This is a genomic window from Mesorhizobium sp. M6A.T.Ce.TU.016.01.1.1 (assembly GCF_003997065.1).
GTDB classification, from domain to species: Bacteria; Pseudomonadota; Alphaproteobacteria; order Rhizobiales; family Rhizobiaceae; genus Mesorhizobium; species Mesorhizobium mediterraneum.
This window is the reverse complement of sequence record NZ_RZTJ01000014.1, coordinates 55504-157079: the sequence shown is the minus strand read 5'-3', so window position 1 is coordinate 157079 and position 101576 is coordinate 55504. Positions and strand designations below refer to the sequence as shown.

General features: G+C 63.2%; 101 protein-coding genes and 3 pseudogenes (1 of these 104 running past the window's edge). 54 read left to right on the top strand and 50 right to left on the bottom strand.

All coding sequences use genetic code 11. From position 1 onward, the window contains the following. Positions 1 to 283 precede the first annotated feature (283 nt). On the bottom strand, positions 284 to 1063 hold the full coding sequence (locus EOC94_RS23340; protein WP_127293752.1) for a pseudouridine synthase: 780 nt from the start codon (positions 1061 to 1063) through the stop codon (positions 284 to 286). Between the two features lie 27 nt (positions 1064 to 1090). Next, positions 1091 to 1741, bottom strand: coding sequence for a GntR family transcriptional regulator (locus EOC94_RS23335; RefSeq protein ID WP_127293770.1), 651 nt, complete (start codon positions 1739 to 1741; stop codon positions 1091 to 1093). A gap of 135 nt (positions 1742 to 1876) precedes the next feature. Between EOC94_RS23335 and EOC94_RS23330 the strand changes: the two genes are divergently transcribed. Beyond that, positions 1877 to 3121 (top strand): FAD-dependent oxidoreductase, encoded by a 1245-nt coding sequence (locus EOC94_RS23330; RefSeq protein ID WP_127293750.1) that lies wholly within the window; start codon positions 1877 to 1879, stop codon positions 3119 to 3121. A gap of 201 nt (positions 3122 to 3322) precedes the next feature. Here the strand turns inward: EOC94_RS23330 and EOC94_RS23325 are convergent, their stop codons facing one another. Beyond that, positions 3323 to 3544: a hypothetical protein gene (locus EOC94_RS23325; protein ID WP_095482866.1), complete on the bottom strand. Its 222-nt coding sequence runs from the start codon at positions 3542 to 3544 to the stop codon at positions 3323 to 3325. Between the two features lie 287 nt (positions 3545 to 3831). Between EOC94_RS23325 and EOC94_RS23320 the strand changes: the two genes are divergently transcribed. The 3 genes and pseudogenes from EOC94_RS23320 to EOC94_RS23310 all read left to right on the top strand — a co-directional run bounded on the left by EOC94_RS23320 (position 3832) and on the right by EOC94_RS23310 (position 5894). Then, positions 3832 to 4110 (top strand): metal-sensing transcriptional repressor, encoded by a 279-nt coding sequence (locus tag EOC94_RS23320; protein WP_095482843.1) that lies wholly within the window; start codon positions 3832 to 3834, stop codon positions 4108 to 4110. 35 nt (positions 4111 to 4145) lie between these two features. Then, positions 4146 to 5084, top strand: a pseudogene (locus EOC94_RS23315) (cation diffusion facilitator family transporter); the annotation flags it as partial. A gap of 99 nt (positions 5085 to 5183) precedes the next feature. Next, the gene (locus EOC94_RS23310) at positions 5184 to 5894 is read left to right on the top strand and encodes a sulfite exporter TauE/SafE family protein (protein WP_126105624.1); all 711 of its coding nucleotides are present in this window, start codon (positions 5184 to 5186) and stop codon (positions 5892 to 5894) included. A 222-nt stretch (positions 5895 to 6116) separates the two neighbouring features. Here the strand turns inward: EOC94_RS23310 and gcvA are convergent, their stop codons facing one another. Continuing rightward, positions 6117 to 7028: a transcriptional regulator GcvA gene (gene gcvA, locus EOC94_RS23305; protein ID WP_127293748.1), complete on the bottom strand. Its 912-nt coding sequence runs from the start codon at positions 7026 to 7028 to the stop codon at positions 6117 to 6119. 127 nt (positions 7029 to 7155) lie between these two features. Here gcvA and EOC94_RS23300 point away from each other — a divergent pair, with 127 nt between their 5' ends. Next, the gene (locus EOC94_RS23300) at positions 7156 to 7860 is read left to right on the top strand and encodes an SDR family oxidoreductase (protein WP_127293746.1); all 705 of its coding nucleotides are present in this window, start codon (positions 7156 to 7158) and stop codon (positions 7858 to 7860) included. Between the two features lie 69 nt (positions 7861 to 7929). Here EOC94_RS23300 and EOC94_RS23295 read toward each other — a convergent pair whose 3' ends face one another. Further along, the gene (locus tag EOC94_RS23295; protein ID WP_127293744.1) at positions 7930 to 8355 is read right to left on the bottom strand and encodes a helix-turn-helix domain-containing protein; all 426 of its coding nucleotides are present in this window, start codon (positions 8353 to 8355) and stop codon (positions 7930 to 7932) included. Between the two features lie 65 nt (positions 8356 to 8420). On the opposite strand from EOC94_RS23295, the gene EOC94_RS23290 reads away from it, so the two are divergent. Next, the gene (locus EOC94_RS23290; protein WP_127293742.1) at positions 8421 to 9158 is read left to right on the top strand and encodes a cation transporter; all 738 of its coding nucleotides are present in this window, start codon (positions 8421 to 8423) and stop codon (positions 9156 to 9158) included. An 82-nt stretch (positions 9159 to 9240) separates the two neighbouring features. On the opposite strand, the gene EOC94_RS23285 is transcribed toward EOC94_RS23290, so the two are convergent. Further along, positions 9241 to 9606 (bottom strand): VOC family protein, encoded by a 366-nt coding sequence (locus EOC94_RS23285; protein WP_127293740.1) that lies wholly within the window; start codon positions 9604 to 9606, stop codon positions 9241 to 9243. 148 nt (positions 9607 to 9754) lie between these two features. Between EOC94_RS23285 and EOC94_RS23280 the strand changes: the two genes are divergently transcribed. The 4 genes from EOC94_RS23280 to EOC94_RS23265 all read left to right on the top strand — a co-directional run bounded on the left by EOC94_RS23280 (position 9755) and on the right by EOC94_RS23265 (position 12330). After that, entirely contained in the window at positions 9755 to 10066 is a 312-nt protein-coding gene (locus EOC94_RS23280; protein ID WP_245465634.1) for a hypothetical protein, read from the top strand. Positions 10067 to 10076: 10 nt separating this feature from the next. Continuing rightward, positions 10077 to 10967, top strand: a complete 891-nt coding sequence (locus tag EOC94_RS23275; protein ID WP_185928314.1) for a sigma-70 family RNA polymerase sigma factor — start codon at positions 10077 to 10079, stop codon at positions 10965 to 10967. Positions 10968 to 11207: 240 nt separating this feature from the next. Further along, positions 11208 to 11798, top strand: a complete 591-nt coding sequence (locus EOC94_RS23270; RefSeq protein WP_127293766.1) for an ankyrin repeat domain-containing protein — start codon at positions 11208 to 11210, stop codon at positions 11796 to 11798. Between the two features lie 13 nt (positions 11799 to 11811). Then, complete coding sequence (locus EOC94_RS23265; protein WP_127204159.1) at positions 11812 to 12330, top strand: YHS domain-containing (seleno)protein; 519 nt, start codon at positions 11812 to 11814, stop codon at positions 12328 to 12330. 11 nt (positions 12331 to 12341) lie between these two features. Here the strand turns inward: EOC94_RS23265 and EOC94_RS23260 are convergent, their stop codons facing one another. The 4 genes from EOC94_RS23260 to EOC94_RS23245 form a co-directional block, all read right to left on the bottom strand. Continuing rightward, positions 12342 to 14537, bottom strand: coding sequence for an adenylate/guanylate cyclase domain-containing protein (locus tag EOC94_RS23260; protein WP_127293736.1), 2196 nt, complete (start codon positions 14535 to 14537; stop codon positions 12342 to 12344). A gap of 731 nt (positions 14538 to 15268) precedes the next feature. Further along, on the bottom strand, positions 15269 to 16426 hold the full coding sequence (locus EOC94_RS23255) for a mandelate racemase/muconate lactonizing enzyme family protein (protein ID WP_127293734.1): 1158 nt from the start codon (positions 16424 to 16426) through the stop codon (positions 15269 to 15271). 127 nt (positions 16427 to 16553) lie between these two features. After that, entirely contained in the window at positions 16554 to 17489 is a 936-nt protein-coding gene (locus tag EOC94_RS23250; protein ID WP_127293732.1) for a LysR family transcriptional regulator, read from the bottom strand. 69 nt (positions 17490 to 17558) lie between these two features. Continuing rightward, positions 17559 to 18452 (bottom strand): LysR family transcriptional regulator, encoded by an 894-nt coding sequence (locus EOC94_RS23245; protein ID WP_127293730.1) that lies wholly within the window; start codon positions 18450 to 18452, stop codon positions 17559 to 17561. Positions 18453 to 18543: 91 nt separating this feature from the next. Between EOC94_RS23245 and EOC94_RS23240 the strand changes: the two genes are divergently transcribed. From EOC94_RS23240 to EOC94_RS23230, 3 genes are read left to right on the top strand one after another with little or no spacing between them, the layout of a single operon-like run. Next, on the top strand, positions 18544 to 19329 hold the full coding sequence (locus tag EOC94_RS23240; protein ID WP_127293728.1) for an SDR family oxidoreductase: 786 nt from the start codon (positions 18544 to 18546) through the stop codon (positions 19327 to 19329). An 11-nt stretch (positions 19330 to 19340) separates the two neighbouring features. Further along, positions 19341 to 20045: a ribonuclease activity regulator RraA gene (locus EOC94_RS23235; RefSeq protein ID WP_127293726.1), complete on the top strand. Its 705-nt coding sequence runs from the start codon at positions 19341 to 19343 to the stop codon at positions 20043 to 20045. Continuing rightward, on the top strand, positions 20042 to 20968 hold the full coding sequence (locus tag EOC94_RS23230) for a dihydrodipicolinate synthase family protein (RefSeq protein WP_127293724.1): 927 nt from the start codon (positions 20042 to 20044) through the stop codon (positions 20966 to 20968). Before EOC94_RS23235 ends, EOC94_RS23230 begins: the two co-directional genes overlap by 4 nt. Before the next feature lie 63 nt (positions 20969 to 21031). Here the strand turns inward: EOC94_RS23230 and lhgO are convergent, their stop codons facing one another. The 8 genes from lhgO to EOC94_RS23190 form a co-directional block, all read right to left on the bottom strand. Further along, the gene (gene lhgO / locus EOC94_RS23225) at positions 21032 to 22231 is read right to left on the bottom strand and encodes an L-2-hydroxyglutarate oxidase (protein WP_127293722.1); all 1200 of its coding nucleotides are present in this window, start codon (positions 22229 to 22231) and stop codon (positions 21032 to 21034) included. A gap of 14 nt (positions 22232 to 22245) precedes the next feature. Then, a complete protein-coding gene (locus EOC94_RS23220) occupies positions 22246 to 23754 on the bottom strand; it encodes a tripartite tricarboxylate transporter permease (RefSeq protein ID WP_127293720.1) in 1509 nt (502 codons plus the stop codon). A gap of 126 nt (positions 23755 to 23880) precedes the next feature. After that, positions 23881 to 24348, bottom strand: coding sequence for a tripartite tricarboxylate transporter TctB family protein (locus EOC94_RS23215; RefSeq protein ID WP_127293718.1), 468 nt, complete (start codon positions 24346 to 24348; stop codon positions 23881 to 23883). A gap of 58 nt (positions 24349 to 24406) precedes the next feature. Continuing rightward, positions 24407 to 25384 carry a tripartite tricarboxylate transporter substrate binding protein gene (locus tag EOC94_RS23210; protein WP_127293716.1) on the bottom strand — a complete coding sequence of 326 codons (978 nt, stop codon included), beginning with the start codon at positions 25382 to 25384 and terminating at the stop codon, positions 24407 to 24409. A 79-nt stretch (positions 25385 to 25463) separates the two neighbouring features. Next, positions 25464 to 26636, bottom strand: a complete 1173-nt coding sequence (locus tag EOC94_RS23205; RefSeq protein WP_126105645.1) for a mandelate racemase/muconate lactonizing enzyme family protein — start codon at positions 26634 to 26636, stop codon at positions 25464 to 25466. A 25-nt stretch (positions 26637 to 26661) separates the two neighbouring features. Beyond that, entirely contained in the window at positions 26662 to 27339 is a 678-nt protein-coding gene (locus EOC94_RS23200; RefSeq protein ID WP_127293714.1) for a GntR family transcriptional regulator, read from the bottom strand. Continuing rightward, on the bottom strand, positions 27336 to 28460 hold the full coding sequence (locus EOC94_RS23195; protein WP_127293712.1) for an Ldh family oxidoreductase: 1125 nt from the start codon (positions 28458 to 28460) through the stop codon (positions 27336 to 27338). The genes EOC94_RS23200 and EOC94_RS23195 overlap by 4 nt, the downstream gene beginning before the upstream one ends. A gap of 846 nt (positions 28461 to 29306) precedes the next feature. Continuing rightward, positions 29307 to 31025 carry an adenylate/guanylate cyclase domain-containing protein gene (locus EOC94_RS23190; RefSeq protein ID WP_095482820.1) on the bottom strand — a complete coding sequence of 573 codons (1719 nt, stop codon included), beginning with the start codon at positions 31023 to 31025 and terminating at the stop codon, positions 29307 to 29309. A 361-nt stretch (positions 31026 to 31386) separates the two neighbouring features. Here EOC94_RS23190 and EOC94_RS23185 point away from each other — a divergent pair, with 361 nt between their 5' ends. The 5 genes and pseudogenes from EOC94_RS23185 to EOC94_RS23165 all read left to right on the top strand — a co-directional run bounded on the left by EOC94_RS23185 (position 31387) and on the right by EOC94_RS23165 (position 37838). Next, on the top strand, positions 31387 to 32046 hold the full coding sequence (locus EOC94_RS23185; protein WP_077380658.1) for a L,D-transpeptidase: 660 nt from the start codon (positions 31387 to 31389) through the stop codon (positions 32044 to 32046). Between the two features lie 10 nt (positions 32047 to 32056). Continuing rightward, a complete protein-coding gene (locus EOC94_RS23180; RefSeq protein WP_027155108.1) occupies positions 32057 to 32569 on the top strand; it encodes an OmpA family protein in 513 nt (170 codons plus the stop codon). 312 nt (positions 32570 to 32881) lie between these two features. Beyond that, positions 32882 to 33979: a branched-chain amino acid ABC transporter substrate-binding protein gene (locus EOC94_RS23175; RefSeq protein WP_095482817.1), complete on the top strand. Its 1098-nt coding sequence runs from the start codon at positions 32882 to 32884 to the stop codon at positions 33977 to 33979. Positions 33980 to 34197: 218 nt separating this feature from the next. Continuing rightward, a pseudogene (locus tag EOC94_RS23170) lies at positions 34198 to 35285 on the top strand (branched-chain amino acid ABC transporter substrate-binding protein). Positions 35286 to 35369: 84 nt separating this feature from the next. Then, positions 35370 to 37838, top strand: coding sequence for an adenylate/guanylate cyclase domain-containing protein (locus EOC94_RS23165; protein WP_127293710.1), 2469 nt, complete (start codon positions 35370 to 35372; stop codon positions 37836 to 37838). Between the two features lie 727 nt (positions 37839 to 38565). Here EOC94_RS23165 and EOC94_RS23160 read toward each other — a convergent pair. Next, entirely contained in the window at positions 38566 to 39723 is a 1158-nt protein-coding gene (locus EOC94_RS23160) for a sulfite oxidase (RefSeq protein ID WP_127293708.1), read from the bottom strand. A 547-nt stretch (positions 39724 to 40270) separates the two neighbouring features. Here EOC94_RS23160 and EOC94_RS23155 point away from each other — a divergent pair. The 3 genes from EOC94_RS23155 to EOC94_RS23145 all read left to right on the top strand — a co-directional run bounded on the left by EOC94_RS23155 (position 40271) and on the right by EOC94_RS23145 (position 43646). Next, positions 40271 to 40903, top strand: a complete 633-nt coding sequence (locus EOC94_RS23155) for a DUF1326 domain-containing protein (RefSeq protein ID WP_127293706.1) — start codon at positions 40271 to 40273, stop codon at positions 40901 to 40903. An 8-nt stretch (positions 40904 to 40911) separates the two neighbouring features. After that, positions 40912 to 41805 carry a DUF2182 domain-containing protein gene (locus EOC94_RS23150; protein ID WP_127293704.1) on the top strand — a complete coding sequence of 298 codons (894 nt, stop codon included), beginning with the start codon at positions 40912 to 40914 and terminating at the stop codon, positions 41803 to 41805. A gap of 320 nt (positions 41806 to 42125) precedes the next feature. Continuing rightward, entirely contained in the window at positions 42126 to 43646 is a 1521-nt protein-coding gene (locus EOC94_RS23145) for an FAD-dependent oxidoreductase (protein WP_127293702.1), read from the top strand. A gap of 15 nt (positions 43647 to 43661) precedes the next feature. On the opposite strand, the gene dinB is transcribed toward EOC94_RS23145, so the two are convergent. The 3 genes from dinB to EOC94_RS23130 all read right to left on the bottom strand — a co-directional run bounded on the left by dinB (position 43662) and on the right by EOC94_RS23130 (position 46233). Then, positions 43662 to 44903 (bottom strand): DNA polymerase IV, encoded by a 1242-nt coding sequence (gene dinB / locus EOC94_RS23140; protein WP_127293700.1) that lies wholly within the window; start codon positions 44901 to 44903, stop codon positions 43662 to 43664. 378 nt (positions 44904 to 45281) lie between these two features. Then, entirely contained in the window at positions 45282 to 45740 is a 459-nt protein-coding gene (locus EOC94_RS23135) for a GNAT family N-acetyltransferase (protein ID WP_127204196.1), read from the bottom strand. Between the two features lie 124 nt (positions 45741 to 45864). Next, positions 45865 to 46233: a hypothetical protein gene (locus tag EOC94_RS23130; RefSeq protein ID WP_127204169.1), complete on the bottom strand. Its 369-nt coding sequence runs from the start codon at positions 46231 to 46233 to the stop codon at positions 45865 to 45867. Positions 46234 to 46451: 218 nt separating this feature from the next. On the opposite strand from EOC94_RS23130, the gene EOC94_RS23125 reads away from it, so the two are divergent. Continuing rightward, positions 46452 to 46754, top strand: coding sequence for a hypothetical protein (locus EOC94_RS23125; protein ID WP_095482805.1), 303 nt, complete (start codon positions 46452 to 46454; stop codon positions 46752 to 46754). A 56-nt stretch (positions 46755 to 46810) separates the two neighbouring features. On the opposite strand, the gene EOC94_RS23120 is transcribed toward EOC94_RS23125, so the two are convergent. Next, positions 46811 to 47506 carry a helix-turn-helix transcriptional regulator gene (locus EOC94_RS23120; protein WP_185928313.1) on the bottom strand — a complete coding sequence of 232 codons (696 nt, stop codon included), beginning with the start codon at positions 47504 to 47506 and terminating at the stop codon, positions 46811 to 46813. 253 nt (positions 47507 to 47759) lie between these two features. Between EOC94_RS23120 and EOC94_RS35115 the strand changes: the two genes are divergently transcribed. From EOC94_RS35115 to EOC94_RS34660, 4 genes are all read left to right on the top strand, one after another. Further along, the gene (locus EOC94_RS35115) at positions 47760 to 47888 is read left to right on the top strand and encodes a hypothetical protein (RefSeq protein WP_280953338.1); all 129 of its coding nucleotides are present in this window, start codon (positions 47760 to 47762) and stop codon (positions 47886 to 47888) included. A gap of 215 nt (positions 47889 to 48103) precedes the next feature. Then, on the top strand, positions 48104 to 48778 hold the full coding sequence (locus EOC94_RS23110; RefSeq protein WP_127293696.1) for a GcrA cell cycle regulator: 675 nt from the start codon (positions 48104 to 48106) through the stop codon (positions 48776 to 48778). A 99-nt stretch (positions 48779 to 48877) separates the two neighbouring features. Continuing rightward, positions 48878 to 49480, top strand: coding sequence for a DUF6456 domain-containing protein (locus EOC94_RS23105; RefSeq protein WP_126105657.1), 603 nt, complete (start codon positions 48878 to 48880; stop codon positions 49478 to 49480). Between the two features lie 198 nt (positions 49481 to 49678). After that, complete coding sequence (locus tag EOC94_RS34660; protein WP_126105658.1) at positions 49679 to 49945, top strand: DUF2285 domain-containing protein; 267 nt, start codon at positions 49679 to 49681, stop codon at positions 49943 to 49945. Between the two features lie 459 nt (positions 49946 to 50404). On the opposite strand, the gene EOC94_RS35110 is transcribed toward EOC94_RS34660, so the two are convergent. After that, positions 50405 to 51001 carry a CatB-related O-acetyltransferase gene (locus tag EOC94_RS35110; protein ID WP_126105659.1) on the bottom strand — a complete coding sequence of 199 codons (597 nt, stop codon included), beginning with the start codon at positions 50999 to 51001 and terminating at the stop codon, positions 50405 to 50407. A gap of 592 nt (positions 51002 to 51593) precedes the next feature. Here EOC94_RS35110 and EOC94_RS23085 point away from each other — a divergent pair. Genes EOC94_RS23085 through EOC94_RS23075 form a run of 3 tightly spaced genes read left to right on the top strand, consistent with a single transcriptional unit; the run spans position 51594 to position 53766 of the window. Beyond that, positions 51594 to 52109 (top strand): DUF488 domain-containing protein, encoded by a 516-nt coding sequence (locus EOC94_RS23085; RefSeq protein ID WP_127293694.1) that lies wholly within the window; start codon positions 51594 to 51596, stop codon positions 52107 to 52109. After that, the gene (locus tag EOC94_RS23080) at positions 52087 to 52815 is read left to right on the top strand and encodes a hypothetical protein (RefSeq protein WP_245457980.1); all 729 of its coding nucleotides are present in this window, start codon (positions 52087 to 52089) and stop codon (positions 52813 to 52815) included. The genes EOC94_RS23085 and EOC94_RS23080 overlap by 23 nt, the downstream gene beginning before the upstream one ends. Before the next feature lie 30 nt (positions 52816 to 52845). Beyond that, a complete protein-coding gene (locus EOC94_RS23075; protein ID WP_127293692.1) occupies positions 52846 to 53766 on the top strand; it encodes an HNH endonuclease in 921 nt (306 codons plus the stop codon). Positions 53767 to 53945: 179 nt separating this feature from the next. On the opposite strand, the gene efp is transcribed toward EOC94_RS23075, so the two are convergent. Continuing rightward, positions 53946 to 54512: an elongation factor P gene (efp, locus tag EOC94_RS23070; protein ID WP_095482799.1), complete on the bottom strand. Its 567-nt coding sequence runs from the start codon at positions 54510 to 54512 to the stop codon at positions 53946 to 53948. Positions 54513 to 54641: 129 nt separating this feature from the next. Here efp and epmA point away from each other — a divergent pair, with 129 nt between their 5' ends. Beyond that, positions 54642 to 55685, top strand: a complete 1044-nt coding sequence (gene epmA / locus EOC94_RS23065; protein WP_127293690.1) for an EF-P lysine aminoacylase EpmA — start codon at positions 54642 to 54644, stop codon at positions 55683 to 55685. A 3-nt stretch (positions 55686 to 55688) separates the two neighbouring features. Here epmA and EOC94_RS23060 read toward each other — a convergent pair whose 3' ends face one another. Together EOC94_RS23060 and EOC94_RS23050 are read right to left on the bottom strand one after the other, a co-directional pair. Beyond that, positions 55689 to 56057, bottom strand: coding sequence for a DUF559 domain-containing protein (locus EOC94_RS23060; protein ID WP_127293688.1), 369 nt, complete (start codon positions 56055 to 56057; stop codon positions 55689 to 55691). 185 nt (positions 56058 to 56242) lie between these two features. Further along, positions 56243 to 56839, bottom strand: coding sequence for a DUF922 domain-containing protein (locus tag EOC94_RS23050; RefSeq protein WP_127293686.1), 597 nt, complete (start codon positions 56837 to 56839; stop codon positions 56243 to 56245). Positions 56840 to 57077: 238 nt separating this feature from the next. Here EOC94_RS23050 and msuE point away from each other — a divergent pair, with 238 nt between their 5' ends. The 5 genes from msuE (at position 57078) to EOC94_RS23025 (ending at position 61771) form a co-directional block, all read left to right on the top strand. After that, positions 57078 to 57635, top strand: a complete 558-nt coding sequence (gene msuE, locus EOC94_RS23045; RefSeq protein ID WP_127204178.1) for an FMN reductase — start codon at positions 57078 to 57080, stop codon at positions 57633 to 57635. A gap of 48 nt (positions 57636 to 57683) precedes the next feature. Next, on the top strand, positions 57684 to 59048 hold the full coding sequence (locus EOC94_RS23040; RefSeq protein WP_127293684.1) for an LLM class flavin-dependent oxidoreductase: 1365 nt from the start codon (positions 57684 to 57686) through the stop codon (positions 59046 to 59048). Between the two features lie 25 nt (positions 59049 to 59073). Then, a complete protein-coding gene (locus EOC94_RS23035) occupies positions 59074 to 59922 on the top strand; it encodes an ABC transporter permease (protein ID WP_127293682.1) in 849 nt (282 codons plus the stop codon). Positions 59923 to 59994: 72 nt separating this feature from the next. Then, the gene (locus EOC94_RS23030) at positions 59995 to 60993 is read left to right on the top strand and encodes an ABC transporter substrate-binding protein (RefSeq protein ID WP_127293680.1); all 999 of its coding nucleotides are present in this window, start codon (positions 59995 to 59997) and stop codon (positions 60991 to 60993) included. 16 nt (positions 60994 to 61009) lie between these two features. Further along, positions 61010 to 61771: an ABC transporter ATP-binding protein gene (locus EOC94_RS23025; protein WP_127293678.1), complete on the top strand. Its 762-nt coding sequence runs from the start codon at positions 61010 to 61012 to the stop codon at positions 61769 to 61771. A gap of 33 nt (positions 61772 to 61804) precedes the next feature. On the opposite strand, the gene EOC94_RS23020 is transcribed toward EOC94_RS23025, so the two are convergent. The 3 genes from EOC94_RS23020 to EOC94_RS23010 form a co-directional block, all read right to left on the bottom strand. After that, positions 61805 to 63772, bottom strand: a complete 1968-nt coding sequence (locus tag EOC94_RS23020; RefSeq protein WP_127293676.1) for an acyltransferase family protein — start codon at positions 63770 to 63772, stop codon at positions 61805 to 61807. A gap of 282 nt (positions 63773 to 64054) precedes the next feature. Beyond that, positions 64055 to 64417 carry an SPW repeat protein gene (locus EOC94_RS23015; RefSeq protein ID WP_095482788.1) on the bottom strand — a complete coding sequence of 121 codons (363 nt, stop codon included), beginning with the start codon at positions 64415 to 64417 and terminating at the stop codon, positions 64055 to 64057. A 251-nt stretch (positions 64418 to 64668) separates the two neighbouring features. Continuing rightward, positions 64669 to 64890: an alkylphosphonate utilization protein gene (locus EOC94_RS23010; protein WP_127293674.1), complete on the bottom strand. Its 222-nt coding sequence runs from the start codon at positions 64888 to 64890 to the stop codon at positions 64669 to 64671. A 144-nt stretch (positions 64891 to 65034) separates the two neighbouring features. Here EOC94_RS23010 and EOC94_RS23005 point away from each other — a divergent pair, with 144 nt between their 5' ends. Beyond that, positions 65035 to 65388 carry a cupin domain-containing protein gene (locus EOC94_RS23005; protein WP_095482862.1) on the top strand — a complete coding sequence of 118 codons (354 nt, stop codon included), beginning with the start codon at positions 65035 to 65037 and terminating at the stop codon, positions 65386 to 65388. 155 nt (positions 65389 to 65543) lie between these two features. Here the strand turns inward: EOC94_RS23005 and EOC94_RS23000 are convergent, their stop codons facing one another. Both EOC94_RS23000 and EOC94_RS22995 read right to left on the bottom strand, forming a co-directional pair. Beyond that, positions 65544 to 65774 carry a hypothetical protein gene (locus EOC94_RS23000; RefSeq protein WP_095482786.1) on the bottom strand — a complete coding sequence of 77 codons (231 nt, stop codon included), beginning with the start codon at positions 65772 to 65774 and terminating at the stop codon, positions 65544 to 65546. A 259-nt stretch (positions 65775 to 66033) separates the two neighbouring features. Then, positions 66034 to 66291 carry a hypothetical protein gene (locus EOC94_RS22995; protein WP_095482785.1) on the bottom strand — a complete coding sequence of 86 codons (258 nt, stop codon included), beginning with the start codon at positions 66289 to 66291 and terminating at the stop codon, positions 66034 to 66036. Between the two features lie 313 nt (positions 66292 to 66604). On the opposite strand from EOC94_RS22995, the gene EOC94_RS22990 reads away from it, so the two are divergent. Together EOC94_RS22990 and EOC94_RS22985 are read left to right on the top strand one after the other, a co-directional pair. Then, a complete protein-coding gene (locus EOC94_RS22990; protein WP_127293672.1) occupies positions 66605 to 67534 on the top strand; it encodes a hypothetical protein in 930 nt (309 codons plus the stop codon). A gap of 206 nt (positions 67535 to 67740) precedes the next feature. Then, positions 67741 to 69732 (top strand): AI-2E family transporter, encoded by a 1992-nt coding sequence (locus EOC94_RS22985; protein WP_245329728.1) that lies wholly within the window; start codon positions 67741 to 67743, stop codon positions 69730 to 69732. Between the two features lie 15 nt (positions 69733 to 69747). Here EOC94_RS22985 and EOC94_RS22980 read toward each other — a convergent pair whose 3' ends face one another. From EOC94_RS22980 to EOC94_RS34650, 8 genes are all read right to left on the bottom strand, one after another. Further along, positions 69748 to 70677, bottom strand: coding sequence for a phosphatidate cytidylyltransferase (locus EOC94_RS22980; RefSeq protein ID WP_095482782.1), 930 nt, complete (start codon positions 70675 to 70677; stop codon positions 69748 to 69750). Between the two features lie 22 nt (positions 70678 to 70699). Further along, entirely contained in the window at positions 70700 to 71407 is a 708-nt protein-coding gene (locus EOC94_RS22975) for a lysophospholipid acyltransferase family protein (protein ID WP_127293670.1), read from the bottom strand. 8 nt (positions 71408 to 71415) lie between these two features. Beyond that, on the bottom strand, positions 71416 to 71850 hold the full coding sequence (locus EOC94_RS22970; RefSeq protein ID WP_126105678.1) for a hypothetical protein: 435 nt from the start codon (positions 71848 to 71850) through the stop codon (positions 71416 to 71418). Next, positions 71847 to 73187: a phosphatase PAP2/dual specificity phosphatase family protein gene (locus EOC94_RS22965; RefSeq protein WP_127293668.1), complete on the bottom strand. Its 1341-nt coding sequence runs from the start codon at positions 73185 to 73187 to the stop codon at positions 71847 to 71849. Before EOC94_RS22965 ends, EOC94_RS22970 begins: the two co-directional genes overlap by 4 nt. Before the next feature lie 2 nt (positions 73188 to 73189). Further along, positions 73190 to 74980, bottom strand: coding sequence for a bifunctional alpha/beta hydrolase/class I SAM-dependent methyltransferase (locus EOC94_RS22960; RefSeq protein ID WP_127293666.1), 1791 nt, complete (start codon positions 74978 to 74980; stop codon positions 73190 to 73192). A gap of 29 nt (positions 74981 to 75009) precedes the next feature. Next, positions 75010 to 75612 (bottom strand): CDP-alcohol phosphatidyltransferase family protein, encoded by a 603-nt coding sequence (locus EOC94_RS22955; RefSeq protein ID WP_127293664.1) that lies wholly within the window; start codon positions 75610 to 75612, stop codon positions 75010 to 75012. 268 nt (positions 75613 to 75880) lie between these two features. Continuing rightward, positions 75881 to 76738: an alpha/beta hydrolase gene (locus tag EOC94_RS22950; RefSeq protein WP_245465632.1), complete on the bottom strand. Its 858-nt coding sequence runs from the start codon at positions 76736 to 76738 to the stop codon at positions 75881 to 75883. A 126-nt stretch (positions 76739 to 76864) separates the two neighbouring features. Next, the gene (locus EOC94_RS34650) at positions 76865 to 78421 is read right to left on the bottom strand and encodes an alpha/beta hydrolase (RefSeq protein WP_245465631.1); all 1557 of its coding nucleotides are present in this window, start codon (positions 78419 to 78421) and stop codon (positions 76865 to 76867) included. Positions 78422 to 78668: 247 nt separating this feature from the next. On the opposite strand from EOC94_RS34650, the gene EOC94_RS22940 reads away from it, so the two are divergent. The 8 genes from EOC94_RS22940 (at position 78669) to EOC94_RS22905 (ending at position 86732) form a co-directional block, all read left to right on the top strand. Beyond that, complete coding sequence (locus tag EOC94_RS22940; RefSeq protein ID WP_127293662.1) at positions 78669 to 79658, top strand: sugar phosphate isomerase/epimerase family protein; 990 nt, start codon at positions 78669 to 78671, stop codon at positions 79656 to 79658. A 42-nt stretch (positions 79659 to 79700) separates the two neighbouring features. Further along, positions 79701 to 80759, top strand: a complete 1059-nt coding sequence (locus tag EOC94_RS22935; RefSeq protein WP_127293660.1) for a substrate-binding domain-containing protein — start codon at positions 79701 to 79703, stop codon at positions 80757 to 80759. Positions 80760 to 80828: 69 nt separating this feature from the next. Then, positions 80829 to 82355 carry a sugar ABC transporter ATP-binding protein gene (locus EOC94_RS22930; protein WP_127293658.1) on the top strand — a complete coding sequence of 509 codons (1527 nt, stop codon included), beginning with the start codon at positions 80829 to 80831 and terminating at the stop codon, positions 82353 to 82355. A 16-nt stretch (positions 82356 to 82371) separates the two neighbouring features. Further along, positions 82372 to 83349 carry an ABC transporter permease gene (locus tag EOC94_RS22925; RefSeq protein WP_185928312.1) on the top strand — a complete coding sequence of 326 codons (978 nt, stop codon included), beginning with the start codon at positions 82372 to 82374 and terminating at the stop codon, positions 83347 to 83349. Continuing rightward, complete coding sequence (locus tag EOC94_RS22920) at positions 83346 to 84221, top strand: MurR/RpiR family transcriptional regulator (protein ID WP_127204189.1); 876 nt, start codon at positions 83346 to 83348, stop codon at positions 84219 to 84221. The genes EOC94_RS22925 and EOC94_RS22920 overlap by 4 nt, the downstream gene beginning before the upstream one ends. Next, the gene (locus EOC94_RS22915) at positions 84218 to 85114 is read left to right on the top strand and encodes a ribokinase (protein WP_127293656.1); all 897 of its coding nucleotides are present in this window, start codon (positions 84218 to 84220) and stop codon (positions 85112 to 85114) included. The genes EOC94_RS22920 and EOC94_RS22915 overlap by 4 nt, the downstream gene beginning before the upstream one ends. Positions 85115 to 85369: 255 nt before the next feature. Further along, positions 85370 to 85687: a hypothetical protein gene (locus EOC94_RS22910; RefSeq protein ID WP_095482771.1), complete on the top strand. Its 318-nt coding sequence runs from the start codon at positions 85370 to 85372 to the stop codon at positions 85685 to 85687. A gap of 823 nt (positions 85688 to 86510) precedes the next feature. Next, positions 86511 to 86732: an EF-hand domain-containing protein gene (locus EOC94_RS22905; protein WP_245465630.1), complete on the top strand. Its 222-nt coding sequence runs from the start codon at positions 86511 to 86513 to the stop codon at positions 86730 to 86732. Positions 86733 to 86770: 38 nt separating this feature from the next. On the opposite strand, the gene EOC94_RS22900 is transcribed toward EOC94_RS22905, so the two are convergent. After that, positions 86771 to 87307, bottom strand: coding sequence for an Hsp20/alpha crystallin family protein (locus tag EOC94_RS22900; RefSeq protein WP_127293654.1), 537 nt, complete (start codon positions 87305 to 87307; stop codon positions 86771 to 86773). A gap of 55 nt (positions 87308 to 87362) precedes the next feature. After that, positions 87363 to 87824 carry an Hsp20 family protein gene (locus EOC94_RS22895; protein WP_127293652.1) on the bottom strand — a complete coding sequence of 154 codons (462 nt, stop codon included), beginning with the start codon at positions 87822 to 87824 and terminating at the stop codon, positions 87363 to 87365. Positions 87825 to 88055: 231 nt separating this feature from the next. Here EOC94_RS22895 and EOC94_RS22890 point away from each other — a divergent pair, with 231 nt between their 5' ends. From EOC94_RS22890 to EOC94_RS22880, 3 genes are all read left to right on the top strand, one after another. Then, positions 88056 to 88274: a hypothetical protein gene (locus tag EOC94_RS22890; protein WP_164759062.1), complete on the top strand. Its 219-nt coding sequence runs from the start codon at positions 88056 to 88058 to the stop codon at positions 88272 to 88274. A gap of 171 nt (positions 88275 to 88445) precedes the next feature. Next, complete coding sequence (locus EOC94_RS22885) at positions 88446 to 88703, top strand: DUF982 domain-containing protein (RefSeq protein WP_095482768.1); 258 nt, start codon at positions 88446 to 88448, stop codon at positions 88701 to 88703. A gap of 548 nt (positions 88704 to 89251) precedes the next feature. After that, a complete protein-coding gene (locus tag EOC94_RS22880) occupies positions 89252 to 89929 on the top strand; it encodes an outer membrane protein (protein WP_158302496.1) in 678 nt (225 codons plus the stop codon). 193 nt (positions 89930 to 90122) lie between these two features. On the opposite strand, the pseudogene EOC94_RS22875 reads toward EOC94_RS22880, so the two are convergent. Further along, a pseudogene (locus tag EOC94_RS22875) lies at positions 90123 to 90360 on the bottom strand (protein usg). A gap of 355 nt (positions 90361 to 90715) precedes the next feature. Between EOC94_RS22875 and EOC94_RS22870 the strand changes: the two are divergent. The 4 genes from EOC94_RS22870 to EOC94_RS22855 all read left to right on the top strand — a co-directional run bounded on the left by EOC94_RS22870 (position 90716) and on the right by EOC94_RS22855 (position 93659). Continuing rightward, positions 90716 to 91030 carry a co-chaperone GroES gene (locus tag EOC94_RS22870; protein ID WP_095482859.1) on the top strand — a complete coding sequence of 105 codons (315 nt, stop codon included), beginning with the start codon at positions 90716 to 90718 and terminating at the stop codon, positions 91028 to 91030. Positions 91031 to 91088: 58 nt separating this feature from the next. Beyond that, entirely contained in the window at positions 91089 to 92720 is a 1632-nt protein-coding gene (gene groL, locus EOC94_RS22865) for a chaperonin GroEL (RefSeq protein WP_127293650.1), read from the top strand. Positions 92721 to 92746: 26 nt separating this feature from the next. Then, positions 92747 to 93037: a hypothetical protein gene (locus EOC94_RS22860; protein WP_127293648.1), complete on the top strand. Its 291-nt coding sequence runs from the start codon at positions 92747 to 92749 to the stop codon at positions 93035 to 93037. A gap of 304 nt (positions 93038 to 93341) precedes the next feature. Then, on the top strand, positions 93342 to 93659 hold the full coding sequence (locus tag EOC94_RS22855) for a DUF982 domain-containing protein (protein ID WP_127293646.1): 318 nt from the start codon (positions 93342 to 93344) through the stop codon (positions 93657 to 93659). A 34-nt stretch (positions 93660 to 93693) separates the two neighbouring features. On the opposite strand, the gene EOC94_RS22850 is transcribed toward EOC94_RS22855, so the two are convergent. The 7 genes from EOC94_RS22850 to EOC94_RS22815 form a co-directional block, all read right to left on the bottom strand. Continuing rightward, on the bottom strand, positions 93694 to 94191 hold the full coding sequence (locus EOC94_RS22850) for an N-acetyltransferase (RefSeq protein ID WP_127293644.1): 498 nt from the start codon (positions 94189 to 94191) through the stop codon (positions 93694 to 93696). Positions 94192 to 94238: 47 nt separating this feature from the next. Continuing rightward, positions 94239 to 95255, bottom strand: coding sequence for an ABC transporter permease (locus EOC94_RS22845; protein ID WP_127293642.1), 1017 nt, complete (start codon positions 95253 to 95255; stop codon positions 94239 to 94241). Beyond that, on the bottom strand, positions 95252 to 96829 hold the full coding sequence (locus tag EOC94_RS22840) for a sugar ABC transporter ATP-binding protein (RefSeq protein WP_185928311.1): 1578 nt from the start codon (positions 96827 to 96829) through the stop codon (positions 95252 to 95254). The genes EOC94_RS22845 and EOC94_RS22840 overlap by 4 nt, the downstream gene beginning before the upstream one ends. A 246-nt stretch (positions 96830 to 97075) precedes the next feature. Continuing rightward, the gene (locus EOC94_RS22830) at positions 97076 to 98026 is read right to left on the bottom strand and encodes a substrate-binding domain-containing protein (RefSeq protein ID WP_126105695.1); all 951 of its coding nucleotides are present in this window, start codon (positions 98024 to 98026) and stop codon (positions 97076 to 97078) included. 252 nt (positions 98027 to 98278) lie between these two features. Next, positions 98279 to 99823 (bottom strand): winged helix-turn-helix domain-containing protein, encoded by a 1545-nt coding sequence (locus EOC94_RS22825; protein ID WP_185928310.1) that lies wholly within the window; start codon positions 99821 to 99823, stop codon positions 98279 to 98281. 64 nt (positions 99824 to 99887) lie between these two features. Then, positions 99888 to 100118 (bottom strand): hypothetical protein, encoded by a 231-nt coding sequence (locus tag EOC94_RS22820; protein WP_095482758.1) that lies wholly within the window; start codon positions 100116 to 100118, stop codon positions 99888 to 99890. Beyond that, positions 100102 to 100830: a gamma-glutamylcyclotransferase gene (locus EOC94_RS22815; protein ID WP_127293636.1), complete on the bottom strand. Its 729-nt coding sequence runs from the start codon at positions 100828 to 100830 to the stop codon at positions 100102 to 100104. The genes EOC94_RS22820 and EOC94_RS22815 overlap by 17 nt, the downstream gene beginning before the upstream one ends. 249 nt (positions 100831 to 101079) lie before the next feature. Here EOC94_RS22815 and EOC94_RS22810 point away from each other — a divergent pair, with 249 nt between their 5' ends. Then, positions 101080 to 101576: the 5' portion of a LuxR C-terminal-related transcriptional regulator gene (locus tag EOC94_RS22810; protein WP_127293634.1), read on the top strand. 925 nt of this gene lie beyond the right edge of the window; only the first 497 of its 1422 coding nucleotides appear in the window; its start codon is at positions 101080 to 101082; its stop codon lies beyond the right edge, outside the window.

The window sequence follows — 101576 nt, the reverse complement described above, 5'->3', positions numbered from 1 at the left end:
CAATCCGGCAGGATGGCTGCCTAAACCGACAAAGGCCTCGCAAGGGCCGCGGAAAACCGCTCTGCCGGCCTTCAAAAAGGCCCCCACTGACCACCGAACTCCACTTCGCTCCCCGTGCAAAGCCCTCCTTGTGGGAGAAGGTGGATTGGCGCGTAGCGCCAAGACGGAAGAGGGGTGTTGGAAGGATCGCTGTTGGTGCCAAGCTGGAACACCCCTCATCCGACCGAGCTTCGCTCGGCCACCTTCTCCCACAAGGGGAGAAGGGAGAGCGAGGCGTCTTCGCTCAGCCCTGAAGCAGCGCCAGCTCTTCGGCGGTGAGGTGGCGTGCCTTGCCCTTGGCAAGGTCGCCGAGCTGCAATGGACCGATCGCCACCCGCACGAGGCGAAGCACTTCCACGTCATAGGCGCCGAGCAGCCGGCGGATGTGGCGGTTGCGGCCCTCGTCGAGGGTGATTTCGAGCCAGGCGGTGCTGCTGCCGCTGCGCAGGATTTCGATCGACCGCGCCGTCAAATCCTCGCCATCGACCGTGGCGCCGGCGCGCAGCCGCGCCAGCATGGCCTCGTCGGGCAGGGCGCCGATCTGCACGTGATAGATCTTGGCGACGTGCGAGGCGGGGTCGAGCAGGCGCTGGGCAAAGCGCGTGTCGTTGGTCATCAAAAGCAGGCCCTCGCTGGCCTTGTCGAGACGGCCGACCGGCGACACGAAGGGCAGGTCGAGTTCTGCCAGGCAATCATAGACGGTGCCGCGGTCCTGCGGGTCGTCGCGGGTGGTGACCAGGCCGCGCGGCTTGTTGATCATCAGATAGACCTTGCGCTCGGCGACGACGCGGCTGCCGTCGACCTCGATGCGGTCGCGGCCGGGATCGACGCGCATCGAGCCGTTGCGCACGATCTTGCCGGCGACCCGGACGCGCCCTTCGGCGACCAGGATCTCGGCCTGCTTGCGCGAGCACAGGCCGAGTTTCGACAGCGCACGGCAAAGGCTGACGCCGGGTGGACTCGCTCGGGGACGACTGGCGCCAGGCGAGGGGCGTGGCCGGCCGATGTTCGATCGTGGCGTCATGGTCTTGCGTGGTCGTTGCGGCAAAGGTCAGGACTTTCCCGCCAGCCCATCTCCAGCCTTGGCAAGCGTTTCCATGCCTTCGCTGAGGTGCTTTCGCAAGACGCGGACGGCTGCCTCGGCATCGCGGTGGCGGCAGGTCGTCAACAGATCGCGGTGCTCAGTCTGCGAGCGGCTGCGATAGTTGAGGTTGGACAGGAGAACGCGAACGTAGCGATCGGCCGCATTGTGGTGGGCTTCGATGAGGCCAAGAAGACGGGCGTTGCCGCAGGCGCTGTAAAGGGCCAGGTGAAAGGCACGGTTCAGCGTTCCCCAGCGGCCGACATTCGGCTCGGCGTCGATCTGGTTGAGCACATAGCCGGCCTCGTCGAGCTTCTCCTTGCCGAGGTTCGGCACCGAGAGCCGCAGCGCTTCGCTTTCGAGCAATGCGCGGACCGCAAAGATCTCCCGGATCTCGGCAGCGTCCATCCTGGCGACATGCGCGCCCTTGGTCGGATGGATCGAAACGATGCCTTCGGCTTCGAGCTGGCGAAGCGCATCGCGAACCGGCATGCGGCTGAAGCCGAAGCGCTCGGCAAGATCGTCCTGACGCAGTGGCGTGCCGGCCGCCAGACTGCCGTCGGCGATCGATTCGCGCAGCACATTCGCCACCTGCTCGGCCACCGTCAGCGGTTTCTGCATCAAGCCCTCGCCAAGTCCGCTCACTCGATTCTCCTTGTCACTTGGACCCTGCCTAACAGAAAGCAGCTTGTCTGGATATCTGGATACTCGTATACGAGTATCCAGATATCCCATATATCCGCAGGGGGAAACTCCATGTCGCTCGCATCGGGCCGCTCAGCCAAGCAACCGGGCTCCTATAACAGACCGGTCGACGCCGTCGTCATCGGCGGTGGCATCGCCGGTTGCACGCTGGCCTGGGAGTTGGCGTCCAGAGGCGTCAAAACGGTCGTTCTCGAACAGGCCGTGATTGCCGCCGAATCGTCGGGACGCAACACCGGCACCTTGCTCAGCGGCCCGCAGACGCAAGTGGTCGAGATGCTCGATGCCTGCACGGCGATCTATGAGGAGCTTTCTCAAGGAGCGGTGCCCTTCGAGTTCTCGGCGATAGGTCACCTGCTCATCTCGGAAGACGAGGCCAGCTTCGAGGCGGCCGGCACTGTCGCCGATCGCTACCGGGCCGCCGGTGTCGCCATGGAGAAGGTCACCGGCGCGGAGCTCGCGCGGGACCATCCGCGCATCGGCTTCAAGGTGGCGGGCGGCTATAGCGTCGGCCGCGCCTGGACGCTGGAGCCGATGGGGGCGACGCATGCCTTCGCCCACGCTGCCCGCGAGGCCGGTGCCGCGATCCGGACAGGGCTTCGCGTCGCCCAGATTTTCTCGAAGGGCGGCAAGGTCCAGGGCGTGCTGACGGATCAGGGGATCATATCAGCCGATCTCGTCTTCATCGCCAACGGGCTGTGGATGTCGGACCTGCTGCGGCGAACCGTCGGCGACGGGCCGCTGCCTAGCCTGCCGTTCACAGCCGGCCGCGGCTGGCTGATCCAGTTGGGCAAGCTCGACTTCGAGCTGCCGTGGATCGTCGAGGAACTGACATGGCCGGACCAGGAGGAACTGGGAAAGCGGATGAGCCTCGCCGGCCTTGCCGACGTCGCCGAACAGCGGGACGACCAGCCGGCCGTCGAGGCCATCTGCCTCAATCCGATGCGTGGCGGCGATGCGCGGCTCGGCGCATCGGTCCAGCCGGCTTTTCGCGACTTGGTTCGCAACACCGATATGGCGAGCCGGATCGCCAGCCGCACGCTGCGCATGCTGCCCGGTCTTGGCTCGCCGCGGGTGAGCAACGTCTATCCCGGCAACCGGCCGATGCTCTCCGACGGTCTGCCGGTTGCCGGCAAGACTGCCATCGAAGGCCTGTTCGTGCATGGCGGCATGGGTTCGATCGGCATGCATGCCGCGCCGGCGACGGCGCGCTGGCTGGTGGACGCGGTGCTTTCCGGCGATGGCAACCCGACGCAGCAATGGCTGCGCCCAGACCGCTTTCCCGGCTGGGGGCGATGAGTGCCTGCCGTGCCTTCGTTGCGAAAGAGCGCCTCCGGACATCATGGCAAGGTTGGCGGGACAGCGCCCCCTCTGTCCTGCCCTCTTTGCCAAAACTTGGCATCTCCCCAATCGAGGGGGAGATGCTTCGCCGACGGCGCTTCTTTTTCGAGGTTGGCGATTGACGTGGTGCCTGGCTGATCGCCAGGGGTGCCACGATCGTCAATTCGCCCTGGGGTCGTCCAGCATCTCGACAACGAAAGACGCGGCAATCAGGTCGTCGGCATCGAGGCGTAGGGAGCCTTCACTTCCTCCCATGACGGCGGCGACCTTCTGAAAGGTTTTCATCTCGTGCTCGGTAATCCGGGCGCTCTGCATCCTGGCTTTGAGATCAGCGACGCGCAGCCCCAATGTGTGGGACGTTCCAATTTCTCGGTTCGACATGACAACATGCTCCTCCCCAACCCATGCTCTTGCCTCCCCACCGATATTCGCCCGTCGCCAAGTTTGCCTAAATATGAGGCACGGCGAATACAGCGCCCCGAACGCGTGGTGCGAGGGAAGGTTCCAGCGCGACATGGTCACGAAATAATACGGGCCGGCCGGTCCGACAGGCTAACCGCAAGAGGGTGGCAGGTCGCTGGACGGGCCGGTGGTTTTCTTCGATCAGTGGGAAGCCTCACCGGCAAAAAGATTGACCGTATCCCCCTGGGGAGGATAGGAACGCAGGCATGTCCGAAGGCATCCACCGTTCGCATCCCGATATCGTGAAGCGTCTGAAGCGCGCGCAAGGCCACCTTGCGGCGGTGCTGGCCATGTTCGAGGCGCATCGTCCTTGCGTTGATCTGGCGCAGCAGCTTCATGCCGTGGAAAGCGCCATCAGCAGCGCAAAGCGCGAACTGATCCACGATCATATCGAGCATTGCCTGAGCGATACTGCGGAAACGGGCACCGCGGAAGCGGGCGGCAACTCGCTGGCGGAACTCAAGCAACTGGCGAAATACCTGTGAGCAGTCAAATACCTGTGAACAGCCTCGGCGCGCGCATTCTCGACTGGTTTGGGTTCGGGGCGCGCGATCACGCGGCGCATGGTCATGGCGGCCACGGCTCGCACGGTCACACCCACGGGGTCATCGATGCGACCATCACGACGACGGACCGGGGCATCTGGGCGATAAAATGGTCGTTCGTCATCCTGGCAATCACGGCGGCGATGCAGATGGTCGTGGTGGTGCTGTCGGGCAGCGTAGCGCTGCTGGCCGACACGATCCACAACATCGGCGACGCCACCACCGCCATTCCGCTGTGGATCGCGTTCATACTGGCCCGGCGCAAGCCGTCGCCGACCTTCCCCTACGGCCTTGGCCGGGTCGAGGACCTGGCCGGGATCATCATCGTCGGGATCATCCTGTTCAGCGCCATCGTCGCTGGTTATCAGGCCATCGATCGTTTGATAAATCCACGCGTGGTGACGCATCTTGGGTGGCTGACGGCGGCAGGCATTGTCGGCTTTCTCGGCAATGAGGCCGTTGCGGTGTTCCGCATCCGCGTCGGCCGGGAAATCAACAGTGCCGCGCTGATCGCCGACGGCTATCATGCCCGCACCGACGGCCTGACCAGCCTTGCCGTGGTGTTCGGGGCGCTCGGCGTCTGGCTCGGTTTTCCGCTGGCCGACCCGATCGTCGGCCTGCTGATCACACTTGCGATCTTCGGTATCGTCTGGCAGTCGGCCCGCTCGGTGCTGACCCGCATGCTCGACGGCATAGAGCCTGATGTCATCAGCGAAATCCACCATGCTGCCGCGCACGTGCCGGGAGTGCGCATCGTCGACGCCAGGGCGCGATGGATCGGTCATAAGCTGCACGCCGACATTGCCATCGCCGTCGACGAAAGCCTGCCGGTCTCCGAAGCGAGAAAGATCACGACGGCGCTGGAAGACGAGCTGTTCGAGCACATGCCGGCGCTTGCGGCGGCCAACATAAGATTGGCGAGAGCGGATGCGGATCATCCCCATGAGCATGGTCACAGCGAACACAGGCACTAACGGTCGCTCCGACCGGCTCGTTTCTGTTACCCTCGGCTGATGTTCCAAATCCTTATCGAGTTCCAACGAACGATCTATCTGGCGGTCGGCGAGCAGATCAAACTGCTCTCGGTGGGAGGCGACTGGCTGGCGTTCATGTCTTTCCTACCGATGGGCATCGTCTTCGGCGCCGCCCATGCGCTGACGCCGGGTCATAGCAAGGCCGTGCTGGCGACATATCTTGCCGGTTCGGATGTAAAGGTTCCGCGCGGCCTTCTCGTATCGATCACGCTGTCGTTCACGCATGTGATGATTGCCGTTCTGATTGCGGTCCTCTCGCTGCCACTGGTTTCCATCGCCTTGGGCAGTGTCGGCCGCGCTCCGCTTTTGGAGGATATCAGTCGTGGGCTGCTCGGCCTGATCGGTGTCTGGATGCTCTGGCGCGCTTTGAGCCACGGCCGTCACCATAAGCATGAGGGCGAGGCGGTCGGCGTTATGGCAGGTCTGATCCCGTGCCCGCTGACGCTTTTCGTGATGACCTTCGCGATGTCCAGGGGCATTCCCGGTGCCGGCATTCTCTTCGCGATCACCATGATGGTCGGTGTGGCGCTGACGCTGTCCTGCGTCGCGGTGTTGTCGATCCTGTTTCGGAAACGTCTGGTGGATTTCTTCGCCGGCAAGCCACTCGAAACCATTTCCCGAATCCTCGAAGGCGTTGCCGGGCTAGCGCTTGCGGGCGTTGCCGTCTGGCAGATCATGTCCGGTTCCTGATCGTGCTCAGGTGTCAAGGCGCTTGATCCGCACAATAGGATCAAGATAGGTCTCTATCTCCTTGTTTGATGGAACTTTTCCGGATCATGTGATGTCTCCGCGCCACGATGTCGGGCGCGCAGCCGGTTCGACGCAGGATTGTCGGCGCCATGACGTTTAGACCTGAGGTTCGGCATGGGCGAGCCGTGTCAGGCGCGTCTCTCGAACATCGGGGCTTGGTGTTCACGACGACAGCCGTGTCTCATCGCCCTCGTTCAGCAGCCATTGCCGAACGGCTTGCGTCGGCTCGGGGTGTCGCTGCTTGCGTGGAACCACGACGTAGAAATCCTGCGTGCCGCGCATCTCCACACCGAGAGGCTGGACCAGCCGGCCGGCGGCGAGATCGGCCGCGACGAGAAAGCGGCTGGCAAGCGCGATGCCCTGGCCCGCGACGGCAGCTTCTATCGCGAGGGCGGTCTGATTGAAGCGTATGCGTCTTAGCTGCGTCGTCATCTTCAGGCCGACGGCCTTTTCCATGAATTCCGGCCACAGATTGTGCGCATCGTGGAGCAGCACATGATCCTTGATTTCTGCCGGCGCGATTTCGCTCGCGCCAGCAGGCAGCAAGGAGGGGCAGCACACGGCGATGATCTGTTGCGGAAACAAGAGATCGACGAGAAGGCCGGCGCCGAAGGGCGGGCGACCTTGCCTGACCGCGATGTCGACGCCGTCGGCCTGGAAGCTCGACAGGCTTTCGCTGACCAGGATTCGCAGGTCGACAAGCGGGTTTTGCGCCACGAACTCCGGCAGTTTCGGGATCAGCCACTTGGTGGCAAAGCTCGGGGTTACGCTGATCGTCAGCCGGGCCGGCTCGGGCCGCAGCAGCAGCAGCAGGGTTGCCTCCGAGATCAGGTCGAAGGCACGGCGAATGTTCGGCACGTAGGCGCGACCCTCACTCGTGAGCGCGAGGCCGCGCGGCAGTCGCTCGAACAGCTTTACCCCCAGATCGGCCTCCAGCCCGCGGATATGCTGCGCCACAGCACCCTGCGTCACGTTCAGCTCTTCGGCTGCGATGCGGAAGTTGAGATGGCGCGCGGACGCTTCGAAGGCGCGAAGCGCATTGAGCGCCGGCAAGCTATGGAAGGCTTCGGGCATCCAGGAGTTTTTCTACAGGTTGATTTCAGACTTTCTGGTTCGAACCAGCCGGGAGAACCGGTTATATCACTACTTCAGCCTCGAAGACATCGCTTTCAGATCCCTGTCACCCGAGAAGGAAGATACGATGAGTGTAGAAAAAGTAGCTGTTGTCGTTGCCGGTGGCAGCGGCATGGGCGCTGCGGCCGCAAAGCGTCTGGCGGGGGATGGCTTCAAGGTCGCCATCCTGTCCTCATCCGGCAAGGGCGAGGCGTTGGCCACGGAGCTTGGCGGGCTTGGCGTGACCGGCTCCAACCAGTCGAACGACGATCTGCAACGTCTCGTGGATCTCACGCTCGATCGCTGGGGTCGCATCGATGTCCTGGTCAATAGCGGAGGTCATGGGCCACGTGCGCCGATCCTCGAAATCACCGACGACCAATGGCACACCGGCCTCGACATCTACCTGATGAACGTCATTCGGCCGACGCGTATCGTCGCGCCGCACATGGTCAAGCAGAAAGCCGGCGCCATCATCAACATCTCGACGGCATGGATTGTCGAACCGAGCCCGATGTTCCCGACCTCGGCCGTGTTCCGGGCCGGGCTTGCCGCTTACACCAAGATCTTCGCCAACACATACGCCGCCGACAACGTTCGCATGAACAACGTCCTTCCCGGCTGGATCGACAGCCTTCCCGCCACCGAGGAGCGCCGCGACAGCGTGCCGATGCAGCGATATGGCACCAGCGACGAAATCGCCGCGACGATTGCCTTCCTCGCTTCCGAAGGGGCCGGATACATTACCGGTCAGAACATTCGCGTCGACGGTGGCATCATCCGCGCGATCTGACGCCGCCTCGACGCCCTGGCTGGGGCATCTACCGGCCGGAATCGACCCTTTGCAGACTGCACTACTCAATCAGGTCTCAACTAAGCGGCCATGCCCGTGACTACTGTCGGCCAAAGTCTCGATGACGCGGCATTCAGCCACCCGGCCAGAGGCGCATTCCTCGACCATCCGCTGCAATTCCGTTCGTAGAGCGTTGAGGCTGGCAATGCGTTCCTCGACTTCAGCAAGGCGTGCTTTTGCGATCCTGTCGGCAACACTGCAAGATTGATCTGGGTTGTCCTGCAGCGACAGAAGCGCGCGGATTGCCTCGATATCGAAGCCAAGTTCACGCGCATGCTTGATGAAGGCGAGTCGCGCCGTGGCGTTTTTGCCATAGCGCCTTTGCTGCCCTTCGGTGCGAGGCGGCGGCGGCAACAGGCCGATCTGTTCATAGTAGCGGATGGTCGGCACCTTCACTTCGGTGCGCCGCGCGAGTTCGCCAATCGAAAAATCCATGAAAAAGCCTCTTGAACCTCTAGTCACTATAGGGACTACGGTGCCTGCACAAAAGGAGGCACCGCATGGCTGACCATTGCTGCAATCACGAAACGAACGCTTCCTGCGCCCCGACGCCGTTGGTCTTTCCAGTGAGCACGACCGCCGTTCGCCACGAGGTCGAAGAGGCTTGCTGCTCTGGGGGCGTGCCAATCTTTGACGGTATGGACCCGCGCTACAAGCGCATGCTCTGGACAGTCATCGGCATCAATGGGGCGATGTTCCTGACGGAGATGGTGGCCGGTCAGCTTGCGGGCTCGCAGGCGTTGAAGGCGGATGCATTAGATTTTTTCGCCGATACCATCACCTACGGGTTGAGTCTCGCCGTGATCGGGGCAAGCCTACGCACACGAGCGACGGCCGCCCTGTTCAAGGGCCTCTCGCTTTCCGTTATGGCTGTCTGGGTCTTTGGCTCCACCGTCTATCAGACACTTGTCCTTGGACTTCCGAGCGCTGAAGTAATGGGTGCGATCGGCTTTCTTGCGCTAGCGGCAAACCTTGGTTCCGTGCTCCTGCTCCGACCCTACAAGGACGGCGACGCGAATGTGCGATCGGTCTGGCTTTGCTCCCGCAATGATGCGATCGGAAACGTTGTGGTTATGGCGGCGGCATTGGGTGTCTGGGGCACATCGACGGCATGGCCCGATCTGGCGGTGGCGGCGCTGATGGCAGGCATCTTCCTCACGTCTTCAGTGCAAATCCTGCGACAGGCGTGGCGCGAGTATCACGAAGGACAGCGCCCTGGTCGGGTTGCTGCAGAATGACAGGCCATCGTCCACTCACCACCCTCTCCAGCCGTCCAAATGGCCGCGTCAGAATTCAGAGGCTCGCTCTCCGGCCGGTCGCTTATTGGCTGGCGACCACCATGCGGTTGCCCTCGCTGTCGCGAAATTCCGCCACCGTGCGGCCTGGCTGCCAGGGCGCCTCCTGCGGTTCGGTGATGATCTCGACGCCGCCAGCCTTCAAAGCGGCGATCGTGGCCTCGACATTCTCGTCGACCAGCACCAGCACGGGCTCCGCGCCTGCCGTGTCGTCGGCGCGCCTCACGAAATGCAGGTTGGTGACAGCGCCGGGAAATGTCAGCTCGATCCAGCGCCAGCCGCTATCGCCCATCTTCTCGTCGGCCGCGACCTGGCAGGCGAGATGCCTGATGTAGAACGCCTTGGCGCGGTCCTGGTCGAACACCGGCAGTTCAGCAAACTGGATGTGCATGGTCGTCTCTCCTGCTCCTTGATGGTGCTGCGTAGCGGTTCACAGGTGGAAGACGATCCGGGCGGCCGAAAAGATTCATGCCGAGCCGAGAATCTTTTCGGGAACGCGAAACGTCTTCTGCTCAGGTCAACCAATCAGGAGACGAACCATGGGCTACAAACTCATTCGCTACAGCGTGAAAGACACCGGGCTTGAAGAGAACCGCGCGCTGGTGGCAAAGGTGTTCGAGGCGCTGGATGAGACGGCGCCGCAGAGCGTGCGCTATCTCGTGCTCGAACTGGACGACGGCGAGTTCATCCACGTTGTCGGCGAGGGAAATGACACATCCGTGCTGACCGGGCTTGCGGCGTTCGAGGCGTTCACGCAAAACCATGCGGAGCGGCGTTCGACGCCGGTCAAGCGATCGCCGGCCAAAATCATCGGCAACTATCATGTGCTCGAGGGCGGCAAAGCCGGATAGAATGGACGCCATGATCCCACAAAAACTCGATCGGCCGGCGCTGGAGGCGATGCTCTCCGAGCTCCGGCCGAGGCTGCATCGCTATTGCGCCCGCATGGCCGGCTCGGTGATCGACGGCGAGGACATCGTGCAGGAGACGCTGCTGAAGGCGCTGCAGGCGCTCGACGGCAGCATGACGGTCGAGCGGCCGCAGCAATGGCTGTTTCGTATCGCCCACAATGCCGCGCAGGACCATTTGCGCCGGCGCCATCGGGAAAGGTCGCGCATCACCGAGGCCGACATGACCACGATCGAGGATCCCTCCGGCAGCGCCGACGCGCGGCTCGCCGCGGCGGCCGGCCTGCGCAGCTTCATGCAGCTTTCGGTGGCGCAGCGCGGCGCCGTGATCCTGGTCGACGTGCTTGGCCTTTCGCTGCACGAGACCTGCGAGGTGACCGGCGCGACGCTGGCCGCGACCAAGGCGGCGCTGCATCGCGGGCGGGCGCAGCTGCGCTTGCTTGCAGCCGAGCCGGAGCAGGTCGCCGCGCCGAGGCTCGACGCCGACGACGAGCGGCGGCTGCGCCGCTATGTCGATCTGTTCAACGCGCGCGACTTCGACGCGGTCAGGGCGCTGATCGCCGAAGATATCCAGCTCGAAGTCGTCAACCGCCTCCGCCTGCGCGGCAAGGCCGAAGTGTCGACCTATTTCGGCAATTACGACCGCGTGACCGACTGGGCGCTGTCGCTGGGCTTCGTCGACGGCAGGCCGGCGATCCTGATCCGCAACCCGCAGGAGCCGGATGGCGCCGTGCGCGGCTTCATGCTGGTCGAATGGCGGGACGAGCGGGTCGTCCAGATCCGCGATTTCCGCTACGCGACCTGGTGCCTGGTCGATGCGGAGATCAGCCCGATGGAGCGGTGAGGGGAAGGCTGGAATAGCGGGATATGGCGCGAAGGCGACATGGCCAAGCCACCGGCTGCCCTATTTATCGAGGTGGCATTTGACACAGCCTGCGGTCGCGGGTGGAACCTTCCGCCGTGACCCGGGGCGACTTCCCTGGTGGAGCTTAAAGCGGACATCCGGCCGCGCTGTCCGCCGGCATCTGCCCCGATGAGCCCAATGCAGCTTGTATGACTCGAAGCTAATATGCTATTCTACACGATGCGCGGACTGCTGGCACTTACTATGCTGGTATTGGCGGCTACAAGAGTAGTCGCAGGTGAGCCGTTGTTCGACTCCATCGCTGCCGGCGACAAGAGTGCCGTGGAGCAAGCCTTGGCAGGCGGTGCCGACGTCGACAGCCGCGCACGCGACCAGGCAACGCTCCTCATCGCTGCTGCTCTCGACGATCAGCTTCCCATTGCGGAATTCCTGCTGAGCAAGGGCGCCGACGTGATGGCGCGCAATTCCGGTGGGTTTACCCCCCTCCACGCGGCTGCCTTTTCTGGAAGCCTCCCAATCGCCAAGCTGTTGCTCGAACAGGGGGCGGTGCTCGAAGACTCGGCTAACAAGTCTGGGGTCACACCCTTGGTGATAGCGGGTGAGGAAAACCATGTCGAACTGGCAGAATTCCTCATTGCGCAAGGTGCGGATGTGAACCATGCCGAGGGTCATGGCTACATGCCGATTACCCGCGCGTTCTGGAAGGGCAATACCGACATCATAAAACTATTCAAACGGCATGGCGCGACGTGCCAGGCGAAAGTCCTTGGCGAAGCGAACGCTGCGAAGTGCGAAGCTATCCACGATTGAACGGAGAACGCAGATGAACATATCGATCAGACTGGTTCCCAATTCGGCGTCGGCAGTCGTATGTGCGCTCACCTTGATGGCCGGTGCAGGCTCTGCCTTCGCCGACTCGGTGAATACCGGCTACTTCGGCGGAGTGGCGATCATGGGCTACGACACGGTCGCTTATTTCACCGATGGCAAGGCCGTGAAGGGTTCCGAAGATTTCTCCTATGAGTGGCTTGGCACGCCGTGGCATTTCGCCAGCAAGGAACACAAGGAAATGTTCATGAGCGAACCTGCCAAATACGCTCCTCAATACGGTGGTTACTGCGCGGGCGAGGTCGCACTCCATGAATCCGTCACCGTCAATGTCGATCCGGAAGCGTTCAAGATCATCGATGGCAAGCTCTACCTGATCTACGACGAAGGAAACGCGGCCGCCTTTGCGGACAATGCCGATGATCTTGTTCCGAAGGGCGATGCAAAATGGCCGGTCGTCGAAGCAAAGTTGGCAGTCGATGAGCCGGATTGGAACTTGATCAATAACCCCTGAGTCTTGCGAGCTCAATTCACTGTCACGAAGTGAAACACCATACCTGCATTGACATAAGAATACCCGTTGCCGGCAGCGTCCCTGCGTCTGTAGACGGGACCACAGATGGGGCGCCCAAACATATTTTCGCTATGCTCACATAAGAGGTCGCGATCGACGTAGACCCTCTCGGTGAGCATTCGTGTCATCGTGCGGAAGACTGCCGTGCCGTCCTGTTCTATCTGCATAATGGCTGGAAGCCCGTCGGGTTCGATGTTGCCTTTCAAGGTCTTGCCAACAACAAGAGATGCGATTTCCGCGCCGTTCAACCGGTCCTGTTCATCGGCGGTGAAGCCGAACGGCCATTCGGGAAGTCCTGCCAGGCGTAGGGCGTCGATGATCGGCGCCAAATCCTCAGCGTTGCGAAGATGGGCATAGTGATTCCGAAACGCGTCCAACGACCGCAGTCGAGCCAAGGATTCGGTCTTCGTCACAAGCCGGAGGCCGTCCGCAATCGCCGCTTTGGCGTCCTCTGTGCGGCCGGCGCGGGAATAGGCCGCTGCGAGCAGAATCCTAAGGCTGCCCGCCTCTGGAGCATCGTCGCGAGCGCGCTCGAGAGTCTCAATGGCTTTCCTGGTGTCCCCGAGCAAAAGCAAGACAACCCCGACAACCTCCCGGTCTATCGGAGCCAGATTGGGATCAAGCTTCAATGCCGTCTCGACCGCCAATGCCGCTTTGTTATGGTTGCCGGCGAACAGCTGGATATAACCAACGGCAATTTGCGTCGCAGCGTCTCCGGAGCCTAATGCGACAGCACGCTCCGCCGAGGCGATCGCATCTTCATAGCGGCGATCCATGACCTGCATAATCCCGAGAACGGCGTAGGGCGATGAAAACTCCGAATCGAGCTCCAAAGCACGGCTTGCCTTCTCATATGCTCTCTTTCGCGCAAGCGCGCTCTGAATGATATCATCGGAGGCAGTGCGCCAAAGATAGACACTCAGCCGTGCGTCGGCGGCGAAGGCCTCGGCGAAGGTGGGGTCGAGCTTCTGCGCCTTCTCATACAGCGCAAGCGCCTCGCGCAATCCGTCGCCTCGACCGGTGCGCGCCTCCCGCTCCGCACGGAGGTAGGTATCATAGGCTTCGAGATTTGCAGTCGGCGGGCGTGCCATTCGCTCGCTCTCGGCTACCGAAGCTTGGACGCCGAGCGCCTTGGCGATTTCCCGGCTCATCTCGTCCTGGACTGCAAACACGTCCGCGATGCCGCGATTGAACCGATTAGCCCATAGATTGTCGCCAGTGGCGATATCGATGAGTTGCGCGTTGAGGCGGATTTGATCGCCGGTCCGCCTCACGCTGCCGTCAACGACAAATTGCACGCCAAGGTCACGCCCAACATCTGCCAAAACGAGGGGTTGTCCTTTGTAGGCAAAGACGGAGTTACGGGCGATCACATCGAGCCCGGAAAGCTTCGCAAGGTCGGTGATCAAATCTTCGGTGATGCCGTCGGCAAAATAGTCCTGGCCAGGATCGCCGCTCAGGTTCGTAAACGGCAGTACTGCAATGGATGGCTTTTCGAGCGCGGAGAGCTTTTGCCATTGCCATGCAAAAATGCCTGCAAGCAAGACGATGAGCAGCGCTGCTACTCCTGCCAAAATCATGATGGGCGAACCTGGCCGGCGTGGCGCCGCTAAGATCTTCCCCGCGTCTCCGGGATCGAGCAGAACCCGATAGGCGCGAACCGGATCGGCGATATTCTTGAGGCGCTGCCCTCCGAGATCCGCAAAGCCGACATCCACTTTGTGCGCTGCGTGATCGAACGCCGTGCCGGAGATGCAAATTCCGCCGGGCTCTGCGATCGCTTCCAGGCGCGCCGCGATATTCACGCCATCTCCATAGATGTCGTCGCCCTCGACGATGACGTCGCCGAGATTGACGCCGATGCGAAACCGGAGCTGCCGGGCTTCGGCGATACCCTTGTTGCGGTCGGCCATCCGGCGCTGGATTACAGCAGCACACTGGACGGCATCGACGACGCTGGCGAACTCGACGAGCGCGCCGTCGCCCATGAGCTTGATCATGCGGCCGTGGTGCTTCTTGATCTCGGGGTCGATCAGTTCGCGACGGCAGCTCTTCAGTCCCTCGAGCGTGCCTACCTCGTCCTCGCCCATGAGGCGGCTGTAGCCAACCACGTCGGCAGCAAGTATTGCCGTAAGCCGTCGGTCCATACGTGCCGTGCGCCTTCCCTGGTCGGTCGAAGCGGCTTTGCCTTCACCCTATTCTAGTCCTGCTTCGGACGCGAGTGTGCGCGACCGTGTTATGGCCATAACTAGAGGATGGCGGTGCTACTCGGAATGGCAACGCGCCGGTCCTTCCATCCACGAGTTCTGAACGGAATGCTGTCTCGACAAGATGTCCGCTTAGGTCATCAGCGCCGGCTTGGCTGAGTGTCCGCTTTGGAGACGCCGAAATGCTCTGGGAATGACCGGAATGGGGTCAGCTCGCGACGACGCACGCAGAGTGCCTGAAGGTCCGCTTCCGACTAATTCGAGCCTCCAAACCTGTCTGTCAGCTTACGGCCCAAATTGAGACGTTCCTCGCCCCGCCGTGTCCCGAACCTTGTGTGGACCCGGCACGGCTTCGGCGATGTCGATGTCTGGGCCGTTGAGATGGATGCGGGCAAAAACCCATCGAGGCTCACGGCGCTGAACATCTAGCCGCATCAAGAAGCCGGATATACGTCAGCAGTTGTGACCATCAACCGGATTCAGCTAACCTGTTGCAATCGGGCGGGGTCCTATACGTTCCCACATATGAGTCAGATCCCGTTTTGCGCGAAAGGCTGGGATTCCCATTCCATGGTCATCGACAGGGAAGGGCAGATGGCGGGACAGGCAGCAAACTTCGCTCGCCGGCCGCGTTGGGCCAATCTACCTTATTAAGCCGACGCCTGGCCGCGCTACATTTGCACCGCGAACTCCTTGATCAGGCCATCCTTCGGCTCAAGCCCCAGCCCCGGCTCCTGCGACACACGCAGATAGCCATCCTCGGGTTGTGGGACGCTCTTGAAGATTGCGTTGTAGGCCATCCACTTGTGGAAGTGGTATTCGACCAGTCCGCCGTTCGAAATCCCGGCATGCAGCGCGATGTTATGCGGGCCATTGCCGTTGCCGTGCGAGAGCGGGATATGGAACATCTTGGCAAGGGCGGCGGTGCGGATCGCTGCTGAGTAGCCGCCGTCATTGTTGACATTGGGCTGTATGTAGTCGACTGCGTCGGCCAGGATCAGGTCGCGCGCGGAGAACTTCTCATTCTCTGCGGCAGCGACCGGGATGGTCGTTTTCGAGCGCAGCTCGCGCAGCAGCCTCGGGTCGTTGTAGTAAAGCGGCTCCTCGACGAAGCTGATGTCGAGTTCCTCGCATCGCTTGCACAGTTCCGCTGCCTGGGCCAGATTCATGCGCAGATTGCCGTCCATCGCGAGCTTGACATTCGGGCCGACAGCCTCGCGCATCGCCTTCATGCGGAAGTAGTCATCCTTGGGATCGGGAATGGGCTGGCGGCCGACAGTGTTCTTGAGATGGTTGTTGCCGAGTTTGACGAGGTGGGCCGCCTCCGCGGCGAGTTCCTCCGGCGAATAAACGGGGGCGTTGTCATAGGCCGCGCCATGCGTGACATAGACCGGCACCTTGTCGCGCGCGCCACCCAGCAGGTGATGCACGGGCTGGCCGAGCATCTTGCCCTTGATGTCCCATAGCGCGATGTCGATCATCGCCAGCGCCGAGATCAGCGTCCTGCCGAGCGGCCGCTCGAAGCTGGCGCGATCGAACAGCAGGGGAATGCGTTCGGTGCGCATCGGGCTCTCTCCGATGATCGTCGGCGCGATGTATTTGTTGATCAGGTCGATGGCGACGTGGTGGGTGTAGCCGCTGGTCGCCCAACCGATGAGGCCGTCGTTGGTCTCGACCTGGAGAAGCAGTGCGCCTTCCTTGTTCGGCTTGTCGCGATAGGGCGGCGGCGTGATCGGAATGTTGGCGAGCTTGTGCGCTTGGATACGAGCGATCTTGCTCCTGGTCTCGACGACATTGTTGTCCTGTTGGACATAAACATCCTGAAGCACGACTTCCCTCCTTTCCCGACGTTCCGTGCCGGGAAGCCACTGTCTAGCGGAAGCCGAACTTCAGAAAAAATTCAAAAATCCTATCGATTATTCCGAAAATCTGAAGTCGCCTTGATGGCGCCGGCCTTCAGGCCTGGCGCAGCGACATCCGGATCAATTGCGCGAGCCGTTCGGCGGCCGGCGAAAGTTCCTTGCCGCGCTTGCGCACGATGCCGTAGCGGTGAATGAGCTCGGGCTCGACGATCTGGTAGACGCGCGACTGGTTCGGCTCCGCGAAACGGACGATCGACTGGGTGAGGATTGCCGCACCGATGCCGGCCTCGGCCATCGCGACGAGTGTCTCCGCCTGGATGCAGCGGTGCCGCACGTTCAGCGCGATGCCGCGGGCGGCAGCCTCGCGCTCGAACATCGCACCCATCAGCGTGGTGGTGTGGTAGTGTAGCAAGGGCAGGTTGGACAGTTCCGCCAGCGTGATGGTGCGACGATTGTGCGGACACATCCGCGTGGGGATCAGCGCGTGCAGCGGATCGTCGAGCAGCGGCTCGAAATCGAGGTCCGGATCGCCGCAGATCGGGCCTATTCCGAAATCGACGGCCTCGGCCTGTATCACCCGGTAAAGGTCGGCGGACTTAAGTTCCGACAAAAGCATCTTGATTCCCGGATAGTCGCGTTCGAACTCGGCGAGTATGCGCGGCAGATGGGTCGAGGCGATGGTGGGCGCGCAGGCCAGCGCGACCTGGCCGCGCCGGATGGCCAGTGCCTCCTGGACGTTGCGCAAGCCGATGCCGACCTCTTGCAGGCCGCGCTGCGTGCTGGCAAACAATTTGCTTCCTTCAGGCGTGAGCTTGACGTCACGCGTGGTGCGGTTGAACAGCTTGGCGCCGAGTTGGTCCTCGAGCTGCTTTATCTGCATGCTGATGGCGGACTGCGAACGACGTGCCCGGTCGGCGGCCTCCTTGAAGCTGCGGTTTTCGGCGACCAGCATAAAAGTTTGCAGCAGCTTGAGGTTGACTCGCGCCAAAGCGGCCGCATTTGCGTCCAGCGGTGGTTTCGGTTCGCTCATTGGCGTCGCACCCCAAGATCCTCCTTGGCCACGCCGGCGCGGATGGAGTCATGGTTGCAGCCAGGCTGATCAAGCATCGTCGGCCCTCTTCCCGCCTGACGAGACTGCCTCGAAGGCGTCTAGAAGGACGCGCACCAGCCGTCCTGAAGGCGCGCTGCGCGGCCACAATATGCCGATCTCGCGCACCAGCGGCGGGCCAGGCAGCGGTAGGCGCGTGACCGACAGCCCCTCTGGCCATGGCGGCGCCCAGTCGGGCAGAACGGAAACGCCGAGACCGTTGCTGACCATCACCGTTATGGCTTCCAGCGAATCCAACTCCAGCCACTCCCGGGGTCGAAGCTTCTGGCGGCGCAGCCACTCGTCGGCCAGACGGCCACCCCAATTGTTGCGGTCATATCGGATGAAAGGCAGCGTTGCGAGCAACTGTTCCGGATCGCGCGTGGCAAGGACGCTCGGCGCAAGCAGGATCATAGGCTCGGTCCGAAGCACGCTCCAATGCAACGATTTTGGGATCGGAAAGGGCGGCCGCACCAATATGGCCGCGTCGATGCTTCCATCGCCGAGCGCCTGATAGAGATCAGTGGAAGTGCCAGGGAGAACGAAGACCCCGACCGAAGGAACCGTGTCGACAAGGTGCCGCAGGGCGGGCGCAAGGATGCCGGTGAGCGCGGTCGATATGGCGCCTAATCTCATCTCACCTGATGGCGAATCGGTCTGCGCAAGCGTTTTCAGGTGGCGGATGTCGCCGAGGATTCTGCGGCTTTGTTCCAGAATTGCATGGCCGGCATCGGTGGGCTGCACCACGCGGCCTGCGCGTACCAGCAGCCGTTTGCCGAATTCGTCCTCCAGCGCCTGCATGCGCTGGGCCACGGCGGCCGGCGTGATTGCCAGGCGGCGGGCCGCCTCGGCCAGCGAACCGAGTTCGGCCACGAGCAGGAAGGTCTCGAGAAAGCGTGATTCCATCGATAGAAAAACTATCATCAAATTATACGGCAAGCCATGTTTTCTTCTGTGCACCGTTGATGATAATCCGCCTTGAATTGGAGGGTTTTCTGTGGATCTCGAACTGAAGGGTAAGGTCGCGCTCGTCTTTGGAGCCGGCGGCGGGTTGGGCGGGGCGATTGCGCGGTCGCTGGCCGGCGAAGGCGTGCGCGTGGTCGTCGCCGACATCGACGAAGCGGCCGCGGAAAACACCACCTCGGCCATCAAGGGCGCCGGCAACGAGGCGCTGACAATGGGCTGGGATATCGGCGACCTGTCGTCGATCGAGGGACGCCTGGCCTCGATCGAGAAGGCCTTCGGCCCGGTCGACATTCTGGTGAACAATACAGGCGGCCCGCCGCCGACGCCGGCAGCCGGTCAGTCTTCGCAGGACTGGTCGAAGTTCTTCGACAGCATGGTGCGTTCGGTGATCGCCGTCACCGATGCGGTGCTGCCCGGCATGCGCCAGCGCAAATGGGGCCGCATCATCACCTCGACGTCCTCCGGCGTGGTCGCGCCGATCCCTAATCTCGGCATGTCGAACGCGCTCAGAATGGCATTGGTCGGGTGGTCCAAGACGCTGGCGGCCGAAGTCGGCCGCGACAGCATCACCGCCAATATCGTTCTGCCCGGGCGCATCGCCACGGGACGCATCACCTTTCTCGACGAACAGAAAGCCAAGCGCGAGGGGCGCTCGGCCGAGGAAGTAGCCGCTCAAAGCACCGCGTCCATTCCGGTCGGGCGCTATGGCCGACCGCAGGAATATGGCGATGCGGTCACCTTCCTGGCTAGCCCGCGCGCATCCTATATCACCGGCTCCGTCATTCGCATCGACGGCGGCTTGATCCCAAGCATCTAAGGAGTCCTCCGATGACCCTCGACTCGAAAGTCGTAAAGACCCTGCAGGGCGTCTCCACCGCGACCCTCACCACCGTCCTCCTGAAGAAGGGCCTGCGCAACGTTTGGATGCGTGGAACCAAGCCTATCCGTCCAGGCCAGCCGCGCGTGGTGGGGCCAGCCTTCACTTTGCGCTTCGTGCCGGCGCGTGAAGACCTCGCCACCCCGGCAAGCTGGGCCTCGCCTATTTCGACCCGTGCGGCGATCGAGGCGATGCCCGAAGGTTGCGTGGCGGTGGCTGACGCGATGGGCGTGCTCGACGCCGGTATTTTCGGTGATATCCTCTGCGCGCGCATGGCCAAACGCAATGTCGCCGCATTGGTCACTGACGGCGCGATGCGCGACGCCGCGGGCGTGCTCGGTACCGGCCTCAACGTATGGTGCAACGGCATTTCCGCGCCGCCTTCAGTGGCCGGTCTCACCTTCGTCGGCTGGCAGGAGCCGATCGCATGCGGCGGCGTGGCGATCTTTCCTGACGATATCGTGGTGGTGGACGATGACGGCGCGGTGCTAATCCCCGCGGCATTTCTCGAGCAGGTGCTGGCCGAAGCGCCGGAGCAGGAGACGATGGAAGCCTGGATCATGACCGAGGTCGATCGTGGCGTGCCGCTGCCCGGTCTCTATCCGATGAACGAGGAGACGAAGGCGCGCTATGCCGCTTTTGCGAAGAAGACATGACCTTCGGCGTCGATGCCAAGGGCGTCTACCCGATCGCGGCGACACCGTTCAATGCGGACATGTCGGTCGACTACGACTCCGTCGACCGGCTGACGGAGTTCTACCAGGATGCCGGCGCCACCGGCATGACAATCCTCGGCATTCTGGGCGAAGCCCAGAAACTGGAGCCCGAGGAATCGCTGACAATCGCAAGGCGCGTGATCGCGCGCTCGCGTGTGCCTGTCGTGGTTGGAATATCCAATCCGAGCTTTGCCGCCATGCGCAGGCTGGCGCGCGAGGTGACGGATGCCGGCGCAGCCGGCGTGATGCTGGCTCCGGCCTCGCACCTGCGCAGCGACGAGCAGATCGCCGCCTATTTCCATCACTGCGTGGAAGCAATCGGTCCGGACGTGCCCTGGGCCCTGCAGGATTATCCGCTGACGCTATCGGTGGTCCTGTCGGTGCCGATGATCTCGCGCATAATGAAGGAACATCCGTCCTGCGTCATGCTGAAGGCAGAGGACTGGCCGGGACTTGAGAAAATCTCGGCGATCCGCAAGCTCCAAGCCGCGGGCGACCTGCGGAAATTCTCGATCCTGACGGCCAATGGCGGACTGTTCCTCGACTTCGAGCCGGAACGCGGTTCGGATGGCGCGATGACGGGCTATGCCTTTCCGGACATGCTGGTCGAACTCGATCGGCTGCACCGCGAAGGCCAGCGCGACGCAGCGCACGATCTTTTCGATGCCCACCTGCCGTTGATCCGTTTCGAGCAGCAACAGGGGGTTGGCCTCGCGGTGCGCAAATACGTGCTGATGCGGCGCGGCGCCATAACCTCGGACGTGCAGCGCAGCCCGCGCTCGTCGCTGACGCCGACCGGTCGATCCGAAGTCGACTACCTACTGGAACGGTTGGCTCGAAAGGACCCGCGAGCAAGGCTGTGACGATGCATGCCGAGCGGCCCCGCCGCGGGATACGCGTGGGGCGATGGATTGTATCGGCCCGGATCATTGTGACCGCTCCTCGATCCGATCGACGATCATCTTCGCGATGGGCATGGCGGACGTCGCCGCGGGCGACGGCGCGTTGCAGACATGCAACTGGCGCGGGCTGTCGAGGAAGAGGAAATCGTGCACCAGCGTGCCATCGGCCAGAACCGCCTGCGCACGGATGCCGGCGCCTGGTTGGCCAAGGTCCGGGAGTTCGAGCGAAGGGCAGTATTTACGGCACTGCTCCAGGTAGCCGCGGCGGAAAATCGAGTTGCGGAACTCGTCGATCCCTGACGTGAGGTTCTTGCGGGCCATTTTCCAGAAGCCGCCGAAGGTGAGCATCTGGGTGACATCGCCCAGGTCGATGCTGCCCTTTTTGTAGCCTTCGCGATGAAAGCCCAGCACGGCGTTGGGCCCAACTGTCACCCGTCCGTCGATCATGCGTGTCAGGTGGATGCCGAGGAACGGCAGATCCGGATCAGGGATCGGGTAGATCAAGTGCGTGACGATCGTCGATTTCGCGTCGGGCAATGTGTAATATTCGCCACGGAACGGCACGATCTGGTGGGTGGGATTGAGCCCGGCAAGCCTCGCAAGCCGATCCGACTGCAGCCCGGCGCAGGCAACAAGCTGCTCGGCGCGGATCGTTTCGCCACGATCGGTGGTCACCACCACGCCAGTGTCGTCTTCAGAGATGCCTTTGACGCGGGTGCCGGTCATCAGCTTGGCGCCATTCGCCTTGAGACCCTCGGCCAGAGCGTCGCAAATCAGCTTATAGTTGATAATGCCGGTCGACGGCACGAGCAACGCGCCCAGGCCAGCGATGTTTGGCTCGATCTCACGCAGACGCGCCGCGCTTACCTCCTCGAAGCCAATGCCATTCTCCAAAGCGCGATGCTTCAGCGCTTCCATGCGCTCCATCTCGACCGGGCTGGTGCCGACAAGCAGCTTGCCGCACACCTCGAACGGAATGTTGTTGTCTCGCGCGAAGGCTTTCGTCGCCTTCGCCCCCTCGCGGCAGAGCTTAGCCTTCAAGGAGCCGGGGGCGTAGTAGATGCCGGCATGGATGACGCCGCTGTTGTGGCCGGTCTGGTGCTCGCCGAAACCGGCCTCCTTTTCGATGACCAGGATGCGAGCCGCCGGATCGCGAGCCAGGATATCGGAGGCGGTGGCAAGCCCGACGATGCCGCCGCCAACGATGCAATATTGAAATGTCATATACCGCAGTCCTGTCAGACCTCAGCCTCGTCCGCGGCGATCTTCTTGCGCCCGGTCAGCTTGAGGAAAAGTGGGATCGAGAGCACGAGGACCGTGGCGATGAACAGCCCCAGCGCAATGGGCCGTTCAACGAAGACGAGCAAGTCGCCCTGCGATTGGATCAGCGTGCGGCGGATGTTGCGCTCCAGCAGCGGTCCTAGCACCAGGCCGAGGATCAGCGGCACGGCCGGATAGTCGAGCCTGGCAAGGATGATTCCGGCACCGCCTGCCAGGATGGTCAGCATCACATTGAACGTGGAATTGTCGATGGCGAAGACACCGTAGACGACGATCGCAATGACGATTGGATAGAGATAGGCTGTCGGAACGAAAAGCGCCGCCGCCAGTAGCGGAGTCAGCAACAGCGTCAAGAACACAAGTGCAAGGTTGCCGATGGCGAAAGAGCCAAACACCGACCAGACAAACTGCGGATTCTCGGTGAACAGCAGCGGGCCTGGCTGCAGGCCGATCATGATCAACCCGCCCATCATCACCGCCGTGGTCGCCGAGCCCGGGATGCCAAGCGTGAACAGCGGAATCATCGCGCCGTAGGACGCTGAATTGTTGGCCGCCTCCGGTGCTGCCACGCCCTCGACGATGCCGGTGCCATATTTTTCGGGCGTCGGCGACAGGCGCTTGGCGAGTGCGTAAGAGAGCATGGTCGCTGCCGAGGCGCCGACGCCGGGGAGGACGCCCACGAAGAAGCCGAGCACCGACCCTTGCAGCAGTTGCCAGCGTGTCTGAACGGCATCGCTCATCCTCGGCAACAGCGAGGCGAAAGTGTATTTGGCAACCGGCTTGTCCACATTCGCCTCCAGGGAGGTGAAGATTGCGGTAAGCCCGAACAGGCCGACAGCGACGATGGAGAAGTCGAGCCCGTCGAACAGGTTCATCGACCCGCCGGTATAGCGCGGCAAGGCGGAAATGGGATCGAGCCCCACCATGCCCAGCCATAGGCCAAGCGCCAACGCGACGAAACCCTTGAAGGCGTTGCGGCCGCCCAACACGCTGAGCAGCGAAAGCGCAAAACACATCATCGCCGTCATCTCGGTCGGGCCAAAGGCGAGTGCATAGCGAGATACCGGAACCGAAAGAGCCACCAGCCCGGCTATGCCGAGAAGGCCGCCGACGAAGGAGGCGAAGACGCTCGTCCCCAGCGCCCGCCCGGCCTCGCCTTTCTGGGCCATCGGATAGCCATCGATGACCGTCATCACGGAAGGCGCGTCGCCGGGAATGCCGAGCAGGATCGACGTGATGGCGCCGCCGAACATCGAGCCATAGTAGACACCACCGAGGCACGCGATTGCCGCGACGCCGCCGAAGCCTGCCGCCACCGGCAGCATGATCGCAACACCGGCGGTCGGTCCGAGGCCAGGGAGCGCACCGATCAGCAAGCCGACCACAGCGCCCAGTATGGTGCAGGCGAAGATTGCCGGATCGGTGGCGGCGAGAATTCCGTCCCACAGCAGCGCAAGCGTTTCCATCGCGGTACCTCTCTTGGGTGGCCATTAGAGCGGTTCATCGTTTCACGGAAACGCCGAACCGCTACATCTCTTTGTTTTGACGCAATTCCGGACGGAAAACCGTTTCACCCTTTTGCTGGAATTGCTCTAGAAGCCGAGCGGTCCCCTGGGGGTCGGCACGCCCAGGAGATTTTGGAACAGCAGCAGAAGGATGATCGGCGTGATCACCGACACCGCCGCAAGCTTGACAAAGAAAACCGGCCCCGGCTCGGTCCGCAGAGCCAAGCTGATCGCTGCCATGGCCAGCATGGTGGCGATCATCATGCCGAGATACGGCGTCAGCCAGACAGCGATGAGCAGCGCCGCAATCACGACCCCGGCTTTTGCCGCCTCGCGGCCCGATATGCCCGGGCCAAGCTTCTCGACCCCACCAAGCGCCCGATAGAGATTTATTGCGCTGAGCAGGGCGATCGACGAACCGATGATGATGGGGAAGAGACCGGCCCCGGGCGTGGTGCCCTGCATCAGGCCATAACCGATGCCTGTGTAGATCAGCCAGAGACCGAAAATTATCAGCAGTGCGGCGACCAGCAGGTCGAGCCGTTGAACGCTCATCGCTTTCCTCCTCGCGACGGATGGGAGCCACCATTTCGGGTGGCTCCGAGCAACGTCACTATTTGATGATGCCGAGTTCCTTCATCATCGTCTCGTAGCGCGCGTTGGTGCGCTCGAGCACTTCCTTGAAGCCTTTCGCGTCGACATAGTCCGGGATGTCATGGAAGCGGTCGATATACTGCTTCTTCCACTGCTCGCTGGTCGCAACCTTTTGCAGTACGCCCTCCCAGTAGGTCACGACTTCCGGTGGAACGTCCGCGGGCATGACCAGTCCGCGAAGCTGGGTGTGCAAAATCTCGCCATAGCCGAGTTCCTTGAAGGTCGGGATGTCGGGGAAGGCCAGCGAGCGCTCGGCCGACGTGATCGCAAGTGGCCGCAGCTTGCCGGCCTTCATCTGCGCCATCGCTTCGGATGGGTTGAGAAAGCCGACGTTTACATGTCCGCCAAGCAGCGCCGCCATCACCTCGCCCTCACCGTCGAACGGCACGGAGTCAATCTGGATGCCGAGCGCGTTGGACGTCATCTTGGCCAGCAGTGCCGCGTCGGAGACGACGCCCGTCGTACCGGTGGTGAAGCGCGGCGTCTTCTTCAGGTCGTCAAGCTTCTGGTATTCGCTAGAGGTAGGAACAACCATGATGTATGGCGACTGCGCGATCGCAGCGAGTGGAGTGAAGTCCTTGTAGCTCACCGGCGAGCCACCCAGGAGTGGCGTTGTGAAAAAGCTGACGCTGACGGTCGCCAGATGATAGGGATCACCCTTTTCCTTGGCGACTACACTGTAGCCGACCGCGCCCGAGCCGCCTGTACGGTTCTCAGGCAGGATCTTCACAGGGATCAGCTTCATCTCCTCGATCACGCCGGCGATGGTGCGGGCGAGCGTATCGCTGCCGCCGCCGGCGCCGAACGGGATTATCATTTTGATGTCCTTGTCCGGATACTCCGCTGCAGCGGCGCTGACCGCGATGGCCGCAGCTGTGAGCAATCCGAGGCCGACGGCGCGACCGTGGTTGACGAAGTTCGAGAGTCCGTAGGTCATAGTCATTTCCTCCCAGTTAGAACTTGGAACAGCACCGGAACCGGTCGAACCATTTTTGGCGGTCCCGGGGCTGCGATTGTCAGGCGTTCTTCTTTTCGATGGTTTCACGCAGCAGGTAGCCGTGCGCATCACGACCGGTGAACTGGCTGCCTTTGGGATCCCTGACTCGGGCATCCTTCAGCGCTTCGTAATTCGGCGTGAAGCCAAGGCCCGGCGCGTCCGGGATTGTCATCTTGCCGTTCACGGGGTCGGGCGTGCCGTTGAAGAAATGTTTTCCGGTCATCCACATGCCGTAGTGGAATTCGACCGGGCCGCCATTCATCACGCCCGCCAGAATGTGCATGTTGAAAATCGGCCAGCCGCCGCCATTGGCCATCGGCAGATTGAAGGCCTGGGCGAGGTGCGCCACTTTGAGCGCCTCGGTGTAGCCGCCATTGTAGAGGACGTTCGGCTGCAGCACGTCCACCGCGTGGTGGACGACGAGTTCGCGGAAGCGCCAGCGGTTGCCTTCCATCTGGCCGGCGGCGATTGGAATCTTGACGCGGCTGCGCAGGTCGGCAAGCGCACGCGCGTCGTTCTGCTGGATCGGTTCCTCGAACCATTTCAGGTTCGCGTCTTCCACGGCCTTCGCCAGCATGAAGGCGTCATGCGGGTTGAAGTAGCAGTTGGCGTCGATCATGAGGTCGACGTCGGGGCCGATTGCCTCGCGTGCGGCATAGACGCGACGCACGTCGTCCTTCCAGGTACGCGTCGGCTCGCCGCCGACGACCATCTTCAGCATGGTGTGCCCGTCGGCCAGAAACTTCTTGGCGTAGTCGGCGATCTGCTGCTCGTCGAAGAACGGGTAGCCAAACGTCGCATAGGTGTAGGCCTCGCGGGAATAGCCGCCCAGAAGCTCCGAGACCGACTTGCCGACAATCTTGCCCTGGAGGTCCCACAGCGCGATGTCGATCGCCGAGAGAGCGTTGGAAATGACACCGGTATAGGCGCGGTTGTTGAGCTGCTTCCATACTTTGGAGTGGATAGCCTCGGTGTGGAAGACATCCATGCCCTTGATCAACGGAAAAATATGATCCTCGATGCAGGGCATGGTCGACCAGGGCAGGAACTGGCCGGTGCAGCCGAGCCCCTTGAGGCCCGTGTCGGTCTCGACCTCGACAAAGACGAACATGCGAGATTCGATGGATTCGCCAATGCCAGGCAAATCGATCTCGTGGCGATGCAGGCTGGCGGTGATGTTTGCAATTTTCAAGTGAGATCTCCTTGGGACAAATGGGTCATATGGCGGCCGCGGCGGGCGCCGTTGTTTCGATGGACGCTTCCCAACGCGCCTTGCCGTTAAGGACGTGCTCGCTCCCGCGGCGCCGAGCGAGCTCAGCGTCACCGGATTCGATCGCCTCGACGATTGAGCGATGCTCCAGATTTGTCTGGCCGGGCGATGACAGAGAGCGCCGCAAGGAATGGGTCTCCCGGATCAGGTCGTTGTAGACACGATGCGCGCAGGAGTGGTCGGCTATGCGGCCGATCAGTTGATGAAGCTCGAGATTGATCTCGTAGTAGTGCGCGATCCTGCCGGCGGCGATCGCTATGTCCATGTCGGCGATCAGGCGCTTGAGCTTTGCCACGTCGGAGGCGGTGCGCCGTTCCGCGGCCTGAGCGCACATCAATCCGGTGAGCAATGAGCGCACATCGTAGTTTTCGGCGATCTCGCGGTGGGACATTTCACGTACGAAAACACCGCGCGCCGGGACGAACACAAGAAGCCCCGCCTCGACCAGCGCACGCGTCGCCTCGCGCACCGGCGCACGGCTTACCGCCATCTGCTCGGCAAGCACCGCCTCCTTGATTCTGCTGCCGGGCTGCATGTCCCCCGCGAGGATCATTCGTTCGATTTCGGCGTAGACGCGAACGGCAAGACTTGCGGTTCGCTCGATCGGCCTTGCTGCAAAAGTCATGCCTTGCCCCTCGTTTCCTTGCCGTCAGTAAACTGAAAACTGTCGACAGTAAAATCGAGGGGAGAAAGCACCCAGTCCGCGCCGGATTCCTGCGCAATTTGATACAAGCGTCGATGGAGGCCGGGCCCGATGGGTAGTCCGGTCTTCTCGCGCTCGGCGCGGACCTTGCGCTCCGGGTCGCCCGCCACCTGGACAGGCTTTAGCGGGTCCACGGGGGGTGTTGCGCGCAGATCGTCGCAGAAGCGGGCAACGTCGGCGCGGAAGTCTGCAATCGGACGGAACAAGGCGGGGTTGATGGCCATGAAGAAGTGACCGACATCGAGGCCCCATGGCTGTTTCGAATGGTTGGGATCGGTGATCAGTGTGGAGCCGGACAGGCACGAGGCGAGGATATTGACCATCGCAGCCAGCCCGTAACCCTTGTAGCCGGCGCTCTCCGCCGCGCCGCCCAGCGGCGACAGGAAGCCTCCCTCCATCACCGCTTTCGGGTCGAGCGTCGGCACGCCCTTCCCGTCCATGCCCCAGCCCGACGGCATGAGTTGGCCTTCGACGATCTTGTTCCGGACCTTGCCGGACGCCACCGTCGTCGTGGCCATGTCGAGCACGAAGGGCCGGCCGGGCTCGGCGGGGGCGGCGAAGGACCACGGGTCGGTGCCGAAGCGCGCCGCCGCGCCGCCGGTCGGCGGAACCCGAATGCCGAATACGCTGGTGGCGGCGATGCCAATCAGATCGTGATCGGTGGCCTTGGTGGTGAAGTAGCCCAGCGCGCCGAAATGACCGGAATTGCGGACCGACACCACGCCGACGCCGGCTGCCCTTGCCTTGGCGATCGCGGTTTCCATCGCTCGTATGGCGGGATCGTGGCCGAGGCCGCCGTCCCCGTCGAGCAGGGCGCTGACCGCCGTCTCCTGCACGATTGCGGGCTTCGACTGAAAGTTGATCGGCCGCGTCTGCCGTCGTTCGTTGTATTCGACCAACAGCGCGATGCCGTGGCTTTCGAGGCCATGGAGATCGGCCCAGGCCAGCACGTCCGCCGATTTCTCCGCCTTCTCCGCAGGCATGCCCCAGGCGCGGAAAATGCTCATCGCCTGACGGCGGTGCGTCTCGAAATCATGCCTCATCCTGACCTCCCGGGGAAGGCTGCGCCATGATCGACAGCCATCCGAGGATCAAGAATAAGGAATTGACCGATCGAAAAACAATGTCAGCTTCAATTGATTTAAACGATAGTTTTTCTTGGTTCCGGAAAGACAAGTCCATACGCCGAAATTTATTCGCGCCTCCGAACTGTGTGGGCGTCTACCCTCCGTGTGATAGGCGGAAAGGACCCTTTTGAGATTGACCAATTGTTGGCTGCATCCGTTCGAAGATGGCCCCAAGGATCGGAGAAGAACGCGATGCGGCTGCTGATCGCCGGAACACATGCAAAATTGTCACGATACGACGTTTCAACTCGGCAACGCCTCGTCGACGTTGTCCACGCGACGGCAACGGTGATGCCACCCCGACAGGCCGAGGTTGGCGGCAAGGTCCGCGTATGCGGGCCGCTCGGCGGCGCGACTTCAGGGTCGGGTGGACCCGAAAAACGGCCAGATGTTCTCGGTCTGTGCTCGAAAAGTCGCATAAGAGTGCAGGGCGGAACTCAACGGCGACCGTGTGACGCTCGCCTCATCACAACGTCTGAACCTTTCACTACTCTTTCCTTCGCGGCCGCCCAACGGCAGGCCATGACTCGAAGGCGATGTTCACATTTCAGATTCTGAACGGCAGCTCTGCGCCCCAAGTCGGTCACAAAAACTGCTTTTCCGGCTTTTCGAAAGCGGACATTGCAGGATCCATCACCAACGTCGTACTCGCGCGCCATCAACGGACATTGATCGATGGAACCCACGGGCATTGCCCTCACAGCCAAAAGACGAGCGTATGTCCTGACGAGAGCAAGTCGGCGATCCAAAGTGATGCGCTCCTTAGTCGGGAAGGCCAGCCTTGCGGTAACCTTCGACGAAGCGCTGGAGCACTTCTTCGTCGTCGAATGGCTGCGATGTTGCCCAGTGCCTGATGCTGAAATAGGGATCGCTCAGCAGGAAGAATTCCGCCTCTTGACGGGCTTCGTCAAGGCGCCCGAGCTGCGCGAGGGCTGCCGCTAGGATGCGCCGCGACGTGGTGCGGTAGGTTTCCGGCTTGCGTAAGGCATCGACCGCAGATTGATAGTCGCCGAGCGCATAATAGGCTTGGCCCGCCATCCAATAGTACCACCCGGGAGGGTGCGGATTGAGCCGCAACGCCCGCGTCACGAATTCGATGCCCTTGACCGCGTCGCCCCTTAAGGTGATGAGATCCGAGCGCATCGCCCAGGCATCGGCATGATTGGGATCGAGCTTGAAGGTCGCCTCGAACTCGGCATCCGATTCCGGGAAGCGCCGTTCGTGACCAAGTATGATGCCCAGCCCCCAGCGGTTTCCCGCATCGTTAGGGTCGAGCGCCACAGCCCGCTGCGCTTCCGCCAGCGCGCGAGGCTGGTTGGTTTGCTTCGGCTCGTTCCAGAACAGCCAGCCGAGCCAAAGATTGAGGGCCAGCAAGCTATGTGCCTCGGCATAGTCGGGATCGAGTCCGATCGCCTTTTCCAGGAGCATGCGCGCTTCCCGCGCGCCTAACCCGGTCTGAAAACTGACGCCGCGGGCTCGCACGCAAAGATCATAGGCTTCGAGACTCGTCGGCCGTTTACGCGCCGGCTGTCCGGCCAATCGGCCGACAAGGGCTTCGACGATCTTGGCCGTGACCTCGTCCTGCACTGCAAAGATGTCCTCGAGGCTGCTGTCGTAGCGCTCGGCCCAGATATGATCGCCGCCGATCGCGTCGATCAGCTGCGCATTGATGCGCACGCGCGCCGCGGCGCGCCGGGCGCTGCCTTCAACCACATAGCGCACCCCAAGATCACGCGCGGTCAAACGCACATCGACCGACCGCCCCTTGTAAGCAAAGGTTGAGTTGCGCGCGATGACGAAGAGGCCGGCTGAGCGAGACAGGTCGGTGATCAGGTCTTCGGTCAAGCCGTCGACAAAGGTTTCCTGCTCCGGATCGTTGCTCATGTTGGTGAAAGGCAAGACCGCGATCGAGGGCTTGTCGGGCAATTCGAGCGATGCCAGTCGGCCGACCGGAGCGGCTCTCGGAACGTGCAGGTTCACGCGATAGCAGTATATCGGCTCGGCTATATTCTTCACCCGCTGCTCGCCCATGGGCTCGAACGCAAACGCCAGCTTCTGCCTGACCTCCTTGGACACCTTCTCCGAAACGCAGATGCCACCGGGCTCGGCGAGTTGTTGGAGACGCGACGCCACGTTCACGCCCTCGCCATAGCGATCGTCCCCTTCGACGATCACTTCTCCAAGGTTGATTCCGATCCGGACTTCGAAGCGCTGGTCTTCGGCGACGCTCGCGTTACGCTCCGCCATGCCGCGCTGAAGCGTGACCGCGCATTCGACCGCATCCACCACGCTGCCGAACTCCGCCAGCAGGCCGTCTCCCATCAGCTTGAAGATTCGCCCGTGTCGCGTCGCGATTTCCGGCTCGAACAGCTCTTTGCGGCCACGTTTCAGCCGGTCGAAGGTGCCCGCTTCATCCGCCTCCATGAGCGCCGAGTACCCGACAACATCGATGGCAAGGATGGCAGCGAGCTTCCGCTCCATGTTGAGCCTCAGTAAAGATTCACGACTCGCAAGCCGCAGGCCAGAGGCAGGCAGGACCGGCGCCTCCGGTCTTACCGGCCTATGATACCACAGATCACGCCTCTTGAGACTATGGCTCGCGCGACGCCCCAGCTCTCCTGCCGCAGGGCCACTGACGCGCGTCCGACCCATCCCGCTGCTTCTGGCGCAATGCGGTCGGCACTACCCTGGATGAAAAGGTCGGCTTTCCAGCCCCATCATCCCGAAAGCGGACGTTCCGCTTCCGGCACGGCAGACTGAAGCAACGCAGCATTTTCCACTTTGAGGCGAAGTAATTCTCAACTATGGTTCGCCAGGCTTTTGGCATGGGGGGATATTGCCGATGGTTTTATCACGCAGGGGTGTCGTGCTCGGCGGCCTGGCGCTGGTCGCGGTGGGTGCAACCAGCAATATTGCTCAAGCCGCGGCGGCAAAATCCTTTTTCGCCGGTACCGCCAGCGACAACAATTTTGTCTATCGCAAGACCAACTTCGCCAAGATCGACAAGAGATGGCATCGCCAGATCGTCAAGTATTTCAGCAGTGAGCCGGTCGGCACCGTCGTGGTCGATACCCGCCACCATTTCCTCTACGTCATCATGGAAAACAAGACCGCCATCCGCTACGGCGTCGGCGTCGGCAAGGACGGCTTCAAATGGTACGGCCGCGCGACGATCGACCGCCGCGCGCTGTGGCCGCAATGGGTCCCACCCCCCGAAATGCGTAAGCGCAAGCCGGACCTACCGCACATGGTCGCAGGCGGCGCGTCCAACAATCCGCTCGGGCCGCGCGCGCTCTATCTGCACCGCAACGGCGCCGACACCGGCTACCGCCTGCATGGCACGCTGGAGCCATGGAGCATCGGCACCGACGCTTCCAGCGGCTGCATCCGCATGTTCCCGGAAGACATCATCGACCTTTACCAGCGCTGCCCGATCGGCACCGCGGTGCAGGTCCTGCCGCACATCGCCGATCAGGCGCCCGCTTCCACCACTGTCGAATGATTGGCGCCTCATGAACCGCATGATTGAAAACACGCGCCGGCTGCTCGCCGCCGGCCTGCTGGTGCTGGCCGCATCCTGCTCGACCAGCAACACGCTGGCCCCTTCCACGCCCGACATCACCAACACCGAGGTTGCCGGCTTCCAGAACGTGCAGCCGGGCAGCGAGGAGGATTTTATCCTCAATGTCGGCCGCCGCACCTATTTCACGCAAGGTTCGGCCGCGCTCGATTCTGTCGCCAAGGCCACCCTCGACACCCAGATCGCCTGGTTAGCAAAGCATCCGCGCTGGCTGCTCAAGCTGCAGGGTTTCGCCGACGATCCCGGCGCAAGTGAAACGGCGCTGTCGCAGCAGCGCGCCGATGCGGTGATGGACTACCTCGCCGCCGGCGGCATAGACCGCAACCGTATGTGGGCCAAGGGCTACGGTAAGGACAGGCTCGTCCGCGACTGCCCCGACACCGCCTGCAGGTCGCAGAACCGCCGCGTTGTGTCTAATTTGCGCGATGAGAGGGACGAGCCGTAGGGGGCTGCTGTTCTGCTTGTGACCCGTTGGCGACCTCCATAGGTCAGACCGGAAGGTCTGCAAACGGGGCAATTCGGCTCGTCGCGAGAGGCCGGAACTACCGCTCAGTCACCGATTTTGTTGAGAGCTCAGCAATCCAGCGCTTCAACCAGTCATCAGGTACCGCACAAGGCCACATGGCGATCCTGGTCCCTGGCCGCTCGTTCAGAAAAGAGCCGGATGCGCCGCAGAACCAGCCGAGGTATCCGCGCTTGCGGAAAGGACTGTCGGCGCCGGCTGGATTAGCGTAAGCTAAAGTTTGGGGGTGCAGTCATGCACCACGCGGTCACCATTGCTGTCGCCGCGCTCGCGGCGTTGTTCATCTGCCCTGCGGGGGCGGAGGTGTTGATCGGTGTCGCCGGCCCGATGACGGGAAAGCTCGAGTGGACCGGCACACAATTGAAACGCGGCGCCGAGGCGGCCGTGGCCGACATCAATGCGACGGGTGGGGTGCTCGGCCAGCAGTTGCGGCTCATCACGGTCGACGACTTCTGCGATCCCGAGCAGGCGGTAGCGGCAGCCCAGAAGCTGGTCGCCGACGGCGTGGTATTTGTGGTCGGGCACTACTGCTCCGGAGCCTCGATCCCGGCCTCGAAGGTCTACGAGGCGGCGCGCGTTGTGCAGATATCGCCATCCTCGACCAACCCGATGCTGACCGAGCACGGCCGCGCCACCGTCTTCCGCGTCTGTAGTCGCGACGATGCGCAGGGCCTCGAGGCCGGCGACTTCCTGGCTGATCAATGGGGCGACAGGAAGATCGCGATCCTCCACGACAACACGACCTACGGGAAAGGCCTCGCCGACGAGACCCGGAAGCAATTGAACAGGCGGGGCGTGACCGAAGCGATCTACCAGGCCTACGTTCCCGGGAAAGACGACTACTCCGCTGAGATCGTCGCGCTGCAGGCGGCGGATATCGCGGTGCTCTATGTGGGCGGGTACCATACCGAGGCCGCGCTCATGGTCCGCGCGGCGCGCGACCGGGGCTACCCGGTTCAGGTGATCTCGGGTGACGATACGGCGACCGAGGCGTTTGCGCTCATTGCCGGCCCTGCCGCCGAGGGCACGCTCTTCACCTTTGTCCCCGACCCGCGTCGAAATCCGGAAGCGGCTGATGTCGTTGAGCGGTTCCGCGCCGAGAACTTCGAACCCGATTCCTGGACGCTGCACAGCTACGGCGCCGCCCAGACCTGGGCGCAGGCGGTCGAGAAGGCAGGCTCGCTGGAGCCGAAGGCCGTGATTGCGTCGCTGCACAACAATCAATTCGACACGGTGTTGGGCCGTATCGACTTTGACGACAAGGGCGATCTCACGACCCAAAGCTGGGTATGGTACGTCTGGCGGAGTGGAGAGTACGTGCCGGTCGAGTAAGGGTCCGGCGCACGCTGAAACAAATGATGCAGACCGGGTTAGCACGATCGTTCGGATCAAGCATCGGCGCGATGTTTGAGCGCCTCCGTATACGCGGCTGCGTCTTGCGTCTGCCGCTGGCGGGATCGCGGCTCCCAAGGACGCTGCGCCTGCGGAAAGGGCTGTCGCGCCGACCGGATTGGCGTAAGCGGCGGTTTGGGGGTGCATCCATCCACCGCATCATCACCGTAGCTATCGTCGCGCTTGCAGCCGCGTTCAGCCTCCCCGCGGGGGCCGAGGTCCTGATCGGGGCGGCGGGCCCGGTCACGGGGCAGCTCGCCTGGGTCGGCGGGCAGATGGAGCGCGGTGCCGAAATGGCCGTGGCCGAAGTCAATGAAGCGGGCGGCGTACTCGGGCAGCAGGTGCGGCTCATCACAGTCGACGACTTCTGCGATCCCGAGCAAGCTATGGCGGCCGCCCAAAAGCTGGTGGCTGACGGCGTCGTGTTCGTCGTCGGGCACATGTGCTCCGAGTCGTCGATCCCGGCATCGAAGGTCTATGAGGCTGCGGGAATCTTGCAGATTTCGCCGTCGTCCACCAACCCGATGCTGACCGAGCAGGGCCGTGCCAATGTGTTTCGAGTCATTGGCCGCGACGACGCGCAGGGTACCGTGGCCGGCAACTACCTGGCCGATCATTGGGCCGACAAGAAGATCGCAATACTTCACGACCGTACGACCTATGGGAAGGGTCTTGCCGATGAGACAAGAAAGCAGTTGAACCAGCGGGGCGTGACCGAAGCGATCTATGAAGCCTACGACCCCGGGAAGACCGACTATTCGTCTGAAATCGCTGCTCTCGAGGCAACAGATATTGCGGTGTTGTACCTCGGCGGCCGTTATGACGCAGCCGCCCTCATGCTCCGTGCGGCACATGATCGCGGATACGCACTTCAACTCGTCTCGGGCGATGCCATGTCGACCGAGGAGTTCGGCCTCATCGCCGGCCCCGCGGCCGAGGGCACGCTCTTCACCTTTGTCCCCGACCCGCGTCGAAATCCAGAAGCGGCGCTAGTCGTCGAGCAGTTCCGCTCCGAGAACTTCGAGCCCGAAGGCTATACCCTGCTGAGCTATGGCGCCGTCCAGGTATGGGCGCGGGCGGTCGAGAAGGCAGGCTCGCTGGAGCCCCAGGCCGTGGTTGCGTCGCTGCGGAACAATCAATTCGAGACTGTGTGGGCCGTATCGACTTTGACGACAAGGGCGATCTTACGACCCAGAGCTTGGTTTGGTACGTCTGGCGGAGTGGAGCGTACGTGCCGGCAGAATAAGAATCCGCCAATCGCCGGCGCGCTGGTCGAGGCATCTGATGCAGGGCAAGTTAGCGCGATCGTTCAGATCAATGCGTCGCTGTGATGGTTGAACGCCTCGGCATACGTGGCCGCCTGTTGCTGGCCTTTTTCGGTATCAGCACCTTCGCGGTGTTCGCCACGGCGGCCGCTCTTTACGCCTTCCTCCAGGTGGGAGAGGTCGTCGACAGCATCACCAGGGATCGGGTGCCGTCGGCGCTGGCGTCCCTCCAGCTGTCGCGCCAGGCCGAGCGGGTCGCCGCCACTGCGCCCGCCATACTTACCTCGACCAGCGAGGCTCGGCACAACGAGGTCTCGGCTGCGATCGGGGCAGAGATGACGCGCCTCGAGGAGCTGCTTGCTGCGCTCAAAGGTGCGGCGTTCGACGTCGCGGCCGTGGCCGAGATCGAGGCGGCAGTGCTTGGTCTCAGGCGCAATCTCGACGCTCTCGACGATCTTGTCGCCGCCCGCCTCAGCGTGGTCGCGCGCAAGGAGGACCTGTTGCGCCGCTTGTCCGCCACCACAAATGCAGGTCAGCGTCTTGTGGCGCCCGGCATCCTTGTTCTGAACTCCAAGCTCCCGCAATGGCAGGCGGTCACGGCCGACACGTCGCGCGCCGCGGATCCAGGCGCGGCGACGGCGGCCGACGTGGTCCAGGCGATTGCGGCCTACCTCCCGCAGCAGAAGGCGCATCAGGAGATCTCGGCTGTCAATGACGCGCTGGTCAAGACGGCAGACGCGCCGACACCGGGCGATCTGACGTTGATCCTGTTCCCGCTGCGCCGGTCGCTCGCCGTTCTCGACACGATTTCTACCGAGATCGACGAGAGGCTGCGGGTCCGCTTCCGGCAGCGGGTGGACGAGTTGAAGGCGCTTGTCGATGGTGAGAACAGCATCCCGAAGGCGCGGGAGGACGAGTTTGCTGTCCTGGCCGATGGCGAAAAGCTTCTGGCCGAGAATAGCAGGCTGTCGCGCAGTCTCACCGCTGCCGTCGATCGCCTTGTCTCAGCGGCAGACAGCGAGATCACAGCGTCCGGTCTCGAGGCCGCGCTCGTCCAGCGCTACGGCACCGGAGTTGTCCTCGGCTCCGCCTTTCTCAGCCTCCTGAGCTCGGTTCTGATTGTCTGGCTCTATGTCGACCGCAGCCTCCTTGCCCGTCTGGGAAGCGTGAGCCAGGGCATGCTCGCGATCGCCGGCGGCAATCTTCGTGCGCCGCTGCCTGCCGCCGGCCGCGACGAAATCGGGCGTATGGCCGACGCGCTCAGGCTGTTCCGGGACACCGCGGTCGAGATCGAGGAAAAGAACCTGCGCGAGGTCGCCGAGGCGCGCCAGCGGCTCGTCGATGCCATCGAGAGCATCTCCGAAGGGTTCGCTCTCTACGACGGGGAGGACCGGCTTGTCCTCAGCAACAGCCGCTATCGCGAGCTGCTCTACAGCGACCTTGCGATCGAACTGGCGCCCGGCACGACGTTCGAGCAGATCATCCGCCGATCCGCCGAGCGCGGCTACATCAAGGATGCCGAGGGGCGGTTCGAGGAATGGGTCGCCGAGCGGCTCTCCCGGCACCGCAACCCTGGCGAGCCCTGGGTGCAGCGGCGCGCCGATGGACGATGGATCATGATAGGCGAGCGGCGCATCACGGGCGGCGGCACGGTCGCAGTCTACTCGGACATCACGGAGCTGAAAAAACGCGAGGAGAACCTCGCCGAGAAATCCGCAGCGCTCGAGGCGCTCTCAGCCAAGCTGGCCAAGTATCTGGCGCCGCAAGTGTACAACTCGATATTCACCGGCCGTCAGGATGTCAGGATCGCCAGCCAGCGGAAGAAGCTGACAATATGCTTCTCGGATATCGCCGGCTTTACCGAGACCACCGACAAGATGGAGTCGGAGGACCTCACCCAGCTCCTCAACCACTATCTGACGGAAATGTCGAAAATTGCTTCGGATCACGGCGCGACGATCGATAAGTATGTCGGTGACGCGATCTTGATGTTTTTCGGCGATCCGGAGACTCGCGGTGTCAAGGAGGACGCGCTCGCCTGCGTCGAGATGGCCCTCGCCATGCAGAAGCGGATGACCGACCTTGCCGAAATCTGGCGTGACATCGGCATCGAAACGCCGCTGCGCTGCCGCATCGGCATCCATACCGACTACTGCACCGTCGGCAACTTTGGCAGCGAAGACCGGATGGACTACACGATCATCGGCGGCGCCGTGAATCTCGCCTCACGCCTCGAGCAGGAGGCGCCACCGGGTGCCGTGCTCATTTCCTATGAGACGTTTGCGCAGGTGAAGGACACGATCGACTGCGTGGAACTAGGACACGTCCAGGTCAGGGGCATCGCCTATCCCGTCGCCACCTATCGCGTCCTCGATCTGAAGGCCAATCTGGTCGCCGCCGGCAGCGCCGTTCGAACCGAGCTGCCGCATCTCAGACTAGAAGCTGAACCCGAGTTGATGTCTGCTGGGGAGCGAGAGGAAGCCGCGACTGCGCTTCGCGACGTGCTCGATCGACTTTGTCACAAGCCCGGGTAGCAGGCTTCGCGCCCGCACCCGGATCGTCGCCTTCTACAGCGCTCACCTTGTCGACCAATGCAGGGATGGCTCCTTCGCCAGCGCCTCTTTGGGGGCCGTGACTTGACCTTCCCGGCGTCGCTGGCAAGGTCCGCTTCTGGCGCAAAGTGGGCTTCGGCATTGCACCGCCCGGCCAAGCCGGCTCACGATTCCGGTTCCTTTTCGGTCAGTTCGAAAATCGGAATTTTTTGTTGCGAAGGCTGCGGGACGGCGCCCCTCTCTGTCCTGCCGGACATCTCCCCCAACAAGGAGGGAGATTGGCAGCTCCACCGGCAGCGTTTTTTAATCCAGCCTTGGAGACTGGCGAACGCGATGGCGATATCCGATCAAGTGGGCCGGCAAGGGGGCGACGTAGAGCATCGGCTTCAATACTCCCTCGCCAGCCACCGCGCCCCGCGCAGTCTCAGGGCGTGGTGGTGTGCGCGCAGATTTCGGGCAGGCGTCCGGCAACGTATTCGCCGGCGGCGGATATTTGGCCGCCGGTTTTCGCCGCTGCAGCTCGGCAGCAGAAACGCGTCGTAATTGGTGTCGAAGAAGAAGGGAATCGAAGCCGTGGTCAAAGTCGACCGGCGGTGTGCCCGCCATACCACAGCCCTTTTGATCGAGCTTGCGAAGGGGCGCGCCAGCCCTCTCCGCAAGCTTTCGGATCAGGCAGATCCAAACGCAATTGCCACATGGCGGCAAGGTATTAGTCGACACGCACGCGGCGCGTCACCTGGCCATTGCTTTCCCAATATGTGTGTTTCTTGGCAATCAAGGGATCGTCCATTGCCGGTTGAATTTGTCCCGTGGTGCTGACCGCGCGCGAGGTCACCGTGTGTTCTCCAGGGGCGGGATTTGCCCAAGCCAGGGACCAGATCTTCCAGGCGTGCTCGGCCTCCTCACTATGGTCAATGGTCGCTGGTGCCCAAGGCCCTTGATCGATTTGCACTTCGACCCGGTCGATCGGCGCCCCCCAGGCTGCTCCAATGATGGAGTAATCTGAGTCTTTCCGGGTGACCTTCGCAGGCGCGGACTTTATCAGCGCTCGCCCGACCGAAGTCTCGACCCACACGGTCTCGCCGTTGTGGTCTTCCTCCCGGATGGTGACATAGTCACGGGCCATCAGAAGGCTCATGAACCGCGTATCGCGGACCTCGATGCGCTCCAGCCACTTCACGTTGGCGATCCCGTACCAGCCTGGAGCGATGAGCCGCACCGGGAAGCCATTGGGCGCCGGCAAGGCGGCTCCGTTCATTTCATAGCAGAGGAGATTGTCGGGGTTCATCGCGTCGGCGAGCGACATGCTACGAGCGAAGTTCTGCTGCATCTTGACGTCGCGTATCGCGACCTCGCCTTTGTCAGTACCGAAAAAGACGACCTCGATGCCCTTCTCCATAACGCCGGCTTCCTCGAGGATCGGGGCGAGCGGCGTCCCTGCCCAGCGAGCATTGCCGATGCCGCCGGTGAAAAAGGGAAACCCGTGATTGCCCGAGCATTCCACTGTGAAAACGACCTCCTGCCGCGGCCGCGCTTTGACGTCGGCGAGTGTCAATTTCAAGGGCTTCTTGACCAGGCCGCCGATCTCCATGGACCACGTCTTCTCGTCGATCGTTGGTCGGTTGAAATGCGAGATGCTGAAGAACTTGTCGTTTGGAGTTATCCAGCTATCCAGATCCTCCCAGACAAGCTGCTTCTGGATACCTACCGGATCTGGATTTTCGGTCGGCTGATCCAGCCACGGAATAACTTCCTCGCTCTCCCGTGTTGGAAAAGCGTAAGCCCGACGCGAGGTATAGAGAGCAGCAATTGCGGCAAGGGCCGCGCTTCCTTGAACAAGAAGTTCTCTGCGCTGAAAATCAGGCATGTTGTTTACCTCCCAGTTGATCCGGAACGGGCTGCAACGTGCCTTAGGCCGTAGCCTGATCACGGATAGGCGACACAATGTGAGGTCTGCCCACCCGGAAGTATCCGGACAGGTCAGACAATCAACGACGCAAGTCAAGCATGTGAAGCATTGGACGAAACACTAGCTCGCGTTTCGCACGCTAAGAGTGCGCCTTTGAGAAGGAAGTGTCCACAACTTGCACGGGACATGATGATGATTGCAGCATTCGAGGCCGATTTCCCAGTCCTGCCAAAATCGTTTGCTGCTCGGATCGCTATCGAAAACAACCGCTTTCGGGGTTTTTCCGGACCTTCGGGGATGCGGTCGGAAAGGCCCGTTCCGGCCCCATTTCTGCCGTTCCGATATCGGCCTCACCGTCTCCAGGGCGGATGTTCACCCCAAATTCGGCAAGAAACCGCGTTGGCCTGCCGTCTCTCGTCGCGATCACTCTTGACGCGACCGGTGGCGGCGCGGCCGGCGCAGGTGTATGCTGATGGTCTAATATTTCGAGATCAGGGAGGACAGCATGACGTCTTGGGAAATCAAGGGACGCGAACTCGTCAATTGCACCTGCGAATATGGCTGCAACTGTCAATTCAATGCGCTGCCCGACAAGGGCCATTGCCATGCGGTGGCAGGCATCCAGATCGATGAAGGTCATCATGGCGAGACCGGCCTCGACGGCCTGCGGATCGCTGCGATCTTCAAATGGCCGGGCGCCATCCACGAAGGCAATGGCGAAGCCATCGCTTTCGTCGACGAGAGCGCAACCGACCGACAGCGTAACGCGCTGCTGCGCATCATGACCGGCCAGGACACCGACCCGTTCGCGACGATGTTCGCGGTCTACGCCTCGACCGTGACAAAAATGAATGACCCGGTTTTCACCAAGATCGATCTCGACCTCGATATCGACGGCCGCAGGGGCCGCATCTTCGTCAAGGACTACATCGAAACCGCCGGCGAACCGATCCGCAACAAGGTGACGGGCGCGGACTCGCGGGCTCAGATCGTGTTGCCGAACGGCTTCGAATATGCGGTCGCCGAGATCGGCAGTGCCTCGAGCACAACCAGCGGGCCGGTTCAGGTGAGCATGAGGGACAGTTACGGCCAGTTCGCGCGGCTGCATCTCAACAATCACGGGGTGGTGCGAACCTGACGCGCCGCATGGACGGCGCGTCGCCACTGGAACGCCTGCTTAGGCGCGACCGCGTCATCACGATTGCGGGCGTGGTGGCGCTATGCCTGCTGGCCTGGCTTTATATCGTCGCCGGGGCAGGGCTCGGCATGAATGCGTGGGAGATGTCGAGGCTCGCGCTATTCCCCCACCAGCAAACCGCCGACGTGACCTCCGATATGTCTGGCATGGATATGTCTGGCATGGACATGCCCGGCATGGATATGAGCGGGATGGCCATGGCGACGGAACCGCGGGTCTGGGGGGCCGCGATCTGGGCGCTGATGATCGCGATGTGGTGGGTCATGATGGTCGCCATGATGTCCCCGAGTGCGGCGCCGACTATCCTGCTCTATGCGCGCGTGCATCGCCATGCGCTCACACAGGGTCAGATCCAGGACAAGCTCGCGCCCACCGGCGTCTTTATGGCAGGCTACCTCCTGGTCTGGCTGGGGTTCTCCGCCGCGGCAGCCGCCTTGCATTGGCTGCTCGAACGCGAGGCATTCGTTTCCGCGACGATGATGAGTTCGCAGAGCCGCTGGCTTTCAGGCATCGTCCTGATCGCCGCGGGCCTGTATCAGCTCTCGCCGCTCAAGAACGCCTGCCTGTCGCATTGCCGGACGCCGACGGCGTTCCTTTCCCGACACTGGCGTCCCCACACACTTGGCGCGCTGCGTCTGGGCGCACTGCACGGGGCGTTTTGTGTCGGATGCTGCTGGATGCTGATGGCGCTGTTGTTCGTCGGTGGCATAATGAATCTGGTGTGGGTTGCCGCGCTCGCCATTCTGGTGCTGGTCGAAAAGGTGTTTCCTGCCGGCCAGTGGGTCGGCCGGGCAGCCGGCATCGCCCTGATCGCCTGGGGCAGCGCAACGCTTTTGGTCTGACGACCACGGCCGCGTCGAATGCAGGAAACGATGACCAATCGCACCTGATGCAAAGTGCATCGCACCGCCCAGCCGAACCGCATAGCTACCACTAGGCCAGGTTGGGAAATTGTCGGCGCTGCAGCACTGCCCCGCCTACCCGATCCGGTCGTGACCGGCCAATCCGGCCATGTGCAAGGTCCGCAACCCGCAGGAGTGGTGGAGCGAGCTTCCCATCTGCGGTCTGGCGAAACTGAGCATTATGCCGGCATTCAAAGCTGCGAAGGAACTTTGAATCCTAGCGCCCGTTTACCGAATGTCGTGGATGGGAGGTTCGGCCGATGAATGTGAGCGACGAAAGGACTGTATCCCTATGGGGGGCGACCGAAGTAGCGCCCGATGCGGCCCCGCTCGGGCAGAGCGAACAGGTCGATGTCGTCATCGTCGGGTCTGGAATTGCCGGACTGTCGGTCGCGTACGAACTGGCCGTCGCCGGGCAAAAGGTAGCTGTCGTCGATCGCGGCCGGATTGGCAGTGGCATGACGGCTCGCACCACTGCGCACCTGTCATCCGTCTGCGACGACTATTTTTCGGAACTGATCAAATTGCGCGGGGAGAACTTGGCGCAGATTTTTTATCAAAGCCAATCGGCCGCTATCGACCGCATCCAATCAATCCAAGAGACGGAGAGTATCGCGTGCGATTTCCGACGCCTCTACGGCTTCCTCTTTCCGGCTTCCGGCGGCCGAGAATCCGATATCGAGCGCGAGCTGGATGCCACTCTGAAAATCGGGGTCGACGTCGAGAAGATCAGGGGCGTGCCGTTTGCGGGCTTTTCGGATACGCGGGCCCTTCGATACGCCAATCAGGCGACCTTCCACCCGCTCAAATATCTCTGCGGGCTGGCCACAGGCATCCGCGCGCGCGGCGGCGCGCTTTATGCCGATACCATTGTGGAAAACGTCGAAGAGACTGACGGCGGCGTGCACGTATCCACGGTTTCGGGCTTTACCGTGTCTGCCAAATCGGCCGTTGTCGCCACCAACTCGCCGATCAACGACCGGGTCGCCCTCCATACCAAGCAGGCGCCCTATCGGACCTACGCGATGTCGTTCGAGATCGCGCGCGATATCCTACCGGATGCGCTGTATTGGGATACTGAGGACCCTTATCACTACGTTCGGCTTCAGCCTGGCGAAGGCCGGACCGACTTCCTGATCGTCGGAGGTGAAGACCACAAAACAGGGCAGGCTGACGATGCCGGCGACCGCTTCGCGGCCCTGGCAGCCTGGACCAGAAGGCTGGTGCCCGATATCGGCGTGGAAACGAACCGGTGGTCCGGGCAGGTGATGGAGACCGTCGATTATGCGGGGTTCATCGGCCGCAATCCTGGCAACCAACGTGTCTTTGTGGCGACTGGGGATTCCGGCCAGGGCATCACCCATGGCGTCGTCGCCGGCCTGTTGATCTCCGACCTGATTCTGAAGGGAGAAAGCCCCTGGCGCGAACTTTACGAGCCGTCTCGCAAGACGGCAGGCGCGATCGGCGATTACCTGGCGGAGAATGCGACTGCGATCAAGAGTTTTGCCGAGTATATCGCGCCTGGCGAAATCGATTCCGCCGACAAGCTGCGACCGGGAGAAGGTGCCATCGTTCGCGAAAGGCTCAGCAAAATCGCCGCGTTTCGCGATGACGACGGCACGCTCTACAAGCGCTCGGCAGCATGCACGCATGTCGGCTGCCATGTCCACTGGAACTCCCTCGAGCGCTGCTGGGACTGCCCTTGCCATGGCTCGCATTTCGCTATCGACGGCACGGCTTTGAACGGACCTGCGGTGTCGCCGTTGGCTCGGCTGGGCTAGCCTCTTCAAGCAGCCTCACAATTCCTTTTCGGCCAGCTCGCGAAACGCGTCGGGAACCGACCGCGACAGTCCGAGCGCGACCGAGGCATAACCGACCGCCTCCCAGCCGAAACGGTCGCGGATCTTGTCGATGGCGCGGTCGGCGGTCCAGCGCGCAGCACCCTTCCTGGTGCCGGGGCGGAGGCGGTCGTCGTCGAGGTCGAGCGGCAGTTCCAGTTGCAGGCCTGGCTGCCGTTCCAGATGCGAGACGGCGATCGCCAGCAGCGAGATGGTCTTTTCGTGCGGATGGTCGACAAGCACCTTGCGCACCAGCGCCTCGGCGATCTCGGCCAGCATGGCGGTTGCCGAAATCGGCTGGTCGAGCGTGATCGAGCGCGTCACCGAGCGCAGGTCGGCGAAGCGGACACGGACCGTCACCGTACGGCCGGGCCGCGATTTCGCCCGCAGCCTGGTGGCGACCCTGTCGGCCAGATGCAATAGCGCCGGCACGAAGACTTCCTCCTCGGCCGGTTTCCTGCCGAGCGCCGACTGCGCGCCGGCCGATCGCGCCCGGCGCTGCGTCTCGAGCTTGCGCGGATCGCGGTTCCAGGCCAGCGCGTTGAGCTTTTCGCCCGCCGCCGGGCCGAGCAGGCGCTCCAGCGACCAGCCGGGCGTCTTTGCCAGCTCGCCGATGGTGTTGACGCCAATGCCGGCCAGCCGCTCCCTGGTGACCGGACCGACGCCCCACATCAGCTCGACCGGCAGATCGTGCAGGAACTCCAGCTCGTGGCGCGGATCGACCACCACCAGCCCGTCGGGCTTGGCCACTTGCGAGGCGATCTTGGCCAGGTGCTTGGTGCGTGCCACGCCGACCGAGATCGGCAGCCCGAGCTCGGCCCGCACGCGGCGGCGGATCGTTGTGGCGATCTCGGCCGGCGGGCCGAACAAATGGGTGCAGCCGGTGACGTCGGCGAAGGCCTCGTCGATGGAAATCCGCTCGACCACAGGCGTGAAATCGCCGAGCACTTGAATAGCCGCATCGCCCAGCCGCTGGTAGTCTTTGAAATGGCCGCCGACGAAGATCAGCCCGGGGCAGAGTTCGCGCGCGCGGCGCCCCGGCATGCCGCCACGCACGCCGAAGGCCTTGGCCTCATACGACGCGGCCAGCACAACGCCGCCGCCGACGGCGATCGGCTTGCCGCGCAGGGCCGGGTCAAGCAACTGTTCGACCGAGGCATAGAAGGCGTCGAGATCCGCGTGGAGGATGTTGGCTTCCATCCGGCCCGTTCGCCCGCGGCGGTTCGAACGCCGCATTGTCTTGAGGTGGTTTCGTATGGAACATAAAGAGAACAAATAGGGCGGATTGTCAAGGAGAGTGGAGGGCAATCGCTTCGGTTTTCGCTGCCCCGCCGACCTCTCAAGTCTTGGGTTCCTCGCCCCCGCGAAGCGGGGGAGAGGTGGCCGCGAAGTGGCCGGAGAGGGGGCTTTCGTAGGGCGCAGTCTCCCTCTCCGTCTCGGCTTCGCCGCGCCACCTCTCCCCCACTTTCGTGGGGGCGAGGAACCCAAGCGGGACTGAAGCTGCGATCCTTCCCATCCCCTGCCGGCATCTCTCCCGCAAGGGGGATCGGCGATCGCCCCGCTGCCAGGTGCCGCGCCCTACAACGCCATCTTGTAGCCAAGATGGCTGGCGGTGAAGCCGAGGCGCTCGTAGAAAGCGTGCGCTTCCCGTCGGCTCTTGTCCGTGGTGAGCTGAACGAAGCTGCAGTTGCGCGAGCGGCACGCTTCGATCGCCCATTCGATCATCAGCTTGCCGACGCCGCCGGAACGCCGGTGCCGGGCGACGCGAACGCCTTCGATCTGGCCGCGCCAGGCGCCTTTCCTGGAAATACCCGGAATGAAGCTGAGCTGCAGCGTTCCGACGACTTGTCCGGCCTCGACGGCCACCGCCAGCAGCTGGTTGGGATCGGCACCGATTGCCCTGAAGGCATCGAGGTAGGACGGCGCGAGCGGCGTCGACGCGTCTTCCCGGCCGGCGCCAAGCGCATCGTCGGCTAGCAATGCGACAATCGCCGGCAGATCGGGCGCTTGCGCGCGACGGAACTCAATCTCGCTCATCGAGACGATGACATACGGCGCGGGTTTGGCGACGGCAAGTGCCGTCCAGCCATTCGCGATGGGCGCGTCGCGGTGCAGGCGGCCAGCGCCAGACACTCGCGGCCGATGGCTCGGCAACCTCCGCTTACGCTGCCTGCCGTGCCCAGAGGCGATGGCCGTAGCGGCGGAAGAAGCGCGCCAGAAGCCGCTGCTGCCTGGCGCGGGCGAGATCGGCGCTGCGTCTTTCCTGGCGCCAGCGCGGCATGTTGCGATAACAAGCGATGAAGCGGGCGGCGTCCTCGAGCGCCTCCTCGGCCGACTGCGCCGGGCGCATCGCTGCCAGGAACAAGGCCTCGCCGTGCTTCAGCCGGTCGACCATCGCCTTGCGCTGGTCATGGCCCAGGCGAGCCTTGCCTATGCCGTCGAGGCGGATGGCCGCGAAAGCCGCCAGCATGGCCGGGCTGTCGCCGGTATAGCCGCAATCGCGGGCGAATTGAGCGGAGAGGGCGTCCATCCTGGTTTCCTCAGCTGGCGGCGGCCGCGACGGATGCCCGGACCTGCTGCCCATCCGTGTCGTCCGCGGCGCTATTATCCGTCGGCACGAGCGATATAAGCATAACTCAAAAATTGGCACAAGTTAAACTTTTGCGTGGGTTCGAGCGGAACCGACTCGACTCTTCGGGAAAAACCCATACTGTTGTGAACAAAACAGGAACGGAGGCACTAGGGGCGATGGCATTGCCGGGCAAGGAAGCGACGATCGCCGAGGTCGTCTCGATTGCGGTCGAGTGTATCGATTGCGGCCGCAGCAGATGGTGGAAGCCGGCTGAGCTGAAGCGCTTCGGGATAACCGGGCAGACGCCGCTGGCGTCCCTTTCGGGGCGCCTCATTTGCTCGGCCTGCCGCGCCGATGGCCTGCCGGGTGCGGCGGTCTCGATCCAGGCGGCATTCATCGACGAGCAGCAGCAGCGCCGCGCCGAGGCGCGGATGCTCAGCGATCGCGAGGTTCCGCTGGAGAGATCCAGGCGGGCTTGAGTGGCGCGCCGATCCACCTTCTCCCACAGGGGGAGAAGGGAGCGCGCCCCGCCGCCCTAATACCCCAGCAGCTCCTTGAGCGGGATGACGCGGAAGACGGCCTTGATCGCGTAGCGGTTGAAGGTCAGCGTCCTCGGCGGATTGTACTGCTCGACGACCAGCTCGGCGGCGGTGCGCTTGACCAGCTTCTTGATGAAGGCCTTGCCGTTGCGCTCGTTCTCCTCGGGGAACATCTCGATCACCACATGGTCGCCGGGCACGGCGTCGCGGCCGCCGCAATAGAGCATCTCGCCGGGCTCGTAGCGCGGCACCATCGAGTCGGAGAGCACATGCAGCGCGAACACTTTGCGCAAATGGGCGATGCCGGGCGGGCGCTGGACATAGCCGGCGACCTCGCCGTTGAAGGTGAAGTCGCCGTCGTCGCCGCCGACCGCAGCGCCCAGAAGCTCGATGTCCATCGGGCCGGCGGGCAGGGGAGCGGCGTCGGTGACGATCTCTGCGTCGGAGACATTGTCGGCGTCGTCGAGGAAGACGACCTCGCCCTTGCCGAGCGCCACTGGGTCGACGCGCAGGAAGGCGGCGGTCTTCAAGAGGTTCTCGGTCTTGGGCAGGTTGCGGCCGGTTTCCCAATTGCCGACGGCGGCGACGTCGGTGTCGTTGTGCTCGGCAATGTGGCGCATCACCAGGCCACGCTGCTTGCGCGCCTTGCGGATCGCCGCCCCGACCTTGATCGACAATGAGGTTTTCGCCATGGCGCCATCTGAAACATAAGAATCGATTTCGTCCATGAAAGAATGGCTTGCATAATTTTTTGAGTTATGCTTATATACGACCCATGCGCAAGCCATGCCTCATCTCGCTTTCCCATCCGTCCCGGCTGTCCTCCTCCCCGGCCGGGACGAAGCCCGAGGCTCGCGCCTCGGATCCGGTCGCCCTGCCGTCACCGGTGGCGACCGGAACGGCCGGAGCCGTTCCCCTCACGGCTCCGGCCACGAATTTCGGCGCGTGTCATGCGGCCTTTCGTGCATCCGCACCGAGGACGGCACGGTCATCGTCTTCGACCGGCAGACGGGCAGGGCGGTTTCCGCTGCCACCCGCGAGGCGGCCGAGGCGAAGCTCGGCCGCCGGAGGTGATCGCGCTTCTCCCCGTTCACGGGGAGAAGGTGCCGGCAGGCGGATGAGGGGCGGCACCATCGCTGGGCTGCTCGGGCAGTGCCGGCAATGACCTGGGGCAAAGACAATCGGCCACGCCGCGCTGCCCCTCACCTGCCTGCCGGCATCCTCTCCCCGTGAACGGGGAGAGGGACGAGCTTCGGCATTCACGCAATCTCTTGAGACGGAAGAACACCATGCCCGCCTATACCGACACAGAATTGCAAAGCATCGCCCGCTGGCTGAAGGACGGATTGTCCGCCGCCAGGATCGCCGACCGGCTGAGCGCGCTGCGCGGCGGCCCGGCGTCGCGCAACGCGATCATCGGCGTCGTCCACCGCAACGCCGACTTGCGCGCCATCGGCTTTGCCAATCCCCAGGGCAGGTCCGGCGGCCGGCCTAGAAAAAACCCGGCAAAGCTTGTCAGGCCGGACAAATCCGCAAAGCCGGCCGGATCGCCTGGGCAAGCAAAGCTGCCTGGGCAAGCAAAGCTGGTTAAGCAGAGCGGGCCTGCGAGGCATGTGACGCCGGCCAGGCTGGCGCCGCCGGTCTGGCTGCCGCAGCGCCAGTTCGTGCACGAGATCCACGGGCCCGATAGCGAGGCCGTCAAGGTGCCGGCGCCGCACCCCACTGCCGTAGGGCGCCAGCCGCATGTCGCGGCCATGCGCTTCATCGACTGCCTGTTCAACCGCTGCCGCGCGCCGCTCGATCTGACGCTGGAGGAAGACCCCGAAAACGTCGCGCCGGGCAGCCGGCCGGGACTGGACATGCTGTGCTGCGGCCTGCGCACGCGGCCGCTGAAAAGCTACTGCGCCTATCACGCGGCGCGCTTCTGCGACCACCGCCGCACGGTTCTGGCGGATGCGGCGTGAGCTGATCGCCGAACGGACGGCAATCTGAGTTCCTCGCCCTACGAGGTGAGGAGAGGAACCAGGTTCTGCGAAGACAGCAAATGAAACGAGGAGCCACCGATGAGCAGGAAGACCGCCCAGAAGGCTAAACCCAAGCCGCCCAAACTAGCCAAGGGCGAGGCCGAGCAGGTGCGCATTCGCAAGGAGGTCGGCCATGATTTCGCGCTGAAGGACGACGCCTTCGGCCGCAAACGGCTCGCAGTCGGCACGCTGGAGGCGAGGCGTGTCTATGAGGTTTCCAACGACGGCCCGCCCGGCGGCATTGTGCGCGTGCGCAATGTCGATCCGCTGACCGGCATCACCTCGCTGTCGCGCCAGCAGCGCGAGGCGGGCATGCGCTACCGCGAGGATTTTCGCGTCTCGGCACAGGACGGCGTCAAGCCGACGGCGCTGACCGAGCGCGTCGATGGCGGGCGCATCGGCGGCGGCGTTGCCGACCGCATCCTGTCCGCCGGCCGCGCCTATGCCGACGCCACCAGGGCGCTTTCGCATTGGGAGGTTTCGGGCGTGGTGCAAAAAGTCTGCTGCCATGGCGAAACGGTGAAGAGCCTGGCCCAACAGAACGCCGAGCCGCGGGATGTTGTGGCGAAGCTGCTCAAGGTCGGGCTGGATTTGCTGGCGGTGCATTACGGGATGATGCTGATGCGGAGGCCGCGTGGGTAGTAGGCAACTGGCGTGATGCCCGCGTCGGTCGACCAAGGCGCCGTTGATCACCGGGGAGCGGCCTGAACTTCGCCGCCCGAGAGGGCGCGGAGTGCGGAGGGCGGCGACGCAGCGAACCTCGATCGGCCCGCGTCCTCCAATTGAAGGGCGCAGGCTTCCCCATGGCCTGTTACGGTGCGCCATTGCTGGTAGATCGCAATGTTAAAGCCGCTGCTAGACCCTCATTTCGCAGACGTCGCGCCGACGTCTTCGGTGCTGACCGGCTATGACGAGGACCATATGCTTACCTATATCCGGTTGCTCGATGCTTCGGCGGACGGAGCCGATTGGCGTGAGGTCGCCCACACCGTTCTGCATATTGATCCAAACCAGGAGCCAGAGAGGGCATTCCGGGCTTGGGCTACGCATCTGGCGCGTGCCCGCTGGATAACTCGGAATGCGGCTTCGCGCCAATCAGCACGATAGCGGCGCGATGACGCCCTGACATTTTCCATGGAACTGCCGTGCCGGTCTGCCCGTTTAGATAGGAAACCAACATGGGAAAGCGCCCGATGAACTCTTGGCAAATCAACACTTTAGAGGCGTGCTGCCTGCTTGCTGTTCCGGTGTCGCTTATCCTTACGGTTCTGGTGGCGGGTCTCATCCTTGGCTGAATGCCGGTATTTGGTAGCTGTGAATTCCGGCTATTCCGCCAGGCACCTAGCCTGCCGCGACCTCGTCATATCGGATGCGCATTGCCTGGTTCGGTAGGCGGCCGCAGCGCCGTGAAGAGGCTTGCCGCACCCAAACAGGTTCGTCCCCTCTACGAAGGCATTTGAAGGCAGATCAGCCCAGCTGTTGCGAAATCTACCTAGCGCTCCAAACCATACGCAGCACCCGCACAACCTCTGGCTTCGGCCGAGCGTCGAGCCTTCGCAGTCAAGTTTACACCCGCCTTGAATTTTGGTGGGCCGCATAGTGCTTGGCGAAAACCTCGGCGGACAGGTCGAAGGCGGCGCGCTCCTTTTTTAGCTGCGCCATGGGCCAGTTCCACCACTGGATTTCAAGCAGTGCAGCAATCGTCTCGTCGGAGAACCGGCGCTTGATCACCTTGGCTGGATTGCCGCCGACAAGCGTATATGGCGCAACGTCCCTGGTCACGACGCTGCCGGCGGCAATAACGGCTCCGTCGCCGATGGTCACGCCTGAAAGGATGATCGCGCGGGCTCCGATCCAGACATCATTGCCGACGAGGATCGGGCCTTTCGAAACTAGGTACTCCAGGTTTTCTTTCTGCCGGAAAATCCGCGACTGAAAAGGAAAAGTTGAAGCCGTATCCGTTCGGTGATCGGTCTGGCACAGAAAGAGTGTCCCTGGCCCGATAGAGCAAAATGCGCCTATCTCGACTGGCGATTCCGCCGTGCAATTGAGGAATGTCCTGCCGTGGACACCATAGGTTTCGCGTCCGATTTTAGCGTGGCGCGGGATCGCTGCGGGATCATCTTTCAGTCCCAGCCAAATCCGCAGTTTCTTGAGAGCCATCCCGGTTTACCGCCTGGATTCGGTGAGCCGGCAATCGACACCACCGTATCGATCCGCGCGACTGCCTTAAATGTCATTCCTCAAGCCCCTGCTAAGGGGAGGAGCATCGCTCAAGAGAGGGCATTTCGCAAGTGCGCTATGGCCGCGCGACGGATCGGGAACCGCTAACGCGAGGATTTCCGCGTCTCGCAGAAGGACGGCGCCAGGTCGATGGCGCTGTCCGGAGGGCGTCGACGGCGGCCGCAAGGGTGGAGACGCCGGCGACCGCATCCTCTCAGCCGGCCGCGCTCACGCCGCCACCAGGGCGCTGGCACATTGGGAGGTGGCGAGCGTGGTGCACAAGGTGTGCTGCCATGGCGAAACGGTGAAGAGCCTAGCTGAGCAGACGGGCGAGGCGCGGGATGTTTGGTGAAACTGCTGAAGGTCGGGCTGGATCTGCTGGCGGTGCATTACGGGATGATGCTGGGAGGCGGGTGGGGTGGTAATCCTTCGTTTACTGGACTTGAAACAAACATTGATTCGGTGCGGCATCGTCTCAGGTCGACGTAAGCTCCGCATGCGAGTATCCACAGGCGAAATGCCGGAGAATAACATGAGTGTTGTCTACACGATCGGATATGAGGGAACAGACATAGACCGTTTCGTCGCAACGCTGAAAACCGTCGGCGTTAAGCGGGTAGCCGACGTCCGTGCCGTCGCACTTTCCCGCAAGAAAGGATTCTCCAAAAAATCATTGGCGGCTCGCTTAGAGTCTGAAGGTATCGAATACTTGCATTTCATAGACCTTGGCGACCCAAAACCTGGAAGAGATGCGGCACGAGCGGGACTTTTCGAGCAATTCCGTGCTCTCTATTCTGCTCACCTTGATTCCGACAACGCTCAGTTGTCCCTCAAGGAGCTGGTAGCTGCGGCGGGGGAAAAGCCGACATGCCTACTGTGCTTCGAGCGCGATCCGGAGACCTGTCACAGGTCTATCGTTGCGGAGGAGATGATTGAGTCGATGGAGTTCGAGGTGTTCGATCTCTACGGCGACGATCCGGAGCGCTATGTCCGCAACGCCTCAAAGCTGCCAAGTTATCATCCTCGTGAAAGCGCTGCCGCAACGTAGCGCGAAGCACGGAGAAACCGTCTGTTGTGCGGGCATCACGCCCGAGGGCCAGTGGAAACGCCTCTACCCGGTGCGTTTCAGGCACCTCAAGGAAGAGAATAGCTTCAAACGCTGGGATTTCATCGACTTCAAGTACATCAGACCGCCGCGGGACAATCGTAGGGAAAGTTGTCGGGTCTTCGAAGACTCTATCGTCATCGGCAAGCGATTGGCTCCAAGCAAGCGGGCTGCATTCCTGAATCCACTGGTCTTGCCATCCGTGAAGGCTGCTGAGGAGCGTGGGGATTCGCTCGCGTTGATCCGACCTATCGAACCGCGTTTTTCTTACAAGCTGAAATCCTCCTCTGATTTGAAGGAAGAGCGCGATTCTTACAAACTGGCGGCCTCGCAAGGGTCGCTTCTGGACGACGACCTCGCTGCGTTAGAGCCCACACCCTATGAATTTAAATTCAGGTTCAAGGACGCACATGCGCCCCACGAATACACAAATGGAGATTGGGAGGCTCACGCTATGTATTACAACGAGCGAAAGCGCGGACGAACCGTGCAGGAAACGCTCGACTGGATGGATCACAGGTTCAATGACGACTACCCGAAACGCGGAATGTTGTTCGCCGTCGGGAACTTAGCAAAGCGGCCGCAGACTTGGCAGTTGCTTGGGGTTCTTCGGGTTGACGAGAATTTACAAGGTGCGCTTGCACTGTAGACGACGATGTCGTGACGATGGGATGGAATTGTGAAAGCCGTTTTTGATGTCAAGCCGGCGTCTGGCTACAAGGATGACATCACCCGCCGCTATCATTTTCCCTCCCGCAGCAACTACCTGGACGCAGCACGAAACGCGGCAGGTGACTGGGTGCTCTTTCGTGAGCCACAACGCAATGGCGGCCGACGCGCCTATATCGCTGCGGCGCGCGTAACCGGTGTCGAGCCGGACTCCGATCGGGCTGGTCATTACTATGCCAATGTGACGGATTATCTCGAATTTCCGACACCCGTGCCTTTCATCAGGGACGGCCGTTATGCGGAGGCGCTATTGCGCGGGGTGCTAAATCCCAGCCTCGTCGGCCGGGCGGTCCAGGGCAAGTCCATGCGCCCGATTCTGACGGAGGACTTCAACGATATTGTGCTGGCTGGCCTCAGCGAAACCCTAGACCCCGCCAACGCCAGAAAACTCGATCTCGACATGCTGCCTTTCCAACTGTCGTTGCCGACACAGCCTGGCTTTGCCCAGACGGTTGATCGTCAGGTCGAGCAGATATTGCTGAACCGAAAAATCCGCGACGCGACCTTCCGGCTAGAAGTCTGCCGAGCCTATGAGGACAAATGCGCCGTCACCGGCCTCCGCATCATCAATGGCGGCGGCAGGGCCGAAGTTCAGGCGGCCCACATCAAACCGGTTGCGGCCGGCGGTCCCGACGTTGTGCAGAACGGCATCGCGCTGTCCGCCACCGTGCACTGGCTCTTCGACCGGCACCTCATCTCGATAGATGAAAACCATCGACTTCTGGTCGCCCATAACCGGGTGCCTAGTGAGCTAAGGAATCTCTTCCGCCCGGAGCATCAAGGTTTGCATCTGCCGTCGGATCGAAAGCTGTGGCCACACCCGGCATTTTTGGCTCACCACCGAGAGGCGTTTGCCGGGGCGATGCACTGATCGCCGGGGGGTGGCGACCCCTTGGGTTGGCGGAAGCTATCCCGCTTTCCGCACCGCCGCTGCGCTCAAACGTCACGGAATGGATCCCAGGGTCTGCGCGACGTCGCTTCGCTCCTGCTCCGCCCTGGGATGACGAAGCGCGTGGTGTTTCGGTCTCCAACATCGGCGACCCGCCGCCCCTAATCCTTGGCGCGCTCCACATACGCGCCATCCGCCGTCATCACCACCACGCGGGTGCCGGCGCTGATGTGCGGCGGCACCAGCGTGCGCACGCCGTTGGAGAGCGTTGCCGGCTTGTAAGACGAGGATGCCGTCTGGCCCTTGGTCACCGGCTCGGTCTCGACCACCTCGAAGGTGGCGCGCTGCGGCAGCACCAGCGAGATGGCGATGCCATTATACTGCGAGACCTGCACCGCCATGCCTTCCGTGAGATAGGGCGCCATCTCGCCAACCACGCTTTCCGACACCGCGACCTGGTCGTAGCTTTCCGGGTTCATGAAGTGGAAGCCTTCGCCGTCGCGATAGAGGAAGGTGTGCTCGCGCTCCTCGACATAGGCGCGCTCGACCTGCTCGGTGGTGCGGTAGCGCTCCGAGACTTTCACCCCATCGGAGATGCGGCGCATGTCGAGCTGGGTCACCGGCGTGCCCTTGCCGGGATGGATGTTTTCAGCAAAGAGGATCACATAGAGCTTGCCGTCCTTTTCGACGACATTGCCTTTGCGTAGGGAACTGGCGATGACCTTCACGGGCTTTATTCCTAAGAGCGTTGACTGGCCTGGAAGCGCCGACCGGCGCAAATCGGCTGCGGGAGCCGTCCGGTGCGGACTAGCGCATCTTGGCTGCAATCGCCAGTCCTCGATGCAAATCCGCCTGTCATGACCGCCGCCTCGCCCTGGTGGACGTCCGATGTCCACACCGACCGCCGGCCGCGGCTGCTCCTGCGCAATGCCATCACTGCGGCCCTGCGCGACTGGTTTGCCCGTCGCGATTTCATCGAGGTCGAGACAGCGGCGCTGCAGGTCTCGCCAGGCAACGAGGCGCATCTGTCGGCCTTCGCCACCGAGGCGATCGGCCCGAACGGGCAGCGCCAGCCGCTCTATTTGCACACATCGCCGGAATTCGCCTGCAAGAAGCTGCTTGCCGCCGGCGAGAAGCGCATCTTCAGCCTGAGCGCCGTCTATCGCAACCGCGAGCGCGGCCCGCTACACCATCCGTCCTTCACCATGCTCGAATGGTACCGGGTTGATGAGACCTATGAGAGCCTGATGGAGGATTGTGCCGGGCTTGTCGCGCTGGCCGCCGAGCGCGCCGGCGCAAAAATTTTCTCTTTTCGCGGCCGCGAGGCCGATCCGTTCGCCGAGCCGGAGAGGTTAAGCGTCGCCGAGGCTTTTTCGCGCCATGCCGGCATCGACCTGCTAGCCACGGTCGCCGCGGACGGCAGCACCGATCGCGAAGCGCTGCACGCGGCTCTGGTCCAGGCGGGCTTACGCACCGCGTCCGACGACAATTGGGCCGATCTGTTCAGCCGGGTGATGGTGGAAAAGATCGAGCCGACGCTGGGGCAGGGGCGCGCCACCATCCTTTACGGCTATCCGATTTCGGAGGCGGCACTCGCCCGGCCGAGCGCGGATGATGCGAGGACCGCCGAGCGCTTCGAGCTCTATTGCTGCGGCGTCGAGCTGGCCAACGCGTTCGGCGAGCTGACCGACGCCGCCGAGCAGCGCCGGCGCTTCACCATCGAGATGGACGAGAAGGAGCGCGTTTATGGTGAACGCTATCCGATCGACGAGGATTTCCTCGCCGCACTGAGCATCATGCCGCAGGCAAGCGGCGCCGCGCTCGGCTTCGACCGGCTGGTGATGCTGGCAACTGGGGCGCTGCGGGTCGAGGATGTGATGTGGACGCCGGTGGCGGAGTGAGAGTCAGCGCCTGTCCGCGCCGGCCTCGATGACTATGTGCTGGCAGACATTATCGAGGTCACGAATGACGTCGTCGTTCCAGAAGCGCAGGATGGTCCAGCCCAGCGCTTCAAGCTTTGCCGTTCTCGCGGCATCCGACGTCGAGGCCTCGGCCTGGGCATGCTGGGAACCATCTAGTTCGACGATCAGCTTTCTGTCCGGGCAAGCAAAATCGACGATGTAGCCAGCGATGGGCATTTGGCGCCGAAACGCCAGTCTCATGAGGCGATGCGCTCTGATCTCGTTCCAGAGTTTCAGTTCGGCATCCGTCATGACTTTACGCATCTTGCGCGCATTGCGGCGGTTGATTGGCGGCACAGGATAGTGGCTCATCGCCGCCGACCCCCTCTGCCCTGCCGGGCATCTCCCCCTCAAGGGGGGGACATTACGCCTTCGCATCGCTCCGGCCCCAATCGCGGATGTTGAAGGACGAGGTGCGGCGTTGCGGTCAGCCGATCTCCCCCCTTGAGGGGGAGATGCCCGGCAGGGCAGAGGGGGGTGCTTCGCTCCATCCTCTCCTACCGCCCCATCAGCAAATTCACGATGAGCTGCTGCAGATTGCCGCGCGGGGCGAATTCTACCCGGTCGAAATCGCGGCTTGCCTGTCGCTGCGCCTGGGAGAGTTCGGCAAGCCGCCTGGTCATTTCGGTCCTGATCTTTTTGCAGCCGGGATCGTCGGGGACGGACAGGCCGATGGTGGCCGTCTCGATCTTGCGGACCATGTCGACGATGATGTCGCCATGCACCTTTTCGTGGGCGGCGAGGCCAGCGGCAAAAACGTCCCAGCTCTTCTGCACGGCAGCCGGCACCGGCCCGGATATTTTGGGCAAGGTGTAGGTTATGATGAGCTTCGGCCGCGCCGATACCAGCACGCAGGCATTGCCTTGTCGCTGATAATCCCTGACCCAGGTCAGCTTGAAATTGGTGTAGGCCATGGCACGGACCTTGCCTTTGCCGATCATCGGCCCCCGCTCGCCCATCGAGGCATGGAGCTGGGGACCGGTCTGTCCTGAAACGGCGTAGGTCTCGACCGTCTCAATCGGCTTCCATCCCGCCTGCGCCGGCGATGCCAACAAACAGGCCAGGAGCAGAGACGTCAGAACGGCTGTTTTCATGCGAATCCCCCGGGGCGATGCCTTTGGTGCGCTTGATCATCAACGCGTGGCCGGAATGCGGTCAAGGCGCCCTTGCCCTAAACCTCGGCGTCCGCATTGCGCGTCGAATGAACCAATCAACCGCGATGTGCCGCAAACTCAATCCGCTTGGCGGGCTCGTTTTGAAATCTTCTCGCTCATTTAATTCTATAAACTCAGTAAAGTTACTACACACAAGCCGTTTTGCGAGGAGACCGAAATGCCGAAGAAACTGGTGGTGGGGCTGTCGGGCAACCTGACCCGTCCGTCGAAGACCAAGGCATTCATCAGCCACATCGTCGCGGAAGTGTCGAGCAGCACCGGTGCAGCCTCGACCGTTTTCGACATCGAGGATCTCGGCCAGTCGTTTCCACTGGCAAGGCGCATTGGCGATCTGGATCCGTTGGCCAGAAGCATCGTCGAGCGATTGCTGGGCGCCGATGTCCTGGTGGTTGGCTCGCCGACTTTCAAAGGCAGCTACACCGGGCTTTTCAAGCATTTTTTCGACCTGCTCGACCCGTCGTCCCTGAGGGGAAAACCGGTCATCCTCGCTGCAACTGGCGGCGGCGATCGTCATTCGCTGGTTGTCGAGCATCAGCTGCGGCCGCTGTTCGGTTTCTTCGAGGCACTGACCCTGCCGACCGCGATCTACGCCTCCGACAAGGACTTCGCCGACGGCGTGCTGGTCTCCGAAGCCATCCATTCTCGCGTCAGGCAAGCGGTCGCCGAAGCATGCCGGGTGGCCGGAACGCCACGCAGCGTCGGTCTTGCCGCCTGAACACCGGTCAGCCGATTCCCTTTCCGCACAGCACAGAAGGAACCCGCAATGACCAGACCCAGCAAGTCCAGACAGATCAAGCTTGGTGCCTTCCTGCCCGGTGGCGGACAGCATATCGCAGCCTGGCGCCATCCTGAGGCGCCGGCCGACGGCGCGACGAATTTCGAGTTCCACAGGCAGCTCGCGCTGACCGCCGAACGCGGCCTGTTCGACGCCTATTTCCTCGCCGACAATCTGACCGTTGGCCTCGGCGCCCGCGAAGGCGGCAATGCCAAGATCGCCGGGTTCGAGCCGGTGACGCTGTTCGCCGCATTGGCGCCGCTCACCACGCATCTGGGCTTCATCGCCACCGCCTCCACCACCTATGAGGAGCCTTATACGCTCGCCCGCAAATTCGCCTCGCTCGATCTTCTGTCGAATGGCCGGGCCGGCTGGAACGTCGTGACCTCGGCAGGCGACGACACCGCGCGCAATTTCAACCGCGACGCCCAGCCGAACCACGCCGAGCGCTATGCCCGCGCGCATGAGCATGTCGAGACGGTCAAGGCGCTGTGGGACAGCTGGGAAGACGACGCCTTCATCCGCGACAAGAAGTCGGGCCGCTTCTACGACAAGGACAAGCTTCACGACATCGACCACAAGGGCCAGCATTTCAGCGTCAAAGGCCCGCTCAATGTGCCGCGCCCGGTGCAAGGGCACCCGGTGGTGGTGCAGGCCGGGCAGTCGGAGGACGGCCGCAAGCTCGCCGCCCAATCGGCTGAGGTGATCTTCACGGCTCATCAGAACCTGGCCTCGGCGCAAGAATTCTATCGCGACATCAAGGCGCGCGTGGCGGCTGCCGGCCGCGATCCCGGACAGGTGCTGATCATGCCGGGCGTGGCACCGTTCGTTGGCCGCACCGAAGACGAAGCCCGCGCCAAGTACCAGCAGCTGAACGAGCTGATCCTGCCCGAGGACGGCGTCGCCCTGCTCAACGGGCTGGCCGGCCAAACGCTCGACATCAGCGGTTACCCGCTCGACGGACCGCTGCCGCCGAGCAAGGAAACCGAAGGCATGAAGAGCCGCCAGGCGCTGATCCGCCAGATCGCCGACGAGCACAACTTCACCATCCGCCAGCTCTACCAGTGGGTGGCAACGGCCCGCGGCCACTACACCGTCATCGGCAGCGCGGTGCAGGTCGCCGATCAGCTGGAGGAATGGTTCGGCAACGAGGCTGCCGACGGCTTCAATATCCTGCCGCCATGGCTGCCTGGCGCGCTTGATGACTTTGTCGACCTGGTGATCCCCGAGCTGCAGCGCCGCGGCCTGTTCCGCACCGCCTATGAAGGCAGGACGCTGCGCGAGAATCTCGGCCTCAGGCGGCCGGAAAACCCCTGGACCGCAGCCCGCTCGAAGGTGCTGGCCGCCGAATAAATTCTTTTAAGCAAAGGGCAAGACGATGAGTCTGCAACACATCGAGCAGCCGGTCACGATCGCTGCACATGACGGCAGAACCAGCTTTGGCGCCGATTTTCCGCGCCTGGCCAACCGGACTGTCGTCCGCTTCCTGTCCCGATACGGCATCCTGATCGCCTTCCTCGCGATCTGGCAGGTCTCGAGCCGCGCGGGATGGGTCAACGCCGCTGTGCTGCCGCCGATCGACACGATCGTCACCGCATTGTGGAACGGCCTGGCCGGCGGCACCTTGCTTGGCGACATCGCCATCAGCCTGCAGCGCGCCGGCCTCGCCTTCGCGGCGGCCGTGGCGGTCGCTATCCCGCTCGGCCTGTTCATGGGCCAGGTGCGCGCCGTCGAAACCGCGCTTGATCCGATCCTGCAGGTTTTCCGGCAGACCTCGGCGCTGGCGCTCTACCCGGTGTTCATCCTGCTGCTCGGGCTGGGGGAGGCATCAAAGGTCTTCGTCATCTTCTGGGCGACGCTGTTTCCGCTGCTGCTCAACACCATCAGCGGCGTCAAGCAAGTCGATCCGAAACTGCTCGAGATGGCCCGGGTCTACGGCGCCGCGCGGCTCACCGTGTTTCGCCGTGTCGTGCTTCCAGGGGCCGTCCCGTCGATCTTTGTCGGGCTCAGGCTGAGTGCGACCACGGCGCTGCTGCTGCTGATCGCCTCCGAAATGATCGGCGCCAACAAGGGCATCGGCTTCCAGGTGATGAACGCGCAGTACAACTTCCAGATCCCGCTGATGTTTGCGGCGATCGTCATCCTCGCCGGGCTTGGCCTGATCGCCAACCAGGCCCTGGTCAGCCTGCAGCGGCGGCTCTGCCGCTGGAGCGATCCCATCGACTGACCAGCTCTCACCATCTCTCCAACAGGCCATCCTCTCCAACAGGCCAACCTCTCCAACAAGAAAGACCGGACTATGCCAATCACTCGCCGTTCCCTGCTTGCCGGCGCTCCCTTTGCCGCCGGCATCATCGCCGCCGGCCTGCCTCGCTTTGCCGCTGCACAAGCCGCGCCGGTCACGTTGCGCTACCTCGCCAGCCGCGGCAGCATCTCGCCGCATGAGCTGGCGGACGAGCTCGGCTATTTCAACGATTTCGGCGTCAAGCTGGAGAATGTCGGCTACTCCGGCGGCGGCCCGGAATCGCTGTTCGCGCTCGCCTCCGGCAGCGTCGATCTCGGCTCGGCCGCGACCGCTGCGGTGATCAATTCGATCTCCGGCGGCAACGACTTCGTCGCCGCCTATCCAAGCAACGGCATCAACAGCCAAGTGCGCAGCGTCTTCTACGTGCTGGAAGACAGTCCGATCAAATCGATTGCCGACATCGCCGGCAAGACCATTGCGGTCAACACGCTCGGCGCCCATCTCGACTATACCGTGCGCGAGGCGCTGCACGGCGTCGGCCTGCAGCCGGATGCCGCCAACCTCGTCGTGGTGCCCGGGCCGCAGCTTGAACAGACCTTGCGGTCGCGCCAAGTCGATATCGCGGCACTCGGCTATTGGCAGGCGACGTTTGCCGGCGCCCTTGTCGACAATGGCGGCGTGCGCGGCGTGTTCAACGACACCGATGTGCTGGGCGAACTGGCCGGCGGCTTCATTGTCCTGCGGCGCGACTTCATCACGGCGCATCCGGATGGCGCCCGCAATTTCGTCGAACAGTCGGCCCGCGCCGCCGACTGGTCGCGCCAGAACCCGGACGAGGCGCGCAAGGTGCTTGCTGATATCCTCGACAAGCGCGGCGAAAATGGCGCGCTGGCGCGCTACTGGACCGGCTTCGGCCTGCGCGAAGGGGCGAAGGCTGACGATCGCGACATCGACTTCTGGGTCAGCGTGCTCGAACGCGACGGCCGCCTGCCCAAGGGCAAGCTGAAAGCCGCTGACATCCTCTACCGGCGCGGCGAAACGAAAACCAACTGACCGGGAGACGGGTGCCATGGCCAGCAAAAGCGGCGGCGAGGTCACGATACGCGACCTCTCCAAATCCTTCACCCTCAGTGGGCGCCCTCTTGCCGTGCTGAGGGCGCTCAACCTCGATATCCGCTCCGGTGAATGTCTGGTCATCGTCGGCGCCAGCGGATCGGGCAAGACCACGCTGCTGCGGATTCTTGCCGGGCTGGAGGCAGCAGACAGCGGCGGGGTCGCGATCGACGGCAAGCCGGTCCATGGCGTCGGCGCCGAGCGCGCGGTCATCTTCCAGGAACCGCGCCTGCTGCCCTGGCTGACAGTGCTCGGCAACGTCGCCTTTGGCCTCGAAGTGCGGGGCGTGCCCAAGGCGGAGGCCGAGGACAAGGCCCGCTTCTATACCGCGCTCGTCGGCCTGGCCGAATTCAGCGATGCCTATCCCCGGCAGCTTTCGGGCGGCATGGCGCAGCGCGTCGGCATCGCCCGGGCCTTGACCGTGCAGCCTGAAATCCTGCTGCTCGATGAGCCGCTGGGCGCGCTCGACGCCATGACCAAGATCGGCATGCAAGAGGAGCTGGCGCGCATCTGGAGCGAGGAGAGCGTCACCATGGTCATGGTCACTCATGATCTGGAGGAAGCGATCTATCTTGCGGACAGGGTGCTGATCCTGCCCAGGGAGAAAGGCGGCACGGCACGGCTGGTCGAGGTTGAGCTGCCGCGCCCCCGCGATCGCAGCGAAAGCCGGTTCGTGCGCTATCGCGAAGAACTGCTGCGTGAGTTTGGCCTGCACTGAGGCGAGGGGTGAAAGGCGCGTCTTGCGCCGCCCTTATTTCTCCGCCGCCACCTTCGAGAACAGCGCGCGCTCGACCGGCGGCTCCAGCGTTTGCGCAAAGGGCGTCGCCATGTGGTGGCGATCGCGGTAGGCCAGCTTGCCGTCGATGAAGACATGGCAGGTCTTGGCGTCGCAGAACCGGTCGGTCATATCGATATAGGTCGCGTTGGGAATGGCGCGCACGATATCGCGCTCCACCGCGGCCACGGCGTCGTTGGCGGCGTCGGTTCGCGGCGCGTCACATACCGACGGCGCCTGTCCGCGCCACAGCGCGCGGGCCACGCAGGTGTCGACGAACATGCCGTTGAACGGCACATCGCGGATGAAGGCGACCTTCAGCCCGGCTTGGCTGAAGGCCTCCAGCGTTGAACGCAAGCCGGCCTGCCAGTCCTGATCCTGGGTGTCGGGCACCTTCGCGTCGGGCGACAGTTTGCGCGAGCTCGTCAGCGATATCTCCGAGATCACCACCAGGCTCGGGCGCAGGGCTATGATCTCCTTGATCGATTGCTCGCGCCATTGATCGCACTCGGTGTAGTCGCGCTTCAGCTTCGAGCTCCAGACCGTCAGCCGTGAGGCCCGGCAGGCGGATTTGAGCCAGGTGACGACCTTGTAATTGTTCTTCTTCGCCGCCTCGATCAGCGGCGTCGACCAGTGGTCGGCATGCGAATCGCCGAACAGCGCGATCGAGTGCTCGGCATTCTTGGCACCGAACTCGCAGGCCTTCGGCGTGACGGTCTCGTAGTCGAGAATGCAGCCCACCTTGGCGCGCGCAGTGGAAGGCTGTGCGGCAGTTTCGGCAATGATGCGTTGTGAGGGGTCGAGATCGTGCACGGCAAGGCGCGCATTGGCATAGGTCGCCACCACGCTGGCACCGGTCAGCATTGCGGCGGGGACAAGCGCGCGCGCCGCATTCGCCATCAGCCAGCCGTTGCGGCGGATCGGGTTCTCGATGAAATTATAGGTGAAGATCGAGAGCGCCAGCGTCAATGCTGCGCAGGCAAGCCGCCCGGGCCAGGAGAGATCGGGAACCATCATCGTCGCATAGACGATGACCGGCCAGTGCCAGAGATAGAGCGAGTAGGAAAGTTTCCCCACCCATTGCAAGGGCGGCAGCGCCAGCACGGCGCTGGGTCCTCTTTGAGCATTGCCGGAACCGCTGAGCAGCAGGAGCACGGTGCCGGCCACCGGCACCACCGCCGCGACGCCGGGGAAGGGGGTGTCCTGCTCGCTGAAGGTCAGATAGGCACCGGCGATCAGGGCCAGGCCAAACCATGCCAATGCTGCGCCCAGTTGTGGGCGCTCCCGCCAGAATTTTGCCGGCGCCATCGTCGCCAGGCCGCCGGCGGCAAATTCCCAGGCCCTGAGCGGCGAGAAATAGAAGGCCCAGGGCTGCGCCACGGTGGTGAGCCAGGCGCAGACGGCGAACGACACCACGCCGGCGACGCCGATCACCAGGATCGCCGCGCGCTTGCCCGGGCGCAGCCATGCGGCCAGCAGAAGCAGCCCCGGCCATACGAGATAGAACTGCTCCTCGACCGAGAGCGACCAGAAGTGGATGAAGGGGTTGTTCGCCGCATCGGGGGCGAAATAGTCGAACGCCCAGCGGATCAGCCAGAAATTGATCGCATAGGCCGAGGCGAACATGGCGCCTTTCGAATAGAGTGCCTGTTCGTCCGGCGACAGGATGAAGTAACCTGCGACAAGCGTGACGAGGATGACGAACAGCGAGGCCGGCAGCAGGCGCCGGGCGCGCCTTGCGTAGAAGCGCCACAGGTTCAGCCGGCCGTCCTCGGCGATTTCCCGCAGCAATTGGCCGGTGATCAGATAGCCGGAGATGACGAAGAAGATGTCGACGCCGGTGAAGCCGCCCGGCAGGTCCGACAGACCGAAATGGAACGCGACGACGCCTGACACCGCCAGCGCACGCAGCCCTTCGATATCAGGCCGAAACGATGCTGACACGGCGATACCTCGCGTAGGTCGTTGAAAAGCCCACCCGTTGCGAAGACTCGACGCGATGCGCGGATATTGCAATGCAACAAATCTAACGCAGTGCAACATAAGTGGAGGTTCGCGGCGTGCTCGTCGGCGTGCGCATCAGCGCCGCCGTCTGCATCCGCCGCGGCGGCCGATTTTTGAGCACAAGTAGAATAACTAGCCCGGCTAGCGGGCCTGCGTACCGATCTCAGGCTTTAGAGGAGCCCGGCGCGCGAGCGGCGGGCTCCTCCCCTTGGTCGTCACCGATCACGCATGCGCCGGCGGATGATGACGCGAGTCCCAGACCGCCCAGGCCGATGCCGCAACCACCAGCACGCCGAGGACAATATGGGTCGCCATCGCGTTGGCGTTCGCCATGAAGCCGAGCAGCCAGGGCGAAACGATCAGCCAGAGCCCGACAACAAGATTTACCCACTCTTCCCACTCGGCGAATACCGAAAGCGCCGTGATAGCCAAAGCACCGAGCACAACGCCGGCGATCCAGGCGTTCCACGCAGGATTGGTTTCAGCAGCGAAGCCGAGTACCCAGGGTGAGACGAACAGGCAGACCGCAAGGATCAGGTTGATCCAGTCCTGGGCCTTCTTTCCTTCCATCACATTGTTTGCCATGACAACCTCCACAGATGAAGTTTGACCAAAGCACCACGTCGCGTGCAACGCACGCTTAGTCATTGATATATTGCGCTTTCGACGGCCTTCAAGGAGCGGCCCTGCGCGGCCATGGCGTCGTCATTTCGCACCGCAGCGATGCCGTGTCTGCCATCTGCCTGCGCGGTTCAGAAGCGCCGATTTCCAGAGGCTTCCGCTTGCAAGGTCGAGGAGCCCGCGCAGATCATGGGGCAGGCGGCGTTCTCAGCCGATCACGCCTTCTTCAGGAACTCGGCTTTCAGCACCAGGCCCTTCACCTGCTTGGTATTGCACTCGATCTCGCCCGGATTGCCGGTGAGGCGAATGTTCTTCACCAGCGTGCCGCGCTTGATCGTTTCCGACGTGCCCTTGACCTTCAAATCCTTGATCAGGGTCACGGAATCGCCCTCGTTCAGCTGGGCGCCGTTGCTGTCTTTTACGATCGCGTCTGTCATGTCGGTTCTTTCATGGGGCCGGTCCACGGACTATCCGGCGGATGGCGGCCAGGTCAAGCATGCCGGGCACCCACGTTGCCCATATCAGGTGCTTCGGCTATTGACCGACAGCCAATGCCGGCACAGGTCAAACGGAGCCCGACCATGACAGAGAAGACCATCCTCAAATTCGGCGCGGTCAAAAACGGGGAGGCGGGCGATCTCGCGGGCTGGATCGTTGTCGACGGCAACCCGACCATGAAGACTGCCGTCCAGCACACTACCGAGGACGGCAAGGTCATGTCGGGAACATGGCAGGCTACCCCCGGCACCTACCACGCGACCTACAGCGACTATGAATTCGTGCACATGATATCAGGCCGCATCGTCATCACGCCCGATGGCGGCGCGCCCGTCGAAGTCGGTCCCGGCGATGCCTTCGTGGTCGAGGCCGATTTCAAGGGAACGTGGAAGATCATCGAGCCGGTCACGAAGCATTTCGTCGTCAGGATCGGCTGAGGCAGGAGGCGAGCCTGGCAATCCTGTCATGGCCCGACACGCCGCCGCCAAACCTGTCGATCCCGGGTGTGTTGATCCCCGGGGCCTGTCGGGCGCCGCAAGTGGCACGGTCGAATAAAAAGATAGAGTCCCGTCCATTAGGGATGCATGAGACTCTAGAAATTGAAATAGATCGCCGGCGGATACGGACTGGGCACATCCTTGCCGGCCGGCGCCGCCATCGCACCGGACGACGCGGTAATCCCACCGGTAGCCTTATTGTCGAGCACCGGCCGGCTTTTCTCGGCTGTGGCTGCTTTCGCATCGGCGGCAACGACTTTCGTCTTAGCCTCCACGGTTTGCGACAATGCGAGCACGGCGAGCAGTGCAGATAGGGCAAGTTTCATGACGGATCCCTCTATGGTTAACGTAAGGTTAACCCCGGCCGCCGGCCCGAACACGGCCGCTGTGTGGAAGGGCGTGGAATTCTGTGGAATTCCTGGAATATCGGCTTGTGGAAAAGTGCGGCCCGTGGGGAACGGAGCAGGTGCCGGCGCGTATTAGGCTCGCAGCCGCATCAGGCGGCCGAAGCCCGGAACGGCGCGGCCGAACACGGACATCCAGTCGCGCTTGGCCGCCGATGTCGCGGCCAGCGCCGGTGTGAGATCAATCCTTGAAGCCGGTGGAGTCGAGCAGGGCGACCTGCTTGCCGTCGATGTAAAAGCGTATCACGTGCGCGCCACCGTCGACTTCGATGCGCGTCGGCTCGATGGCCGGCTTAGCCTGCTTGCCATATGTCGCTGCAGCGCGCGAGCCGGCAGCGGCTCGCGACGGTCCGTCCGGCCCGAAGGTCAGCAGCAGCAGTGCGGCGGATCCAGCCGCAATCGCGGTGAAGGAGATTTTGGGAGATGCAGTCCAGGACATCGAATTATTCCTTCCTTGTTGAGGCGGCATCTTGCGCTGGTTGCGAGAACTCGGCTTCGCCGTCGTTCAAATGACTGAGGAAGGGTGTTGGTATTCAAGCCTACATTAGCGTGAGTTCTATACGGTTTTGCCCTTGCCCTCCGCGACCTTAGCGCCGCCTGCCGGGGCGAAAAGGGCAGGTGCGTGGAACGGCATGGATTTCTGCGGATTTCCTGGAATATCGACTTTAGGAGAGGCCCGGCCCGCGATGAATGCGGTGGGAGCAAGTGCTGGCACATGTTAAGCCTTGCGGTGGCATAAAGGGGCAGGTGGGATGGCACAGCATATCGCGCAGAAGTTACGGCTGACTGTGGCCCTGCTGGGAACCATCAGCCGCAAGGACCTTGCGGCGGCGTTCCGGAACGTCAACCCGAACACGGCGTTCGATCTCGGCCGCGCCGACAAATGGCTGCAGGGCCGCGCCCAGCCACGCCAGCTCAGCGTCTACGACGATTGGTCGAAGGTTCTCAAGCTGGAGCAGCCAGGCGCCTGGATCGCCGAGAGCGACCTGCCAGGCTTCACCGCGGCGATCTGCGCCCGCCACGGCATCGAGAGGGCCGAACTGGAACGCCGCGTCGGCGCGCAGTTCGAGGCATCGTCTGGGCATGAGGAGCGAAGCCTCGGATTGGCCCTTGCCGGAACCTATGCGTGCTATTCGCATGCTTTGTCGCCCTATTATCGCGGCCAGTTGATCAGGGGCAGCCTGTCGATTGAGACTGGGCCGGGTGCGCGCGGCCTGACTGCCGCCTATCGAGAGGTGTTGCCGACCGGACAACTGCTGGTCGGCGGTCCGGTGAGCCCGGCAAAACGCGGCCTTTATGCGTTTCTGAAGGAAACCGGCGGCGATGCCCATTTCTTCCTCTGCCTGTTCCCACAGTCGCGGCCGGGAAGCGTGCTTGGCGGCTATATGTGCGGCACCACAATCATCGGCCCGGAGCCGCAGCCATCCTTGACTAGAATCCTGATCGTCCGCTTGCGCGACCCGGTGCCCGAGGCATGGGGCGGATATCTGCCGCCCGACGGGTCGATTGCTAGGGATTTGGCATCGCTAGGCGTGACCGTCGAGCAGCCGGAAGCGGTCGACCGGCAGCTGGCGCAATTCCTCGCCGGAGACAGCGGCGGTAGCGCCAGCCAGATCCCGCCGGCCGAATTCCGCGCCGTTCTCGACGTGTTCGACCGTCATTGGCTGAGCCATTCGGGCTAGGCCGGAGCTCGTCTTCTGCCTCTGCGGAACCGATCACTACGTCAGTTGTTGTGTCCGGCGATTAAAGCGCCCGTCCTGATGTCCAGTCGGACCGCCAAGCGCCCGCCCTTGCCGCTCGCGTCTTCGAACTCGCCGGCGCGAAGAAGCGGAAGTTGCACGCCGGCTCAACATGCCCGATCATGGCTATGGCAGGGCGGAGGTATCAAGTGGCGGCCAATCGTCGAAACGGCATGCACTCCGCCGAGCTTGGGGTGATGGGCGTTGTTTCCTCTGCCAGAACCCTCCCGCGCATGTCACTGCCCACCGTCGCGACTGTCGTCGCGGCGGTTGCGGCCCTGTATTTCGGGCGCGAGGTTTTCCTGCCGATCGCAATCGCTCTGCTGCTTACATTTGCGCTTGCGCCCATGGTTTCGGCACTCAAACGAGTCGGCCTTCCCCGTCTCCCGGCCGTCATCGCCAGCGTGCTGAGTGCATTCACGGTCCTTGCGCTATTCTCCTTCATTGTCGTCACTCAGGTCAGCGAACTGGCGCAGAACATCCCGCTTTACCAGTCGAATATCCTGACCAAGGTCAGGTCCCTGAAGGAAACCGGCGTCGGCGGCGGCATCATCGCCAGGCTGGGCGGGGTGATCGAACGCGTTGGCCAGGAACTCGACAGGCAGGAAGCCTCACCGCTTACCGCAGATGAGCCAGAGCGCGAGCCGGTGCCTGTCGAGATCATCGCGCGCGAAAGGCCGCTCCAGGTTCTTCAGAACCTGATCGGCCCGCTGATCAGCCCGCTAGCGTCGGCCGGCCTGATCATCGTCGTCGTCATCTTCATGCTGCTCGAGCGCGAGGACCTGCGCGATCGTTTCATACGCCTCGTCGGGTACGGTGATCTTCATCGGACCACCGAGGCGCTCCAGGAAGCGGGCAAGCGGGTCGGCCGATATCTACTCATGCAATTAGTGGTGAACATCGTCTATGCCGTGCCGATTGCATTCGGGCTTTGGGTTCTGGGCATACCGAATGCGATGCTGTGGGGCCTGCTGGCGTTGGCGCTGCGCTTTGTTCCCTATATCGGCCCGATCGTTGGTGCGCTGCTGCCTCTGTTTCTGGCGCTTGCCGTGGCTCCCGGCTGGTCGCTCGTGCTGTGGACCGCCGGGCTGTTCGTGGCCATGGAAATGATAACCGGCAACGTGGTCGAACCGTGGCTCTACGGTTCACGAACGGGGCTTTCACCATTGGCCATCATCGTTGCGGCTATCTTCTGGACCTGGCTCTGGGGGCCGCTGGGCCTGGTTCTGTCGACGCCGCTCACTGTCTGTCTCGTCGTGCTCGGCAGGCACGTGCCGCAGTTCGAATTCCTCGACGTCCTGTTCGGCAACGAACCCGTGCTCGAACCGCATGCTCGGCTCTACCAACGGCTGTTGGCCGGTGATCCAGAGGAAGCCACAGATCACGCCGAGGAGATCCTGGAGGAAAAATATCTGTTCGAATTCTACGATAAGGTCGCCATTCCCGCACTTCTGCTCGGCGAACAGGATCGCGTGCGGGGCGTCATGGGCGATGAGCAAAGACGGCAGGTGGCGGCCAGTGCGCAGACGCTGGTGGCGAACCTCGACGACAGCGCACAGGAAGAAGCAGAGGAGGAAGACCCAGCCGCCGCCGAGGAAACCGGCTCGCGCAAGGACAAGGAGACTCAGGGGGAAGGCGAGGACGACGTCGAGTTGCCTGATGGCACGGACATGGCGGTGGTGTGCGCCGGCGGACGCGGCGAACTCGACGATGCCGCCGCCGCCATGCTGGCGCAGGTGCTCGAAGTCCAGGGCGCAACGATATCGAAGGCGAGCTTTGCCGAAATGGATCCGGCGAGCATTCGCCGGCTTGAGCTCGACGCTGTCGACGCCGTTGTGGTCGGCTTTCTGAACCGTGACTCAGTCAAGCACGCCCGTTTCCTGGTTCGTCGGCTGAAACGTATCAAAAGGGCGCTACGGGTGGGCATCGTGTTCTGGTCAGCGACCGACGGCGACAACAAGGAGACAGCCGCCAAATTGGCCAACGACATCAATGCCGATTTTGTGGCCCATGGCATGGTCGATGCCGTATTGGGCGCGTTGTCGAGCGATCCGCCCGTCGCGCTGAAGGCCGCTGCCAGGCGCCGCATTCGCCGTCGGCCGCCGGCCGCCAAGAAAGCACCGCTTGCGGCTGCAAAATAAGGCTGCAGTGCGCTGTCACGTCCAGAAATAGCGAACCGTGTGGAAGAAAACCGGGGCGGCGAAGACCAGGCTGTCGGCGCGGTCCATCATGCCGCCATGGCCCTCGATCAGATGGCCCCAGTCCTTCACCCCCTGATCGCGCTTGATGGCGGAGGCGACCAGTCCGCCGAGAAATCCCATCAGGCAGGCGATGAAGGCGACACCCGCTGCCTGGAGCGGCGAGAACGGCGTCAGGAACGACAGCAGCGCGCCGAGCAGGCTCGATGCCACCAGCCCGCCGATCAGGCCCTCCCAAGTCTTCGACGGCGATACCTTGGGCGACATCAGATGCCTGCCGAACAGCTTGCCGAAAATGTATTGCAGCACGTCGCTGCCTTGCACGGCGATGATCAGGAAAGCGATCAGCAGCAAATTGCGACCTTCGAAGCCGGGCACCTCGAGCGTCAGCAGCGCCGGCACGTGGCTGACGCAGTAGACCGAGATCATGACGGCCCATTGCTGCGCCGAGACGCGCTCGAGAAATCGTTCGGTATCGCCGTGGAGCGCGGTGATCGCCGGCATAAGCAGAAAGCAGTAGACCGGGATGAATATGGTGAAGAGGCCGTACCAGGCGGTCCACACCAGCCAATACTGGAACGGGATGATGATGCCGAACATGCCGAGCAGCACCCAGTGGTCGCTGCGGCGGGTGTGCGTCAAAGTCACGAATTCGCGCAGCGCCGCAAACGAGATCAGCGCGAACAGGATGGTCATGCCGTGGCGACCGAAGAAGAAGGCGACGGTGATCGCCAGGACCATCACCCACCAGGCATTGATGCGCTGGTTGAGGTTGATCAGCGTCGAGGGCAGCGGCTTCGGCGCGCGCCACGACAGAATGCCGGCGACCAGGCTCGCCGTTATCAGCACCGCAGTGAGTCCGACAATCAGAATGAGGATTTCGCGCATTGGCATGTTGTCTGGTCGTCTCTTAGAGGTCGCATGATGTTTTTCGGAAAACCGGATTCCACTTTTCCGCATCATGCGCTGGCGGGCGGGGGTTCAGCGCAAGCAGCGTCTCGCGGGCGCGGTCGAGGAAGGCGCGGCGTTCCTCGCCAGGCGCAATCGCGATCGGCGCGCCGAAGACGACGCGGCAAAGCAGCGGCACGGGCACGAACTGACCCTTGGGCAGCACCCGCGACATGTTCTCGATCCAGCACGGGATGAGCTCGACGTCGGGCCGCGCCATCGACAGATTATAGAGGCCGGAACGGAACGGCAGCAGCGGCTGGTCGGTCATGTTGCGCGTGCCTTCGGGAAAGACAATCAGGGAATGGCCCTCGTCGAGCACCGACAGCATGATCGAAATCGGATTCTGCGCCTCATCGGTCCACTGCCGGTGAATGAGCACGGAGGACAGCATGTCCTGCGCGATGAACCGGCGCAGCCGCGATTTTCCCCAATAGTCGGCGGCAGCGACCGCATGGGTGCGGGCGCGCTCCTTCTCGCTGAGGCAGGCCGACAGCAGGATGAAGTCGCCGTGGCTGGCATGGTTGGCGAAGTAGATGCGCTGCCGGTCAGACGGCTGGCTGCCGTTCCAGATCGGCCGCACGCCGGTCACCGCCCAGGCCAGCGCCGACAGGCCGACCGAGGTCACGGTCTGCAGCATGGTGAAGGTGCGAGTGCCGAGCTTGCTCATCGGCTGGCTCAGACAAAGGCCGCGACGAGGGACGTCGCCCCGAACAGGCCGATCGCGATGCGCTGCCTGGCCAGCAGGCGGTGCGTGCCCGCCATGCGCCGGTCGAGCGAGCGGCCGCCGGCAGAGGGAGGTTTCAGCCGCATGCGCGCCAGCACCTCGTCGACCGCGGCTCCGGCCGCGGCCTCGCTGGCGTGGCTGGCCATCAGCCGGAACAGCAGCGCGTCGAAGACAAGCAAAGCAGAGTAGGCGAGGGTGGCCGCCGCGCTCGCTGCCGCGATCAGCCAGGCCGCGGCCGATATGGGCGTTGCCTGCGGCCCGGCCACCGCGCCAATGATCGGCGCGGCCATCAAGGCGGCCGCCAGCAGCAGAAGCGGCCACGCCGCCTGCACCATCAGCCCGGCTGCGAACGCCTCGGCCCTGTCCTGATAGGCGTCGCTTTTCATGCCGGCTCGTCCACCCTGATCTGAAGATGCACCGGCCGGCCCGATGCTGCGAGCCGCTTGTGCGCCTGCGCCGGCGTCGGCGAGCGGCCGGTGGCAACCAGCCATTCAGCAACGACGCCGGCGCTGCGCTGGAAACCGAGCGCGCAGCAGACCAGCACGGTGCCGTGGCTGCGAGCCGCTTCGATCGCCGCCACCGCTTGCGCTCGCGCCTCTGGCGACGGCGGCAAAAGATCGAGCATGGCGATACCTGTCCAGCGACAGGTCACGCCGCGCGGCCTTTCCAGCTCGCCGGCAAAGTCGATCACCGTGCCGAAAGTGTCGGCCTCAGCAGCTGTCGGAAAGCGGCCGAGGAAGACGCCGTCGGCGACCGCGATCTGCGCCGGCAGCGTGCGCGTCCACGCCCAGACATTGATCCTTGCGCCAAGCCGGTAAGGCAGCAGCAAAATACGGCTGGCCAGCGAGGCGCTGCCGTCGGCCGCTTTCTGGAACACCTTGGCGCCGGCCCCGGCATAGGCGAAGGCGACGATGGCCAGCGCCAGCGCGGGCCACAAAAGGATGAGCCACAGCGCCGAGACAAAGGCGCCGGCAACGGTGCCGGCCAGCGCCAGCGCTGCGCCAAGCGCATAGAACCGAGCCAACCGCCGGGCCTTGGCATCGGCGGCTAGGTGGAAGCCGGCGAACGGCAATTCGCCCTCGCGCGGGAACAGCCACAGGGCAAAGAAGCCGAGCAGCGCGCCTGTCGGGATATCGATGACATGGTGCTGCCATGTCGTCAGCACCGAGGCGCCGATCAGCAGACACCAGGCATGCCAGACGATGCTGGTCGTGCCTTTGAGCCGATAACGCCAGTGATCCCAGATGATGACCAGCAGCGCGATGTGCAGCGACGGCGCCTGGTTGAACGGCTTGTCGAAGCCGCCGAGCACCGCGAACATGAAGCCCGGCAGGCCGGATGTTTGCGGCCGCATGACGGTCGCGGTCAGCGGGAAGACGATGAAGCAGGCGACGGCGAAGATCTGGGCGGTGAGATAGCGGCCGGCGAGACGGTCGACGCCGCTCTTGGTATCGTTCAACAGCAGCGACAGGCCGTAGAACAGGTTGATCGACCAGTAGGGCACGATCGTCCAGGCGATGAACGGGACGGCGCGCTCCCAGGCGAAGACGATGCTGCCGACATCGTTGCGCTGCGACGCCAGCCAGTTGGCGAAACCGTAGGTGGCGTAGAAGAACGGCGCCAGAAACGCCAGCCACAATGCCGCCCGCAGCACGATCCCGGCGTACGGCTCGCGCGCAGGAGCAGAAAGGGCAGGGTCAGCGCCAAGGATAGGCACGACCATGCTCAGACGCGCCGCGCGACGGAAACGGTGAAGATGCCCCACTGGTCGATGCGCTGGTCGAGTTTCTCGAAGCCGGCCGCCGCCACCAGCTGGTCCATCTCGCCTTGCGTGCGCCGGCGCATCACCCAGGCCTGGCCGCCGCGATGCGAGGTAAGGCTGCGCGCGATCATTTCGAGCTGCGGATGCCAGGGCTGGTTGGTGTAGACAAGCAGGCTGCCGGGCTGCATCGCCTTGGCCAGCCCGTCCAGCGAGCGGGCAATCATGGTGTTGTCGGAAAACAACTCGTAGAGTCCGGAGACGATGGCGAGGTCCGGCGCCGGCTTCAGCCCGGCAAGCATTTTGGGGTCGAAGGCGTCGGCCTGATGAAACGAGACGCTGGTCGGCAGGTGCCGCTCGGCGATCAGCTTGCAGCCGCGCGAAACGTTGAGGTCGGAGAAATCCTGTAGCCGCACGCTGACCGGCGGCACAGCGCATTTGGCGACGGCGTCGAGCACGTAGCGGCCGTGGCCGGCGGCAATATCGACGATATGGACCGGGCGGCCCGCGGCCTGCAGCGTCTCGGTGGCGCTGCCGATCAGCTCTTCCAGATTGAGCTTGCGCTGCCGGATGCCGCGCCAGCCGATGGCGTCGAGAAAGGTGCGGTCGATCATGCGGCCGAGCGGGCTGCTGCCCCGCGCCTCGTTCTCGTAGACATAGTCGAGCGTCGAGCCGGAATCGAAGCCGGTGGCAATGCCTGTCTGCAGGCCTGATGACAGCCATGCGCCCATGCGGATCGAGGCACGGCTCATTGCCCAATAGAGGCCCTTGGGCGATAGCAGCGGCAGCGGCGAGGCGAGCCGGTCGGCCTCGTCGCGCGTGTAGCCGGCGCGGTCGGCCGCGGTCAGGTCGACCGGCTTCGCTGACGTCGCGAACTGTCTTTCGAGGAACTGCTTGATCAGGTCGAGCGCTTGGCTGCGGTCGCGTTCGCCCAGCGTGTCGTGGAAGAAGCCGGGCAGCACATGCCGTTCCTTGGCCGGGCTGGCGAGATTGACGAAGAACTCGTGCTGCGGTGCGTGCCGCACCACCCAGTCGCTGCCCGAGATCAGCAATTGCGTCGGCACGGTGATGGCGCGGGCATCCGAGACGACGCGCGCAGCATGGTCGTAGAGCTCGACCAGGATGTTGGAAGCGATCGGCCGCGTGATCAGCTGATCGGCCTCGAAGGAGGCAATGCGCTCGGCATCATGTGTCAGGAACTTGGCCTTGACGTAGGAATTGACGAAGAAGCGCCCCTTGATCTTTTGCCACAGCGCGATGCCTTGCTTGGCGAAAGGCACGTAGAGCTTGACCGAAAAGGCCGGCGAGGCCAGCACCAAAGCGCGAATCTGCGGCGCATAATCATGCACCCAGGCGGCGGCGAGCACGGCGCCGAAGGATTGCGCGATCAGCGCGATGTCACGCTGGCCAAAACCGTCGCTGCCGATCTCACGCACGAAACAATCGATGTCGCGCACCAACGCGGCAAAGGACGGCGCGTAGCCGCGCTCGCCGGCCGAGCGGCCATTGCCGCGCGCGTCCCAGGCGTAGAAGGCATGGTCGGGCATGTCGAGTTCGTCGACCAGATGCGCCATGCGGCCGCCATGCTCGTGGCCGCGGTGAAACAGCAGAACCGCGCCCTTGGCAGGTTGCCCGACAGCCGGCCAGTAGCGGTAGAAGATCTCGGTGCCGTCATGGCTCTTGAAGACGCGCTCCTGCGCCACCCGCTTGAGGTTTGCTAAAGCCGCGGCGGCGGCAATCGTCTGTTCGTGAAGCATGTTTTCCCCTAGCGGTCGCGACCGGAATTTCAATCGTCGCTCCCGTTAAGGCCGCTGCGTATCCGGTTGATGGCGGTCACCAGCGAGAGTGTAGCCATTGCCGGAAACACAAACGCTGCGATCGCCGCGATCCACAGGCCACAGGCGATGAGGAAGGCGATGATGCCGAGCGCCAGCGCCCGGTCGCTCTTGCCGAACGGCCCGGCATAGTTGCGCCCCGTTCCCGCCGCTATGCCGAGCACGCCGGTGAACTCCACGACGATCGCCGCGATCGCGAAAGCGACGACGCCCCAGGCCGGGAAGATGACGGCAAAGGCCAGGATCAGCGCGAGGTCCGAAACGACGTCGCAGAGCTCGTTGAGGTACATGCCAAGCTTCGAGGCCTGACCATGCTCCCGCGCCAGCATGCCGTCGATGGCGTTCAACGCCATGCGCGCAAACAGCACAACCGGCATCAGTAGGAAGACCGCGCGATGGCCGGCAAGGGCCGCGACCAGTATGCCGGTGGCGACCGATAATGCGGCGGCCAGCAGCGTGATCTGGTTGGCGGTGACGCCGGCCACGGCCAGCCTGTCGGCGAGCGGCCGCAGCTTGGCCTGAAAGGCCGGTTTCAGCGCATAGAGCGTCGGCATGTGCGAACCCCCCGGCCGCGGTGCAACTAACGTCGGCGAGGATGGTCAATTGGCGCGCAAGAAGCAAGGGCGGCGAGCGTAACCAAGCTGTTGACGGCGGGCTCGACATCCTGGTGGGAGGCGTGGCGCTGATACGCAGGCCGCGTTCATAACCCGGAGGGAAATTCGCCGCGTCGAGCCTTACGTCCGCAATGCGCCGCCAATAGCAGACATGACGGCCCGGTCCGATCGAGCTGACGCCCCGGCGCGAAAGGGCCTCTAACGTCGGCTATGGTGTCCTCGCTTTGCGCACGAAGTCGGCGAGTTCGCGGTTGAAACGAGGAGAGTCCTCGATGAAGGGTGCGTGTCCGGTCTCGGGGTACCAGGAAGCGGTGCTCGTCGGACACGTCTTGAGGATGTGATCGCCCATTGCCGGAAGGATCACCGTGTCGCTGCGGCCCTGAGTCATAAGGACAGGCCTCTCTATTATGGCCAGAACGTCGTCGGAGTTGATCGCGCGCGTGACGAGCGCAGCCCGGACTCTTGGGGCCACAACGATGTTCCAGCACAGTGCCACCTCGTATTCGTTTCTCGGTAGCGGTCGCGCGGTGCAGCCCTGCACGAAGTCGCGAATGGCCTGGACGTTGGAGGGAAAGTCGCCTGCGGTCGCGCCCGGCATGTGATCGAGAAAGCCGGGGCCGATCAAAACGCCGAACGCCGCCCTGTCGAGCGTGACGGCCCCACCGACGAAGTTGATCCCGGCAATCGCATCCTGACCGTAAACGCGAACATAGTCACAGATGATGAAGCCCGCATAAGACCACCCAACGAGAACGGGCCGGTCGAGGCCGAGCTGGCCGACGATGGCTGCAATATCGTCCGCCCATGGCTTGGGTTCGGTATACTGCTCCTGTGCCTCGGGCGCTTCCGACATGCCGTGGCCGCGAAGATCGAAGGCGACGAGGCGAAACGCTTCCGCAAGTTCACTCTCATACTGTTTGTGCCAGCAGAGGTGGTTCTGCGACCACCCGTGGATGAAGAGGATGGCTGGAGCATCGGCTTTGCCCCATTCGCGCACATGCAGCTTCACGCCGCCGCCCCCGATCACAGAATGAATCTTCATCTCGGTACTCCATTTGCTGACCACGGATGATCGCTGGTTTGCGTTGGAAGGAGTGTTGTTGCGGGCGTTAGAAAAGGGCGGCCGAACCGTTGAAACTTTCCGGCTGGACAAAGGAACCATGCGCGGCGAACACGCCGCCGGGCTGATCCGTCACTCGGGTCCGGCGATGAACGACCGGACTTCGCGCAGGAAATCGGCAAAGGCAGGCTCGTCGCCGAGCAGGATATGGTTTGCGCTGTTGAGGTCGACGAAGCGCGCGCCCGGTATGCCGGCCGCGAGCACCTTGCCTTCCTCAAAGGGAACCACGGCATCGTTCCTTGCATGCAGCACCAGCGTCGGAACGCTGACCTCTCCCAGCATCGCCGAGACGTCTATGTCGCCGAAAGTGGAGTGAAACAGGCTGGCGTTGAGCGGCGATGTGGTCTGCCTCTGGAGATCGTTGAACCAGGCCATCTGCTCGCGGCTGGCACCCGGAATGAACGCCTCGGTGAACAGCTGGCGGAACGCGGCATTGTCCTTGCCCCATCCTTCACGGATTAGGGTGGTCATGGCTTCATGGGTATCGAGCTGGTGGATGTCGCCGCGCTTTCGCCGACCCCTTGCATAGCCGCCATAGAGGATGAGGCGTGACACGCGCTTGGGGTGGCGGATGACATAGGCGACCGATACCGCACAACTTTGCGAGACGCCGAGCAGCGGGAAACGGTCCAGGCCGCTTGCGTCGGCAACGCTTTCCAGATCCGTGACCATGGCGTCAAAGGAGAAGTCGCCGATATTCCAGTCGGATAGGCCGTTGCCGCGCTCATCGTATCGGATCAACGTATTCTCGCTCGAAAGCCGATCGATCCAGTGTCGCCACACCGGGCTTTCCCATTCATATTGCAGATGCGACATCCAGTGCGCCGCGCGAAGCAGCGGCGGGCCGTCGCCCGAAACCGCGTAGGCGATCCGGACGCCGTCGGGGCTGCTGCAATAGTGTATCTGCTGGGAACGCCTGTGCTCATTTTGGCGTCCACCCGGAGCCGGACCTTCACCCGATGCGTGTCCCCCGGCTTCCTCGCTCGCCGACTGCAGTTGTGTTGCGCGCTGTCGCGCCGAAGCGGTGAGCGATCTCATCTCCAATGAAACCTGCTTGTTGGTCGGGTCCAGAGACTGCAGCGTTTCGGCATAGGAAAGGGCCTGTTCAGGGTCGCTGCCCAGCCGCTCGACAAGCGCCTGCAGGATCATCGATCTGGTGCGATCCAATGCGTCACCGTGGAATGTGCGCCAAGCCTCGAACACAGGGCAACGAGGCAGTTCGAGGTCCTCGATGAACCGCCCTCGGAACATTGCGGCCAACGTTTCCAGGTGTGAGATGTCGAGCAAGCGCACCTCGTTCGCCGTCATGTGGGCGACTTGCAGCAAATCGACATCAAGCTTGGCGGTGTCGAAAAACACGCTCTCTCGATCAGCCTTCAGGCAGTCCTCATCACCGTCCTGGTTGATGATCTGCCTCAGCTTCGAGAGGCTCCATCGCAGCGAAGCCCTTGGATCGTCCGGGACCTCCCAGAACATCTGGCACAGATGGTCGCGTCGCTGGCGCCGGTTGGTCGCCACCAGGTAGGCGAGCAGAGCGCGCGTTTTCTTCGACGGCGGCAGCGCGATCTCCTCGGCGCCCCGCAGGACCACCAGTTCGCCGAGCACCTTGATCTTCAGTGGGCCCATCATTTGGGACGCCGATCGCTTGCAGGCAGTTTTACCCGCGATGCCGCTCTGTGTAAATTTGCGTGATGGTCGGCGCATGCTGACGCGATGGATCGGCTGCTTCGCCAGCGGTTAGTCTGCGAAGATCGGGCCGGCCATGAAAATCCGCTTTCGGTTGCGTTCAGTCCGGCTAAGGCCGAGGGTTTATGTTAAATAGGAACTTTACAAATATCCTAAAACATGTGAAGTCATGTCCATCGAAGGGTCATCCATGACAACCAATCGTTTCGCCACGCGTCTGAATTCCTTTGCCTCGCGGCCACAGGCCGAATGGCCGGATCTTGTCGGCAAGCCGTCGATGCTGCAGATGGCGGCGCGTGCGGCGAAGGTTGCGGGGCTGACCGACCTCGACTTGAATTTTCCCGACCATGTCGGCGAAAAACCTGCAGAAGTGGCGCGAAAGCTCGGCGACATCGGGCTTTCGATCAACGGTTTCGCCATGCGTTATTATTCCAACCCGGCCTTCAAGCTCGGTGCCTTCACCAATCCCGATCCCGCAGTTCGCCGCGAAGCCATCGACCTGACCAAGGCCGGCATTGACGCAGCGCGCGAGGCGGGCGCCAGTCTGATGACGCTGTGGCTAGGGCAGGATGGCTTCGATTATGCTTTCCAGGCCGATTACGCGACGCTGTGGCAACACGAAATCGATGGAATCCGTGAAGTTGCGGCGCATGATCCCGATTGCCAAATCAGCCTCGAATACAAGCCCAACGAGCCGCGCTCCTACAGCCTGATGCCCGACGCGGCGACGACATTGCTGGCGATCCGCGAGATCGGCCTGCCCAATCTCGGCGTGACGCTTGATTTCGCCCATGTGCTCTATGCCGACGAGCAGCCGGCCTTTGCCGCAGCACTCGTGGCGCGCCATAGCAAGCTGCTCGGGGTGCATCTCAACGATGGCTACGCCAAGCGCGACGACGGCCTGATGGTCGGCGCGGTGCATACGCTGCAGACGATCGAGCTGCTCAGGCAGATCCGCCGCGACGGCTATGCCGGCGCCATCTACTTCGACACGTTCCCCGACATGACCGGGCTCGACCCGGTCCACGAATGCGAAGTCAACATCACCACCGTCAAGCGCATGCTGCGCGTCGTCGATCGGCTGGAAAAGGACAACCGCCTGTCCACCGCCGTCGACCGTCAGGACGCGGTCGCGTCGCAGGCCATCATCCAGGAAGCCATGCTCGGACCGGACAGCTGAGGCTCCGGCGGCATCACCATTTTCAACTAGGGAGGAAAGACCATGAAATTTCTGCTTGCCACCGCCACCGCTGCACTGATGGCGCTGTCCATCGGCTCGGCTTTTTCCGCGGACCTCGCGCCGCTCAATTCCGACACCGAGAAGGATCGCATCGACTGGTCGCAGCTCGAGGCCAAGTTCGGTGCGTTCCCCAAGCTGCCCGACGGCACCAAGGCGGGCGCCGTCTCCAAGACGCTGACCAACGAATACTGGCGCTCGCTAGGTGAGGGCTACAAGTCGTTTGGCGACCGCGTCGCTGTCCCGGTCGTCTATCAGGCGGCGCAGAGCGAGGGCGACCAGCTCGGCCAGCTCACCATCGCCGAAGGCCTAGTCACGCAAGGCTACAACGTGCTGCTCGTCTCGCCGCAGACCGACTCCAACCTGCAGCCGATCATGGAACAGGCCAAAGCCGCTAACGTGCCCGTGGTCAACGTCAACGACGCCGTCATCCCGCAGGCCGAGCACTATGTCGGCAATGTCCAGCGCGACAATGGCATGCGCGTCGCCAAATGGTTCATCAAGAACCGGCCGGACGGCGGCAAGGTCGCGGTCGTCGAAGGGCAGGCCGGCGTCTATGCGGCTGTCCAGCGCACCGACGGCTTCAAGACCACGATCACCGAAGCCGGCAAGTTCGACGTCGTTGCCAGCGTGCCCGGCAACTGGGATCGCCAGACCTCCTACGACGCGGCCACCAACATCCTGCAGCAGCACCCCGACCTGATCGGCTTCTATGCCAACAATGACGGCATGGCGCTGGGCATCGTCGAAGCGGTCAAGGCCGCCGGCCTGCAAGACAAGGTTGCCGTCTTCGGCACCGACGGCATCTCCGACGCCTATGCCTCGATCCGCGCGGGCGAGCTGACCGGCACCGTCGACAGTTTCCCGGTGCTGACCGGCGAGGTGGCGCTGGAATCGGCGCTGCGACTGGTGGCCGGGCAGAAGCTGCCGCGCGTCGTCGCCACGCCGCAGGCGCTGATCACCAAGGACAATGCCGACCGCTATTCCGGCGCCGGCGACGCCGTGCGCAAGGCGCTGCTCGAGGACGCGGCAGCGGGCAACTAAGGGCACAAGGGCAGGTGCCGGCAAGAGCATCTCGCTCACGGCTGGCACCCTTGCCCGGAGAACGAACCAATGTCACCCCGGCTGCAATTCGAGGGAATTTCCAAGACGTTTCCGGCCGTGCGGGCGCTGAGCGATGTGTCCTTTTCGGTCGGCGGCGGCGAAATTCATGGCCTGCTCGGTGAGAACGGCGCCGGCAAATCGACGCTGCTGCGCATCCTTTCGGGGGTCTACAGGCCGACGGCGGGAAGCCTGCTGATCGACGGCAAGCCGGTGACGCTGAGCAATCCGGTCGCCGCACGCGCCGCGGGCGTCGCCATGATCCATCAGGAATTGCAGCAGGTGCCGCACCTCAGCGTCGCCCAGAACATGTTCCTCGGCCATCCGCTGACGCGTGGCGGCATCTTCGTCGCACGGCGCGAGCAGGAACGCCGCGCTGCGGAAGCCCTTGCGGCCATCGACCCGACGATCGATCCGGCAGCGCCGCTCGGCAGCCTTAAGGTCGCGCAGCGGCAGATCGTCGAGATCGCCCGGGCGCTACTCGATCGCGCGCGCATCGTGGCGATGGACGAGCCGACATCGAGCCTGACGCCGAAAGAATTCGAGCGCCTGGCCGAAGTCATTGCCGGCCTGGCCCGCGACGGTGTCGCGGTCGTCTATGTCTCGCACAAATTGGACGAGGTGTTCGGCATCTGCCAGCGCGCCACCATCATGCGCGACGGCGTCGTGGTCGGGTCCGTCGATCTTGCGCAGGTGTCGGAAAAGGCCGTCGTTTCGATGATGGTCGGCCGCGAGCTTGCCCAGGAACAGCACCGCTCGCACACCTCCAGCGAGGTCAGGTTGAGCGTTCGCGGCCTCGCCTCGCCGACCAAGGTCCATGACGTCTCGTTCGACCTGCATCGCGGCGAGGTGCTGGGCATTGCCGGCCTGGTCGGCTCGGGCCGCACCGAACTGCTGCGGCTGCTGGCCGGTGCCGACCGCGCCTCATCAGGCGCGGTCGAGATCGACGGCAAGGCGGTAAAACTTTCCAGTCCGCGCGATGCCATCGCCGCCGGTATCGGCCTGGTGCCGGAGGAGCGCAAGCGCGAAGGCATCGTGCCGCTGCGCTCGATCTCCAGCAATATGGCGCTGGCATCGATGGGCGTGTTCGCGCCGCGCGGCGTCATCGATCACACCAGGCTGAAACGGGTCGCGGCCGAGAAGATGAAGCGGGTCAATCTCAGGCCGTTCCTGCTCGACCGGCCGATCCGGCTGTTCAGCGGCGGCAACCAGCAGAAGGCGATCATCGGCCGCTGGCTGGCGGTGGGAACGCGCATCCTTTTGTTCGACGAGCCGACGCGCGGCATCGATGTCGGTGCCAAGGCGGAGATCTACCACTTGATCGAGGAGCTCGCCGCCGAAGGACATTCGGTAATCGTCGTGTCGTCCGAGCTTCCCGAGGTGATCCGGCTAGCCGACCGCGTGCTGGTCATGCGCGACGGCACGGTCGCTGCCGAACTGGACCGCGCAAGCCTTAGCGAACAGGCGATCGCGGTGCACGCAATACCCCAATCGGAGATTCAGGCCGGCACGGCGCAAGGCCATCGGGCCGGTGCATAACGGACAGGACCAGCGGATGACTGATATAACCGAACGCACAGCAGCGCGCCCACGGGCGGATTTCCTGCACCGGTTTTCCGTGCGCGACGCCGGCACGCTGATCGGCCTGGTGGTGATCCTCGCCGTCTTCGGTGCGCTGGTCCCGGGCTTCTTTGCCGAGCGCAACCTGATCAACATCCTGCAGCAATCGAGCATCAACGCCTGCCTAGCGCTGGGCATGACGCTGGTGATCATCTCGGGCGGCATCGATCTGTCCGTCGGGCCGACGGCAGCCCTTTCGGCCGTCATCTCTGCCTCGATGCTGGTCGCCGGCGTGCCGTTTCCGCTGGCCATCGCCGCCGGCTTCGCCATCGGCCTCGTCTGCGGCCTGCTCAACGGCGTGCTGGTCGCTTATGTCGGGCTGCAGCCTTTCATCGTCACGCTGGGAACGCTGAGCACCTACCGGGCGCTGGCGCTGATCTATACCGGCGGCAATCCGGTGCTCGGCCTGCCTGCCGGCTTCCGCGCCATCTTCAACGGCTCGCTGTTCGGGCTGCCATTGGCGGTCATCATCGTGACCGTGGTCGCGCTGATCGCCTGGATCATCCTCAAGAAGACGCCGTTCGGCGAATATCTGCTCGCCGTCGGCGGCAATGAGGAGGCCGCCTACATAGCCGGAGTGCCGATCGCCCGCACCAAGATCGCCGCGTATATGATCTCGGGTCTGCTTGCGGCCCTTGCTGCGCAGATCCTGATCGGCCGGCTGGGTGCTGCTGAGCCCATTCTCGGCAACCTCTGGGAGCTCGACGCCATCGCCGCTGCGGCCATCGGCGGCGCCTCGCTGATGGGCGGCAAGGGCAGCGTGGTCGGCACCATCCTGGGCGCCGTCATCCTCGGCACCATGCGCAACGGCCTGACATTGATGAATGTCCAGTCCTTCTATCAGCTCCTGGCAACTGGCCTTATAATCCTCGCCGCGATGCTTATCGATCGCGTGACGAGGGGACGTGGATGACCTTGACCAGCCTGGATCTGAAAGCAGTAGGACCGCGGATCCGCATGATGATGCCGCATCTGACGCCGCTCGAGGCCAAGGTGGTAGAAACCGTCTTCGGGAGGCGCGGCTTCGACGAGACCATTCCGCTCAAGCAGATCGCCGAAGAAGCCGGCGTGTCGGAGGCGATGGTCGTCAAGATCGCCAAGAAGCTGGGCTTTTCCGGCTATCGCGACTTCCGCACCGCCGTCTACGAATACAGTCGTCTGCCGACCGCCGAAATGCACCAGGAGCTGTCGGTCGACGACAGCTCGGCCGAGATCGTCCAAAAAGTGTTCCGCACCTCCATCCAGGCACTGGAGGAGACGCTGGCCATCCTCGACATGGACGATTTCGACCGCGCCGCCGATCTTCTCTATCGCGCCAAGAACCGGGATTTCTACGGCGTCGGCGGCTCGGCGCAGATCGCGCGCGACGTCTCGCATAAATTCCTGCGCATCGGCATCCGCGCGTCCGTCTACGACGATTCGCACATGATGCTGATGTCGGCCTCGCTGCTCGGCGCCGACGACATCGCCGTCGGCTTCTCGCATTCCGGCAACACCAGCGCTGTCATCGATGCCATCCAGCTCGCCCGCAAGAGCGGCGCGCGGACGCTGGCGATCACCAACTACGACAACTCGCCGCTGGCTGATATCGCCGACATCGTGCTGTGCTCGACCGCGCAAGGCTCGCCGCTGATGGGCGAGAACGCGGCGGCGCGTATCGCTCAGCTCAACATTCTCGACGCGCTGTTCGTGGCGGTGGCCCAGCGCGATTACCAGGCGGCGGAGCGCAATCTCGGCCGCACGATGTCGGCGGTGACGTCGAAGCGCCGGGACAGGGGCACATGACGCCACCGAGACCGCTGGTCACCGTGTTCGGCAGCCTGCATTACGACATCATGGTCGAAGCGCCTGACCGCCCGCGCAGGGGTGAAACCGTGACCGGCCATGCCTGGCAGCCGAAATGCGGCGGCAAGGGCGGGAACCAGGCTGTCTCGGCGGCACGGGCCGGCGTGCGCGCAGCGATGATCGGCGCGGTCGGCGATGACGATTTCGGCCGGGCGCTTCTCGACAATCTCGGTCGCTGCCGCGTCGACAGCCGCTTCGTGCGGGTCGCGCCTGGCGCCGGCTCGGGCATGAGCGTGGCGATCTTCGACGACGGCGGCGACTATGGCGCGGTGATCGTCTCAGGCAGTAATCTCACCTTGGGTGAGAAGGACATCGCGGCCGCGACCGAAATGGTTGCGCAAACTGCGGTGCTGCTGCTGCAGAACGAGGTCCCGGAACCCGCCAACATCGCCGCAGCGCGGGCGGTGAAGGCGCATGGCGGCCGCGTCGTGCTCAATGCCGCACCCGCCCGGAAACTGTCGGACGAATTGGTCGCGTTGGTTGATGTCGTGATCGTCAACGCCATCGAGGCGGAATTTCTGGCCGGCGTTCCGGTCGTCGATGCGCTCGAGGGTGCTGCCGAGGCGGCACGCATGCTGATCGATTTCTACCCGGCCGCGATCGTCACGGCCGGCGGGGAGGGCGTTGCCTATTGCGACCGTGACGGTCAGGCGTTCGCGCTGCCCGCCATCCCGGTGGAGGTCGTCAGCACCCATGGAGCCGGCGACGAGTTCGTTGGCGCGTTCGCGGCAGGCCTTGCCCGCGGGCATCAGGTCGAGGCCGCCATCGCCGCCGCCAATGCCGCCGCGGCCTTGCTGGTCGCTACGCCGGAACGGGAGCGCGAGGCGATCTGAAGCAAGGGCGCTGAGAAGGGGGCGCGCGCCTTCCGCCTGGCCCCGGTGACTTCGACATCGCCGGGGAACTCTTTTGCGGTGCCTTGTCGGGCACGCGGCAGATGCGTAACAGCCCATGGGGAGCCATTTAATTGGAGGACGCGGGGCAGGGGTTCGCGGCCTAGGATTGTTGACGCCCGGTTCTGTGACGACCGGCTCGGTCGCAGACATCGGTATTTTAGTGGAACCTAATTTAAATGACGCGGTTAAGCGTGCATGAGAGAGCATGAAATCCAGACTGTTACTGAATACCGGATAGCGGGCAATCAGCTGGCCGATGATCCGGTGATCGCTCTCGATATCGCGGAACGGATATTGCAGGCAGCCGAGAACGACAGGATTGGCTATGTCGTCGTCAGAGCCGGGCACCCCGAAGCCGACCTCATCGAGAAAAGAGAGCCGCAACAGATCAAGGCTACCACAGCCTTGTTCCGCGATTTTGAAGTGTTGCTGCTTGTTCTTTATGCGGCCTATGCCCTTGTCGTGCTGGGTGTCACCGCTTTCGTGATGCTGGAATTGGCTCCTGTTCTGTAGACTTGCTCCAGCAGCGTCCATGTCAGGATTGCTCATGTGGGCTAGCTTTTCTGCATCGTGCCGGATGCGAGCGGATGGCGAGGCTGTTCGCTCAGCTCCGACAAGCCGGTAAAGTTCGACAATTGAACGAAAGCCCGCCGCCCTGTCGGACGACGGGCTCCGTTGCCTGGGCGCCAGGAACGCCACGGTAGCGACCTCTGCTACTAATGCTCCCGCAGACTTCCAATGTGCGGCCAGCGTGTGGTCTGGCGCATCGGCCGAACAAATGAAAGCCCGCGCCTCTGGCGGAGAGCGCGGGCCGATCAGGTTGCAGCCCGATCTGCAGTGGGAGCCCGAAGGCTCCACTGCTCAAATACAACTATTAGAACCCGCTAATGTTCCGCTTCGTCTGGATGAAGGATGTAACCGCCCTCGTGAACGAGCACCCTGGCAAGAGATTCTTTTTGCCTGAAGCAGTCATGGTTGCTCCTCTCCGCCGGCCTCAAGCAAACTTTATGAGACCAACGTTCGTATGGTGGGCAGGGGATGTGCGCTGGGGGAAAAGCCGTGAGCAGAAAGCAACGCTCCGTTTTTTGGATCGCTATCTTTGCATCCGTCCTTGGCTTTGTGCTGTTGGTCCTGGTCCTGCAAATAGTGAGTTTGCTTGACTAGATATCGATCACGGCCCGCATGATATTGCTTGATCGTCTGTCAGCGCAGGTCGGTTGCTTGGCGAGAATTTTTCGCCGGCGAGCGTAGGGGCAGGGTCCTTCCTGCGTATCGGTCAGCAGTCGCCGCCAAAACCCACGACGGCGCGACCAATGACAGCGAAAGGACCATCACCATGCAACGTTCAGCACTCATTGCGGCCCTGCTTATGGGGCTCGTGCCGCTTTCCGCAGCGCACGGCCAGGGAAACGACACGCCGGGAAAGCGCATCCTGCAACGGCTCGACACCAATGGCGACGGCGCGATTTCCAGGGATGAGATGCTTGCGGCGCGCGAGCGCATGTTCACGAAGCTCGATCGCAAGCGCGGCGAGTCGGGTGGCGTATGCACCGACTGAGCGCAGCCGGGCGCGTGCGCGTCCGGCTGCCGATGTTGTCAGTGCTTGCTCTTGCCGGGACTGACGGCACTGCCGCTGATGGCGATGCGCCTGGCCTTCGTCTGCGCGCGCTGGGTCTTGGGCAGCGTCACGCTGAGCACGCCGTTATGGAAGGCAGCATTCACCTTGTCCTCCTCGACCTCGTAGCCGAGCGGGATGCGGCGCTCGAAGCGGCCGTAGAACCGCTCGGAGAAGTGCCTGTCCTTGTCCTCGGTCTCGGAGCGCTTCTCGCCGCGCAGCGTCAGCACGCCGTCGTCGAGCAGCACCTCGATGTCCTTCTCGTCCATGCCGGGGATTTCGGCGGTCACGCGGACCTCCTTCTCGCCGTCGGAGATCTCAACGCTCGGCCAGTTGGCGCGCGCCGACGAAAATCCGCTGAACGAGGGCAGGCGCGTTTCGAAACCGCGGAATGCGTCGTCGATCATGCGGTTCATCTCGCGATGCAACGCCATGAACGGATCCCGGTCATCGTCACGATAGAAGCTGGGAACCGGACTATTCTCCCGGCCCCAGGGAATGAGATCACGAATAGCCATTGGTGTTCTCCTTTCTCGACTGGTTGTGCCAGGCGGCGCCAGAGTTCACCCTCGCTCAGGCGGCCTGCTTCGGCTTCTCAACCTGCCCGGCCTTCGGCGCGCCGTCTTGCCTAGTGATCGTGATGCGACGCGGCTTCATCTCCTCGGGCACTTCGCGCACGAGGTCGATCGTCAGCAGGCCGTTGTTGAGCGAGGCGCCGGTGACCGTCATGTGATCGGCAAGCTCGAAGCGCCGTGTGAACGGTCGCACCGGCAGGCCGCGATGCAGATATTCAACCTTGTCCTGTTCCTTGCGCTCGCCAGAGACGATCAGAAGGTTGGGCTCGTGGCTGATGTCGAGATCGTCTTCGGAAAAGCCGGCGACCGCGATCGTCACGCGATAGCTGTTTTCGTCGCTTCGCTCGATGTCATAAGGCGGCCAGCTGTCAGTCTGAGGCGCGTTTTCCAGAAGGTCGAAGATGCGGTCGAAACCGATGCTCGACCGATAGAGCGGGGAAAAATCGGATGCGGTTCTCATAGCTACATCCTCCATAGAGCAATATAGTACGAGGAACGCCAAAGAGCTGGCGCTCCCTGGGTTCTGCCGGCCCCATTCAGCAACCGGCAATTTTGATTTGGTTATTGTCAGCCCGAAATCAAGACCCAGATTCTGTCGCGCTGCCAGATTTTTTGTTGCCAGATTGTGGCTGGCAATGCCGGTTTCAACCTTCATTTGTGGGTCGCGCCGGCACGCCGCATGGAGGATATCATGACCATGACACGCGACGACATCATATCGGTGCTGGGCCCGGTGGACGACGCCGTCATCGCCGACATCGCCTCGACCGGCGCGACGATCGAGGAGTTGCGCGAGGCCTTTGCCTGGGTCGGCGCCGATGAGGCGCTGGTGAACGAGGGCCGCCCTCTGCCGTCGGCAAGGGTGGCGACGCTGATCGGGCTTCTCGAGCCGCCGGACGACGACTTATAGCCGGCCGTTGCGTCGGGCAGGGGACAGGGTTTGGGGCAAGCAGGGCTGGAGACGGGGAGCTCTTGAAGCGCGCAGGCAGATGAACCATCTCGTTCGTCGGCGCCGATCGGGCCGCCTTCCTGCTTATTCGAGGATGCTACTTGCTCTAAAAACAGAAAGAAGGAGAAAGTGATGAAGGACGTCCCGTTTTCCGAGCCGATCACACTCAAGCTCCAATCCGTCGGAGAGCGCAAGGTCGCCAGCAGTTGGGAAGCCATCGAATGCATGCAGCAGTGGCCGGACCGGGCGCGGGGCCGGAGCTGGCGCGCAGCCTATCGCGCATGCCGCGACGCGCTCGACGGTTGGCGCACCGCCCGCGAGGCTCGCACGGCCTTCGTCAAGGCGGCTCGCACGGCCGGACTGCTTGTCACGGGACGTAAATCCACCTGAACGTCAACTACCTGAACGTCAACTACCTGAAGTCAACTACCTGAACGTCAGGGCTCCGACGATCTTCTGCCCGGCCGGTTTATGTAGCTCGGGAACGTCATTTCAGGTCTCTCCTTCGCTTGCATTCGGCGCAACATTCCTTCCAGCGCAGGAGGACGTCCGGGCGGCTGCGCCGGGTCACAGTCCTTTTGGGGGTTGCTCCAAGGAAGAAGGCCCAGGGCTTTCACCATGGGCCTAGATCGTTGTCGCGGGTTCTGTTGATGCCGAGGATCGAGATCGCTCGATCCCACGCCATGGGTGGTTCACTCATTGATGGCTCGACGGATGGTCGCGATGGGTGCGTTCTCTTCACCCTCGCAGTTGCTGATCTCCGGCCGTTCCACGGCCACTTCAGAGCCTTTCTTCGGCTCCATGTGCCAAGTATCCTGCGATCGAACTCATGCGCGCCCCTCTGTTGGGCGTATACTACTATCCGTTGCGCTTATGCCACAGTGCCGGCCGTCAGGTTGTGTTAACGACAGCACACATCAATGAGGGGGAAGCCACCAATGAAGAAGCTGTTTCTCGGTCTATCGCTATCGTTCCTCGCGTCGACCGCTTTCGCTGCCGACGCGGTCGTCGAGGAGGTCCGTGTCGCCGAGTCGGCCTACAGCTGGTCAGGGCTCTATGTCGGCGGCCAGGTCGGCTATGTCTTCGAAGGCCGCGCCGACTATATCTATATCAACCCCGCCTACAACTACCGCCATGACCTCGACGGGTTCATCGGCGGGGTCTACGTCGGCTACAATTATCAATTCACCAACGGTATCGTGTTGGGCGCCGAAGCCGACATCGCCTGGGGCGATGTCGGAGGTTCGGATGTAGCGCCGGGCGACGACATTTTCTCGAGCACGACCGAGATCGACTGGACCGGCTCGGTTCGGATGCGCCTGGGTTATGCCATTGACCGCTTCCTGCCCTATGTGACGGGCGGCGTCGCCTTTGGTCGCTTCGGTTTCGAGGAATTCGCCGCGGGCGCTCCCTACGGCTCTGCCGACGACAACCTTGTCGGGTGGACCTTGGGCGCGGGCGGCGAATATGCGCTGACCGACAACTGGCTCCTGCGTGGCGAGTACCGCTACACGGAATTCGACAAGAAGGATTTCGTTTCCCAACCGGTAGACGAGGACCTTTCCGTCGATATCCACACACACGATTTCCGCATCGGAGCGGCCTACAAGTTCTGATCTCCCTAGCGGCTCATGATCTTGGTGTCCGAGTAGTTGGCCAAGGGACGGCTCAGGTTGACCTTGTCGCCGGCCGCTCTACAGGCCCGTAGGCGTCGGTCGCGACGTGGGACGATGTGCGACGCCACCGGCAGCGTCGACGCGCTGTGTTGCAAAAGCGGCGACTTTCATGAAGGCGCCGCCTCTTGCTGTGTCATTGCAGGGTGATGACGCCGCCCACCGCTCGCCACTCGGAGGGCTGGATCAGACGATGATGGGCGACGCGCACGGAATGCAGCGGGCCTTCGATCTCACGTTCCCAATAGTCGAGGAAATGCTTCAGCGTCGGGAAATCCGGGGTGATGTCGTATTCCTGCCAGATTGAGAGCTGCAGCAGGTCCTGATAGTCGGGAATAATGGATCTCTGCCGTTGTCGGGCCAAAACCCTGCATCTGGAGCCAGAACTCGTTACTGTCCTCCGCATGGAAAAATGCCTCCGCTTACTCATCGGTTCCGGCCGCCGGCAGGCGTGCCGGGACCGACGAGGATGTCGGAAAGGCTGCGCCGCGATTTCAAGCCGCATCCGTCAGTTCAAATTCTGGAATAGCGCCACAATTACAGTGTGTTGGCACTCGACCATGGCGAGTGCTAAAATTTTTTCGGCGTCCTCTTGAAAGCCTGGATCGGCAGACTAATTCGATATGCGCGATGCCTGAGCAAGGGTCGCGCACCGTCGCATCGGCCGTTGTACCGGCCGGCTGCGAAGGGAGGTCCAAGAAAATCTGTTTGTCCTATGAGGAGAACGACATGGCGTTCCGTCCATTGCATGACCGTATCCTGGTCCGCCGCATCGAGGTCGACGAGAAGACCGCGGGCGGCATCATCATTCCCGACACCGCCAAGGAAAAGCCGCAGGAAGGCGAAGTGATTGCCGCCGGTCCCGGGGCGCGTGACGATAGCGGCCAGTTGCAGCCGCTGGACGTCAAGGTCGGCGATCGCATCCTGTTCGGCAAGTGGTCCGGTACCGAGATCAAGCTCAATGGCGAAGACCTGCTCATCATGAAGGAGAGCGACGTGTTGGGGGTGATCGAACTGACCGGCGAAGTGAAGAAGGCCGCCTGAGCGGGGCCGCAACAAGCAATCAGTCAACGAAAAGCTGCCTATTTGAAGGAGTTATCTAATGGCTGCCAAGGATGTGAAATTCCATACCGAAGCCCGCGAGAAGATGTTGCGCGGCGTCGATATTCTCGCCAATGCGGTGAAGGTGACGCTCGGTCCCAAGGGCCGCAACGTTGTCTTCGACAAGTCGTTCGGCGCCCCGCGCATCACCAAGGACGGCGTGACGGTGGCGAAAGAGATCGAGCTTGAGGACAAGTTCGAGAACATGGGCGCGCAGATGGTGCGCGAGGTCGCCTCGAAGACCAGCGACACCGCCGGCGATGGCACCACGACCGCGACGATTCTTGCTCAGGCCATTGTCAGGGAAGGGGCCAAGGCGGTCGCTGCCGGCATGAACCCGATGGACCTGAAGCGCGGCATCGACAAGGCGGTCGACGCCGTCGTCGCCGACCTGAAATCCAATGCCCGCAAGGTGACCAGGAACGACGAAATCGCCCAAGTCGGCGCCATCTCTGCCAATGGCGATGCCGAGATCGGCCGTTTCCTCGCAGAGGCGATGGAAAGGGTCGGCAATGAGGGCGTCATCACTGTCGAGGAGGCCAAGACCGCTGAGACGGAGTTGGAAGTGGTCGAAGGCATGCAGTTCGACCGTGGCTACCTCTCGCCCTATTTCATCACCAACCAGGACAAGATGCGGGTCGAACTTGAAGAACCCTATGTGCTGATCCACGAGAAGAAGCTCTCCAACCTGCAGGCCATCCTTCCCGTGCTCGAGGCCGCCGTGCAATCCGGCAAGCCGCTGCTGATCATCGCCGAGGACGTCGAGGGCGAGGCGCTGGCGACGCTGGTCGTCAACAAGTTGCGCGGCGGCCTGAAGGTTGCAGCCGTCAAGGCGCCGGGCTTCGGTGACCGCCGCAAGGCCATGCTGGAAGACATCGCCATCCTGACCGGCGGCACGGCGATCTCGGAAGACCTCGGCATCAAGCTTGAGAACGTCACGCTGGAGATGCTTGGCCGCGCCAAGAAGGTGCTGATCGAGAAGGAGAACACCACCATCGTCGACGGTGCCGGCCGCAAGGATGAAATCCAGGCGCGCATCAGCCAGATCAAGGCGCAGATCGAGGAAACCACCTCCGACTACGACCGCGAGAAGCTACAGGAGCGGCTGGCCAAGCTCGCCGGCGGTGTCGCCGTCATCCGCGTCGGCGGCTCGACAGAGATCGAGGTCAGGGAGCGCAAGGATCGCGTCGACGATGCCATGCACGCCACACGCGCGGCGGTCGAGGAAGGCATCCTGCCCGGCGGCGGCGTGGCGCTGCTCAGGGCGGCGAAGGCGCTCGACAACGTCGCCGTCGACAATCCCGACCAGAAGACCGGTGTCGACATCGTGCGTCGCGCCATCGAAGCGCCGGTGCGCCAGATCGCCGAGAACGCCGGTGCGGAAGGTTCGATCATCGTCGGCAAGCTGCGCGAGACGACCGACTTCGGCTATGGCTGGAACGCGCAGACCAACGAGTTCGGCGACCTCTACGCACAGGGCGTCATCGATCCGGCCAAGGTCGTGCGCACTGCGCTGCAGGGCGCCGCCTCTGTCGCCGGCCTGCTCGTCACCACCGAGGCGATGGTGGCCGAGAAGCCGAAGAAGGAAGGGGCCACGCCGGCGATGCCTGCCGGTGCCGGCATGGATTACTGACGCCAGGCCTCTGAGGACAAACGACCGTGCCCGCCGATGCGAAGGCGCGCACGGTCGTGCCCGGACCATATGCAGGTGTTGCCATGGACATGATGAACAGTTTTGGAAAGATCGCCGCGCCGACCCTTCCCAGGACCGATTTCAACTATGAAACGGAGTGCAAGAAAGCGCTGGCGCCGCTTGTCGACGGATTGCTTGACGCAGTCGAGTCGGCCGGCTGGGATCGCCGCAAGGCGGCCTATACGCTGATGTTCCTGTCGGCTCAGCGATTGGGAGCCGGCAAGGGGGGCAGAGATGATTGCGGCGCGGATGCGTGAGTGCCTGCGCCTGCTGAGATGGTCGGAAACCGATTTCGCCGAAGAGGCGGGCTATGCGGTCTCCAGAGCAAGGAACTGGCTCTGCGGGCGCGAGCATCCGCCTCTCGGCGTGGTGGCCTGGCTGGAGGCGCTGGTCAAGGCGCATCGGTCGCTACCACGGCCGAGCACGCCGGCCGTGCCGGCTTGCCGGCTCGCCGGCGCCACGTCTTCTATCCTGATGTCAGCTGCGCCCGAAATTCGCGCGGAACCCGGCCAGATTCTTGAACCCGGAATGGAGACAGCTGAGCCCCGAAAGGAGAATGTCATGGATCGTTCTTCTTTTGAAAAGCCGGTCACCATCCTTACCGGCCTAGGCACGCCGTCGAAGATAGAAAGCGGCGCTGAAGCCTATGCGCTGCTTGCCGACTGGCCGGCGGCGAGCCGGACGGCCGCGCATGACATCGCCGCCAAGGCTTGCCGGGCCGCGATGGACGGCGAGATCGACGCCGAGACGGCGCGGGCGACATTCGTGGCGTTTGCCCGCCGCAACAATCTCCTCGCGCCGCAGACGAGCTCACCGGTCGCGGGTGGGACGATTGCCGATTGGGCGACGCGTTCGCCGCGTGTGAACGCACCCGCTTGACGGACGAAAAATCGCGAGCGCGGGGAAACCTGTGCTAAGCCCGTGGCAGCAGCCTGCGCATGATGAATGACGCATGGCCTTCCACGCCGTGCGACGCAGGCCTGCGCTCGACCACTTCGAACCCGTGCTTGCGGTAGAATGCGATCGCCCGGTCATTCCCTTCGATCACTTCGAGGGCGATGCTGGGGATGCCCGAATGGGCGGCAAGGACGGCATGCAGCATATCGGCGGCCAGCCCCGTGCCGAACTCGCTCTTGTCGATGTGGAGCCGGTCGAGCATGACGTCGCCGGTTTCGTCCATTTCGGCCATCGCGTAGCCGGCAATCGAGCCGTCCGGCCGTTCCGCGACGAACGACATCTTGTTGTCGTCGGCCAGTTCCGCCGCGATCTTTTGCGGCGCGTGACGGCCGTCCGAGATGCGTGCCGTGGTCTTGGCGCCGATGATCGGCGAATAGGTGCGGCGCCAGGACTCGCCAAGGAGCTGCGATACCGACGGCACGTCCTGTTCGGTCATGGTTCTGATCTGGGTCATCGCTACCTCCCCGGCAGTTTACTACATCACAGCCTGTGCTCCTCGGATCACCGCCTCACTCGCGATTTCAGCCAGCGGTCGAAGGCTACCGCGAGGATAAGGATCAGGCCGATGACGATGCTTTGGGTGTAGGACGAGACGTTGTTGAATTGCAGCCCGTTCTGCAGCACGCCGATCAGCGCCGCGCCCACCACCGTGCCGCCGACCGAGCCGATGCCGCCGAACAGCGAGGTGCCGCCGATGACGACCGCCGAGATCACTGTCAGCTCGTAGCCGATGCCGGCGACGGCTTCCGAGGAATTGAGCCTCGCCGACAACACGAAGGCGGCAAGGCCGGCGAAGAAGCCGACGATGACATAGACCGAGATCAGGATGCGGTCGACGCGCAGGCCTGACAGCCTTGCCGCTTCGGCATTGCCGCCGACGGCGTAGACCGCGCGGCCGTAGCGCGTGTAGCGCAGCACAATGTGGCACAGGATCGCGGCCACCGCGAAGATGATCGCGGGCACCGGAACCGGTCCGATCAGGCCGGTGCCGAACCAGCGCATCGAGGCATCGAAGCCGGAGATCGGGCCGCCATTGGAGATCGTCAGCGTCAGGCCGCGAAACACGGTGAGACCGCCGAGCGTGACGACGAAGGGCGGCACCTTCAGCCTGGTGATGGCAAAGCCCTGGACGCCGCCGGCCAGCGCACCGACGACGACGGCGGCCAGAAGGGCGGCGAACCAGCCATAGCCTTGCGTGCCAGATGTGGCCAGCGACAGCGTGTTGGCGGTGCCGCCCTTGGCCACCACCGCCGCGACCATGCCGCAGAAGGCCAGCAGCGAGCCGACCGACAGGTCGATGCCGGCGGTGAGGATGACGAAGGTCATGCCGAGCGCGATCAGCCCGGTGATCGAGATCTGCCGCATGATGTTGAAGATGTTGATGGGGTCGATGAAGCTCGGCTTCAGCACGGTGAAGACGACGACCAGCAGCGCCAGGAACATCAGCGGGCCGAAGCTCATCAGCAGGCGCGCGACATTGATGCCGCCGCGCTGGCTCTGTTCGGTCGTGCTGGTCATTGCGTCGCTTCCTGCTTTTGATCGAGCGCCATCAGTTCCATCAGTTTTTCCTCTGTCGCCTCGATGCCGGGCATCTCGCCGGTGATGCGTCCGCGCCGCATGGTGACGATCCTATCCGACACCGCAAGCACTTCGGGCAATTCGGACGAGATCATCATGATGGCGATGCCGCGCGCCGCGAGCTGCACCAGGATCTGATGCACCTCGGCCTTGGCGCCGACGTCGACGCCGCGCGTTGGTTCGTCCACGATCAGCACCTTGGGGTCGCGCGCCAGCCAGCGGGCAAGGATGACCTTCTGCTGGTTGCCGCCGGACAGCCCCTCTATGGGCTGCTCGGGCGAGGCCATGCGGATCGACAGCGTCCTTCTGTAGCTTGCCAGCGCTTCGCGCTCGCGCCGCTCGGTCATGAAGCCGAGACCGTTAGAGTAGCGGCCGAGTGCCGCGATGGAAAAGTTGGTCAGGATGCCGAGCGCGGCGAAGATCGCCTGATGCTTGCGGTCTTCCGGCACCAGGCCGATGCCGAGCGCGATGGCGTCGGCGGGCGATGCTGGCGCGATCGGCTTGCCGTCGAGCGTGATGGTGCCGGCGGCAATGCGGTCGGCGCCGAAGATGGCGCGGGCAAGCTCGGTGCGGCCGGAGCCGACGAGGCCGGCGACACCGAGGATCTCGCCCGCTTTGAGGTCGAGATCGACGCCTTCGAGCACGATGGCATGCGGCGCCTGCGGATCGCGCACCGTGCGCAGTCCGCGCACGGAAAGCCTGACGTCGCCGGCGATATCGCGCAGCGTCGGCCTGGCATAAAGCTCGGACGCGGCGCGGCCGACCATCTTCTCGATGATCCTTGGCAGCTTGATCGGCCCGCCGTCGCGGTCGAGATGGCCGGCCAGCCTGCCGTCCCGCAGCACCGTCATGCGGTCGCAGATGGCAGAGGCCTCTTCCAGCCTGTGGGTGACAAACATGATGGCGACGCCGTCCTTGCGCAGCCGGTCCATGATCGACATCAGCTTCTGCACTTCGGTTTCGGTCAGCGCCGAAGTCGGCTCGTCCATGATGATGAGGCGGCTCTTCAGCGACAGCGCCCGGGCGATCTCGACCAGCTGCTGCTCGGCCACCGACAGTGCCGACACCGGCGTCGCCGGGTCGAGATCCAGACCAACGCGGGCGATGATGCCGCGGGAGGCTTCCTCCATCTTCCGCCAGCTCACCAGTCCGAGGGGCCCGAGCGGCGCGCGGCCGATGAAGATGTTCTCCGCCACCGTCAGCGTCGGGATCAGGCTCAGTTCCTGGTAGATGGTGACGATGCCATGGCGCTTGGCATCCTGCGGATTGTGCGGAGCGAATTCGACGCCGTCGAAGACGATGCGGCCGCTGGTGGGCGGCATGACGCCGGACAGGATCTTGAGCAGCGTCGACTTGCCGGCGCCGTTCTCGCCGAGCAGGCCGAGGATTTCGCCGGGCCGAACCTCAAGCGAGACATCGCTCAGCGCAGTCACGCCGGCAAAGCGCTTGGTCACGCCCTCGACGGCCAGGAGGGCCAGGGATAGCGACGGCGCTGCGGCTTCTGCTGGAGACAAGCGATCCTCCTTGAATTCCGATTCCCACGCAGGCTGGCGGGACAGCGCCCCCCTCTGTCCTGCCGGACATCTCCCCCACGAGGGGGGAGATTGGATGTCGCCTTGGCTTTCGCCAATCTCCTGCGTTGCAAAAAAGGCGCTATCGGCGAAGCTGCCGATCTCCCCCCGAGTGGGGGAGATGCCCGGCAGGGCAGAGGGGGGCGCGACAGAACGCTACTTTTGCTGCTGCGCGCCCCGTTTGTGCTCCTACTTCGTCTCGCCAAGCCTTTCAGCCTTATCGAGATTGTCCTTGCCGATGACGATCGGCGTCAGCAGCACGAGCTTTTCCTTGGGCTCGGTCTTGTCCTTGGCATAGGCGACAGCGATCTGCACTGCGGTGCGCGACTGCTCGCCGGGGAACTGTTCGACGGTGCCGGCGAGCTTGCCGTCGCGCACGGCGACCAGCGCTTCGGGGAGCGCGTCGAAGCCGTAGATCTTGACGTCGGTGAAGTTGCGCGCCGCACAGGCTTCCACCGCGCCAAGCGCCATGTCGTCGTTGGCGCAGATGATCGCGTCGGGCTTGCCGTTGGCGGCAAGGCCGGCTTCGGTGACGGAGAGCGCCTCGGCGCGGGCGAAGTTGGCGGTCTGCTCGAAGATGATCTGGTATTTGTCCTTCAGCGGATCGAGAACGTTGTGCACGCCCTTGTTGCGGTCGATCGCGGGCCCAGCACCTGGCTGGCCCTGCAGATGGAAGATTTTGGCGCCGTTCGGGAACGCCGCCACCATGGCCTGCGCCTCGGCCTCGCCGCCCTTGACATTGTCGGCGCCGACATGGGCGAGGATGCCTTCGACGCCGTCGACGCGGCGATCGATGGTGACGACGGGAATGCCGGCCTGCACCGCCTGCTCGATGGCCGGCGCCAGCGCGTTGACGTCGAGCGGCGAGATGACGATGGCGTCGACCTTCTGCACAAGCGCCGCCTCGATATCGGCAGTCTGCTTGGGTGCCGAATTCTGGCCATCGCTCTCGGTCAGATTGACGCCTTGCGCCTGCGCCTCCGCCTTGATCTGGTTCAGCATGTGAACGAAGAACGGAAAGCCGAGGCTGGGCACCGAACCCAGGATGGTCAGCTTGTCCTGGGCGAATGCCGGTTGCGGAGCGGCCAGCGCCAATGTGCTCATCGCCACGGACGACAGCAGGAATTCACGTCTGTTCATCAATTTAGTCTCCTCCACATGAGCGCACGACCCCGAAAACCGGAATGGGTCTCCGGCAGGTTCATGCGTCGATCTAGAAATGGAGTGTCCTTTGAGCGCCCAAGGGGACGCAACGGCGCTCCAGCCGGTCCACCGCGACGTTCTCCTCCGCTCGGTGCCTGCGGGCGGATGCTAGCCAAGGCCGGAGGTTTGCGCAAGAACGGGCGGATTCGACTCGGGGCCGCGTCATGTGCCCAGCGCCGCCGGTGCTGCTCATGATGTTGTCGGCATTTGCGCGTCATCCCATCCAGCCAACTCGAGACCGGACCGTATCCGCTCCCGATCTTCCGAGCGCATCATGTGAAGGTCCGCCATGATTGCCTGTTCGGTCAGGCCGGGATTTAGGCGGCGGCCTTCCCTGGTGCAGGCCCTTGCCTTGTCGATATTGCCGTCAAGCGCGTGACAGGCAGCCAGCCGCGCCCATTGCCAGGCACTCTTTCGCGGAAGGCAGGAAAAAGACGCCGCCGCTTCCGGATAGCGACCAAGGACAAGCAGGGCCTCACCCCGGTCGTAATAATACCAGGCGGGATGCATCGGATTGAGTTGGATCGCCTGGTCCAGCAGCATCAGGCCGGTCTCGCCATGACCGCGTATGACCTCGAAAAAGCCCGTCTGGGCCAACGTGTCGGCGTCGTAGGGATTAAGATCCAATGCGCGCGCGAAATGGCGTGCGGCGGCGTCGAATTCGGCCAGGTAGATAAGGATCAAGGCCAGGATGCGGTGGCAACGGGCCTCGTCTGGGCTGAGTGCCGTGGCGTGCAGGGCACGGTCCCGCGCCTGATCAAGCAAGGCGCGAGGCGCGCCGCCATAGCCGCCTATGATCATGTCCGCTAAGGCGAGATAGGCGTGAGCGAGCCCCGAATCCGGATCGCGTTCGAGCGCCTTTAGCAAATGTTCGCGGGCCTGCTGGTTGACGCCCTCGCCATAGCTGCGCAGAAGCGCCATGCCGCGCAGGATGTGGACATAGGCTTCGATGTTGGCGGCGGGCGCCGGGGATGTGCGCCGCATGGCAGCGCTCTCGATGTTGGCGACCAGCGCGGTCGCAATCCGTTGCGCCACCATCCTCTGAAAAGCGAAAATCTCGCTCGTCCTGAATGAAAACGTCTGCGCCCATATGCGCCGGCCGGACGCCGTCTCGGACAGGACGACGTGCGTGCTGTAGCCGCCGTCGGCGCTCTCGACGCTGCCTTCCGCAACATAGTCGGCGCCGAGGCGCTCGGCGGTCGCCCAGATGTCCTGGTCGGAATGTTCGGCAAGCGCGAAGGCCGAATGCCGTGCCAGCACCGCGATGGTCTTGAAGTAGGAAAGCGCGTTGATGATCTCCTCGACCGCGCCGTCGAAGAGCGGCTTTGCCGTCGCATCTTCAATGTTGACGCGAAACGGCAGGATGGCGACCATCGGCTCGGGCGCTCGTTCAATCTGAACCGCAGCGGTGGCCGGCGGCAGCGAAGCGGACAGGCCGTCGTCGTCAGCCTGGAACATGTAGCCGCGCCGGGGCACCGTGCGAACCAGCGACTGCGTCTCGTCGCCTATGCATTTGCGCACATCGCGAATGCATTGCGTGAGCGAATCCTCTGTCACGATTGTGCTGGGCCAGACCGCCTGTAACAGTTCGTCCTTGCTCAGCACTCGGCCAGGATTGCGCACCAGGAAGGCCAGCAGGTCGAAGGTCTTTGGCCGCACCGGCACGATCTCGCCGTCACGCCGCAATGTGCCGCGGTCGAGATCGAGAACCGAGCTGCCGACCTGGTGTGCCAAGCTCCTGCACCACCGCTGCGCCTGATTGCGCAGCGATCATCGGAGCCGCATAAGCCGGTAAAGGTCAAGCCCGAAAGATGCCGGAAAGGCGCTGCCACAGGCGCGGCCTCGTTTCTGCAGGAATCGTTTTGGCAGGGATCATGGCTGTCTCACTCGGCGTCAGCAGGTCGAGATAGTGCAGCATCTGAGCCGTTTCGCCGCCACAGAATTCAACGTTGCCCGTCGACAGGATCCGGTGCACCGCTTCCCGTGCCAGAGCCGACGGGAGGAATGGTTCTTCAACCTTCGCATGCATGCTCGATCTCCAGGGTTGGTGCCGGCAAGGGCGTGCCGGATTGCAGTGATCCGAGGTAGGCGGCGACCTTGCCCTGCAGCCGCCATAGCGTGGCGTCGCGGATGTGGCGGGCTTCGAGCTGAACGACGGTGCGGCGCAGATAGTCGGCGCAGCTTCCGATGTGGCCGGCGGCGAGCGACAGGATTTCCACCGTGGTCTGCTCGTTCAGGCCTGCGGCATAGGCGGGGCCATTCCGGTCGGCGACGAAGGCGATGGCCCGAAAATTCCCAGCCGCGCCTCGAACCGAGATCCAGCGCGGAATGTTGGTCGGCGGGTTGGCGCTCATCTCACGGCGCAGCAGCCGGTCGATTGCCGCGTCGATATCAAGGTCAGGGAGACGGTAGACGACACCGCGGCAGCTGCCGCCACGGTCGAGCGCAAGCATCAGCCCGGGCCGCTCGCGCGTGCCGCGCCAGCGGGTCAGCCACAGCGAAAATCGCCGATGCCAGCCATGCACGGTCGCCGGTCGCTCCTCGACGAATTCGAAGCATGGGTTCCACAGCAGCGAGCCATAGGCGAACACCCAAACGTCACGCGGGCGTCCCGCAAGCAGCTGCGTGCGAATGTCGGCATAGTCGCGATCCTCCAGATTGCGCAGTCCGGGCGCCGGGCCGGCGTCTTCGATCTTGCGATCGATCTTGGCGAGGAGGTCTTCTGTCAGGGCAATTGTCATGGCCGCTTATCGGGTTTGTCTCCCGAGAGAGCATCGCCGCGACATGGCATCCGCGTCCTGAACGGATGCTGATATTGTGCTGAAATCGAATGGAGCGCAGCGGCTGGTCGGAGCGGCGTGCGAGAAGCTTTCGGCTTCGAAGCGCGACATCACAATCGGCCAGATGCGGTGTTTAGGGTTCTCCATTTGTAGTATCCTGCGTCGGCAGCAGTTGAACCCGTCTCTCCGTCCGGTGGCAGGAAATTTGCCATGAACCGCATCGCGACGTCTTCGCCGGCTCTATCCGACCGCGAGCGCGCGGTCGCGGAGAAGTTTGCCGCCGGCCTGACCTATCGCGAGATCGGCGAGGCGCTGTTCATCGCCCCCTCGACCGTCCGCACCCATCTCGCCTCGATCTATGAAAAACTTGGCGTCCGCAACAAAGTCGCTCTCGCATCGTATTTTGCCGGCGCCACTAGCGCGCAGCCGGCTCCGTCCTTGTCCGACGCCTCGCCGGTGCTCGCCATATTCCCGATCGAATGTCTGAATTCCGAAGAGCGCTGGCAGCGCTTTGCCGACGGTCTGTCGTCGGACATCACCATCGACCTGGCGCGATACGCGGGCTTGCCGGTCATCGCTTTCCACACGATGAAATCGCTGGGCAGCAAGCCGGCCGACTTCGCGGCGGACGGCAAGGCGCTGGGCGCCACCTATCTCGTGTCGGGCCAGTTGCGCGCCGAAGAGCGGCGGGTTCGGTTGACGATAGA

Bases quoted from the DNA above. Each gene is read 5' to 3' on its own strand.
- EOC94_RS23340 (WP_127293752.1), bottom strand. From the start codon at position 1,063: ATGACGCCACGATCGAACATCGGCCGGCCACGCCCCTCGCCTGGCGCC.
- EOC94_RS23335 (WP_127293770.1), bottom strand. From the start codon at position 1,741: ATGCAGAAACCGCTGACGGTGGCCGAGCAGGTGGCGAATGTGCTGCGC.
- EOC94_RS23330 (WP_127293750.1), top strand. From the start codon at position 1,877: ATGTCGCTCGCATCGGGCCGCTCAGCCAAGCAACCGGGCTCCTATAAC.
- EOC94_RS23325 (WP_095482866.1), bottom strand. From the start codon at position 3,544: ATGTCGAACCGAGAAATTGGAACGTCCCACACATTGGGGCTGCGCGTC.
- EOC94_RS23320 (WP_095482843.1), top strand. From the start codon at position 3,832: ATGTCCGAAGGCATCCACCGTTCGCATCCCGATATCGTGAAGCGTCTG.
- EOC94_RS23310 (WP_126105624.1), top strand. From the start codon at position 5,184: ATGTTCCAAATCCTTATCGAGTTCCAACGAACGATCTATCTGGCGGTC.
- gcvA (WP_127293748.1), bottom strand. From the start codon at position 7,028: ATGCCCGAAGCCTTCCATAGCTTGCCGGCGCTCAATGCGCTTCGCGCC.
- EOC94_RS23300 (WP_127293746.1), top strand. From the start codon at position 7,156: ATGAGTGTAGAAAAAGTAGCTGTTGTCGTTGCCGGTGGCAGCGGCATG.
- EOC94_RS23295 (WP_127293744.1), bottom strand. From the start codon at position 8,355: ATGGATTTTTCGATTGGCGAACTCGCGCGGCGCACCGAAGTGAAGGTG.
- EOC94_RS23290 (WP_127293742.1), top strand. From the start codon at position 8,421: ATGGCTGACCATTGCTGCAATCACGAAACGAACGCTTCCTGCGCCCCG.
- EOC94_RS23285 (WP_127293740.1), bottom strand. From the start codon at position 9,606: ATGCACATCCAGTTTGCTGAACTGCCGGTGTTCGACCAGGACCGCGCC.
- EOC94_RS23280 (WP_245465634.1), top strand. From the start codon at position 9,755: ATGGGCTACAAACTCATTCGCTACAGCGTGAAAGACACCGGGCTTGAA.
- EOC94_RS23275 (WP_185928314.1), top strand. From the start codon at position 10,077: ATGATCCCACAAAAACTCGATCGGCCGGCGCTGGAGGCGATGCTCTCC.
- EOC94_RS23270 (WP_127293766.1), top strand. From the start codon at position 11,208: ATGCGCGGACTGCTGGCACTTACTATGCTGGTATTGGCGGCTACAAGA.
- EOC94_RS23265 (WP_127204159.1), top strand. From the start codon at position 11,812: ATGAACATATCGATCAGACTGGTTCCCAATTCGGCGTCGGCAGTCGTA.
- EOC94_RS23260 (WP_127293736.1), bottom strand. From the start codon at position 14,537: ATGGACCGACGGCTTACGGCAATACTTGCTGCCGACGTGGTTGGCTAC.
- EOC94_RS23250 (WP_127293732.1), bottom strand. From the start codon at position 17,489: ATGAGCGAACCGAAACCACCGCTGGACGCAAATGCGGCCGCTTTGGCG.
- EOC94_RS23245 (WP_127293730.1), bottom strand. From the start codon at position 18,452: ATGGAATCACGCTTTCTCGAGACCTTCCTGCTCGTGGCCGAACTCGGT.
- EOC94_RS23235 (WP_127293726.1), top strand. From the start codon at position 19,341: ATGACCCTCGACTCGAAAGTCGTAAAGACCCTGCAGGGCGTCTCCACC.
- EOC94_RS23230 (WP_127293724.1), top strand. From the start codon at position 20,042: ATGACCTTCGGCGTCGATGCCAAGGGCGTCTACCCGATCGCGGCGACA.
- lhgO (WP_127293722.1), bottom strand. From the start codon at position 22,231: ATGACATTTCAATATTGCATCGTTGGCGGCGGCATCGTCGGGCTTGCC.
- EOC94_RS23220 (WP_127293720.1), bottom strand. From the start codon at position 23,754: ATGGAAACGCTTGCGCTGCTGTGGGACGGAATTCTCGCCGCCACCGAT.
- EOC94_RS23215 (WP_127293718.1), bottom strand. From the start codon at position 24,348: ATGAGCGTTCAACGGCTCGACCTGCTGGTCGCCGCACTGCTGATAATT.
- EOC94_RS23210 (WP_127293716.1), bottom strand. From the start codon at position 25,384: ATGACCTACGGACTCTCGAACTTCGTCAACCACGGTCGCGCCGTCGGC.
- EOC94_RS23200 (WP_127293714.1), bottom strand. From the start codon at position 27,339: ATGACTTTTGCAGCAAGGCCGATCGAGCGAACCGCAAGTCTTGCCGTT.
- EOC94_RS23195 (WP_127293712.1), bottom strand. From the start codon at position 28,460: ATGAGGCATGATTTCGAGACGCACCGCCGTCAGGCGATGAGCATTTTC.
- EOC94_RS23190 (WP_095482820.1), bottom strand. From the start codon at position 31,025: ATGGAGCGGAAGCTCGCTGCCATCCTTGCCATCGATGTTGTCGGGTAC.
- EOC94_RS23185 (WP_077380658.1), top strand. From the start codon at position 31,387: ATGGTTTTATCACGCAGGGGTGTCGTGCTCGGCGGCCTGGCGCTGGTC.
- EOC94_RS23180 (WP_027155108.1), top strand. From the start codon at position 32,057: ATGAACCGCATGATTGAAAACACGCGCCGGCTGCTCGCCGCCGGCCTG.
- EOC94_RS23175 (WP_095482817.1), top strand. From the start codon at position 32,882: ATGCACCACGCGGTCACCATTGCTGTCGCCGCGCTCGCGGCGTTGTTC.
- EOC94_RS23165 (WP_127293710.1), top strand. From the start codon at position 35,370: ATGGTTGAACGCCTCGGCATACGTGGCCGCCTGTTGCTGGCCTTTTTC.
- EOC94_RS23160 (WP_127293708.1), bottom strand. From the start codon at position 39,723: ATGCCTGATTTTCAGCGCAGAGAACTTCTTGTTCAAGGAAGCGCGGCC.
- EOC94_RS23155 (WP_127293706.1), top strand. From the start codon at position 40,271: ATGACGTCTTGGGAAATCAAGGGACGCGAACTCGTCAATTGCACCTGC.
- EOC94_RS23150 (WP_127293704.1), top strand. From the start codon at position 40,912: ATGGACGGCGCGTCGCCACTGGAACGCCTGCTTAGGCGCGACCGCGTC.
- EOC94_RS23145 (WP_127293702.1), top strand. From the start codon at position 42,126: ATGAATGTGAGCGACGAAAGGACTGTATCCCTATGGGGGGCGACCGAA.
- dinB (WP_127293700.1), bottom strand. From the start codon at position 44,903: ATGGAAGCCAACATCCTCCACGCGGATCTCGACGCCTTCTATGCCTCG.
- EOC94_RS23135 (WP_127204196.1), bottom strand. From the start codon at position 45,740: ATGAGCGAGATTGAGTTCCGTCGCGCGCAAGCGCCCGATCTGCCGGCG.
- EOC94_RS23130 (WP_127204169.1), bottom strand. From the start codon at position 46,233: ATGGACGCCCTCTCCGCTCAATTCGCCCGCGATTGCGGCTATACCGGC.
- EOC94_RS23125 (WP_095482805.1), top strand. From the start codon at position 46,452: ATGGCATTGCCGGGCAAGGAAGCGACGATCGCCGAGGTCGTCTCGATT.
- EOC94_RS23120 (WP_185928313.1), bottom strand. From the start codon at position 47,506: ATGGCGAAAACCTCATTGTCGATCAAGGTCGGGGCGGCGATCCGCAAG.
- EOC94_RS23110 (WP_127293696.1), top strand. From the start codon at position 48,104: ATGCCCGCCTATACCGACACAGAATTGCAAAGCATCGCCCGCTGGCTG.
- EOC94_RS23105 (WP_126105657.1), top strand. From the start codon at position 48,878: ATGAGCAGGAAGACCGCCCAGAAGGCTAAACCCAAGCCGCCCAAACTA.
- EOC94_RS34660 (WP_126105658.1), top strand. From the start codon at position 49,679: ATGTTAAAGCCGCTGCTAGACCCTCATTTCGCAGACGTCGCGCCGACG.
- EOC94_RS35110 (WP_126105659.1), bottom strand. From the start codon at position 51,001: ATGGCTCTCAAGAAACTGCGGATTTGGCTGGGACTGAAAGATGATCCC.
- EOC94_RS23085 (WP_127293694.1), top strand. From the start codon at position 51,594: ATGAGTGTTGTCTACACGATCGGATATGAGGGAACAGACATAGACCGT.
- epmA (WP_127293690.1), top strand. From the start codon at position 54,642: ATGACCGCCGCCTCGCCCTGGTGGACGTCCGATGTCCACACCGACCGC.
- EOC94_RS23060 (WP_127293688.1), bottom strand. From the start codon at position 56,057: ATGAGCCACTATCCTGTGCCGCCAATCAACCGCCGCAATGCGCGCAAG.
- EOC94_RS23050 (WP_127293686.1), bottom strand. From the start codon at position 56,839: ATGAAAACAGCCGTTCTGACGTCTCTGCTCCTGGCCTGTTTGTTGGCA.
- msuE (WP_127204178.1), top strand. From the start codon at position 57,078: ATGCCGAAGAAACTGGTGGTGGGGCTGTCGGGCAACCTGACCCGTCCG.
- EOC94_RS23040 (WP_127293684.1), top strand. From the start codon at position 57,684: ATGACCAGACCCAGCAAGTCCAGACAGATCAAGCTTGGTGCCTTCCTG.
- EOC94_RS23035 (WP_127293682.1), top strand. From the start codon at position 59,074: ATGAGTCTGCAACACATCGAGCAGCCGGTCACGATCGCTGCACATGAC.
- EOC94_RS23030 (WP_127293680.1), top strand. From the start codon at position 59,995: ATGCCAATCACTCGCCGTTCCCTGCTTGCCGGCGCTCCCTTTGCCGCC.
- EOC94_RS23025 (WP_127293678.1), top strand. From the start codon at position 61,010: ATGGCCAGCAAAAGCGGCGGCGAGGTCACGATACGCGACCTCTCCAAA.
- EOC94_RS23015 (WP_095482788.1), bottom strand. From the start codon at position 64,417: ATGGCAAACAATGTGATGGAAGGAAAGAAGGCCCAGGACTGGATCAAC.
- EOC94_RS23010 (WP_127293674.1), bottom strand. From the start codon at position 64,890: ATGACAGACGCGATCGTAAAAGACAGCAACGGCGCCCAGCTGAACGAG.
- EOC94_RS23005 (WP_095482862.1), top strand. From the start codon at position 65,035: ATGACAGAGAAGACCATCCTCAAATTCGGCGCGGTCAAAAACGGGGAG.
- EOC94_RS23000 (WP_095482786.1), bottom strand. From the start codon at position 65,774: ATGAAACTTGCCCTATCTGCACTGCTCGCCGTGCTCGCATTGTCGCAA.
- EOC94_RS22995 (WP_095482785.1), bottom strand. From the start codon at position 66,291: ATGTCCTGGACTGCATCTCCCAAAATCTCCTTCACCGCGATTGCGGCT.
- EOC94_RS22990 (WP_127293672.1), top strand. From the start codon at position 66,605: ATGGCACAGCATATCGCGCAGAAGTTACGGCTGACTGTGGCCCTGCTG.
- EOC94_RS22980 (WP_095482782.1), bottom strand. From the start codon at position 70,677: ATGCGCGAAATCCTCATTCTGATTGTCGGACTCACTGCGGTGCTGATA.
- EOC94_RS22975 (WP_127293670.1), bottom strand. From the start codon at position 71,407: ATGAGCAAGCTCGGCACTCGCACCTTCACCATGCTGCAGACCGTGACC.
- EOC94_RS22970 (WP_126105678.1), bottom strand. From the start codon at position 71,850: ATGAAAAGCGACGCCTATCAGGACAGGGCCGAGGCGTTCGCAGCCGGG.
- EOC94_RS22965 (WP_127293668.1), bottom strand. From the start codon at position 73,187: ATGGTCGTGCCTATCCTTGGCGCTGACCCTGCCCTTTCTGCTCCTGCG.
- EOC94_RS22960 (WP_127293666.1), bottom strand. From the start codon at position 74,980: ATGCTTCACGAACAGACGATTGCCGCCGCCGCGGCTTTAGCAAACCTC.
- EOC94_RS22955 (WP_127293664.1), bottom strand. From the start codon at position 75,612: ATGCCGACGCTCTATGCGCTGAAACCGGCCTTTCAGGCCAAGCTGCGG.
- EOC94_RS34650 (WP_245465631.1), bottom strand. From the start codon at position 78,421: ATGATGGGCCCACTGAAGATCAAGGTGCTCGGCGAACTGGTGGTCCTG.
- EOC94_RS22940 (WP_127293662.1), top strand. From the start codon at position 78,669: ATGACAACCAATCGTTTCGCCACGCGTCTGAATTCCTTTGCCTCGCGG.
- EOC94_RS22935 (WP_127293660.1), top strand. From the start codon at position 79,701: ATGAAATTTCTGCTTGCCACCGCCACCGCTGCACTGATGGCGCTGTCC.
- EOC94_RS22930 (WP_127293658.1), top strand. From the start codon at position 80,829: ATGTCACCCCGGCTGCAATTCGAGGGAATTTCCAAGACGTTTCCGGCC.
- EOC94_RS22925 (WP_185928312.1), top strand. From the start codon at position 82,372: ATGACTGATATAACCGAACGCACAGCAGCGCGCCCACGGGCGGATTTC.
- EOC94_RS22920 (WP_127204189.1), top strand. From the start codon at position 83,346: ATGACCTTGACCAGCCTGGATCTGAAAGCAGTAGGACCGCGGATCCGC.
- EOC94_RS22915 (WP_127293656.1), top strand. From the start codon at position 84,218: ATGACGCCACCGAGACCGCTGGTCACCGTGTTCGGCAGCCTGCATTAC.
- EOC94_RS22910 (WP_095482771.1), top strand. From the start codon at position 85,370: ATGAGAGAGCATGAAATCCAGACTGTTACTGAATACCGGATAGCGGGC.
- EOC94_RS22905 (WP_245465630.1), top strand. From the start codon at position 86,511: ATGCAACGTTCAGCACTCATTGCGGCCCTGCTTATGGGGCTCGTGCCG.
- EOC94_RS22900 (WP_127293654.1), bottom strand. From the start codon at position 87,307: ATGGCTATTCGTGATCTCATTCCCTGGGGCCGGGAGAATAGTCCGGTT.
- EOC94_RS22895 (WP_127293652.1), bottom strand. From the start codon at position 87,824: ATGAGAACCGCATCCGATTTTTCCCCGCTCTATCGGTCGAGCATCGGT.
- EOC94_RS22890 (WP_164759062.1), top strand. From the start codon at position 88,056: ATGACCATGACACGCGACGACATCATATCGGTGCTGGGCCCGGTGGAC.
- EOC94_RS22885 (WP_095482768.1), top strand. From the start codon at position 88,446: ATGAAGGACGTCCCGTTTTCCGAGCCGATCACACTCAAGCTCCAATCC.
- EOC94_RS22880 (WP_158302496.1), top strand. From the start codon at position 89,252: ATGAAGAAGCTGTTTCTCGGTCTATCGCTATCGTTCCTCGCGTCGACC.
- EOC94_RS22870 (WP_095482859.1), top strand. From the start codon at position 90,716: ATGGCGTTCCGTCCATTGCATGACCGTATCCTGGTCCGCCGCATCGAG.
- groL (WP_127293650.1), top strand. From the start codon at position 91,089: ATGGCTGCCAAGGATGTGAAATTCCATACCGAAGCCCGCGAGAAGATG.
- EOC94_RS22855 (WP_127293646.1), top strand. From the start codon at position 93,342: ATGGATCGTTCTTCTTTTGAAAAGCCGGTCACCATCCTTACCGGCCTA.
- EOC94_RS22850 (WP_127293644.1), bottom strand. From the start codon at position 94,191: ATGACCCAGATCAGAACCATGACCGAACAGGACGTGCCGTCGGTATCG.
- EOC94_RS22845 (WP_127293642.1), bottom strand. From the start codon at position 95,255: ATGACCAGCACGACCGAACAGAGCCAGCGCGGCGGCATCAATGTCGCG.
- EOC94_RS22830 (WP_126105695.1), bottom strand. From the start codon at position 98,026: ATGAACAGACGTGAATTCCTGCTGTCGTCCGTGGCGATGAGCACATTG.
- EOC94_RS22820 (WP_095482758.1), bottom strand. From the start codon at position 100,118: ATGCATGCGAAGGTTGAAGAACCATTCCTCCCGTCGGCTCTGGCACGG.
- EOC94_RS22815 (WP_127293636.1), bottom strand. From the start codon at position 100,830: ATGACAATTGCCCTGACAGAAGACCTCCTCGCCAAGATCGATCGCAAG.